Below are 115,343 nucleotides of genomic sequence, written 5' to 3' on the forward strand. Positions count from 1 at the left end.
AGCCGAGGCCGGCCGAGCGGATGTCGCGCTCAATCGCAAACAGCGCCAAGGCTCCTGCCGTTTGCGCCTGGCTGACGGCAGCAGTCGTGCGGCGCCGCCCCTCGGAGGTGGAAAACAGCTTGTAGATGGCCAACAAAGTCAGCAAGCCGATGGCCAGCCCGATCATGATTTCGATGATCGTAAAACCCTGCATGCGCCCATGCGGCGGCGGCCTTCGTGGTGCGTAAACTTTCATGGCAATGGCCCTCCCTGGGTGGTTTTTTTCTAGTGCACGAATGCTTGTATTTCGTAGATGCGTTTGGCCGCGTCGCTGGGCCCTTGCCAGCACAACCGCACCGTCACCCGGTTGAGGTGGTTGTCGGTTTCCACCATCACTTGCTGGCCGCTGGCGGTGGCGCCTGGCAGGCCCACCAAGGGGTTGGCCGATTCACCGCGCGCCGCTTTGAGCACCTTGCCCAGCTCTGAGCTATCACTCAGTTCGCTGCCGCTGTAGCTACAGCGCTCGGTACCATCCGCTTGGTGCGCAAAGGCTTCGAGCGATTGCGCCAATGCCGTGGGCGAGCTGCGGTCCACATTCAGCGACACCAATTGGATGATCTGCTCTGCGTACATGCCCGCCTCGGTGCGGTACTGCGCCTGGCCGCTGAGTGCCGTGGATTTGGCCGTGAGCCCCGCAATGCCCAAAATCCCCAGCATCAGCAGCAGGATGGAGACCATGGCCTCGATCAGCATCATCCCGCGCTGCGGGCGGGCGCCTGGCCCCTGTACTGGCAAGCGCGTTTGCCGCTTTATATAGGAAGTACTCAGCATTTGCGGTTGTCTCCTGCGGTGGTGATGCTGGGATCGCAAAGCCGCACCTGGCCGCCCTGCGATACCTGCACCTGCAGACAGCGCTGCGGGCCGCTGGCCAGACACTGGCTGCTGTCTCCCGGCATGAACTTGACGGTGTTCGCCGCCGAGGCATTGCCCAAGCCGTTGAAGCTCACGTCCGTGGTCGAGGCGGTGACCGTCAGTTTGGCGGCGGACTCCGGCGCCTTGAGCGCGATTTCGATCCCACCGGCAGCGATAGACCAGCCCTGGTTGGAGTTGGTCAGACTGAGGGTCACATCGGTATTGCGGCGCAGCGCCTCCGAGCGCGCCTGCTGTGCGCCGTCGTAATAGGCCTGGGCCGCCGCGCGGATCTTGGTGTCCAGCAAATAAACCTGGATGCCGGGCATCGCCATCAGCAGCAAGAAGGCGATGATGCCAATGCCCACCAGCAATTCCAGCAAGGTAAAGCCATGCGCTCGCCGAGGCGTGATCGCCACACCATGCAGCATCAGCAGCTCCCATCCTTGCGGGCCGACCAGCAGTTGCTGCCGGCTGTCCAGCCTGATCCCGTGCCGGTGGTGGCGCGCTGGCCTTGCTGGTTGAGTGTGAAAACAAACCCATCCATGCTGCCGCGACCTTCCGCAGTCACGGTATAGGTCTTCACATCTAATGAACAAATGTATTTAAAACGGACGGTATCCGTAGGCGCTGGTGCTACCGTATTCGACACACAGGCACCAACATAAGTACGGTTATCCTGAAAATACTGCTCCAGCTTCCCACCCATATCCGCCAACGGCACCAGCCCATCCACGATTTGACCGCGCTTGATATATTCCTGGTAACTGGGAATAGCAATGGCTGCAAGGATCGCAATAATCGCCACCACGATCATCACCTCGATCAAGGTAAAGCCCCTGTGGAGAACTTGCCGCAGCGAACCACCAGACCGATGGAGGGGTGGGCAAGAAGAACACCGTGCACCCACCAAGAAGGGGAATACCAGCTGAAGACGAGAAAGCGTTTTTTTGCGCATGATGGACTGAGTTTTAATATTTAGATAAATAATCAATAAAACGATATATTTGAAAAGTTATTGGCACCATTCATTGACACAGCAGCCACCAGCACTAAAACCCTTTACCTCTTGAATGAAAACCTTTTCTGCCTGATCTTGGCGATAAAACATGCCATCAATGCACAGGCCTGGCATGCGCCACCCACCAGACAAACGCCTTAAAAAACCGATGACCTGCCCCGCACGGATGGCGGCAGCTGATTCTTTTCAGCCTCCGTGGGCAGGCCAAAAATGAATACCCTCTCGTCGCACGCCATCAGGCTCCAACAGCGGCAAATTTGAGAATAATTTTTTTCTATCACTTCTTATTTTTCATCGATGGAATCTGCAGTCGGAGTGTAACTTTGTGCCCCGCTGGCCAATCAGTCCAATTGTTAACATAGTTTTTATCACTGACAGATTGACTTATTTACAACAATTTCTATAAACAAGCCACCGCTTTGATCCCTGTCAAAATGCGGGGCGAAGACCTATGGAACGAGAGGGTGGGTGCGCGTGCCGCGACCGGCATTGCGATCGGGCAGCAGCCTTGCAGCTGCCGCATGGAGGGGACTGCAAAGCACAGAAGGTCGGTCTTTGTTGGCCCACATGGCGCATGGCGCGCTCCCGGACCCGAACGGCGCAGCGGATGCCGACGCGGCTCGCTGGCTACATCCGTAACGCCAGGACAGGAGACCGCCAAGCCCGGGGAGACTTAATGACACCACTTAGGGATCCGCTGCAGAACCCTCGCCAAGCGGGATGGACGCGGATCGGGATGAGGCGCAAGGCCTCTTTTGCGGTCGAGCCGTCGCTATTGACAAGAAAGACAACGCAGCGGATCGCCCGAGACCGTGTTCAGACCACGGCAGGGAGTTTTGCAGAGGGCCCTCACCCCGACACCTGTCAACATACCAGCGGCTCTAAAGTGTCCGGCCCCCACGCAAACTGGTGCGGCCCAACAAAGAGCCCAGCACGGGGAATCAGTACTTAAAAGTCTTTGCCGGAGTAGCCGCCTCAGCACGAAGCGGCCCCCAGCTATCAGCGCCCATGCAAAACGAACGGATCGGATCGCGCTCAAGATTGCATCGGCCCTCACCGCTGGAGTTTTCCGTTTCCACCTCGCACTGCCCTTGGCTGGCAGCGCGCTTTGCATGGATGGTCATTCGCATTTTCATCAGCGCCGCGGGTATTGCAAATGCCTGCCTGCCAGCATCGCAAGCACCAGCCCCAGCAAAACCAACAGATGCGGCGGCAACATGGGTATGGCCACAGGCGATGAACCCGTAGCTCGGATGCTGACGCTGGTGCTATTGTTTTCAGGGTGGCTATCGACCGCACCCGTTGCCACGCTCGCTGTGCTGGTGCTGGTCAAATCCCCCGTGGCGCTGGCGGCGATGACGGCATCCTGTGCCCACGTAAGCGTGCCGCCCACGGGTAGGTCGAACACCACGCCATTCAGGGAGCTGGCCCGGCCAAGAGGGGACAGCAGCGCTGGGCAGACGGCTCCGCCAGAGGCGGTACAGACAACACCAGTTTCGGCAATGCCCGTGGGCAGAACGTCAGTCAGGGTGTTGCCATTGGCCGCATCCGGACCGGTATTGCCAACAACCACGGTGTAGCGTACGGCAACGCTCTGGCCTGGCGTGTACTGGGTCAAACTCGCCGTTTTCTGCGTGCTGACATCTATATGCGAGGTCCCTTCGGGAGGAGCCATGCCCGTTATGTCGACGGTGCTCAGGTTATTGCTGTAATTGACGTCATTCGTTCCTGCTGGCTCGGTGATCTTGGCCATGTAGGTGAGCGTGCCAACCGCTGCGGCATCGACCACGGCACGGACGGTAAAGCTCAGGCTGGATCCGGCATCCAGGTTGACGGGAATGTCCAGGAGATCACCGGTAGCGCTGTCTGGCGTCGGGCACAAGGCCACCCCGCTCAACGCTTGGCATTGCCACTCCGTCACCGTCATGTTGGGGGGGAGCACGTCGGTAAGCGTGGCATGGATGGCAGCACCGGGCCCCGCATTGCTCACGGTAATGGTGTAGTCCACAGCCGTGCTTTGGCCCGTGAAGTAGCTGGGGACGCTGGAGACGACAGAGACGCCCAGATCCACCGGAATGGCGTTTTGGGTGACCACCGTGCTCTCGCTGTTGTTGTTACCCAGAGGGTCGGTGGTTCCCGACGGAGGCGCAATGCTTAAGGTCTGCTTGATGTCGCCCAGCACATTTGCCGCAATGTGGGCACTGAGAACAATGCGCAATGTTGATCCTGCGGGTAGATCAACCGACAGATTCTGCAAGGGGCCACTGCCGCTGGCAGGACAGTTGGCGCCAGCAGCTGCTGTGCAGGTCCAGCGGTCCACGGTCAGGCCCGCATCTGCCAGGCTTGAGATCAACGCTTGCGTGACACTGGAGGGTCCATTGTTGCCGGCCTCGATGGTGTAGGTGACAGGGGTCTCACCATAGGGGGTGTAGCTGTCAGGAGATACCGTCTGGCTGATATGCAAATCCGCTTGCGGGACACCTTGCGGGCTGATGGTGCTGCTGCTTTGGTTGTCGCCGAGGTCGCTGTCGGTCACACCTGAGGGTGGCGTTATGCTGGCTGAATTGGTCAGATTCCCGGTCACGCTGCTAGCCACCATAGCCGTGAAGGTGTAGGTTGCCGTGCCGTTGGGAGCCAGGGAAACAAGGTCGTGCAAGTTGCCATCCGCATCGGGCAGGCCGGAGGCCGAGCAACTGCCCAAGCTGGCAGCACAAGTCCATTGGCTAAAGCTCAGCCCTGCGGGCAGCGTGTCCTGCACGACAGCATTGTTCACTGCTGTATTGCCGATGTTCTGGACATACAGCGTATAGGTGACGGGTGTCGTCGTACCAACGTTGTAGACGCTGGGGGTGACATTTTTTGTCAACGACAGATTGACCACGCCGGGAGCCAGGCCCGGGCGCACTGTGGCCTCGGCGCTGTTGTTGGCAGGATCGGGGTCGGGCGTAACGCCCACCACGCTGGCCTGGTTGACCACGGCAGCTGTGGCGGCCGCATCAATGCTCGCTTCGATATGGAAGGTCACATGAGACTGCGCTGCCAGATCAAACGATGCACCATCGGGGCTGCCCGTGCCGCTCGCGGCAGCACAGCGCGCGCTCGCGCTTGCGCTGCAGGTCCAGCTCAGCAGGCTCAGATGTGCCACGGGCAGCTCGCTCAAGGCGGCAGAGGTGGAATCCGGCCCATGGTTGCTGACGGTGACCGTATAGCGCAAAGGGGTTGCGGCCCCAGGGGTAAAGAAAGCCTCACTTGCCGACTTACTGATCGAGAGGTCGGCCGCAGGAGGAACCAGCAGCTCGCTAGTGATGGATGCATTGTTATTGCCCGGCTCCACATCGACCAGACCTGCTGGTGGGGCGACCTGGGCGGTATTGGTGATGGGCAAGGAGCTGGCTGCATCCACCGTACCTTGGACGGTGATCACCATTTTCCCACTGGTAGAGCCCCCTTGGGGAAAGCTGCCGGTCACCTCAATCACATTGCCGCTTCCCGCAGCTGCGTCGCAGCTGGCGCCATTGACCCCCAGGCAGGACCAGGTAACGTTCGTCAATGCACTGGGCACGGTGTCGGTCACGATGGCCCCGCTGACAGCATCGCCGTAGTTGGTGGCGATGAGGGTATAGCTGATGGGACGACTGGGCGTGTAGAGAGCAGGTCCGTGCTTTTCGAGCCCCAGGTCCACCCCTCGGGTCAGAAAGCTGATGGTGCTGGTGGCTGAATCTGGCAGCGGGCTGCCAAAAGAGCCACCATTGACAGGTACGGAGGCTGTATTGACCCAGCTGCCAGGCTGGGTGACCAGACCCGGAATCACCAGGCGCAAAGACGAATTGGCAGGCAAAGATCCGATCGTACTGCTGATGGTGCGTGTGGCGGGGTCATAGTCCACAAGCCCGCAGACCGCAGCGCCAGAGACAACGGCGCAGGATGCGCCACCGCTATAAGTGAAACCCGCCGGCAGCGCGTCGCTGATGACACGTCCCGCAGCATCGGCACCGGGACTGGCATTGGCTACGTTGATGGTGTAGGTCAATGGATCGCCGAGTCGCGGATTGTTGCTGGAGGTTTGCTTGTTTACCGAAAGCACCGCACAGGCAATGGATGTCAACGGGGTGCTCGCGCGGTCGTTGGCGCTATTAGGATCAGTTACGCCGGTAGGCGCTCTCACAGTGCCGCCAAAATTGGCCGTCACATTGGACGCTGGGCAAGCGCTTCCACTGAGTAGGGGCACACCACCGCTGTAGGAGAAGGTGACCGAGCCCCCAGCGGGCAACTGCGGAATGGCAGGCAGGGTGACACGGATGCCTGGCGCAGCCGATGGCGCAGGCATCACGGGGCATACGGCACCGCCTGTGGCCTGGCAAGTCACTGTGGTTTGAGAAAACAAGACTACGAAGCTCGAACTGCTGAGCGTGTCGTCGATCGATGCGCCGTTGGCCGCGTCCGGTCCGAGATTGGTCACCGTCAGCGCATAAGGCTGCATGGGCTCCCCGAGGGAGATAGTGGCAGGGCCGGTACGGGTTAATTGCAGATCTGCAGTCGGGCATTGGGGTATGCCAATCGAGGCATTGAATGCCGATGTGCTACCCAGCAGGGATCTGTTGCCTCCTGCAAAAGTACTAGCTGTACCATACACCGCGTTCGTCACTCTCACCGACGAGTCGTTGGGGCCGCAAGGCAGCGGCGAAACCAAGCTGGGCTTGACGAGGATGGTGAGCGTCACAACGCCGGCCTCGGGCCATCGCGGTATGGCAACGTTATTGAACAGACTGTAGTTGCCGTTACCCAGTTGCGGATTTTGCAGCACCACCGCAGGGCACGCGTCTCCCCAGCTCGTGGTACAGGTATAGGACTGCGGATTCAGGCGCAGGTTGAAGGCGGTGTAGTTGCCCCCGGTTGACACGGTGTCATCAATCCTCCAGCCATCTGCCGGACCCGGCCCCTGGTTGGTCAGCACGATCGTGTAACTCTGCAAGGCACCGCTGAAATCCAGCGCACTCGGGCCACTCTTGCTGCCCACAACCACCGGGCACGGGGCACTGGAGACGCGCCCCGTGCTGTGGGTCGTTGTTTGATTGTTGCCGTTGTTGGTATCCGTAACACCAAAGGGCACGCTAATACTTGGCTGGATGGTGATACTGGTACTGGCCTCAGGATTGGACGAGCAGCGATTGGGGTTACTGGTCGGCGTAAAGGTAACGCTGGTGGTGAAGCTGCTGCCTGGCGGCATAGTTGGCAGCGCCCCCCCTGCTGGATTGGCAGGGCAATTGGTGCCAATGGCATCCACACAAGTAAAAGTGAGGTTAGCGAGACTCACCAGGGGGGCTGTCAGCCTAAAGCTGAAGCCGCCGCCGCCAGGTAAGGTGTCTCCACTCCTATTGCTGAACGTCGCTGTGTACGTCATCGGCACCCCTTCCGTGAAAGAGGTCGACCCGCCGGAGAGCGTGACTGCCAAGTCCATGGAAAGACGACGCACTGAAGTGCCGATGGTTGACGAGTTAGTGCTTGGATTGGTTTCGGTCACACCAGAGGGCACAGTCACGGTAGCTGTATTAGAGTAGCTGCTGCTGCTTGAAAACGGAATGGATGCGTCGACGCCGAAGGTCACCTGTCCACCAGGCGGCAAGGTCGGAATACGGGTAGTGAGTATGTTGCCCGCGATGCTGATATTGCCGGGAGTCGGACAGACAGCCCCATTGATAGCGTTAGAGCAGGTCGCGCTCAGTGCCGTGAGCCCTGAAGGCAAGGCATCGCGCACTGCTGCACCGTTTGCTGCATCCGGCCCGTTGTTACCGACAACCAGCTGATAAGTGATGACATCTCCAGCCAATGCATTGGCTGGCCCGCTTTTGGACATCGTCAGATTAGCGCTGTCCGCGTGCGCCGCTTGCAATCCTCCGAGGCCAAGCCAGCCAAAGAGCACAAGAGAAAATTTTATGAGCGCGTGCATGCGGCATGTCTTTGTAGAAATCATGGTGAGATCCAAAAATAGCCTTAAGGACCCTCTGCAAATCTCCCGGACTTGGTCAGAACGCGGGCTATCCGCTGCGTTGCCTGCCTTGTCAATAGCTATGGCTTGACTGCAAAAGACGCCTTGCGGCTCATCCCGATCCGCGTCCATCCCACTGGGCGAGGGGTTTGCAGAGGATCCCTAAAGATTATGGGCAGCATTGCAGATGTATGGCGACCGCCTGATCGGCCCAATCTTGGTTCATCTGCGCTAAGTCGAGGTGAGTCTAGCTGCATTCAATCCATACACTTTATTACTAGGGATCCTCTGCAGTCCTCGCGCCCAATAGGATGGAGTGAATCGCCCGAGACCGCGTTCAGGATAAAACAAGGCGTTTTGCAGATCGCCCCTCTTTATCAACGGCTTGCACAAGGCCGAATGAATCCATCGCCGGGCACCATGGTAAATCCAGGAATCTGTTGCGCTGGCCAGGCGTGCATCTGCGTTCTGGTTTAAGCAACATTCGATGGCAAAAGCTCAGACAAACTACTTTTGCAACGCTCCTGCCAGACCATCAGGAGGTAGCCTGACTTATACCAACCGGCCGCTAGATAAACCAGCGCGTTTCACTCAGGGTAAGAACCTGTCCATCCGCTTAATTAAATGAGCGCTGCTGTGCTCAGATCAATGGGGCTGCTCCAGACCCACACATCAGCCAACCGGGTGCAATTCCAATCGGCTTCTCATGCTTGGAATCACCTGCATCCGACCAGAGCAAGAGCGATGAAAATGGCACTCAATACAGCCTGTGCATTTGAGGCAGCAACAGTCTCACTGCGATGAAGCATCCCGCAAGGCCAGACCGCGCCCAGAGCGGGTTTGCGACGTTGCTGTCACATCAAATGTGACAGCGAAGCCGCATAAACGCTGAGGGCTTGTGTGAGACTTTATCTGCGTGTTTACGACTTTGATTACCCAGGACAGCGCGGCTTGCCCCGGGAGCGGCTTTACTCCACCGTCACCGACTTGGCCAGGTTGCGCGGCTTGTCCACATCGGTGCCGCGCGCCACGGCCGTGTGGTACGACAGCAGCTGCAGCGGCACCACATGCAGGATGGGGCTGAGCACGCCGTAGTGCTCGGGCATGCGGATCACATGCATGCCTTCGGCGTTTTCGATATTGGTGTTGGCATCGGCCAGCACATAGAGCACACCGCCGCGCGCGCGCACTTCCTGCATATTGCTTTTGAGCTTTTCCAGCAGCTCGTCGTTGGGGGCGACGGTGACCACCGGCATCTCGCTGTCCACCAGCGCCAGCGGGCCGTGTTTGAGCTCGCCGGCGGGGTAGGCTTCGGCGTGGATGTAGCTGATCTCCTTGAGCTTGAGGGCCCCTTCGAGTGCGATGGGGTAGTGGATGCCACGGCCCAGGAACAGCGCGTTTGGCTTGCGTGCAAAGTCCTCGGCCCAGCTCACCACCTGGGGCTCCAGCGCCAGCACGGCCTGCAAGGCGACGGGCAGGTGGCGCATTTTCTCCAGGTAGGCATCGGATTGCGCCTCGGTGATATGGCCCTTGCTCTGGCCCAAGGCCAAGGTCAGCAGGAACAGGCCCGCCAGCTGCGTGGTGAAGGCCTTGGTGGAGGCCACACCGATCTCCATGCCCGCGCGGGTGATATAGCTCAGCTTGCACTCGCGCACCATGGCGCTGGTGGCCACATTGCAGATGGTCAGGGTGTGGGTCATGCCCAGGCTTTGCGCGTGGCGCAGCGCAGCCAGGGTGTCGGCCGTCTCGCCCGACTGGCTGATGGTGACCACCAGGGCCTTGGGATTGGGCACGCTCTTGCGGTAGCGGTACTCGCTGGCCACCTCCACATTGCAGCGGATGCCCGCCAGGCCTTCGATCCAGTATTTGGCAGCGCAGCCGCTGTAGTAGCTGGTGCCGCAGGCCAGGATCAGCACCTCGTCGATCTCTTTGAACACCCGCCAGGCAGCGGCGCCGTCCACCCCGTCAAACAGCTCGGGCACCACGCTTTGCACCCCTTCCAGCGTCTCTGCAATGGCGCGCGGCTGCTCGAAAATCTCTTTTTGCATGTAGTGGCGGTAGGGGCCCAGCTCCACCGCGCCGCTGTGGGCATGCACGGTCTTGACCGGGCGGTCAGCGGCATCCAGGGTCTTGCCCGCCTGGTCCACCACCCAGTAGCGGCCAATCTGCAGGTCGACCATATCGCCTTCGGCCAGATAGACGATCTGGTCGGTCACGCCAGCCAGGGCCATGGCATCGCTGGCCAGAAAGTTCTCGTTGTTGCCCACGCCCAGAATCAGCGGCGAGCCCGCACGCGCACCCACCACGCGGTGTGGCTCGTCCTTGTGCATGACCGCAATCGCGTAGGCACCGCGCAAGGACTTGATGGCTTGCTGCAAGGCGCTGAAGAGGTCACCGTCGTAGTGGCTGTCCACCAGGTGGGCGATCACTTCGGTGTCGGTCTGGCTGGAAAACTGGTAGCCCTTGGCTTGCAGCGCGGCGCGCAAGGCTTCGTGGTTTTCGATGATGCCGTTGTGAACCAGGGCAACCCGGCCTACGGCCTGCGTATCGGCAACGCCTGGGCCGACGCTGAAATGCGGGTGTGCATTGTGCACAGCAGGCGCGCCATGCGTGGCCCAGCGTGTGTGGGCAATGCCGGTCGCGCCTTGCAGCTGCTCGCTGGCCACTTGCTCCATCAGCTCGGACACCCGGGCCGTGCTGCGGGCTCGGCGCAGGCCGCCGGGCTGGCGGCCATCCAGGCTCGCCTCATGCACGGCCACGCCGCAGGAGTCATAACCCCGGTACTCCAGGCGCTGCAGGCCTTGGACCAGCACCGGGACGATATTGCGCGTTGAGACTGCACCAACAATGCCGCACATAGCTTTCACTCCTTGATCAACAATGGCTGCAGTGTAGACAGGTACGCATTTTATTTTCTTTCCATTTTTATGATTTTTTGAAATAATATTTCTCAATTAATATTCATTGAAATAAAATTTCATAGTGACTGATAATTTGAACGAATTCACACTGGATATCATCGACCTGCAGCTGCTCGATGCCCTGCAAAAGGATGCCTCGGTCAGCAACCAGGCGCTGGCCGACCAGGTCCATGTCTCCCCGCCCACCTGCCTGCGCCGCATCAAGCGGCTGCGAGAGATCGGCATGGTTGCCGCCGAGGTCGCCATTCTGTCGCCCGATGTGCTGGCCCGGGTACAGGGCTTTGGTTTGCATGCGCTGGTGGAAGTGAGCCTGGACCGGCAAGGTGCCGAAGAGCTTGACGCTTTTGAGGCCGCCGTGCTGCAGCATGACCATGTGCAGCAATGTTGGCGGGTCAGCCCCGGGCCCGATTTTGTGCTGGTGGTCTATGCCCATGACATGCCCGGCTACCTGGCGCTGACCCACAAGCTGTTTACCTCGCAGGGCAATGTGCGCAATGTCAAAACCTACTTTGCGACCAAGTGCAGCAAGTTCGTCACCCGCATTCCCCTGCCCAAAGGCCCGCACCTGCCCCACCAGGCTTAAAGGGCGTTGCGGCAGCGGCCCGGCACGCAGGGCCAGCGCCCACCCCAGCAGCCACCGCCACCGCCACCGCCACAGCGCCTGCCGCCTGCCCTCTGCCCCTGCCATTACCCGCTTGGTAAACACGGGCATTGCGGTGGCCTGCCGCCCCTTGGCCCTGGGTAGCCGCCTTTGCTGGCAGCGATGTGGATGGCCACTCTCATCCCGCCACTGTTGACAAAAACCTTCAGGAAATGTAACAACACCCCGGCCGCTTGTTTTGCCCATAGTCCGGCCTCATACTGACGACATGAGTATCAATAGGTAACATTGAGAAGCCTTGGCTCCAAGATCGGAACGGATTACTCATCGGGGAAGAGAGGCTATACATGGCGTATATCAGATTGGACAGCACCCAGCAGCGCAGCGACTGGGGCCGCATTGTTTTCTTGTCGGCCTGCGCGCTGGCCGCCGCCGGGGCGCTGTGGCAGCGCAATGCCTCCTGGCCCATCTGGCTGGCCGTTGCCCTGCCCCTGTTGGTCTGGCCACTGTTGTCCCGCTGGCTGACTCGCCGCAACGGCAACTCCGACGTCAACGACGTCATCCTGGCTTTTGTCGATGGCCTGGTGGTGGGCGTATGGGTTGCCCTGGTCCACTTCCATCTGCTGACCAGTGCCATCATGCTGATGGTGCTGATCCACTGCACCTACGCCATGCAAAGTGCCCGCCATGCCGTGCTGGCTATCGCCGGGGCCATCGCAGGCCTGGCCGTTACCGGACTACTGACCTCGTTTGACATCCAGCACAGCACCAGCACCTTCACCATCATTGGCAGCCTGCTGGCCGTGGCGCTGTACCTGGCCATGCAAGGCATGGCCACGGGGCATCTGCTCCAGACCCTGGCCCACAAGGAGCAGATGCTGACCGTGATGCGGCGCGTGGATGCGATGACCGGCTTTTTCGGGCGCATGTACTGGCAAGATCTGGCGACGCGCCTTTTCGCCTATGCCAAGCAAAAGGACATTCCCGCTTTTCTGCTGGTAGTGGATGTGGATGGTTTCCGCGAACTCAACAGCCGCCACGGCGAAACCGCCGGGGACGAGGTGATCATTGCGGTGGCCAATACCCTGCGCACCTGCGTGCGCCCCGGCGACGCCACCTGCCGCTTTGGTGGCGACTCCTTTGCCGTGCTGCTGTCCGGCGTGAACCTGGACATTGCCAACCAGATTGCCGACCGCATCCATAGCCAGGCGCTCAACCGCCGCCTGCGCGACTGGCCCGATGTGCAGATCAGCGTGAGCGTGGGCATTGCCAGCCTGGCCAAGTACCACCAGACGGTGGACGAGTGGATCCAGCAAGCCGAAGCCGCACTGGAGCAGGCCAAGGGCGCCCCCCGCATATACGGCAACTATGCCGAGCTGGAGCCCATCTCGGCCGCCCATTTAGCCGAGCTGGCCAGCATGCCCGGCCCGGCAGCGGCCAGCTGAGCCTGCCCGACTCGTCCCGTTAGCAGGCCGTACCCGCGCCTGCACCCCGCTGGGCGGGCATGGCCGCACAAAGGCTAAGGGCCAGAAACTAGAATGATTGTCATTCTCGTCTTCAACCCCTTGCCACTGCCATGCCATCCTCTCTTGCCCCCTGGAGCGCCCAGCGCTGGCATGCCCTTTTCTGCACCCACCAGCCGCAGCTGCTGGCCTACCTGACCGGCAAGACCGGCAGCCGCGACGAAGCCCATGACCTGGTGCAGGAGACCTGGTTGCGCCTGGCCGCTGCGCCCGCACAGCTGCCCGATGGCAGCTCCGCCAGCCAAGAGGCCGCCCGGGCCTACCTGTTTGCCACCGCCAAGCACTTGGCGCTGGACCACCTGCGCCAACGCGGTGTGCAGCAGCGCAGCCTGCAGGATTGGCAACAGCTGCAGCCCCCCAGCGCCAGCGATGTGGCCGACCAGGCCATGTACCGCCAGGCGCTGGATCTGGTGGCCCAGGTGATTTCCGCGCTGCCCGCACGCATGCAAACCGCCTTGCTGGCCCACCGCCTGCAGGGCCAGACCCATGCCGACATTGCCCGCAGCCTGCAGGTATCGCTGAACACGGTGGAGCGCGACCTGATGCAGGCCGACGCCTGCCTGGAGGCCGCACTGCTGCGCTGGCGAGGCGATGCACAGGGCACGCGGCAGGCAGCGGCCCGGCGCCGGCGCAGAGGCGCGCTGGGTGCGCTGCTGGGCGCAGCAGGCCTGGCCTGCGTGGGCTGGCCTGGCTGGCAGCTGTGGCAGCAGCGCCTGCTGTGGCAAGGCCGCCTGGCCAGTGGCACCGGCATGCAGCGCAGCCTGGATCTGCCCGATGGCAGCCAGCTGCGCATCGATGCCGCTAGCCATGTGGAACTGCGCTACCGCGCTGGCATCCGCGAGGCCCAGCTTCTGGCAGGCGCCGCCTTCTTCAGTGTGGCGCGCGATACCAGCCGGCCCTTTGTCGTGCAGGCCGGGCCCGTGCGCATCCGCGTGCTGGGCACGCGCTTTGGCGTAGAGCTGGAGGCCGATGCGGTGCTGGTGCAGGTGGAATCGGGCCAGGTGCGGGTCGAGCGGTTGGGCAGCGACCAGCAAATCGTGCTGGAAGCACAGCAATCGCTGCAGGTGCCACTGGCGGATAGCGAGGCCGCCTGGCAGGCACAGCCCCAGGCCAGGCCTGCCGCTTGGCGCGATGGGGAGCTGGTGTTTGACCAGCAGCCGCTGGGACAGGTGGTTGCGCGCCTGGGCCGCTACAGCAGCCGCCCGCTGCAGATTGATGCGGGCGCCGCGCAGCTGGCCATCAGCGGCCATGTGCGCATCGTGCTGGCCGAGCGCTGGCTGCGCAGCCTGCCGCAGCTGGCGCCGGTGCAGGTCAAGACCCAGGCCGATGGCGCCCTGCTGATCAGCCTGCGGGCAAAGCGCTGATTTTATTTTTCAGGGTTTTGTGGCCTGCTTCGTATTTGCTGTCAGAAGACCAGTCTGGGCATCGGTGCAGCGCATCTGCCCCAGCCACCAGGCGACGGTCTTAGGCCATCCGTTTGATCCTTCTGAAAGCATTTATGCCCCTTGCCCCAGCGCCTTCTTCCGCCGCTTCTTTTGGTTTGCGCCGCCGCTCGGCCATCGCCCGGGCCTGTGCGGCCCTGACCTTGGGCCTGCAACTGCAGATCGCCGCCGCACAAAGCCTGAGCCTGGAGGTTCCCGCACAGCCGCTGGCCACAGCACTGAGCCAGTTTGCACGCCAGGCCGGCCTGCAGCTGACCTATGCCTCCGACCTGGTGCAAGGCCGGCAGTCGCAGGCGCTCAGTGGCCGCTATGCGCTGCAACAGGGCCTGGCCCAGTTGCTGCAGGGCAGCGGCCTGCAGGGCCGCATTGCAGGCGGCACCTTGACCTTGGAGCCGATGCCCGCAGCGGCGCCCAGCCCTGCACCAGTGCAGGACCACACCTTGCCCGTGGTCACCGTGTCTGCCGGCGACCAGTACGTCAACCTGCTGCCCGCGCCCTATGCCGGTGGCCAAGTGGCCAAGGGCGTGCGCCTGGGGGTGCTGGGCAATACCAGCAATATGGATGCCCCCTTCAGCACCACCAGCTACACCGCCCAAGCGGTGCGCGACCAGCAGGCCAGCACCATTGCCGAGGCCGTGAACCGTGACCCCTCGGTGCGCTACACCGTGCTGCCCGGCGGCAATGTGGACAACCTCTACATCCGGGGCTTTCCGATCTGGGAAGGCAACTCCGGCGAAATCGCCTTTGACGGCATCTACGGCATTGCGCCCAACTACCGGGTCCGCACCGAGTATGTGGACCGCATCGAGGTCATCAAGGGCCCGGGCGCGCTGCTGTTTGGCATGTCGCCCAATGGCTCGGTCGGCGGTGTCATCAACATCGCCCCCAAGCGCGCCAATGAGGAGGTCGCCAGGCTGACCGTCGGCCGCACGTCCGACAGCCTCTGGCACAGCCATGCCGATGTGGGCCGGCGCTTTGGCGACGAGGGCCAGTACGGCATCCGTATCAACGCCAGCAAGTACCAGGGCGATACGGTGGTGGAGCAGCAGCGCAGCAACGGCCATGTGCTGGCCCTGGCGCTGGATTACGAGGTGGCACAGTTCCGCGCCACCCTCGATATCCTCTCGCAGGACGAGCGCATTAACGGCGTGGGCCGCCCCATCATGCCCAGCGGGCTGGCGGCGCTGCCGGCCGCCCCCAGCGGCAAGCGCAATGCCTCGCAGGCCTGGGAATGGTCCGACAACCGCGAGCGCGCCGTGCTGCTGCGCACCGAGTTCGATGTCACCGAGCAGCTCACCGTGTTTGCCAATATGGGCCAGTCGCGCGCCGATGTAGACCGGCTCTACGACTCTGCACCGCGCCTGACCTCGGCCGCCGGCGCCACCAGCAGCACCCCCACCTATGCGGTGTTCGATGTGGACCGCAGCACCATCGATGCCGGCCTGCGCTCGCGCTTTGCATTGGCAGGGGTCAAGCACTCTGTCACCCTGCAGCTGGCCAGCTACCGGGAGGAGTTTCACCGCGCGCTGCAGGCGGGCAGCACCATCGGCTCGAATATCTACGCGCCGGTGGCCAACACCCCGCAAAACATTGCGCGGCCCAGCGCCATTCCCCGCATCCATGACAACCGCAACACCAGCCTGGCCCTGGTCGACACGGTAGCGCTGCTGCAGGACCGCTTGCAGCTGTCGATGGGGCTGCGCCACCAGATGATCAAGTCCACCAATTTCAACGCGCTCAGCGGGGCCACCGCCAATGTCTATGACGAGCGGGTCACCACGCCGGCACTGGGCGTGGTCTGGCGCCAGGCGCCGAACTGGTCGCTGTATGCCAACTACATCGAGGGGCTGAGCAAGGGCGATATCGCGCCGCCCTCAGCCAGCAACTACGGCGAGGTGCTGCGCCCCTACAAAAGCCGCCAGTACGAGATCGGCAGCAAATACGACCTGGGCAGCTTCATGGCCACCGCCGCGCTGTTCAGCATCGAAAAGCCCAGCGGTGGGCTGAACCAGGGCGTCTACCAAAGCAATGGCGAGCAGCGCAACCTGGGCATGGAGCTGTATGCCTATGGCGAGGCGGCCAAGGGCCTGCGCCTGCTCGGCGGCCTGACCGTGCTGAAGCCGGAAATCACCCGCGCCGCCACGGCTGCGCTGGTGGGCAACCGGCCCATCGGCACCTCACGCCTGCTGGCCAATGTGGGCGTGGAATGGGATGTGCCCGCGCTGCAGGGCCTGAGCCTGATTGGCGACCTGGCCTACACCGGCGCGCAGTTTGCCGACCAGGCCAACCAGCTGCGCATTCCTGCCTGGACCCGCGCCGATCTAGGCCTGCGCTACAGCACCCGCATCGCTGATCGCAAGACCACCCTGCGCGCCACGGTGCAGAACGTGGCCAACCGCAATGCCTGGGCGGGCGTCACCTCTTGGGGGGCGGTATCGCCGATGGTGCCCCGCACCTTTGTGGTGTCGGCATCGGTGGATTTTTAAGGGCGACCCGCACTGGGCAGCAACGCTGGGCGCCAAAGCTGGCACCCGCGCTGGCCTGTGCGCCCCTCAGCGCTTCTTCTGCGGGCGCGCCCAGTCGGCAATGGTTACCTGCTTGCCGCGCGCCACGCTCAAGGCGCCGGGCGGGGTGCTCTTGGTGATGGTCGAGCCACCGCCCACGGTGCTCCCCGCGCCAAGGGTCAGCGGTGCCACCAGCACGCAGTTGCTGCCCACATGCACATCGGCCTCGATCACGGTGCGGTGCTTGTTGGCCCCGTCGTAGTTGGCGGTGATGCTGCCTGCGCCGTAGTTCACCCGCTCGCCCACATCGGCATCGCCCAGGTAGGCCAGGTGGTTGGCCTTGGCGCCATCGGCCAGGCGCGAGTTCTTGACCTCGACAAAATTGCCGATGTGCACCTGCTTGCCCAGCTGGGCACCCGGGCGCAAGCGGGCAAACGGCCCGACCAGCGCGCCCTCGCCCACCACCGCGCCAGCGGCCTCGCCATCGATATGGGTGAAAGGGTGGATCACGGCATCGGCCGCAATCTCGGCATTGCTGATGTGGCAGTAGGCACCAATGCGCGCGCCATCACCAATGCGCACTTGGCCGCCAAAGATGCAGCCAACATCGATCTCGACATCCTGGCCGCAGATGAGCTGCGCCTTGCCGCCGCGGGCATCGTCGCGCAGGTCAAAACGGGCCGGGTCGGCCATGCGCACGCCCTGGGCCATCAGCGCCTGGGCCTGGCGCATCTGGTGGGCACGCTCCAGCTCAGCCAGCTGCTGGGGGCTGTTGATGCCCGCCACCTGCAGCACATCGTCAATGCAGTGGCCCTCTACGGCCACGCCATCGGCAACGGCCATCGCCACGATGTCGGTCAGGTAGTACTCGCTCTGGGCGTTGTGGTTGTTCAGCTTCGCCAACCAGGGTTTGAGTCGGTGCACCGGCACGGCCATGATGCCGCTGTAAACCTCCGTAATGGCGCGCTCGTTCGCATTCGCATCCTTTTGCTCGACGATGCGCTGCACGGTGCCTTCGGCATTGCGGACGATGCGGCCATAGCCAGTCGGGTCGGGCATGTTGACGGTGAGCAAGGCCATGCGGTCGCTGCCTGCCGCATCCAGCAAGCCCTGCAAGGTGCTGGCCTGGGTCAGCGGCACATCGCCGGACAGCACAATCGCCATGCCGTCGTCGGCCAGCAAAGGCACGGCCTGCTGCACCGCGTGGCCCGTGCCCAGCTGCGGCTCCTGGCGCGCAAAGGCCAGTTGGCTGATGCCGGCGCTGGTCTGGCCAATGGCCGCCTCGACCTGTTCTGCACCATGGCCGGTGATCACCACCGCCGCGCGCGCCTGCAATTGGGCAGCGGTATCGAGCACATGCTGCAGCAGCGCACGCCCGGCCAGCTTTTGCAACACCTTGGGGTGGCGGCTTTTCATGCGCGTGCCCTTGCCGGCGGCCATGATGATGATGTCGAGTGGAGCGGTCATGGTGAATCAGCGAGGCGGTGCCCGGCACCGCCTCTAATAGACAAAACCCTGTGATTATCGCGCGCCCGCTGCGCCACGCCGGGCCCGGGCATGGGATTGCCTGGCCGCTGATCAGGCAAAAAAAACAGCCTGCACGGGGCAGGCTGGCGGTCGATCAGGTCGCGGAACTCAGATGTTGTAGAACATGCTGCCGTCGGTCTTGCCCCATTGAAAGCGCGTGAACCAGCGGGCGGGCTGCTCATCCAGGTTGGGTTGGCCGCCCTGGTTCTTGGGGAAGTGGTAGACCAGCGCATCCTGGCGCTTGCTCTCGATCACCACCGATTGACCGGCCTTGAGCACCACGCTGTGGCCGGCATGCAATACCAGGTCACCGGCTTGCAGGCTGGCTTCGTTGCTCAGACCCAGGCCCAGGGTGACCCAGGCGGTGCCTTCGGAGATGCGCAGCACGACATCGCGCTGGGGCACAAAGCTGACAGCCTTGCCGGACGGCAGAATGCGCATCTCGGCAGCGGCCGACGCGGCGCGGCCGCTGGCGCGCAAGGGGCGCGCAGCGATGGAGCCAGCGGACAGAACATGAGATGCAGACATTGCCATGGTGATTTCCTTTGCAGGGCCCTGGATTCGGTGCGATTCCTAGGGTTAACCCGATATGCGTATCTTGCGCCTCGGCCGTGCCTGCGTCCAATGAATAAAACAGGGGCGATCGATGCAGCCAAGGCATTAATGGTTAACCCTAGTTTTCAGGGTTTCTGCAGGCCCAAGCCCTGGCAGAGCCAGTGACAGCTATCGAAGCAGGAGCATGATGGAGCGCCGCGCCGGGCGTACATGCGGGCGCAGTGTGTGCTTCTTGCTACATTGCCAGGCATGCCCTGCCCGGCACCGCCCATTGGTGCCACTGCCCCTTGCATAAGCGCAGAGAATGGGCGCTGGCCACGGCAGCGCAGTGCCTCTGCCCTCCCGCCCAGCGCCCTGCCCTTTGTTGTGTGTCTGTATTTGCCGCCTTCACCATGCCAGACCTGCCCTTGCCGCCCTCCCTGCTTCGCACCCGGCCCATCGCCGTGGGCCATCTGCGCGCCTTTTTGGCGGTGGCACGCTATCTGAACTTTCGCGCTGCTGCCGAGGAGCTGGCGCTGACGCAATCCGCCGTCAGCCGCCAGATCCAGGCGCTGGAGGACGAGGTGGGCATTGCGCTGTTCCTGCGCCATACCCGCGCGGTGGAGCTGACCAGCGCCGGCGCCCAGCTGCAGCGCGCGGTGTCGCCCGCCATTGAGCGCATCGACTCTGCCGTGCGCCTGATCCGCCAGACCAGCGGCCGCAAGAGCGTGGCCATCACCACCTGGGCCAGCTTTGCGTCGATGTGGCTGATCCCGCGCATGGAGGCCTTCCAGCGCGACAACCCCGAGATCGACATCCGCATCGATGCCACCGACAACGTGCTCGACCTGGACACCTCCGATGTCGACCTGGCACTGCGTTACAGCCTGCCCCAGCACGCCACGGCCGGCGCCCAGCGCTTGTTTGGCGAGCAGCTCGCCGTCGTCGCCAGCCCCTGGCTGCTGCAAAGCCACCCGCGCATCAGCCTGCCCGCCGATGTGGCCCGCCACACCTTGATTGAAGCGGGCGATGCCCACCGCCTGCAGCACCTGGACTGGCTGACCTGGGAGCGCTGGCTGGAGCTGCATGGCTGCGGCAATCTGCAGCCCAAGCGCTGGCTGTTTCTCAACTACGCGCACCAGATTGCGCAGGCCGCCTTGGCCGGCCAGGGCCTGGCACTGGCGCGCATGCCCCTGGTGGCCGACGCACTGGCCAGCGGCGACCTGGTCGAAGTACTGCCCGAATACCGCATGGACTCCCCGCTGGCCTACTGGCTCATCATTGGCCCACGTAGCCAGCAGCGCCCCGAGGTCACGGCCTTTTGCGCCTGGCTGCAACTGCAGGCTGCCGCTACGCGCACGGCGATTGGCGACACCTCGGGCGGCTGATGTGGGCTGTGCAGCGCCAGCGCTGATACGCCCATCCTCTCAGCCCCGGCCAATTCACTATTAGACAAGGCAGACCACCCTCCCTACAGTCAAAGCGGCTGCCTGCGCGTTCAACACCTGCAGGCAGCCACCTATAACGACACAAGGAGACTGCCATGTTCAACCCTCGTTTTGGCCGCCGACGGGCGCTGGCGCTGTGTACCGCCCTGCTCGCCTGCGCGGCCAGCCCGGCGCTGCAGGCCCAGGACTTTCCCAGCAAACCACTCAAATTCATCGTGCCCTTTGGGCCGGGCAGCGGCACCGATACGTCGGCACGCTACTACGCCAAAAAGCTGCAGATGCTGATTGGTCAGCCCGTGGTGGTGGAGAACCGGCCGGGCGGCAACGGCTTTATCGCGGTCAAGCAGGCCATGGCGGCGCCGGCCGATGGCTACACCGTCTTTATCGGCAGCAACTCGACGCTGGCGGTGAACACGGCACTGTTCAAAGCGCTGCCCTATGACCCGCAAAAGGACTTTGCCCCGCTGACGATGATGATGCGCGCGCCCGCCGTGGTGGTGGCACCGGGCGACAGCGACACCAAGCAGCTCAAGGATTTGGTGGCCAAGGCCAAGGCGAGCCCCGGCAAGATCAACTTTGGCGCAGGCTCGGCCGGCTACCAGCTGATGGGCGAGCTGTTCAACGATGTGGCCAAGGTGCAGACCGTGCATGTGCCCTTCAAGGGCGCAGGCGAGGTGGCCACCGCTGTCGCCGGCCATACGGTGGATTACGCCTTTGCCGAGGCCACCTCGGTGCAGGAGCTGATCAAGGCCGGGCGCCTGACCGGCCTGGCCGTCGCCTCCGACAGCCGCGTGGCGGCCCTGCCCCATGTGCCCACCGCGCGCGAAGCGGGCCTGCCCGGTATCGAGGCCTACACCTGGGTCGGCGCCATGGTCAGCAGCAAGACACCGGAGGACATCAGCGCCAAGCTGGCAGGCTGGTTTATGCAGATTGCGGTGGAGCCCGAGACCCAGCAGTTCTACGCCAACCTGGGCGCCACGGCGATGAGTGGCGGCCCCGCGCAGATGCGCCAGTTCCAGGCCGATGAGATTGCGCTGTGGAAGCGCATTGCGACCCAGGCCAAGATCGAGCTGCAATAAGGCTGCAGGCCCGCCTGGCCGGCCAGGCATCAAAGGCGGGCCCCGGGCACCCGTACACCCGGCTGCTCAGCGGCTGGTGCTGGTAGTCAGGCTTCCAGGGTCCAGTTCTTCCTTGCGGGCTGGCGCGTGCCAGCAGCAGTCAAAAAGAGGCGGTCCGAAAAAAGAGCCGCTCCCCAACGAAGGGGAGCGGCTCTTTGATCGAACAGCCAGCCTGGCCAGACCAGCCCGGCCCAGTACACCCAGCTTTACGCGGGTACAGCGGTAGCTTTAGGCCAAAGTCACCCGGGCAAACTTGCGCTTGCCCACTTGCACCACAAAACTGCCGGCTGGCAGCTTCAGGCCCTTGTCTTCGATCACCACGCCGTCGACGCGCACACCGCCGCCGTCGATCAGGCGGTTGGCCTCGCTGGTCGAAGGCGCCAAATTGGCCTGCTTGAGCAGGGCGCCAATGCCCAGTGGGGCGCCGCTCAGGGCGACTTCGGGGATATCGTCGGGGATACCGCCCTTGCTGCGGTTCATGAAATCTTGCTCAGCCGCCTCGGCCGCTGCAGCGCTGTGGAAGCGTGCGGTGATTTCCTTGGCCAGCAGCACCTTGGCATCCTTGGGGTTGCGACCGCCTTCGATCTCCAGCTTGAGCGCGGCGATTTCCGGCAGGCCCATGAAGGACAGCAAGGTGAACCAGTCCCACATCAGGTCGTCCGAGATCGACAGCACCTTGGCAAACATGGTGTTGGCGTCTTCGGTGATGCCGATGTAGTTGTTCTTGGACTTGGACATCTTGTGCACGCCATCCAAGCCCACCAAGAGGGGCATGGTGAGCACACACTGCGACTCCTGGCCGTACTCGGCCTGCAGATGGCGGCCCATCATCAGGTTGAACTTCTGGTCGGTACCGCCCAGCTCCAGATCGCTCTTGAGCGCCACCGAGTCATAGCCCTGCAGCAGCGGGTACAGGAACTCATGCAGGCTGATGGAGCTGCCTTCGTGGAAACGGGTGTGGAAGTCGTTGCGCTCCATCATGCGCGCGACGGTGTACTTGGCCGACAGCTCGATCATGCCGCGTGCGCCCAGCTTGTCGCACCACTCGCTGTTGTAGCGCAGCTCGGTCTTGCTCGGGTCCAGCACCTTGTAGGCCTGCTCGCGGTAGGTCTCGGCATTCAGCTGGATCTGCGCGGCCGTCAGCGGCGGGCGGGTGCTGTTGCGGCCCGAGGGGTCGCCAATCAAGGTGGTGAAATCACCGATCAGGAAGATCACGGTGTGGCCCAGATCCTGCAGCTGGCGCATCTTGTTGAGCACCACGGTATGGCCAATGTGGATATCGGGCGCGGTGGGATCCAGGCCCAGCTTGATGCGCAGCGGCACACCGGTGGCCTCGGATCTGGCCAATTTTTTGACCCATTCCTCCTGCGGCAGCAGCTCATCCACCCCACGCAGACTTACCTGCAAAGCCTCTTGCACACGGTCGGTAACAGGGTAAGTTGTAACAGTCGATTGATTCATATGGGGTTTCTCAGGTTGCCAACAAAGCCAAGGGCGTTATACTCCAGCCCTTGCGTTGCAGCGTTTTATTCTAGCCGCGTCTGTCAGACGATGTCCCAAGGGGACTTCATCCAGACCCGCGAACGCTGTACCTAAGTTTTTTTGTGCCGTCTTGTTAAAAAACCGCTACCGCGCCTGCAGACGCGGTTTGTTTTGGGCTCCGACTACGCAGCCGACAAGAGGCAATCCATAACCGGGATGGAACATTGAATAACGGATTCATCACCGCTGGCGGCCTCGTCATTCGCCAGCTGGTCAATACCGCCCAAGCTCACCCCAAGCGTCTCGCTGCAGCCCTCGCCGTCATGTTGATGACCGGCGGTGGCGCAGCTTTTGCCGTTGCTGAGCTGGGCCCCAACCCCTCCGACATGCCTGTGCAGACCGTGCAATACCCAGTCGAGTCGCTGGCGTCGGACATTGCGATCGCAGACCTGGTCGATGGACCAGGTTTTTCTTTGTACCGCACCGATGAGGTGCGCAGCAACGACACCCCGGAGTCGCTGTTGCGTCGCCTGGGCGTGGCAGACCCGGCCGCGGCGGCCTTCATCCGCAGCAATGCCAAGGCCCGCAGCGCCATCATCGGCAAGGCCGGCCGCCAGGTCACTGCCGAGACGACCCAAAGCCACGAGCTGACCACCCTCACGGTGCGCTGGGCGGGTGACAGCAGCGATGTGTTCCAGCGCTTTAGCATCCGCAAAGCCGATGGCAAGTTCGACACCCTGACCGAGTTTCTGCCGCTGACCCATGGCACGCGCCTGTCGGGCGGCATCATCCGCAGCTCGCTGTATGCCGCCACCGATGCGGCCAGCCTGCCGGACAACGTCTCCAACCAGATGGTCGAGGTGTTTGCCGACAAGATCGATTTTCGCCGTGCGCTGCGCGCCGGTGACCGCTTCTCGCTGGTCTACGAAACCCTGGAAGCCGATGGCGAAGTGCTGGGTACCGGCCGCCTGCTGAGCGCCGAGTTCCGCAACAACGGCAAGACCCATGAGGCGCTGTGGTTCCAGGACTCGCCCAAGGACAAGGGCGCCTATTACAACTTTGCCGGCGAAAGCGGCGAGCGCAGCTATATTGGCTCTCCGGTCAAGTACACCCGTATCTCCAGCGCCTTTGCGATGCGCGTCCACCCCATCCACAAGACCTGGTCGGCCCACAAGGGTACCGACCTGGCTGCCCCGCAAGGCACGCCCGTGCGTACCGTGGGCGATGGCCTGGTCACCTTTGCCGGCGTGCAAAACGGCTACGGCAATGTGATCTACATCGACCACGGCAACAAGCACGAAACCGTCTACGCGCATTTGAGCCGCATCGCCGTCAAGCAAGGCGCGCGCGTGGACAAGGGCGACGAGATTGGCGCCGTCGGCCAGACCGGCTGGGCCACCGGCCCGCATTTGCATTTTGAGTTCCGCGTCGCCGGTGAGCAGCGTGACCCGCTGGCCATGGTGGCCGAAAGCGAAACCAGCAAGCCCATCGGCCGCCAGGCCCGCGCCAAGTTTGACAACCTGGCCAACAGCATGCGCTTGGCCCTGAACGACCAGATGCTGATGCTCGAGACCAGCGCCAACCAGTAAGCCGGTAATCAGCGCGTAACAGCCGCTGCCACCGCCCCCAGGCCCCCACAATCTTGCTATTGTTGGGGCCTTTGCTTTTGCAGCCTGAACAACGATGACTGAACGCTTTATTGGCCTGATGTCCGGCACCTCGCTGGATGGCGTGGATGGTGTGATTGCCCAGTGGCAAGCAGGCCGCATGGAGGTGCTGCAATACGCCAGCACCGGTTTTGACCCCGCCTTGCGCGCCGAGCTGCTGGCGCTCAACAGCGCGGGCGAGCAGGAGCTGCACCGCGCCGCACTGGCCGGCAACGCACTGGCCCGCAGCTATGCCCAGGTGGTGGACCGGCTGCTGGCGCGCAGCCAACTGCAGCCCTCCGACATCACCGCCATTGGCGCCCATGGCCAGACGGTACGCCACCAGCCCGGTCTGTGGGATGGCACGGGCTACACCTTGCAGCTCAACCACCCTGCGCTGCTGGCCGAGCTGAGCGGCATCGCCGTGGTGGCCGATTTCCGCAGCCGCGATGTGGCGGCGGGCGGCCAGGGCGCACCGCTGGTGCCCGCCTTCCACCACAGCGTGTTTGGCGGCGCGGGCGCGATGGGCAGCCTGCGCTGGGTGCTCAACATCGGCGGTATCTCCAACATCAGCCGCCTCCAAGGCGATGACATCCGAGGCTGGGACTGCGGGCCCGGCAATGCACTGATGGACCACTGGTGCCAGCTGAACACCGGCAATCCCTATGACGACGGCGGCCACTGGGCGGCCAGCGGCCAGGTGATTCCGGCCCTGCTCGCGGCCTTTATGGAGGAGGCTTTTCTCCACCTGCCTCCCCCCAAGAGCACCGGGCGTGACCTGTTCAACCCCAGCTGGCTGGCCCCCTTGCTGGAGCGCCATGCGCCCGGCGCGGCGCCTGCCGATGTGCAGGCCAGCCTGACCGCCTTCACGGCGCTGGCGATTGCGCAAGATATGCAGCGCCATGGCGCAGCCGAGGGACAGACCTTGGTCGTCTGCGGCGGGGGCGCGCTCAACCAGCACCTGATGCAGCGCCTGGCCGATCTGCTGCCTGGCGTGGCGGTGGACAGCTCAGCCGCCCACGGCCTGCCCCCTTTGCAGGTGGAGGCCAGCGCCTTTGCCTGGCTGGCACGCCAGTGCTGGCAAAGCCTGCCCGGCAACGTGCCAGCGGTGACCGGCGCGCGTGGTCCCCGGGTGCTGGGTGCTATTTATCCGCGCTAAGAACCTGTCAGCCGCTAGGCTTTTAAGCATCCCCGCCATCCGGCGCGGGCTTGACCGGCTCATCCTTGTCGAGCTGGCTGAAGACCAGGGTAGCGGCCAGGGTCATCAAGGCCACCGTCAAAAAGGTGGCGTGGATGGCGCGCAGTGATTTGTCCGGGTCGGCCATCCAGCGGTCGGCATAGCCCGACAGCAGAGCGCCGGCCAGGGCCACGCCAATGCCCATGGCCAGCATCTGCACCATCGACAACAAGCTGTTGCCGCTGCTGGCAAACTCGCCATCGAGGTCCTTCAGGGTGACCGAGTTCATCGCTGAGAACTGCATGGAGTTGAAGCCGCCAAACACAAACAGCTGCAGCAGCAGCAACCACGGCGGCTGACTGGCACTGGTCCAGGCAAAGCTGGCCAGCATGATCGCCACCATCACCGAGTTGACCTGCAGCACGCGGCGGTAGCCGAAGTGCTGCACCGTCTGTACCGCAAAGCGCTTGACCAGCATACTGCCCAGCACGGTGGCCAGCATCATCATGCCGGCATTCATCGGCGGCATGCCCAGGCCCACTTGCAGCAGCAAGGGGATCAAAAACGGCGCAGCACCCGTGCCGAAGCGGGCAAACAAGTTGCCCAGCAGGCCTACACGCAGCGAGCGCACCCGGAACAACAGCGGCGGAAACAAAGGCTCGGCCACGCGCAGCGCATGCATCCAATAACTGGCCAGGCTGGCTAGGCCAAACACCATCAGCACGACCACCAAGGCCATGCCCAGGCCCATGCCGGACATGCCATCGAGCGCCACCGAAATGGCCACCATGCCAAACGACAGCAGCGCATAGCCGACGCCATCAAACTTGCGCGGCACTGTCCAGGTGGTCTCCGGCATCCAGCGGCGCGCGGCCCAGACGCCGAACAGGCCGACGGGCACATTGATCCAGAAGATCCAGTTCCAGGTCGCCACTTCCACCAGCCAGCCGCCCAGGGTCGGGCCCAGCAAGGGGCCGACCTGGCCGGGAATGGCGATAAAGCTCATCGCGCGGATGAAATCCCCCTTGGGGTGGCTGCGCAGCACCGCCAGCCGCCCCACCGGCAGCATCATCGCCCCACCCACCCCTTGCACCACCCGCGCCGCAATCAAAAAGCCCAGGCTGGGCGAGAGCGCGCACAGCACCGAGCCCAGCACGAACAAGGCAATCGCCCACATGAACACCCGCCGCGTGCCAAAGCGGTCGGCAATCCAGCCCGAGGCCGGAATCAGCATGGCTGTGGTGAGCGAATAGGCAACGATCACCGACTGCATCTTCAGCGGGCTTTCCCCCAGCGAATGCGCCATCGTCGGCAAGGCGATATTCAAGATGGTGGAATCCAGCGACTGCAGAAAAAAAGCAATCGCCACCAGCCACAGCAAACGCTCCTTATGGGGCGCGATGGGCGCGGGCGGCAGACCGGTGGGCAGATGTGGGGTCAGGGGAGCGGACATGGGCAAAACAAAAGCCGCTGTTAAACAGCGGCTTGTGGCAAGGGATGGGGCCAGAGGGCAAGCAATGCAGCCATGCCTCCGATCATAGACTGCGCGGGCTTATACCGAGAAGCTCGATCCGCAACCGCAGGTGGTGGAGGCGTTCGGGTTCTTGATCACGAACTGCGCACCCTGCAGGTCTTCCTTGTAGTCGATCTCGGCGCCCAACAGGTATTGGTAGCTCATCGCATCGATCAGCAACGACACGCCATTCTTGCTCATGGTCGTGTCGTCTTCGTTGGCGATCTCGTCAAAGGTAAAGCCGTACTGGAAGCCGGAGCAACCGCCGCCTTGCACGAACACGCGCAGCTTCAGATCCGGATTGCCTTCCTCGGCGATCAGATCGGCCACCTTGGCCGCAGCGCTGTCGGTAAAGACAATCGGGGTGGGCATTTCCGTCATGGTGTTTTCAGCAACTTCGCTCATGGGAGACGACTCCTGTCTTATTTGATGTACTGCAAAGAATGGTACTCCAATCGCATGTTTTTCACAGCCGATGCGCTGGGTGACGCCAATTGCAGTGTGGGAATACCCTGAAAGGCTTTTGCAGAGTCTGCGCCCACCCTTGGTGACGCGGCTGGTGCAGAGGCTGCAGCCAGCCATAAAAAAACCGCCCCGTGGGGCGGTTCTTGGCAAGTAGCCCAGCGATTAACGCTTGGAGAACTGCTTTGCGCGGCGTGCAGAGTGCAGACCGACCTTCTTACGCTCGACTTCACGGGCATCACGGGTCACAAAGCCGGCTTGGCTCAGTTGTGGCTTCAGTGCTGCGTCGTAATCGATCAGGGCGCGGGTGATGCCGTGGCGGGCTGCACCGGCTTGGCCGGATTCACCGCCGCCGTGGACATTGATCTGGATGTCGAAAGTTTCGACATTGCCGGTCAACACCAGGGGCTGCTTTGCAATCATGATCGAGGTTTCACGGCCGAAATATTGCTGAATGTCTTTGCCATTCACAACAATCTTGCCGGAGCCCTTCTTCAGAAACACACGGGCGACGCTGGATTTGCGACGGCCGGTGCCATTGTTCCAATCACCAATCATCTCGGGACTCCTTAGATTTCCAGCACTTTAGGCTGTTGGGCGGTGTGAGGATGCTCATCACCACCGTAGACCTTCAGCTTCTTGATCATGGCGTAGCCCAGAGGACCCTTGGGCAGCATGCCCTTGACAGCCTTTTCGAGAGCGCGGCCAGGGAACTTCACTTGCATGTCGCGGAAGTTGGTGGCAGTGATGCCGCCTGGGAAGCCCGAATGACGGTAGTACACCTTGTCCGTGTTCTTGGTACCAGTGACCTTGATCTTGGAGGCGTTGATGATGACGATGTAGTCACCGGTGTCAACGTGAGGTGTGTAAATGGCTTTGTGTTTGCCGCGCAGACGGAGTGCCACTTCGCTGGCGACACGTCCGAGCACCTTATCGGTGGCGTCAATCACAAACCACTCGTGTTGCACCTCAGCGGGTTTTGCGCTGAATGTAGACATGAGTTTTCTCTTTCAATAGAGGGTTTGGCGAATCCTTTTCCGCGGTCGGTGCTTCTTCTAGACGCAACTCTCGTCGCGCAGGAAGCCTCTTAGGCGGTACTCCCTTGCGTGCGGCGCCTGGGCACAGCACGCAAAGTCCTCGCCGCGGGATTCATAAAAATCGCTGCGAAGCTCTCCATTATAAAAGTTTTTCGCCAAGACGTAAAGTGCCTCCTTACATCCCTGTAAAGGGCCCGATTCGGACATTTTTTTGGTGTTTTTGCGGCCTGTAGCAGCTGCTGCATGCCCCTTTAGAGCCGTAGCGTGGCGCATATCGCTACCATTGGCGCCCTATGTTCAGTTACCGCCACGCCTTCCATGCCGGCAATCACGCCGATGTGCTCAAGCACACCATCCTGATTGCCTCCCTGCAATACATGACGCAAAAAGAGGCGGCGCTGGTTGCACTGGATACCCATGCCGGGGCGGGCCTGTACCGCCTGGACGGCGACTACGCCACCACCAGCGCCGAAGCCGATGAGGGCATTCGCCGTCTCGAAGGCGCCAAGGACCTGTGCCCCCTGCTGCAGGACTATGTGGACATGGTCAAAGCTTTTAACACCAGCAGCACCTACAAGGTCTACCCGGGTTCGCCTTTTATCGCGCAGCGTCTGCTGGGCGACCGCGACAAGCTCAAGCTGTTTGAGCTGCACCCCACCGACTGCCGCTCGCTGAGCGGCAACATCGCGCAGTTGAAGGCGGGCCGCCAGATCCAGGTGTTGCTGGAAGACGGCTTTGAAGGCATCAAGAAATTCCTGCCTCCGCCATCGCGCCGCGCCTTTTTGCTCTGCGACCCCAGCTACGAGATGAAGACCGACTACGGCCGCGTCATCGACATGGTGGCCGACAGCCTGCTGCGCTTCCCCACCGGCACCTATGCGGTCTGGTACCCGATCATTCCGCGCCCAGAAGCGCATGACCTGCCGCGCCGCCTCAAGACCCTGGCCAACAAAGCCGGCAAGAGCTGGCTCAATGCCGAGCTGACGGTCAAGAACAGCAAGATCACCACCGCCATGCGCCAGGGCGAAGAAAAGCGCCCCGGCCTGCCCGCCAGCGGCATGTTCCTGATCAACCCGCCCTTCACCTTGAAGGACCAGCTCAAAGTGGCCCTGCCCCAGATGGCCGAGCTGATGCAGCAAGACAGCAATGCCGGCTATGTGCTGGAGAGCGGCGGCAAGTAAGCGCTTGAGGCGGCGGAGGTAGCTGGGGGCAAGGCCCACAGCCACCAACGAAAAACGCAGGCCATCCACCAGGATGCGCCTGCGTTTTGTATTCCGGGTTCTGCAGTGTTACTTTTTGCGCCGTGCCGCAGGTGCTGCCTTGGCAGGCTTGGCCCGGGACTTGGTAGCGGGCACTACCGCACGCACGCGGCCATGGTGCTGTGCTGCCTTGCTGGCATGCTGACCCCGGGGGGCCGCATCACCGGCCAGCGCACCGCTGCCGCGCCGCCCGGCCAGCACAAACGAGGGGCAGCTATCGTCATCGTCTTCCAAAGTCCACAGCTCCACCGGCTTGATACCCAAGCCCAGCATGCCCAGCTCCTGGGCAGCGCCCTGGCTCAGGTCAATGATGCGGTCGCCCGCATAAGGCCCCCGGTCATTGATACGCACGACCACCGCTTTGCCGGTGACCATGCTGCGCACACAGACCTGGGTGCCAAACGGCAGGGTTTTGTGGGCAGCCGTCAGACCGCCTTTGTCAAAGCGCTCGCCATTGGCCGTCTTGCGGCCATGGAACTGGCCGCCATACCAAGAGGCCATGCCTTGTTGGTCGGAGCTGCGGTAGGGATCTTGCTTGAGTTCAGAGGGAATATCGGGCACATCCCAGGGGCGGGAGCGGCCATCGATGCTGCTGAGCGGCGCCGAAGGCGGCAGCACCAGGCCCAAGCCTCGGCGCTCGCCCGCCAGTGCGGCCAGCTCTTCAGGGGCCGTTGTCGTAATTGCGGCCTCTGCCGCTGAGCGCTCGGGTGGGGGCGAAGCGGCTGCAGGCTTCGCCAGTGGTTGGCTCTCACCGCTGGTCGGCGCAGGCGCTGTCCCCGCGTCATCGCTGGGCACGTGCACGCAGCCGCCCGCCAGCATGGCCACGCTGACAGCAGCCAGCCAGCACCGGCAGAACGATAGGTTGGATGACGGCAACAACAACTCCCTGGTCTTTCAGCGTTCGGGCGCAATCAAGGCCACCACGCTGCAAGATTCCGGGGGCTGTTGGTTACAGCCCCAGCCGGTCGCAGATCGCCAGGGTGGCTGCGCTTTGGTTCATGGTGTAGAAGTGCAGGCCCACGGCACCACGGCGGCGCAGGTCCTCGCACATCTGGCTCACGACATCCAGCCCAAAGGCGCGGATGCTGGCCACATCATCTCCATAGCCTTGCAGTCGCAGACGAATCCAGCGCGGGATCTCGGCACCGCAGGCATCCGAAAAGCGCAGCAGCTGCGTCGATCCGGTGATCGGCATAATACCCGGGATGACCGGCAGGTCTACCCCGCGTTTTTGTAAATCTTCTTGAAATCTGCAAAAGGCATCCGCGTTGAAGAAGTACTGCGTGATGGCCGAATCCGCACCCGCTTTGACCTTGGCCAGAAAGGCCTGCAGGTCCGCTTCGGGGTTTCTGGCCTGCGGATGCATCTCCGGATACGCGGCCACTTCGATGTAGAAATCGCTGCCGAATTCGTCGCGAATAAACGTCACCAAATCACTGGCGTAGTGGAACTCGCCGCCCAGGCCATAGCCGCTGGGCAGATCACCGCGCAAGGCCACCAGGCGCTTGACGCCCATGTCCTTGAGCTGCTGCAGCTGCGCGCGCACCGTCTGCTTGGTCGCACCCACGCACGAGAAGTGCGATGCCGCGTCAAACCCCTCTTCCAGGATCGCCTTGACCACGCCAAAGGTGCCCTCTTGCGTGGAGCCGCCGGCCCCATAGGTCACCGAGCAGAACTGGGGCTTGCGCGCATACAGCGCCTGGCGCACCACACGCAGCTTGTCTGCGCCTTCAGGCGTCTTGGGCGGGAAAAATTCAAAACTGATGGGAAAGGTCATGGCCGTCTTCCAAGTCGTCAATACTCAGCGCTCGTTGCGTTTTTTCTGCTTGCCGCGTGCCGGGCCGGGCTGCCCAAAACTGGCCGCCTCCGGGTCCACATACAGCTCTTGCAGATCGCGTTTGGCACGCATATCGGCACGCGATGGGCGCTTGGCAGCCACCTTCTTGGCAGGCGCTGCAGGCGCATCCGCGTCCGCAGCGGCAGGCACCACCGCCTTGACGACCGCACCTTGCTGGGCATGCACAAAGAACTCATGGTTGCCGTCACCGCCATCAATGGCCGAATCCAGCCAGTGCTTGACCTCCAGGCCCAGCTCGGCCAAGCAAGTGCGGATGCGCTGCTCCACTTCAACGTACAAGGCCTTGTCGCGCACAATGCCGCCCTTGCCAATCTGGCCGGGCTGCAGCTCGAACTGGGGCTTGACCAGCATCAGCAGCTGACCGCCGGGCTTGAGCACACTCACCACCGCTGGCAACACCAGGGTCAGCGAGATAAAGGACAGATCGCCGGTCACGAAGTCAAACTCCGGGCGGATATCGACGTTCTCGGTGCCCGGGCGGCGGCGGCGCTCCACAGGGGCCGTGCCTTCGGCCTTGGCGCGCTGCTTGGCACTGCGCTCGGCCTTGAAGTCCTCGATCTCCTGCTCTTTCGCGTCCTGGCTGTCGTCGTATTCTTCGCTCACCTGGCCGCCATTGCGCATCCAGGCATAGGGGGCGACGGGCTGGGTGTCGTTGTCTTCTTCGTCCACGACGATCTCGCACAGCGCCAGCTCACAGGCCGCTTGCAAAGCATCGGCCGTCAGCGCGCGGGCATTGAAGCCTTCCACGCAGACCACGCGCTCATCCCCGCGCAGGCGTTCGTGCAACTGGGCGGTGCCCACATCCACACCAATCACCTGCTGGGCACCCGCTTGCAGCAGGCAGTCGGTAAAGCCGCCGGTGCTTTGGCCTACATCCAGGCAACGCAGGTCCTTGACCACCAGGCCGGTCGCCGCCAACGCGCCTTCCAGCTTCAGGCCACCGCGCGAGATGTACTTGGCTTCCGAATCATCGAGCAGCTCCACCTGGGCGCCTGCCGGGATCTCGTCGCCGTTCTTGGCGACCTTGATCCACGGGGCCAGCGGGGTCGTGCGCCACTGCACACCGGCAGCAATCAGGCGCTGGGCCTGCGAGCGGGTCGACGCCAGGCCCGTTTCCACCAAAAACACATCTGCGCGCATGCGCGTTCCTTCAATCAAAGCGACTGGCCCGCAAAGCCGACAAGGCAGCGCTGGGCGTCATCAAAATAAATGCCCCCTGAAAGGGCTGCAGCGCCTGCTGGCACCTCAAGAGGATGCCAACAGGCGCTGGGATTACCGCTTCAATTAGTAGCGGTAGGTTTCAGGCTTGTAAGGGCCTTGCTTGGTCACACCAATGTAGTCGGCTTGCGACTGGGTCAGCTCGGTCAGCTGCGCGCCCACCTTCTTCAGGTGCAGACGGGCAACCTTTTCGTCCAGGATCTTGGGCAGCACATAGACCTTGCCCACTTCGTAGGCATCAGGGCGGGTGAACAGCTCGATCTGCGCCAGGGTTTGGTTGGCGAACGAGTTGGACATCACAAAGCTGGGGTGGCCGGTGGCGCAACCCAGGTTCACCAGGCGGCCCTTGGCCAGCAGGATGATCTTCTTGCCATCGGGGAAGGTGATGTGGTCGACTTGCGGCTTGATCTCTTCCCACTCGTACTTCTCGATCGATGCGACATCGATTTCGTTGTCAAAGTGACCGATGTTGCAGACGATGGCCTCGTCCTTCATCGCGATCATGTGCTCGTGGCGAATGATGTCCTTGTTGCCGGTGGTGGTCACGAAGATGTCGCACTTGTCGGCGGCGTACTCCATGGTCACAACCTTGTAGCCTTCCATAGCGGCCTGCAGCGCGTTGATCGGGTCGATCTCGGTCACCCAGACCTGGGCGCGCAGCGCAGACAGTGCCTGGGCGCAGCCCTTGCCCACATCGCCGTAGCCAGCGACCACAGCGACCTTGCCAGCGATCATCACATCGGTGGCGCGCTTGATGCCGTCCACCAGCGATTCGCGGCAGCCGTAGAGGTTGTCGAACTTGGACTTGGTCACCGAGTCATTGACGTTGATCGCGCGGAACAGCAGCGAGCCATTGGCCGACATTTCGTTCAAGCGGTGCACGCCGGTGGTGGTCTCTTCGGTCACGCCCATGATCTGGGCCGACTTGCGGCTGTACCAGCTGCCATCCACGGCCAGCTTGGCCTTGATGGCGGCAAACACGATCTTCTCTTCTTCGCTGCCGGGGTTGGCCAGCACGGAGAGGTCCTTCTCGGCCTTCTTGCCCAGGTGCATCAGCATGGTGGCATCGCCGCCATCGTCCAGGATCATGTTCGGGCCTTCGCCTTCGGTGCCCTTGGCGCCGAATTCGAAGATCGCGTGGGTGTAATCCCAGTAGTCCTTGAGCGACTCGCCCTTGATCGCATACACCGGCACGCCGGTCTCGGCGATGGCTGCAGCGGCGTGGTCCTGGGTCGAGAAGATGTTGCACGATGCCCAGCGCACTTGGGCGCCCAGGGCCGTCAAGGTCTCGATCAGCACGGCCGTCTGGATGGTCATGTGCAGCGAGCCGGTGATGCGCGCGCCCTTCAGGGGCTGGGCAGCAGCAAACTCTTCACGCACGGCCATCAGGCCAGGCATTTCGGTTTCGGCGATCTTGATTTCCTTGCGGCCCCAGCCGGCCAGGGAAATATCGGTAATCGCAGAGTCAGCGGGATTGAAACGAACAGCAGCGTTCATGGTTTTCTCCAAAAATTGAATGAAAAACCACGTTCCGCGGAAGAAGGGGAAAGACCATCTCACCGCACAGAAAGCGTGGGTGAGCGTCGTTGCGAGATGAAATCCGAGCCTCACGCCCCATGGTGGTCTGGCGCCTGGCCAGACTGGGAAACGTTGCAACGCTCCTCGGATGGAACGAGATTATAAGGGCATCAGCCCTGTAACCCCACCAGGCGGTAGCCCACTTGCAGCTCGGTGAGCAGATGCCGGGGCTGGGCCGGCTCGGCCTCGATCTTCTGGCGCAAGTTGGCCATGTGCACACGCAGGTAGTGGGGCCGGTCCAGGTACTCCGGGCCCCAGACCTGCAGCAGCAGCTGGCGGTGGGTCAGCACCCGGCCCTGGCCGGCGATCAAGGCCGCGAGCAAACGAAACTCAATCGGTGTCAGATGCACCGCCACGCCCGCCTGCTGCACCTCGTGCGTGGCCAGATCCACCTCCACCTCGCCAAAGCGCACCGTGCTGCCAGGCCGCTCGCCCGCGCTGCGCTGGCCTCGGCGCAGCATCACACGCAGGCGCGCCAGCAGCTCGGGCACGCCAAAGGGCTTGCTCAGGTAGTCATCCGCGCCGGCATCCAGTGCGGCCACTTTTTCGTCTTCCTGCTCGCGGGCCGAGAGCACCAGCACGGGCAGGCTGCTCCAGCCGCGCAGCTCGGTGATCACCGTCTTGCCATCGGCATCGGGCAGGCCCAGGTCCAGCACCAGCGCATCGGGCTGCCGGCTGGCCGCCTCAATCAGGCCGCGCCGGGCGCTGTCGGCCTCAAAGACCTGCCAGCCTTCGTCCTCCATGGCCAAGCGCACAAAACGGCGGATATTGGGGTCATCATCCACCAAGAGGATGCGGGGGGCTGCAAGCGTCATGCGCCCGATTGTGACAAAAAACCGGGGTGGTTTGCGCCTGCGACCTGGGAGGAAGCAGGCACTTCGCTACACTTCAGCACCCCGGCCCTGCTCCTGCCCCGCCGCCAGCTCCATGTTTGCCTCCCCCTCCACCCCCCCTCCACAAACCCAAGGCTGGTGCCCGGGCGCCTGGCAGCCCATGGCCTCTGGCGATGGCCTGGTGGTACGGGTGCGCCCGCCGCTGGGCCGGCTCAGTGCCGCGCAGGCGCTGCAGTTGGCAAACCTGGCCGGCCAGCATGGCGCAGGCGTGCTGGAGCTCACCAGCCGCGCCAACATCCAGCTGCGCGGCATGGCCACCGCGCAGCATGGCGCCGTGCTCGATGCGCTGGCCACCCAGGGCCTGCTCGACCGCGATGCCCGCCAGGAGCAGCTGCGCAACCTGGTCATCGACCCCCTGTGCCAGCCCGGCGATGGCGTGCTGGCGCTGGCCGAGGCGCTACAACAGGCCATGGCATCCGATACCGCATTGGACGGCCTGCCTGCCAAATTTGGCATGTCCATCGCCAGCGGCCGCCATGCCGGCCTGGCTGAGGTGGCCGCCGATCTGCAACTGACCCGCCATGGCCCCCATCGCTGGCTGCTGCAGGTGCCCGGCCAGACCGGGGCCTGGCAGGCCGCCCACCCATCGCAAGCGGTGCAAGCCGCCTTGGCCCTGGCCCGCTGGTGCGCGGCCCAGGCTCGCGCGCGGCGTGCTGCGGGCGATCACCCGGGCCGCCTGCCCTCGCTGCTGCGCCAGGCCCAGGCCAGCCCGGGCAGCCTGTCCCCGCTGGCCATGCCCTCTGGCCTGAGCGCGGTACCGGTGTCCCTGCCTGCAGGCGGCACCCCAAAACCTGGCTGGCAGTACGGTCTTGGCCTGCTGGTGGCCGCGCCGCTGGGCCGAGTCGCTGCCGATGCGCTGGCGCGCCTGGCGCGCAGCGGCATCGCCGGCCTGCGGCTGACCCCCTGGCGCATGCTGCTGGTCGAAGGCCTTGAACCCCAAGGCATAGAAGCGGCGGGCCTGAACAACCCAGAACACTGGATCACCGATCCGCAAGATGCCCGGCTGCGCGTCTCGTCCTGCAGTGGTGCGCCCGCTTGCCACCAGGCTTTGGCGCCCACACAAGATCTGGCGCTGGCCTTGGCGCCCCATGTGCCCGATGGCGCGCACCTGCATGTCTCGGGCTGCAGCAAAGGCTGCGCGCGCCAGTTGCCCGCCACGGTCACCTTGGTGGCCCAGGCAGGCAGCACCGAACCCACGTTTGGACGGATCCGCCAGGCATCCGCGCAAGCCGTCCCCGATTCCCGCTGGAGCGCACGCAGTCTGCGCGACAATCCCCGGCTGTTGTTTGAAGAAATTTGATGGTTCATACCTACGAAACCAATGGCGCCGAGATTTATCGGCAGTCCTTCGCCACCATCCGCCGCGAGGCTGATCTGCAGCGCTTCACCCCCGGTGAGGAGCGCGTGACGGTGCGCATGATCCATGCCGCCGGCATGGTGGAGCTGGCCGCGCATGTGCAGTTTTCTGCCGGCGTGGTGGCTGCCGGCCAGCGCGCGCTGGAGGCCGGTGCCCCCGTGCTCTGCGATGTGCGCATGGTCAGCGAAGGCATTACCCGCTCGCGCCTGCCCGCAGGCAACCCTGTGATCTGCACCCTGCACGAGCCCGGCGTGGCCGAGCTGGCGCAGAAGATGAACAACACCCGCAGCGCTGCGGCGCTGGAGCTGTGGCGCCCGCACCTGGCCGGTGCCGTGGTGGCCATTGGCAACGCGCCTACCGCACTTTTTCACCTGCTTAACATGCTGCAGGACCCGAGCTGCCCCCGGCCTGCGGCCATCATCGGCTTCCCGGTGGGCTTTATTGGCGCGGCCGAATCCAAGCAGGCGCTGATGCAGGACCTGCCGGTGCCCGCAATGATTGTGCGCGGGCGCCTGGGCGGCTCGGCCATGACCGTGGCTGCTGTCAACGCCATGGCCAGCCATGTTGAATAAAGCCAGCCTCGCCGCCCCAGGCATCATCTGTGTGGGCCTGGGCCCGGGCGACCCCGAGCTGATGAGCATCAAGGCCGACCGCTTGGTGCGCGGCGCCCGCCATGTGGCCTTTTTCCGCAAAAAAGGCCGGCCCGGCAAGGCGCGCCAATTGGTCGACGGCATGCTCAGCGGCCAGGCCGCCGAGTACCCGATGGAGTACCCGGTGACCACCGAAATCCCGGTGGACAGCCCCGCCTATGTGCAGCAGCTGGCGCAGTTCTACGACGACTGGTGCCTGCGCCTGGCCGCACTGGCCAAACATGAACAAGTCATCGTGCTGTGCGAAGGCGATCCCTTTCTCTACGGCTCCTTCATGCACCTCTACACCCGGCTGCGCGCAAGGGGCGATGTGGACCTGCAGGTGGTCCCCGGCATCCCCGGTATGGTGGGCTGCTGGCATGCCACCGGCGAGCCCATCACCTGGGGCGACGATGTGCTCAGCGTGATGACCGGCACCTTGTCCGAGGACGAACTGGTGCGCCGCATGGATACGGCCGATGCGCTGGTCGTCATGAAGGTCGGCCGCAACCTGCCACGCATCCGCCGCGCACTGGCCCGTGCCGGCCGCGCCGATGCCGCCTGGCTGGTGCAAAACGGCACCACCGACCAGCAGCAGGTCGCCCGCCTCAGCGACGTGGGCGACGAAGTTTGCCCCTATTTCGCCATCGTGCTGGTGCACGGCCAGGGCCGCCGCCCGGAGGCCGCATGGTAAGTACCGGCCAGCTGACCATTGCCGGCCTGGGCCCCGGTGACCTGGACCAGATCACGCCCGCCGTGCTGCAGGCCTTGCTGGCGGCCGACGATGTCGTGGGCTACTTCCCCTATGTAGCGCGTGCCCAGGCCTTGATCACGCAGAGCGCGCCCGCTGGCAGCCGCCAGCCGCAATGGCTCGCCTCAGACAACCGGGTCGAGCTGGACCGCGCCCAACAGGCGCTGGCGCTGGCCGCCCAGGGCCGGCAGGTCGTGGTGGTCTCGTCTGGTGACCCGGGCGTGTTTGCCATGGCATCGGCGGTGTTTGAAGCCATCGAAAGCGCCGAGGGGCCGCAGGCGCAGGACTGGCTGACGCTGGACGTGCAGGTCTTGCCCGGCGTCACCGCGATGCTGGCCGCCGCCGCCCGCGCAGGCGCCCCGCTGGGCCATGATTTTTGCTGCATCAACCTGTCGGACAACCTCAAGCCCTGGCCGGTGATTGCCCGCCGGGTGGCGCTGGCGGCCGAGGCCGATTTTGCGATGGCCTTTTACAACCCGCGCTCGCAAAGCCGGCCGCAGGGGTTTGTGCGCCTGCTGGAGCTGCTGCGCGCGCATTGCGAGCCCGAGCGCCTGCTGGTGTTTGCCCGCGCCGTCTCCACGCCCGAGGAATCGCTGCAGGTCTGCCACCTGGCCGATGCCCAGCCCGAGATGGCCGACATGCGCACGGTGGTGCTGGTCGGCAATAGCCTCACCCGTCGCGTGGGCCGCTACACCTATACGCCGCGCTACTACGGCAATGTGGATGGCAAGGCGCCATGACGGAGCCAATGCAGCACGGCCGCCACCTTTTCGGTGCGCGGCCGCAAGGGCAGCACGGGCCGCTGCACCATCACGACCGGCAGGCCCAGCGCACGGGCGGCATCGATCTTGCCGCGCGTGGCAGAACCGCCGGCATTCTTGGCCACCAGCCAGGCAATGCCCTGCTGCTGCAGCAAGGCCAGGTCGTCTTGCAGGCTGAAAGGGCCCCGGCCCAGCACGACGGTGTGCCGGGGCAGCGGCAGGCTGCCGGGCAAGGGTGCATCGACCAGGCGCAGCAGGTAATGGTGCTGCGGGTAAGCGGCAAAGGCATCGAGCTGTTTGCGCCCCACGGCCAAAAACACCCGGCTGGGCGCCTCGGACAGCGCGCTGGCGGCATCGGCCATGCTGGCCACTTCCGTCCAGCGGTCGCCGGGCTGCGCCTGCCAGGGCGCACGCTCCAGCGCCAGCAAGGCGGTGCCGGTGGCGGCGCAGGCCTCGCAGGCATGGCGGCTCATCTGCGCGGCAAAGGGATGGGTGGCATCCACCACATGGCTGATGCCTTGGGCGCGGATAAAGGCCGCCAGGCCTTGGGCCCCGCCAAAGCCGCCACTGCGTGTGGGCAGGGGCTGGGCCAGCGGTTGCTGGGTCACGCCGGCGTAAGAGAAGCAAGCCCGCACCCCCGCTTGGTGCAGGGCCTGGGCCAACTCGCTGGCGCCGCTGGTGCCGCCCAGCAGGAGAACATGCGTCATGGCTGATCCGTGGTTGACATTGATAGGGTTGAACGAGGATGGATTGTCAGGCCTCAGCCCGGCAGCCAAGTTGGCATTGGACCAGGCCGAACTGGTATTTGGCGGCCCCCGCCATCTGCAGCTGGCCAACATCGATGCCCGTGGCCGCCCCTGGCCCCAGCCTTTTGATGTGGCCCCGCTGCTGGCCGAACGGGGCAAACGGGTAGCAGTGCTGGCATCTGGCGACCCCTTCTGGTATGGCGTGGGCGGCAGCCTGGCGGCGCATTTGTCGCCGCAGGAATGGCGCTGCCATGCCCAAACCTCAACATTTTCGCTGGTTGCCGCCCGCCTGGGCTGGCGACTGGAGGCCTGCGACTGCCTGGGGCTGCATGCCAGCCCGATTGCACAGTTGCTGCCCCGCCTGGCCCCTGGCCGCCAGCTGATCACCCTGCTGCGCGATGGCGCTGCCGTGCTGCAGCTGGCCGATTGGCTCAGCCACGAAGGCTGGGGCCAGAGCCCCTTGTGGGTCATGGAAGCCGTAGGCGGCCCGCGCGAGCGCTGCCGCATGCTGCGCGCCGACGAGGCCGCTGCTGCACTGCAGGCCGACCCGGCGCAAGCGCCGGTGACGGTGGCCTTGATCGCCCAAGGTGGCGCTGCGCTGCCAGCGGTGCCCGGCAGGCCCGACGACTGGTATGCCCACGATGGCCAGATCACCAAAGCACCTGCACGTGCGCTGACCCTGGCCACCCTGGCCCCCCGGCGGGGCGAGCGGCTGTGGGACATTGGCGGCGGCTCGGGCTCGGTCGCCGTGGAGTGGTGCCTGGCCGGCGGCCTGGCCACCAGCATCGAGCAGCATGCTGCGCGCGTGGCCAATATCCGCAGCAATGCCGAGCGCTTTGGTCTGCAGGCCAGCATGCAAGTAGTGCACGGCCTGGCGCCGGAGGCTTTACTAAATCTACCTGCGCCGCAAGCCGTGTTTGTTGGCGGCGGTTTTGATGCGGCGCTGTTTGCGGCATTGCGCGCCCATATGCCCGCAGGCTGCCGCTTGGTGGTGAATGCGGTGACCTTGGAAACCCAGGCGCTCTTGGTGCAGCTGCATGGCGAGCGGGGCGGCCAGCTGCTGCAGCTGGAGCTGTCGAGCGCCGCAGCGCTGGGCCGCATGCGCAGCTGGAAGGCCGCGCGCCCGCTGGTGCAGTGGAGCTGGCAGGCATGACCGGGCCAGCGCCCCACCGCTGCGTGGTGCTGGGGCTGGGTTTGCGCGCGCAGGCCCAGGCGGCCGACCTGCAGGCGCTGTGGCTGCAAGCCCGGCAGCAGCAGCCCGCATTGGAAAATTTTTGCGCAGTCGCCGTGCTGCAAGGCAAGGAGCAGCGGCCGGCGCTGCAGCAGTGGGCCGCGCAGCTGCCGTTTGCGGTGGCGATGCTGGCGGTGGCGCAAGAGGCCCTGCCCGCGCAGCCGGTGGTCACGCAGTCGCCCCGCCTGCTGGCGCGCTACGGCACCGGCAGCGTGGCCGAGGCGGTGGCGCTGTCGGCTGCCGCGCCCGCGCCCCGCTTGCTGCTGGCCCGCCTGGTGGCTGGCGATGGCAGTGCCACCCTGGCTGCCGCGCTGCGCGAGCGCGGCACCACCCCCTATTGTTGTCTGGCAGCGGGCCTGCGCCCGGCTGATCCACAAACCCAAGGAGTTACGGCATGACCGTGCATTTCATCGGCGCCGGCCCCGGCGCTGCCGACCTGATCACCGTGCGCGGCCGCGATCGGATGGCCCGCTGCCCCGTCTGCCTGTATGCGGGCTCGCTGATCCCGCGCGAGCTGCTGGCCCATTGCCCGCCAGGTGCGCGCATCGTCAACACCGCATCGATGAGCCTGGACGAGATCATGGAAGAAATCCGCACTGCCGATGCGCAGGGCCAGGATGTGGCGCGCCTGCATTCGGGCGATCTGTCGGTCTGGTCGGCCATGGGCGAGCAACTGCGCCGCCTGCGCGCGCTGGGCATTGCCTACAGCGTGACGCCGGGCGTCCCCTCGTTTGCCGCAGCGGCCGCCACCTTGGGGGCCGAGCTGACCTTGCCTGGCCTGTGCCAATCCGTGGTGCTGACCCGCACCTCGGGCCGCGCCACCGCCATGCCCGAGGGCGAGCAACTGGCCGCCTTTGCCGCCACGGGTGCGGTGCTGGCGATTCATTTGTCCATCCATGTGGCCGAGAAAGTGCAAAGCGAGCTGCTGCCGCACTACGGCGCCGACTGCCCGGCCGCCATCGTCTGGCGCGCCAGCTGGCCCGATGAAACCGTCGTGCGCACCAGCGTAGGCCAACTGGCCCAGGCCGTCGCTGCCAGCATGGAGCGCACCGCCATCATCTTGGTGGGCCGCAGCATCAGCGCCGAGGATTTTGGCGAGAGCCGCCTCTACGCCACCGACTACGACCGCCGCTACCGGCCCCAGGGGACAGAGCCGCGCTTTCCGGCGCCACAGGCCGCTGTGGATACCGCCACCGACCGGCCGCTCGCATCAAGCCAATCGGATACCGAAGGCCAGGCATGAGCAGCGCGCTGCCGCCTGTGGCGCTGAGCCTCATCGGCATCGGCACCGGCAACCCCGACCACCTGACCCGCCAGGCCATTGCGGCGATGAATGCGGCCGACCTGCTGCTGCTGCCCCACAAGGGCGAGGACAAGGCCGAGCTGGCGGCCCTGCGCCTATCCCTTTGCGATGCGGTGCTGCAGCAGCCCGGGCCGCAAATCGCCGGCTTTGATATGCCCGAGCGCCGCAGCCAGGGCGATGACTACCTGAACCAGGTCGATGAATGGCATGCCGCCATCACCCTGCGCTGGCAGGCGGCCATTGCCCAAGCCTTAGCCAGTGGTTTGGCAGCACGTGCCAGCAATGGCGTGCTGCAAGTCGCGCTGCTGGTCTGGGGCGATCCATCGCTCTACGACAGCACCTTGCGCATTGCGGCGCGCATGCAGCCTGCGCCGCTGCAGGTCACGGTTATCGCAGGCATCACCTCGATGCAGGCACTCACCGCCGCGCATGCGATTGCCGTCAATGACATTGGCCAGCCCTTTACCGTCACCACCGGCCGCCAGCTGCGCGAGCAAGGCTGGCCGGCAGGGGTGGACACGCTAGTGGTGATGCTGGACGGCCAGTGCAGCTTTAACTGCTTGTCCGCCGAACAAACAAAGGATGTCTACATCTGGTGGGGTGCCTACCTGGGCATGGCCCAGCAGTGCCTGGAGCAGGGCCCGCTGGCCGAAGCGGCCGAGCGCATTGTGGCTACGCGCGCAGCGGCACGCGCGGCGCATGGCTGGATCATGGATATCTATTTGCTGCGCCGCTTACCCGGCGATCAACCGCCCACTCAATCCAGCGCAGGCTGAGGCAGCACCGGCAGCGCCACGCTGAACACCGCGCCTGGCCCCGGCTCCGCCGCAGCGGCGCTCAAACCGCCGCCATGGGCCTGCACAATGCGCTGGGCCAGCGCCAGGCCCAGGCCAATGCCGGAGATGCTGGACTCCGTATGGCCCCGGCTGAAGGGCTCGAACAGCTGCTCGGGCGCCAGGTGTGCTGGCAGGCCTGGCCCCCGGTCTTGCACCCGCAGCAGCAGCTGATCGCCCTCGACCTGCGCGGTGACCTGCACGGCAGTGCCCACCGGCGTGTACTTGCTGGCGTTGTCCAGCAGGTTGACCAGCACCCGCTCCAGCATCGCCGCGTCAATCCACAACAGCGGCAAATCGGGCGGCAAGTGGACCTGCACCGGGTGCTCGGCCAGGCGCCCGCCCAGCTGGCGCAAGGCACTGCCGACCAGCTCATCGACGGGGATCCAGGCGCGCTGCAGGTGTACGCCGTCCTGCTGCAACCGGGCCATGGCCAGCAGGTTGTCCACCAATTGCTGCAAGGCCTGGGCCTGGTTGCGGATCTGCACCAGCATGTCATGCGCCGGGCCGGGCGGCGCATGGGGCAAGCCGGCCTGGGCGGCACCCAGGATGCTGGTCAGCGGCGTGCGCAAGTCATGCGATACCGACGACAGCAAGGTGTTGCGCATGCGCTCGCCCTCCATCGCCACCTGGGTCTGCTGGGCCACCTCGACAAAATGCACGCGCTCCAGCGCCAGCGCGATCTGGCTGGCACAGGCATCCAGCAGGCGCCGCTCTTCGGGCACGCGCAGGCGCTCGGGTGTGCGCAGCTGCAGCACCAGCACGCCGCGTGCCCGCACCGGCGCCATCAGCGGCACATACAGCGCGTCCGACGCGGCCAAGGTATCTGTGCCCCGGCCGGCCATCTGGCTGTGCTCCATGCTCCAGCGGCCCACGCTGGGGTCCATCGCCGCTTCACTGCCCGGCGCCACTTGCAGCTGCTCTTGCGCATCGGGCAAGAGCAGGCCGGTGCGGGCATCGAGCACGCCGGCCATGGTGGTCAGCGCCGTCTGCACCACCTGCGCCTGGGTGAGCGCCCCCGACAGATCACGGGCCAGGCGCGCCAGTGCGCCTGCACGGCGCTCCCGCTCGGCCGCCACCCGGGCCTCATGCCGCAAGCGGGCCATGAGCTGGCCACAGACCAGGGCCACGCCCAGCATCAGGCAAAAGGTGAAGATGTACTGGGTGTCGTTAACGCCAAAGGAGTTGCGCGGCGGCACAAAGTAAAAATCAAACAGCAGCACCGACAAGAGCGCCGCCCAAGCGCCCGGGCCCCTGCCCCAGCGCAAGGCCGACAGCACCACCACCAGCAAAAACAGCATCACTACATTGGCCGGATCAAACACCTGCAGCAGCACCTGGGCCAGCAGGGCTGCGGCGCAGCAGGCCAGGCTGGTGCCCAGGTAGCCCCTCCATGCCCAAGGCGCCTCAGGCGTGGCGACGGGCTCGGGCCGGTTGCGCGGGCGGGGCACCGACAGCAGCAGCACATCGAGGCCCGGATCCAGCCGGGCAATCTGCTCGGGCAGGCGTGTAGACGCCCAGGGCCACCAGCGTGTGGCCGTGGGCGGCACCCGGGCGAGCACCAGATGGCTGGCATTGCGCTCACGGGCAAAATCGACCAAGGCCACCGCAACCTGCGCGCCCGGGATGGTGGCGGTATCGGCGCCCAGGCGGGCGGCCAGGGCCAGGGTTTTGAGCACCGCCTCCTGCGAATGGGGCGAGCGGTGCTGGCGTGCGGGCGCGTCCACATAAACCACCATCCAGTCGGCCTCCAGCCGCCGGGCCAGGCGCGCTACCTGGCGCACCAGGGCATCATCGCCGGCCTGGCCACCCACGGCGACCAGCAAGCGCTCGCGCGTCGGCCAGACATCGCCAATGGCGCGCTCACGCCGGTAGTCGCGCATGTCTTCATCGACCCGGTCGGCCGTGCGGCGCAGCGCCAGCTCACGCAGGGCCAGCAAATTGCCCAGGCGGAAAAAATGGTGCGATGCCCGCTCGGCCTGCTCCAGCGGGTAGATCTTGCCGGCCTTGAGGCGCTTGAGCAGCTCCTCGGGTGGCAGGTCGACCACGATGACTTCGCTGGCGTCGTCAAAAATATGGTCGGGCACGGTCTCGTGCACCTGGATGCCCACAATGCCGCTGACCACATCGTTGAGGCTTTCCAGATGCTGGACATTGACGGTCGTCCAGACGTCGATGCCCGCTTCCAGCAGCTCCTGCACATCCTGCCAGCGCTTGGGGTGGCGTGAGCCCGGCGCGTTGCTGTGGGCCAGCTCGTCGAGCAGCAGCACCTGCGGGTGGCGCGCCAGCGCTGCGTCCAGGTCAAAGGCCTCACGCTGCCGGCCCTGGTGGGCCAGCAGGCGGCGGGGCAGCAGCTCCAGGCCATGGAGCTGCTGCACGGTCTCGGCCCGGCCATGGGTTTCGACCAGGCCCACCAGCACCTGCCGCCCCGCCTGGCGCTCGCGCTGCGCGGCCGCCAGCATCGCATAGGTCTTGCCCACCCCAGCATTGGAGCCAAAGTAGATGCGCAGCTTGCCCCTGGCCGCCTGTTGCTGGTCGGCCTTGAGCTGGGCGACCAGCGCGTCCGGATCGGGCCGTGCTGCAGGTGCGTTGGGGGTGCTGGGGTTGCTTGCCATGGTCGCTATTGTGGGGGTTGCTACTGCTGCTCTCCAAACCTTCAGACCAGGCCGGTGGCGCTTAGCAGCATGTCGATCAGCTTGATACCCGCAAACGGCACCAACAAGCCGCCCAGACCGTAGATCAGCAGATTGCGGCGCAACAAGGCAGCAGCCCCCACCGCCCGGTAGCGCACCCCGCGCAGAGCCAGCGGCACCAAAGCGATGATGATCAAGGCGTTGAAGATAACAGCGCTGAGGATGGCCGAATCGGCACTGTGCAAGCCCATGATATTGAGCGAGGCGAGCTGCGGGTAGGTAGCGACAAAGGCGGCCGGGATGATGGCAAAGTACTTGGCCACATCGTTGGCAATGCTGAAGGTGGTGAGCGCGCCGCGCGTCATCAGCATCTGCTTGCCGGTCTCCACCACCTCGATGAGCTTGGTGGGGTTGCTGTCCAGGTCGACCATGTTGGCGGCTTCCTTGGCCGCTTGCGTGCCGCTGTTCATGGCGACCGCCACATCAGCCTGGGCCAGTGCGGGCGCATCGTTGGTGCCGTCGCCCGTCATGGCCACCAGGCGGCCGGCGGCCTGGTGGCTGCGGATCAGCTGCAACTTGTCCTCGGGCCGGGCCTCGGCCAGGTAGTCGTCTACACCGGCCTCGGCGGCAATGGCGGCGGCGGTCAAGGGGTTGTCGCCGGTGACCATCACCGTCTGGATGCCCATACGCCGCAGTTGGGCAAAGCGCTCGCGCATGCCGGGCTTGACCACGTCTTTGAGCTCAATCACCCCCAGCACCTGGGCACCATCCGCCACCACCAGCGGCGTGCTGCCCTTGCGCGAGACGCTCTCCACCGCCAGCAGCACCGCCTGCGGGAACTGCCCGCCCAGCGCCTCGACATGCCGGCGCAGTGCATCGGCCGCGCCCTTGCGCAGGCTGCGCTGGCCTTGGGGCGTGCTGATGTCCAGGCCGCTCATGCGGGTTTGCGCGGTAAACGGCACCGCCTGGGCCTGGCCAGGGTCGATGGCGGCGGCGCTCAGCCCATGGCGTTCATGGGCCAGTGCCACCACGCTGCGCCCTTCAGGCGTTTCATCGGCGATGGAGGACAGCTGGGCGGCTTGCGCCAGTTGTGCAGCGCTCACGCCCGGGGCGGGCAAGAATTCGCTGGCCTGGCGGTTGCCCAGGGTGATGGTGCCGGTCTTGTCCAGCAGCAGCACATCCACATCGCCAGCGGCCTCTACCGCGCGGCCCGAGGTGGCGATCACATTGGCCTGCATCATGCGCCCCATGCCCGCCACGCCAATGGCCGACAGCAGCCCACCAATCGTGGTCGGGATCAGGCACACCAGCAAGGCCACCAAGACGGCAACGCTGACGGTCGTGCCCCCACCCGACTGCGCCACCGCAAACGCCGAGAAAGGCCAGAGCGTGACGATGACCAGCAAAAACACCAAGGTCAGCCCCACGAGCAAGATGCCCAGTGCCAGTTCATTGGGGGTTTTCTGGCGCTTGGCCGATTCGACCATGGAGATCATGCGGTCCAGAAACGACTCGCCCGGGTTCACCGTGACCTCGACCACCAGCCAGTCGGACAGCACGCGTGTGCCACCCGTTACCGACGAGAAATCGCCGCCGGCCTCACGGATCACGGGGGCGGATTCGCCAGTGATGGCGCTCTCATCGACCGAGGCCACGCCTTCGACCACGGTGCCGTCGAGCGCGATCACATCGCCGGCCTCGACCAGCAGGAACGTGCCCTTGGTCAGGCTGCTGGCGGGTTGGGCGGTCCAGGTGGCGCCATGCTGCGCTTGCTGCAGCACCTTGGCGACGGTGTCGCGCTTCATGCCGCGCAGGCTGGCGGCCTGGGCACGGCTGCGGCCCTCGGCCAGTGCCTCGGCGAAATTGGCAAACAGCACGGTGAACCACAGCCAACCGGCAATCGCCAACGTAAAGCCGCTATTGGCCTGCGCCGTCAGCAGATTCTGCAGCCACAGCAGGCTGGTGAGCCAGGCGCCCAGGTAGACCACAAACATGACCGGGTTGGTCCACTGCAGGCGGGGCGAGAGTTTGCGTAGCGCATCCCAGGCGGCGGCCTGCAGCAGTGCCAGATCGCCCAGGCCGGCGGAGGTTGTCAGTTTTTTCGTGTTCATGGTTGGCTCCGGCTAGGCAGTGCATCCAGCGCCATATTGAGCGCCAGCACGTTCACGCGGGGCTCACCGAGCAAGTAGCCGGTGCGCTGCTGCGTGGCCTGGTCCAGCAACTGCTGCACCTGGGCGGGGGGCCATTGCCGCTCGCGCGCCACACGGGGCAGTTGCAGACTGGCATTGGCGATGGAGATATGCGGATCCAGGCCCGAGGCCGATGCGGTGACCGCATCGACCGGCACGGATGCATCGGCGGCCAGGCCATTGGCGCTGCGGTACTGCGCCACCCGCTCGGCCACAGTGTCGGCCAGCCCCTGGCTGCTGACGCCTTGGTTGCTGGCACCGGACAGGCCGGCGTTATAGGGCGCGGGGATGCTGGCCCCTTCCTGCTTGGGATCGGGCGCCGTGGTGGCGCTGGGCCGGCCATGGAAGTAGCGGGTACTGTCAAACTGCTGGCCGATCAGGGCCGAGCCCACGATCTGCCCATCACGCAGCACCAGCGAACCATTGGCCGCATGGGGCAGCAGCGCCTGGGCGACGCCGGTAGTAGCAAGTGGGTAGGCGACGCCACACAGCAGCAGCACCAGCACGGCGGCACGGGCACTGCTGCCCAGCGTGCGGCCCCAGCCTGCGGCGGCGGGGGCGGTGGCAGCTTGCTGCGCATTCAGCGCTGGCAGGCGTTTATCGGAATCAAGGCTTGTCATGTTTTTCTCCTGCGGGCACGGCCTGGCCGTGCCCCGGTACGTTCAAATAAATGTCCATCTCGGGTCCAAACGGCGGTCAGGGGTACAGCTGCCCACCCAGCATCTGCAACTGCTCCACCACCGGCCCCAGCGCCAGGGCCGGCAAAAAGGTGAGCCCTCCCACGACCAGCACCACAAACACCAGCAGGCCCATGAACAGCGGTGTAGCGGTGGGGAAGGTGCCGGCACCGGCTGGCACGCTGGGTTTGCTCGCCATGCTGCCGGCCACAGCCAGCAGCGGCAGCAGGGTCAGGTAGCGCCCCATCAGCATGGCCAGACCCAAGGTGGTGTTGAAGAAAGGCGTGTTCGCATTCAGGCCTGCAAAAGCCGAGCCGTTGTTGGCCGTGGCCGAGGCATAGGCGTAGAGAATTTCCGAAAAACCGTGCGGCCCCCGGTTGTTCAGGCTGTCTGCCGCGCCAGGCCACAGCGCGGCCAGTGCCGTCCAGCCCAAGATGCAAGCCGGGTGCGCCAGCACCGCCAGCATCACCAGCTTGATCTCACGCACTTCGATCTTCTTGCCCAGGAACTCAGGCGTGCGCCCAATCATCATGCCGGCCAGGAACACGGTCAGGATGGCGTACTGCAGCAGGTTGATGAGGCCCACGCCATCGCCGCCAAACACGCAGTTGAGCATCATCAGCGCCAGCGGCGTGATGCTGCCAAGGGGCGTGAGCGAGTCATGCATGGCATTGACCGAACCGGTGGTGGCCGCCGTGGTGGTGGTGACAAACAAGGCGGTATCGACAATGCCAAACCGCAGCTCCTTGCCTTCCATGTTGCCGCCCGGCTGCGTGGCGCTCCACTGCTGGTCGGCACCAGCGCGCGCCAGCAGGCCGCTGCCGTTTTGCTCGGCCGTCCAGACCAGCGCCAAAAAGCCCACAAAGATGACAAGGCTGGCACCAAAGAACACCCAGCCCTGGCGACGCTTGAGCAGCATGGAGCCCAGCGCATAGGTCATGCCCGCAGGGATCAGCAGCATGGCCAGGATGTGCAGCATGTTGCTGAGCGGCGTGGGGTTCTCGAAAGGATGGGCTGCATTCATGCTGAAGAACCCGCCCCCGTTGGTGCCCAGGTGCTTGATGCTCTCCAGGCTGGCGACCGGGCCCATCAGCAGTTGCTGCGTGCGGCCGCCGTCCAGCGTATGGGCCAGCACCTCGGTGTTCAAGGTCTGGGGCACCCCTTGCCAGACATATACCAGGGCCAGCACCAGGGACAGCGGCAGCAGCACGCGCCACAAAATACGGACAAAGTCCACCCAGTAGTTGCCGATATCCTGGCTGCCAGAGCGGGCCAGCCCGCGCACAAAACCTGCCGCTGCCGCTAGCCCGGCCGCGGCGCCCGCAAACATCAAACCGGTGATCACCACCATCTGCGTGGCATTGCTCAGGCTGCTCTCGCCCGCATAGGCCTGCCAGTTGGTGTTGGTGATGAAGGACGCGGCGGTATTGAACGCCAGGTCTGGCGTTTGCGCGGCATTCTGCAGCGGGTTGAGCGGCAGGCTGCCCTGCAGCCGCAGCAGCAGATAGCCCAGCAGCATCAGCAAGCCATTGCTCATCACCAGCACCGCGCCATAGCGTTGCCAGCCCATGCGCTCTTGGGGGTCTACGCCGATAGCGGCGTAGGTCCAGCGCTCCAGCCGGCTGTGGTGCGCGCTGGTAAAGCAGCGTGCCAGCCACCAGCCCATGGGCATGGTCAGCAGCACCAGCACCGCCACAAAGGCGGCATATTCGATCCAGGCTAAACCCATAGCAGCTCCCGGTCAGATGCGCACCAAGGCGCGGACAAAGCCCAGCAGGCCGACAAAGCAGGCCAGCGTGAGACCGACAAATACCAGGTCTTGCAGCATGTGCATGGCCCTCTCCTCATTCAGAATTTTTCGGGCCGCAACAGCGCGTAACCCAGATAGACAAACAACGCTGCACTGACCAGCACGGCCAGCACATCCACCCAATTGAGCGACATCAACGTCTCCTGCTGCACCGCCTACCCACCCAATGCGGGCAAGCGGCGCGGTTGTGTTGCGCAGGCAAAACGCCTGCGTGGGAGCCAATGTAGGTTTGCGCGCATCAAGCAGGCGCTGAGAATGGCGGGGGCGGTATCAAGATGGCATCAAGAGGCGGCCGCCCAGCGGCGATGGGCACCCGCCCAGGCCATGTATAGTGGTGCCGCGCTCACGTCCACCCCATGCCCATTCAGCCCTCCATGCCCCATCGCAGCAACTCTTTTGACATCCTCAGAATCTGTGCGGCGCTGGCGGTGATCGTTTGCCACCACTACTACATCAGTGGCCGCGACGGCCCCAGTTGGATGAATGTGGGCATGATTGGCGGGGTGGCGGTGATGACGTTTTTCACCATCAGCGGCTACTTGGTCACCACCAGCTGGTTGCGTGAGCCGCATGTGCTCAAGTTTTGCGCCAAGCGCTTGCTGCGCCTGTGGCCGGGCATGATCGCTGCCGTGGTTCTGAATATTTTCGTGTTCGGCCTGGCTTTTACCGACCTACCGGCGCGTAGCTTTCTCAGCCACGGCCAGACCTTGGAGTACGTCAAGAACCTGCTGCTCTACCGCGCCTATGTCAACCTGCCCGAGGTGTTTACAGGCAACCCGCTCGCCACCTTGATGAATGGGCCGCTGTGGACCATTCCGATGGAGACCATGTGCTACGCCGCCTTGGCCGTCGCCGGGCTGGTGGGGGTGTTTCGCTACCGCTGGCTTGCCAGCTTAGTGCTGGTGGCCTTTGTGCTGCTCTTTGTGGCGCGCTACAACGCCGACTTCACCGGCACGATGATGCATTGGTGGGAGTACCCGGCTTACTTTGCCTGTGGCTCCCTCATCGCGCTGCACCGGGAGCGCTTTCTGGCCCATGCGGCCACCATCACATTTGGCCTCATTCCGGTGGCCATGTTTTTCTGGCTGACCGGCTTGCAGCACACGTCCGGCCTTGTGGTCTTGCCCGCCTTGCTCATCTTTCTGGGCACGCGCACATCGGTGGTATCGGGTTGGATCAGCCGGCCAGGTGATCCCTCCTACGGCGTCTACCTGTCGGGCTGCCCCATCGCCCAGGCGGTGTACGCCGTCTGGCCGGGCATGAACTTCTACGCCAGCATGGGGCTGTCGATGCTGTTGTCGATGTTGCTGGGCTATGTGCTGTGGCATTCCATCGAATCGCCCGCATTGCGCCTCAAGCGCTACCTGCGTTAGGAATCCGCTGCAAAACTCCCTGCCTTGGTCTGAACGCGGTCTCGGGCGATCCGCGCCCATCCCACTTGGCGAGGGTTCTGCAGAGGGCCCCAAGCCCCGCCCCAGGCAAAACGCTTTCCGTTAAAATGCCGCCAGTCCCAGCCAGCGCCTGCTGGCTTTGTTTTTTGGCAGCCCCGCCCTGGGCCTGCGCTCTTTGCCCATCCGTACTGTGTCCTACGCTCCCGAAACCCAACGCCGCCGCACCTTTGCGATCATTTCCCACCCGGATGCGGGTAAGACCACCTTGACCGAAAAGCTGCTGCTGTTCTCGGGTGCGATCCAGATTGCCGGGGCCGTCAAGGGCCGCAAGGCCTCGCGCCATGCCACCTCGGACTGGATGGAGATTGAAAAGCAGCGGGGTATTTCGGTGGCCTCGTCGGTGATGCAGATGAGCTACCGCGACCATGTCATCAACCTGCTCGACACCCCCGGCCACAAGGACTTTTCGGAAGACACCTACCGGGTGCTGACCGCCGTGGACTCGGCGCTGATGGTGATTGATGCGGCCAACGGGGTGGAATCACAGACCCGCCGCCTGATTGAGGTCTGCCGCCAGCGCGATACGCCCATCATCACCTTCGTCAACAAGATGGACCGCGAAGTGCGCGATCCGCTGGACATCATGGATGAGGTGGAGCGCGAGCTGGGCATGCCTTGCTGCCCCATCACCTGGCCCGTGGGCCAGGGCAAGAGCTTTGGCGGCATCATCAACCTGCTGACCCAGAGCATGACCGTGTTCACGCCGGGCAGCGACCGGGGTCCCAAGGATTTTGAAGTTATCCCGCTGAGCGAGGCTGACAAGCTGCGCAGCCGCTTTGGCCAGGCGTTTGACGACGCACTCGACTCCATGGAGCTGGCCCAGGGCGCGTCTGCCGAATGGAACCATGCGGATTTCCTGGCCGGCAAGCTGACCCCCGTGTTCTTTGGCTCCGGGGTGAACAACTTCGGGGTGATGGAAGTCCTGGACGCCGTGGTCGACATGTCCCCCCCACCCGGCCCGCGCATCGCCTATACCGAGGTCAACCGCAACCGCGAGGAAAAGACCATCCATCCCGAGGACAGCAGCTTCTCGGGCGTGGTCTTCAAGGTGCAGGCCAATATGGACAGCAACCACCGCGACCGCATCGCCTTTGTGCGCGTGGCCTCGGGCAAGTACACGCCAGGCATGAAGATGCGCGTGCAGCGCACCGGCAAAGAGCTGCGCCCCACCAGCGTGGTGACCTTCATGAGCCAGCGCCGCGAAGCGGTGGATGAAGCCTATGCGGGCGACATCATCGGCTTTACCACGCACGGCGGCGTGCAGCTGGGCGACACCATCACCGATGGCCCCAACCTGCAGTTCACCGGCCTGCCTTTCTTTGCGCCAGAAATGTTCATGACCGTGGTGCTGAAGAACCCGCTGCGCACCAAGCAACTGCAGCAAGGCCTGATGCAGCTGGGCGAAGAAGGCGCCATCCAGGTCTTCAAGCCCGATGCCGGCGGCAACATGCTGCTGGGCGCTGTGGGCCAGCTGCAGTTTGAAGTGGTGCAGCACCGCCTCAAGACCGAATACGACTGCGAAGTGCGCCTGGACGGCTGCCAGTACACAGGCGCCCGCTGGATCACCGCCGACACCCCCGCCGAGCTGCGCGAGTTTGAACACGCCTACCCGCTGCGCCTGGCGCATGACGCCGCGAATACTCTGGCATATCTGTGCACCAGCCCGTATGACGTGCGCTTGGCGCAGGAGCGTTTTCCGAAGATCCACTTCCATCCTCTGCGGGAGCATGCGGGGTTGGAGTTGCAGACCTCTTAAAGCACGCAAACACCAGACAGCCATGGCCTGCTGCCCCTCCTGCCTATGCCTCTGTTTGCAGTGCACTGCTGCACCGCATGGGGGCCGACGAGCAGGGGTTGATGGCATGCATGGCCTCACAGGCTCGCGATGGCGCTGACGGGCTTTGTCCTCAGCCAGTACGCGCAGCTGCTGGCTTTCCTGACTGCCTGCTGGGGCCTGGGCGCGCTGCTCTGGCCCGCATCCGACCTGGCCACGCGGCAGCCGCTGCGCATTGCGCTGGGCATGGGCCTGGTGGCCTGCGCCTTGCAGGGCTTGGCGATTGCCGGGCTGCTCAATACCGCCAGCGTGCTGGCCGTCATCGGCAGCGGCCTGTTGGCAGCGGCGTTGCAAGTGCGGCGTATGGCCTGGCCCCGGCTTGCGCTGGGATGGCCGCTGCTGCTTTTGCTGCTGGCCACCCTGCCCACTTTGTTGGCACCACTGCGCCCGCCCCTGGCTTGGGACGCGCTGATGTACCACCTGCCCCATGCGCGGGAGTGGGCGTTGACAGGCCATCTGGGCGTGCACGAATGGCTTCGCTACCCCTGGTTCCCCTACAACTTCGACCTGCTGTTTGCAGCATCTCTGGTGCTGGGCAACGATGTGCTGCCCCAGCTGATACACGCCAGCGCCGGCTGGGTGACGGCCTGGCTGGTCTACCGCCTAGCAGCGCAGTACCTGCCCGCACCGGCCAGCGCCCCGGCCGCGCTGGCCACCGTGTTCTGGCTGGTCACCAGCCGCAGCCATTACAGCGCCGCTTATGTGGATATGGGCGTTGCGCTGTTTCTCACCGCTGCCTTTGCGCTCATGCTTGCCAGCATTCGGCCACCAGGTCGCACGGCGGTTTGGCTGGCGGCATTTTTGCTGGGCGTTGCCGCGGGCAGCAAATACCAGGTGTTGGGGCTGCTCCCCCTGTTTGGCGCCGCATTGCTGCTGCGCCACCGCTTGCAAGGCCCGGGCTGGCGCATCCACAGCGAATGGCCCACCTGGTTAGGTGCGGCCCTCTGCTTTGCACTGCCCTGCCTCTACTGGTATGTCCGTAACGCTTTGCTGACCGGTGACCCCTTCAACCCGCTGGGCGGGCGGCTGCTGGGATTCAGCGACTGGAACCTGGACGACTACCTCTGGCAATTTCAGGATCTGCGCAACCACGCGGGCTGGCCCCACTGGGCACTGTGGCCGGCACTGGCTGCACCGCTGCTGCGCCCGCTGCGGCGGATACCGGCTCTGCGCGCCGCCTGGCTGGTGGCGGCCTATATGGCGCTGGTCTGGCTGCTGAGCTCACGCTACCCGCGTTACCTGTTGCCCGCTTATCCCTTGCTCAGTTTGCTGTCGGCTGCGGTATGTGTGCAGCTGCTGCGCCAGTTGCCGACCAAGCTGCGCCTGACCGTGGGGACCGCATTGGTCGGAGTGCTTGTGCTGGCCCTGGGCTTCATCGGCGCGCGCAGCATCGCCAAATCCTGGCCCTTGATTGCGCCCAACGCAGCCGCACGCGATGCCGTACTGCAGCAGCATGTGGCGGGCTACCGCATCTGGCAATACCTGCAAACACACCCCCAGGCCAAGCTGTACCAGCTGAACCTGGAAGATAGCCTCTACTACGCCCCACGCGCCACCTGGGGCGATGTGTTTGGCCCCTGGCGCTACCGCGACTACCAAAACCTGGCTGCGCAGCCGCTGCACCATAAACTCAAGGCCGAGGGCTTTACCGCTCTGGTAATACACACTGGCCGCGCATCCACTGTGGCGCAACAGCCTGCATTTCTGCAATATTTTGAATTATTGCTGGTCGATGGTGAGGTTAGCCTGTATGGTTTGAGGCCATGATTTTGAGGGATTGGTGATTCGCCTGATATGGACCACATCAGGCCTGCACAGCCCTTGGGCTTTGCGGATGGTCTTGCAGTATTGACCCATTGATTTTCTAAGCGGGGGTCGCCAATGGCAGCCGCTTCCGCTGGGCGCTCTTGGCGAACCAGATTAAAGCCATCATCATCTACCGCAAGGGCATCCCTCCGAGAAACAAAGCCAGTCGCTAGTCAGCGAGCAGATACAGGTCATGTTGAATGACCGGCGAGCACTGAAAATATCCACACATACCGTTTGAAGAGTTCAATCTCCTTTATGAAGAACCGGATCAATCCAACATCTCTTTTTTGGTCATGCATGGCAGTCATCGGCTTGCTATCTCTGTGGATCCGAATGGCATTTCCGATCCATGCTGTCAGTTGGGCTTCCTACGATGACCTTCTGTTTGTCAGGCAAGCTGCAGACATAGGGCTAGGAAACTGGCTGGGCGATTACAGCAACCTCACCCTCTCCAAAGGGATTGGCTACTCCTTGTTCATGCTCGCCAACCATGCGACGGGCCTCCCCCTCAAGTTCAGCGAGCACGCCCTCTATCTAGCGACCGCGGCTTACTTTTCTCTCACCATCGCTCAGCTGTATCGCTCACGCGCTGCCGCCTTGGCATGCTTTTTCCTGTTGGCCTTCATACCCACCGCCTGGGTTGCGGGAGCGGGGGGGCGCGTCGTGCGCGAAGGGCTGTATATCTCGCAGACCCTGCTGCTGCTGACCTTGGGGATTCGTTGCTGGGTTTTACCCCATGCTGTATCTGCCGCTAGCCAACTGCGCACGCAATGGCAAACACTGGTCGTGTTGGGCTTGGTGGCAGGCTGGTTCTGGATCACCCGTGAAGAGGGGGTATGGCTGGTCCCCTCCATGCTGCTGCTAATGGGGTATTGGCTGCTGCGCCAAGTGGACTGGCGCACACAGTGGCGCGCCATTCTGGCATTTTTGGCGCTGCCCCTGTTTGCGGCATCTCTGGTTGTCATGGCCGTCAATACCGTGAACTACGCGGTCTATGGCACTTTCCGCAACAACGATTTCCGCTCCAGCGACTACCAGGCCGGTTATGGCGCACTGACCCGCATTCGCCATGACAACTGGCAGCGTTATGTACTGTTCCCCAAAGACGCACGTGAGCGTGCCTATGAAATGAGTTCCGCTGCGCGTGAGCTCAAGCCCTTTTTTGAAGGCAGTGGTGCGCAGCGTTGGCTTGCTGCTGGTTGCAGCCAAACCCAAACCTCGCCCTGCCCAGAGATTCTCTCCGGATGGTTCATGTGGGCATTTCGTGACTCTGTTGCCGAGGCTGGGCATTACAACAGTGCCCGAGATTCAAGGGCTTTTTACCGCCGTCTGTCTGCCGAGATTGAGGAAGGCTGCCGACAGCGACCAGGTGACTGCTTGCCGATGCGCAAAACCCTGCTTCCGCCTTGGCATGAGGGCTATGTAACCGATACGCTTAACGCCTCTTGGGCTGTTTTTCAGACACTCGCTACGCTGGGGAAAATACCGGCCTACATACAGCCTAGTGAAGGTGACACCAAATATTTGGCCTTGTTTGATGCCGTCACAAACGGGCCGTTGACCCCCACTGCAGACGCCAAAGGCGCTTGGGGCGAACACACACTCAAATCACCGCGTGATGAACTACGCCTGCAATGGGCACAAGCGCTAACCACGGGAATAACCGCGCTCTCTACCTATGCCCTACCCTTGGCTTTTGTGGTCTGGCTTATTTGGTCTGTTTTCGCAGTGCTGCAAATGCTGTGCAAGCGCAAGCTGCCGGCGCCAGCATGGTGGGTCGTCTCCGCAGTTGCGGGCGGCATCATCACACGGGTCGTATTGCTAGGGTTTTTGGAAGCCACATCGATCCCCAGCAACAATATGCTCTACCTCTTCCCCTTGGTTCCTTTTTCCCTTGTCATGCTTCCCGTCGTCTTCTGGGGCATGCTGCGCTGGTTATCTCCGTTTCTCAGCCGCAGTGAATCAGCTGCCTCAATGGCTAAATAATAATTTCAAGGTATTTGCAATGCAAAAAATAGGCTGGCGCTTTGTATTCTTTGGGGCATGGATGATTGCCGCCCTGGTATACATCAGCAATACTTGGTCGCCCTCATCCTACGCATACCCGTTGAAAAACAATTATGCCTACCTAGACATCGAACCTACTTTAGGCCAGGCACGCTCCATCCGCGCAGATGAATGGGCCGTAGTTACCCCACTGACGCAAGCGACAGTACGCAACCATTTTGAACGCTACAACAAGACATCGCTATACCAAGAGGATCTGCGCATTAACTATGGACTGCCCATTGCGGATTGGGGCTTGGCCTTCAAACCCACAATGTGGCTGTATGGTTTTGTCAACCCAGCCTATGCCTACTCCTTTCACTGGTTTGCGATTTTTGCGCTATTCATTGCGGGTTATGCATTCTTATTCAAACGATTTGGCGCCAGCAACACCAATGCCCTGCTGCTGTCGTTCGGTTTGTACTTCACGGGATTCAGCCAGTTCTGGTGGAATGAAAAAGGGCCGATACTGGCGATCTTCCCTTGGGTCATCATGCCCTTTTTGCTGAATTTACGCTTGCGCTGGCAACTCATCTGGTTCTATTACGCCGCCGTTTTCTGGCTGCTGACCAATTTTTACCCGCCCGTTCAGATCTCACTGGCCTTCGTCGGGCTGGTGATATTGGCCGCGCAACAGCCCCGCCTCTTCCAACCCCGCACCCTCATCTGGGTGGTGCTTGCCGCCGCGTTGGCCGCAGGTACTGTGGGGCTTTATCTGTACGACTATTTGTCTGCAACCAGTGCCACGATCTATCCGGGAAGCCGGCACTCTATGGGTGGGGGTGTCAGTGACAGATTTATGCTCTCGTGGATCTTCCCATCGATCAATTTCAGTTGGGTCTATAACAGCCTGATTGGCCTCAACATCAGCGAGATCGGAACCGTCGGAATGTACTACTACATCGCGGTGCTGTTCTTTCTTGATTACAAGAACTTTGCTTCACTGTGGCGTGACACCACGAAGCGCAGAATGCTGCTGGTGCTGCTTATAGGTTTCATGATTCAGTTGGTTTGGATGGTGCTGCCGATCCCTTCGGTATTTGGCAAGCTGCTGCTGTGGGACCATGTAGAGCCTGCACGTATGCAGTATGCAAGCGGTGTGCTGTTAACCATCATCATGCTGTACCTGGCCAACATGGTGGGTTTGACGTTATCGCTCAGCCGACTGCTGCTGCTCTGCGCCTTCGTCGGACTCGGCTGGTGGCTCTTCAAGTATCCGCTGGGGACCCGACGAGGCGAAGATCTGTTTTTCCTGTTGCCGCTGGTCTTGATGTATCTGCTCACACGCCAGCGCAAAGGCCAGGCCCATGAAGCGCTTGCCCTAGCCTCGTTGGTTTTCGGGGCGGTGCTGTTCGGACGCTTCAACCCCTTGCAGTCAGCCTGGCCTATTTTTAACCTGCAACCCAATGAGGTGGTCACATATCTGCAGGAGCAAGAAAAGAAAAATGATGGCGTTCTGGTGTTTCCACACTTGCATGCGGCGACGGCAAACGGATTGGGATTTCGCTCACTCAGCCATACAAATGCCGTACCTCCGATGGCATTTTGGGAAAAGCACTTTCCCGAGGTCCCCGTAGATGAGCGCAACGCGATCTTCAACCGTTACGCCCACGTCGCTCCCGATCTGATGCCTCGCCCACGTCTGCAGCAGACGGACGCAGTGCAGATACCCATGGACCATTTTGTCAACGTCGCGCATGGCACGGTGGTCGCAAGTTATCCCAGCAATCTCCCGCAGGAGGGAGATTTCGAGGTGAACACCAAATACCCCGATGCCTTGGTTCTTCATGGCTGGGCGGGCTGGACAAATGGCCCCGATGCGCATGGGCTGGAAGTCATCACCGAGCCCGCCACCATCGGCCCTGTACAGCTGACACCGATGGTCCGAGCAGACCTGCCTTTGAATACCCAGCGCAGAATATCGGCGTTGAACGGCTTCAAGCTCATGATTCCGCATGCTGAAAATGCACCTCCTCGGTGCATCAGCTTGGTATCGCTTGACAAGCAAAGCGGCGAACGGCGGCTGCTTAACAATCCCGCAAGCATACCTGCGTGTCCTTCCATTTCCTAAGGACTCGCTGCAAAACTTCCTGCCATGGTCTACACGCGGTCTCAGCCCATCCGGCGCGCTGTTTCCGCAGTAGCTTTAAAAGAGGCTTTGCGGCTCATGCCAATCCGCATCTTCGCATTGAAAGATGGGCCACAGGGAATTTTCTTTTAGTAATTGAATATATCCACATAGACCTAGCCAATACATTTAGGCGTTATTTAACAAGATACCTTTTGCTACTAGTGGCGCCTTTTGACGCCAGTGCGCTATTATGCAAAGGGCATTCTGTATTGATAATGACTGCGCTATTTCCCAAAGAACCACCGAGGGCCTGCGCATGTCAACATGGGCGCTCGCATTGGATGCGGCCACTCGACACCGACCTGCTCAGATGTTGGGTCATGGATCAAAAAGACAAAATTTAGAATACTCAGTCGGCATTGGGAGCCGAAAGTATCCAGCGGCGCGGGACTTTATCCACTCTTTGATCCATCAGTCCTATAGCTAATCCCAGCCAAGGCATCGTTCGTCCGAAAAATTGCCCCGACAGGCCCGTAATAGCAAGAAAAATGACAGAAAAGAATTTGACATTACCGCGGAGCTATTTGTACTTCATGCTCGCGCTCGCGGCAGCGTCTCTGTGGCTACGCATGGCTTTTCCCATTTTTGCACTGGGCTGGGCCTCTCACGATGATTTGCACTTTGTTCACCTGGCCGCTGAGATGGGCAGCGGTAACTGGCTAGGCGACTACAACAACCTGACGCATGCCAAAGGTATCGGCTACCCGCTGTTCCTGCTGGTCAACCATGCGACGGCGCTGCCCCTGAAATTTTCCGAACATGCGCTGTACTTAGCATCTTCAGCCTTTTTTGCTTACACAGCCAGTCAATTGCTGCGATCACGCCATCTGGTACTGGCACTGTTTGCAGTACTGGCCTTTCAACCAGCCGCCTGGATGGAGCAATCTGGCGCAAGAGTCATGCGAGAAGGAATCTATATCTCACAAACCCTCTTCTTGTTGGGGCTAGGCATACGCTGCTGGTTACTCGCCGATGCAAGTTTGACACCAGCAGCTCAGCTGCGCCGTCGCTGGCGTTCGCTGCTGGCGATGGGCCTCATAGGTGGATGGTTCTGGCTGACCCGTGAGGAAGGCGTTTGGCTGCTGCCAGCGCTGGGATTGATGCTCGGCTATCACCTGTGGACGCAGCGAGGCGCTGTTCGCGCATGGAAATTTCTTCTGGCATACACGGCCTTACCTCTATTGGTTGCGAGCTTGGTGGTAGGTGCCATCAATACCGTCAACTACGCTGTGTATGGCGTCTATCGCAACAACGACTTCCGCTCCCAGGATTTTCTATCGGGTTATGGCGCACTGACTCGCATACGCCAGGACCAATGGCAACGCTATGTGTTGTTCCCCAAAGATGCACGCGAGCGGGCCTATGCGATGAGTGCTGCAGCCCGCGAGCTAGCCCCGTATTTTGAGGGTGAGCGTGGCGAAGGCTGGCGCAAGACCGGTTGTGACCAGACCCATATTTCGCCCTGCCCCGAAATTCTGTCTGGCTGGTTCATGTGGGCCGTTCGCGGTGCTGTGGCCGACGCCGGTTACTACCGCAACGCCCGAGACGCCCGCAAATTCTATCGACGCTTGGCCCAGGAGATTGAGGCGGGCTGCCAACTGCGTCCGGACGATTGCCTCCCTGCGCGTAACAGCATGCTTCCACCTTGGCGCGCGAACTATGCCTGGGACTCCGCCCAGGCTTCATGGGAGGTGTTCCGCACACTTGCCAACCTAGACCATGGCCTGCTTAACACTTACCGGAGCCACGGCCTCCCGTTACACCTCAAGCTGCTAGAGGTGGTGACCAACGGCCCGCTGGCGCCTACCGCCGACAGCCCGGTTTTCGATATAGACATGACTACCCCCAGGGACAAGCTGCGATGGAATCTGGCGCAATCTCTGGCTACCGCCATGAGCAAGATCTCGCATGTCGGGCTGCCTTTGACTTTTGTAGTTTGGCTGATCTGGTCTGCAAATGTGCTTCTGCATTGGATCAAGCGCAGAGCCCTTCCCGACGCCGCCTGGCTGTTAACTACCGTGCTCGCGGCTGCTATCGTCACCCGCGTTACTTTGCTAGGTATCCTGGATGCCACCTCCATCCCTAGCAATTACATTCTGTACATTTTCCCAGTGGTGCCCTTGTCGCTGGCGATGCAAGTGGTGGTCGCCTGGCAACTGACAGGCATGCTGCCCTCCAAACGCAATTACGGGCACAATGCGGCAGCCGTTTGAATGATCAAAAATAATTTCTGACATGACCGAAATCTCATCTCGCCTCTACCGCAACCAGCGCATTGCCGTCATCTTGCCTTGCCACAACGAAGAGCTGACGGTGCGGCCCGTGGTTGAGGGTTTCCGGCAGGCCTTGCCGGAAGCGGAAATCTACATCTTCAACAACCTCTCGACCGACCGCACCGCAGAAATTTCCCTTGAAGTCGGCGCGCATCTGCGCAACGTCAATCTCAAGGGCAAGGGCAATGTCGTGCGCCGCATGTTTGCTGATGTGGATGCCGATATCTATGTGATGGCGGATGGCGACGCCACCTACCATGCGCCTTCAGCCCGCAAGCTGATTGACCTGCTGATTGATCAGCAGCTGGACATGGTGGTGGGCGCGCGCGTGGAAGCTGAACCCGAGGCGGGCGACACAGGCATCACCTACCGTCCCGGTCATCGCTGGGGCAATAAGCTGCTGACTGGCACGGTGCAGCAGATCTTTGGCGGAAGTTTCCGCGACATGCTCTCGGGCTACCGGGTGTTTTCGCGGCGCTATGTCAAATCCTTCCCAGCCCATTCCCAAGGCTTCGAGATCGAGACCGAGCTGAACGTCCATGCGCTGGAGCTGCGCATGCCTTGCACCGAGGTCGATACGCCCTACGGCGCCCGACCCGAGGGCTCCGCCAGCAAGCTGTCCACCTACCGCGACGGCTGGCGCATCCTCAAGACCATTGGCCGCCTGGTGGTCAGCGAGAAGCCCTTGCAGTTCTTTGGTTGGCTGGGTGCTGCGCTGGCGCTGATTGCTGTTGCACTGGTAGCGCCCATCGTATGGGAGTACCACCAAACGGGCATGGTGCGGCGCTTTCCCACCCTGGGTCTGGTATCTGCCCTGATGGTCTGCGGTGGCGTGTCCTTTGTCACTGGCCTGATCCTGCAAGCCATCACCCTGACGCGGCGCGAGATCAAGCAGTTTGCTTACCTGGCCTCTGTGGCCAACACGCCGAGCCAGTGATGGGCATCAAGCTCCAGCGCTCGCTTTTGTGGTTTCTGATTGCCGGTGCTGTTGCGTTTGTCGTTGATGTGGCGGTGTTGACCTTGCTGCGCGATGCGCTGGGCGTGTATGCAGCGCGGGCTGTGTCGTTTTGGCTTGCTGCCACTACCACCTGGCTGATCAACCGCAACATCTCCTTTGCCGGCCGCAGTGCCAAGGGCGGTTTACTGGTTGAGTACCTGCGATATCTGGGGCTGATGCTGGGAGGCGGCGCCGTCAACTTCGCGGTCTATTCGCTGCTGGCATGGGCCTTTCCACAAGGCCCACTGTGGCTGATGCTGTATGTGGCGGCCGGCACCTTGGTTGCCATGTCTGTGAACTACCTGGGCATGAGCCGGCTGCTGTACCGCCAGCGCCCGGACCGCTGAGAACTCTGGACGGTCAGTGGGCCGATGCAGGCTACATGCCCTCTGTGGCAGAACAAGCAAATTCTAGAGAATATGGACCGTACAGAACCGCAGCGCCTGCACCAGGCCAACAACTTTGACGCACTGCGCCTGGCTGCGGCTCTGGCCGTGCTGTTCAGCCACCAGTTCCCAGTAACAGGCACCCTACCACCCAGCTGGATGAATGTGGCCATGGTGGGCGGCGTTGCCGTCATGGCGTTCTTTGTCATCAGCGGCTACCTGGTGACGATCAGCTGGTTTTCGCAGCCTCGCCTGTGGGTGTTTTGTGCCAAGCGTGCGCTGCGCATCTGGCCCGCATTGGCCACCGTGGTTCTGCTGGCTGTGCTGGTACTGGGCGCCGGCTTCACAACGCTGCCCTTGCACGATTACTTCCGTCACCCCATGACCTGGGACTACCTGCACAACATCCTGCTGCAAGTACGCTTTAACCTGCCTGGCGTTTTTGCAGACAACACCTACCCGAATACGGTCAATGGCTCTTTGTGGACCATCCCTATTGAGGTGAGTTGTTATGCGGTGCTGGCGGCAGCTGGTGCTCTTGGACTCATGCGCTGGCGTTGGGTCTGGGCCTGCATCTGCGTTGCCTACTTGCTGTGGTTCCTCTCGCACATGACCGTGGATCTGACCGGAACCATGACGCACTGGTGGGAGTTCCCGGCCTACTTTGCGTTTGGGTCGTTGATCGCCACGTTCAATCGGCATTTTTTGCAGCACCGCGTGCGCTTTGCCGTAATCGCATGCATTGCTGCACTGGTGGCCTATGCGCTTGGATTCTCCTATTCGGCACTCTTGTTGTGCCTGCCAGCCGTATTGCTGGCGGTGGGTACGGCCTCGTGGCCCGTGATATCTCAAGCCGGCCGGTTTGGCGATGTCTCTTACGGCGTTTATCTGTATGCGTTTCCTATTCAGCAAAGCGTCCGCTTTTTGGCACCAGAACTGGGCTTTTCCAGCAGCCTGGCCATTGTGGCGGTGTTGACTGTGTTGGCAGGCTGGCTGTCCTGGCGTTTGGTGGAGCAGCCAGCTTTGCGGCTCAAGGGCTATCTGCGATGAATCTGCATGCAGTACAGAAAAGACATTGATGGCTTGCGCGCCATCGCAGTAGGCTCGGTCATCCTCTTCCATGCGGGCTTCTCCCCGCAGATCCCGGGAGGATTTTTCGGTGTCGACATCTTTTTTGTTATCAGCGGCTTTCTGATTGGGCGCATTCTTTTCACCGATATCGCAGAGGGGCGCTACAGCCTGCTGCGCTTCTACGAGCGAAGGGCCCGGCGCATCCTTCCCGCGCTGTTCTTTGTACTGCTGGTCAGCTATGTCTTTGCGCGCTTGCTGCTGAAGCCGCTGGCGTTCTCCGACTTTCGCAGCAGTCTGTTTGCCACACTGGGTTTTGCATCCAACATCTATTTCTGGCTGCACAGCAGCTATTTCGAACGCGCCAGTGAGCTGAAACCCCTGCTCCACACCTGGAGCTTGGGCGTTGAAGAGCAGTACTACATTCTCTTTCCCCTGCTGGCATTCGCCCTGCGGCAATCGCGGTGGCGTTGGGCCGCCATTGCGCTGTGTGCCGCAGCCAGCTTTGTGTGGGCTATCGCCACCGTTGCCGCCCACCCCAATGCCGCGTTCTATCTGCTGCCCGCCCGCGCCTGGGAGCTGTTGCTAGGCGCGCTGGGGGCCCTTTGGGTTGCGCAAAACACGCTACCTGCCAAGGCTCGTGTCAGTCTGTCAATCCTGGGGGTGGCCTTGATCCTGGTTGCGCTGCTGGGTCTGAATGCGCATCTGGCCCACCCCGGCGCCTATACCTTGATCCCGACGCTTGGCACAGTCTTGGTGCTGGTCGCTCAGAGCCCGGGCGGTATCGCGACCCGGTTGCTGCAGCTGCCGCCCATGGTCTGGCTCGGACAGATCAGTTACAGCGCCTACTTGTGGCACCAACCTCTTTTTGCCTTTTGGATATACCGCTTTGGCAAGCCATCCTTTGAGCACTACGCTATCGCCTTGATTGCTCTGACCTTGCTGTTAGCCTACGCATCTTGGCGGTTTATCGAGAACCCGACGAGAAACGCTGCACGCATCTCCCACAAGCAATTGGCCTGGTACAGCGCTGCGGCCATCATGCTGCTGGCCACGGCCCTGGTTCCGCAGACCTGGTTGATCAACAACCGTGCCAACGAGGCATTGCAGCAGCTCGTTCATATCGAGAATCTCTACGACCACTTTGAATTCCAGAAGAACATCCGCAACCAGGTCTGCCATTCGGTGTCCATGGCCGAGCGAGAACGCAACGGCTGCCTCCATACCCGCAGCAAGAATATGGTGTTGTTTGGTGATTCCTACGCTGCATCGCTGTACCAAGGGCTGCGACACGAACGCGATAGCCGGCATCCCGACTACGGCATCATCCAACTGACGGATGGCAATGCACCACCTTTTTTTCAGGACGGGCAGATCGATGGTGGAGCATCTCTTCGGGACATCAATGAAGCCAAGCTGCAGGCCATTGCCGCCTTGCAGCCCCAGAAGATCGTCATCAACTGGATGATCTACGGAAAAAACAGCAGCAATGATCCCCAAAAGGAGCTGGAGGCTCTGCAGACAACCATTGCCCGTTTGCGCACCGTCAGCCCAGTCAGCAGCATTGTCGTCATCGGCCCAGCCCCCAACTGGTCAGTGTCCCTTCAGAAGAACCTGATCGAATTCATCAGCGACCAGGCCGAATTTCCGCGCTACATGCAGCATGGCCTGTCCGCCAACGAAACCCAATGGGATGCCTATTTCAGCAGCCATTTGCAAAAAACCGGCATCACTTACCTGTCCGCGCTGGACGAGTTCTGCACGCCCGCCGGGTGCCTGACCTCGGTTGATGGCACCATTCAGGGCATGACAGCGGTCGATTGGGGGCACCTGACCAAGGCCGGATCTCTGTACCTGGCCGAAAAAATAGCCCCCCACATCTTTGAATAGCCTCTCTCGCCTCCGAAATGCAAGCTCTTGATACCTGGAATCCGTCCTCCCGCCCCATCGTCGGCCTGCTGACCGATATCGACGATACCCTGACCACCGAGGGCGTTGTCCCTGACGAGGTGGTGCAGGCCATCGCTGCCCTCAAGGCCAAAGGCCTGGCCGTAATCCCGATTACCGGCCGCCCCGTCGGCTGGAGCCTGCCCTTTGCCCAGGCCTGGCCGGTCGATGCCATCGTGGCCGAGAACGGCGCTGTGGCGCTGCGGCGCAATGCCAGCGGCGGGCTGGACAAGCTCTACCAGCAGGACGAGGCCACGCGCACTGCCAACTTTGCCAAGATGCAGGCGGTGCTGGCGCAGATTGAGCAAACGGTGCCGGGCGCGCAGCGCGCCACCGATTCCGCCGGGCGGGAGTGCGATATTGCGGTGGACCACAGCGAGTTCACGCAGATGCCCCAGGCGCAGATTGACCAGTGCGTGGCGCTGATGCAGGCGGCCGGCATGAACGCCACCGTCAGCTCCATCCATATCAATGGCTGGTTTGGCGGGCACAACAAGCTCGAAGGTGCGCGCTGGATCGTCCAGACCCTGTTTGGTCGCGATTTGGATGCAGAGATCGGCCAGTGGTGCTATATCGGCGATTCCACAAACGACCAGCTGATGTTCCAGCACTTTGAGAACAGCTTTGGCGTAGCCAATATTGAACGCTTTGTGCCCCAGCTGCAGCACCTGCCGCGCTATGTCACGCGGGGCGAGCGTGGTGCTGGATTTATCGAGCTGGCCCAGCGCCTGAACGCGCTGCCTTGAGCGACCCATCGATCTGTACAGCAAAAACGCCCGCTGCACCTGGTGTGCAACGGGCGTTTCGTTTTGGCAGATCGCTCAAATACCAGCCATCAGCCTAACAGCGATTAGCGATTAACCATCAGCGATCTCAGGGCTTGAAGTCGAACTGCTGCTGCAGGATGACCTTCATCGGCTGGTTGTTCTTCATCGCCGGGCGGTACTTCCACTGGCGCACAGCGCGCTCCACTTCGGTGGCCATGTCCTTGGAGGTGGTGGTCAGGGTCTTCACATCGCTGACAGCGCCATCGGTGTTGACCACAAACTGCACGCGCACGCTGGCCGGTTGCGGCTGGGCGCCGGCGGGGTAGGGGAAGCGGGGCGATGCGCCCGTCAGCAGCTGGGGGGCTGCATCACAGGCATTGCCTGCGCAGCCGGCCGCAGCGGGGGCGGCATTGGCGGCAGGGGCCGTGGTGGCGGCGGCAGCATCAGGTGTTGGCGCCGGCTCATTGGTGGCGCAGCCTGCCAGCAGTGCGGCAAGAACGGTGACAACAGCAGAACTGGTACGGATCAATGACATGGTCTGAAGCTTCCAAAAGTCTCATGGTGGCGCGGCCCAGGCCACACCTGGCAGGCGCAGGGCGCGGTGCAACGACGGTGCCCGCGCAGCAAACCCCATGTTTTACCACGGGCCTGCAACGCTAATGTGGAGAAATCCGGTACATGCCCGCCCCAGCATGTCGAAATTGCCATGCGCGACTACGCATACGGGCACTAACGGTTAGCATTTACAGTTGTTCATGGGCAATCCATCCCCCCTATTTGCCCGCGACAGCCCGATCACTGGATACCTCCAAGACACTCAAGGAAAAATGGCAATGACCACTGCATATCCGGATACCCGACTGCTGATCAACAACGAATGGAGCGATGCCTCCGATGGCAAGACCATCGACGTGCTGAACCCTGCCACGGGCAAGCCCATCGGCAAGGTCGCCCATGCCACCAAGAAAGACATGGACCGTGCATTGGAGGCGGCCCAGGCGGGTTTCCTGGTCTGGCGTGCCACGCCGGCCATCGAGCGCGCCAACACCATGCGCCGTGCCGCTGCCCTGCTGCGCGAGCGTGCCGAGCAGATCGGCCGCCTGCTGACCCAAGAGCAAGGCAAGCCTTTGGCCGAGGCCAAGGGCGAAGTGCTGGCCGGCGCCGGCATCATCGAATGGTTTGCCGATGAAGGCCTGCGCGTCTATGGCCGCATCGTCCCCGCCCGCGTGCCCAATGTGCAGCAGCTGGTGATCAAGGAGCCTGTCGGCCCTATCGCTGCTTTCACGCCCTGGAACTTCCCCGTCAACCAGGTGGTGCGCAAATTGGGCGCGGCGCTGGGCACCGGCTGCTCCTTCCTCTTGAAGGCCCCAGAAGAAACCCCCGCCTCGCCTGCCGCGCTGCTGCAGTGCTTTGTCGACGCCGGTCTGCCCAAGGGCGTGCTGGGCCTGCTGTTTGGCTCGCCTGCCGAAATCTCCGAGTACCTGATCCCCCACCCGATCATCCGCAAGGTGACCTTCACCGGCTCCACCGCCGTGGGCAAGCAGCTGGCCGCGCTGGCCGGCGCGCACATGAAGCGTGTGACCATGGAGCTGGGCGGCCACGCACCGGTCATCGTCGCCGAAGACGCCGATGTGGAACTGGCCGTCAAGGCCACGGCTGCGGCCAAGTTCCGCAATGCGGGCCAGGTCTGCATCTCGCCTACGCGTTTCCTGGTGCACGCCGATGTGAAGGACGCCTTTGTCAGCGCCTTCGTCAAGCACGCCGAAAGCCTGAAGCTGGGCGATGGCCTGAGCGATGGCACCACCTTGGGCCCCCTGGCCAATGCCCGCCGCCTGACCGCCATGGCCCAGGTCGTGGAAGACGCAGCCGCCAAGGGCGCCAAAGTGGCCACCGGCGGTGCGCGCGTGGGCAGCGAAGGCAACTTCTTCGCGCCCACCATCCTGGCCGATGTGCCGATGAACGCCTCGGTGTTCAACGATGAGCCCTTTGGCCCCATCGCCGCGATCCGCAGCTTTACCAAGCTGGAAGACGCGATCACCGAAGCCAACCGCCTGCCGTTCGGCTTGGCCGCTTACGCCTATACCCGCTCGTACAAGAACGTGCAGCTGCTGTCGCACCAGATTGAAGCCGGCATGGTCTGGATCAACCAGGCTGCCACCCCCTCGGCCGAGTTCCCCTTCGGCGGCATCAAAGACTCCGGCTACGGCAGCGAAGGCGGCCCGGAAGCCATGGAGGCCTATTTGAACTCCAAGGCCGTGTCGATCACGGCGGTGTAAAGACGGCCCAAGCGCCTCTGCGCAGGCCTTGGACACAAAAAAAGCAAGTCTACGGACTTGCTTTTTTCTTGGGCTCAGCCATTAAGCGGCAACCGCTTCAGGATGGCGCATCCGCCTCGCGCTCACGCCGGCTGGGCAGACCAAAGGCGATGGCGCCCAATGCCCCCTGCACCAGCGCATACACGCCATAAATCAGCCCCACGCCCACCGCCAAGGCCGCCGGCACGCCAAAGGGCGCCAGCGCCGCCGCACTGGCCGCCTCACGCGTGCCCCAGCCGCCCACGCTGACGGGCAAGGCTGCCATCAGAAAAATGGGCGCCATCGCAAAGGCCCAGGCGGCCAGGTCAAGCTGAATGCCCAGCGCCAGCCCGCCCAGCGCCAACGCGGCGGCAGACAGCAGCTGCACCAGGGCGGACGAGGCCGCTTGCACCAACATCTGGCGGTTGAAGTCCGGGCGCGCAGCCGCCTGCAGCAGGGGCTGCAGCCAGGCCGGCAGGCTGGCTGCCTGGCGCTGGCCCAGCCACCACAGCAGCAGCCAGGGCAGCGCAATCCAGACGATGACGCCGAGCACCATCAAGACCTGCAGCGCGAAGGGGGACACGCGCAGTACCGGCGCCAATGCGCTGGCCGACAGCGCCGCGCCAATGGCGCCAATGGCGCAGAGCATCCACAGGCCGCTAAAGCGGTCCAGCAAAACAGACAGCGAGGCAGCGGCCTTGCCCTGGCCACTGCGCTGCAGCACCACGGCGCGGTAGACATCGCCGCCCACGACCGCACCGGGCAGCAACGCATTGAGGCCAATCGCCTGAAAATACCAGCGCAGCGCATCCGGCCAGCGCATGGGTGCGCCCAGCCACTGCGCCAGCGCCCGCCAGCGCCAGGCCGATACCACGTTGGACGCGATGGCCGCCGCCAGTCCGGCCAGCAGCCAGCGCCCATCGGCCGCACGCAGGCGGGCCCAAAGGGCGGCAGGGTCGGCAAAATAGGCCACGGCGCCCAGCAAAACGGCGCCACACAAGGCCTTGATGCAGGCTTTTTGTGTACGGTTCACACCAGGGGACGCTTAAAGATGGGGGGCGGCAGCAGGCTGCACAGCTTGCACGCGCGCGGCAACGGCATCCTGGCGCACCATGCGGGGGGTCTCCCCCGAGTCGTCGAGCACGTAGTCGTCCGCATAGTACTGGCGGCCACCACCCGATTCGTAGTAAATGCGGGTCAGCAGCTCGCCGATCAGGCCGGCGGCGACAAAGGTCATGCCCATCAGCACCAGCATCACGCCAATGATCAGCAAGGGGCGACCGCCAATGCTCTCACCCATCAGCTTGACGATGAACAAATAGGCCAGGATCAGGAAGCCGGGGGTGGCCAGCCACAGACCCAGGCCGCCAAAGGCGTGCAGCGGGCGCTGGCGGTAGCGCATCAGGAAGACCATCAGGATCAAATCCAGGATCACGCGGAAGGTGCGGTCGATACCGTACTTGGACACACCCGCCGTGCGGGCATGGTGGCGCACCGGCACCTCGGTGATGCGGGCACCGGCATCGCGCGCCAGCGAGGGGATAAAGCGGTGCAGCTCGCCGTAGAGGTGTACGCGGTCGATGATGTGGCGGCGGTAGGCCTTGAGCGCGCAGCCATAGTCGTGCAGTTGCACGCCGGTGGCGTTGGAGATCAGGCGGTTGGCAATCTTGGACGGCAGCTTGCGCGAGATCGCTGCATCCTGGCGGTCCTTGCGCCAGCCGGACACCATGTCCACGCTCGGGTCGGTCTCCAGGCGGTTGAGCAGCAAGGGGATGTCGTCGGGTTCGTTTTGCAGGTCGGCATCCAGGGTCACCACATAGCGGCCCTGCACCCGGTCAAAACCGGCCTGCAGCGCGCTCGATTGGCCGTAGTTGCGCGCCAGGATCACCGGGCGCAGCCAGGGGCGCGTGGCGGCCAGCTCCAGCAGGCGCTTGGCGCTGTCGTCCTTGGAGCCATCGTCGACGGCAATCAGCTCATAGCTCAGCGGCTGCGAGCGCATGGCCGCGTCAATCCGGTCGACCAAGGCGATCAGATTGTCGAACTCGTTATAGATAGGGACGACGATGGAAACAGCAGGAGACATAGAGGGCACATTGCAAAAAGCCGCTCAAACGGGCGGCTGGACCGAGACCGGAACCGGTATGCGGCGCAGCCCAACCGGGGTTGGCGACTCTTGTGGCATTGGTAAAACAGTGGTCGCCTATACTACCTGATCCGCTCTTTCCTCTGCTGCTGATGCGACAGGCTGGTGCCGCGCCTTGGGGCTGCGGGCCCTGTGTGCACCCGCATTTCGTGTTTCTGCCATGACGTCTGCGTCCCCCTCCCCCGCCAAAGATTGGCAGTCCCAGCTCTACCGCCACCCGCTGGCCTGGGTGCTGGTGCTGGCCTGTGCGCATGTCCTCTCGCGCGTGGCCATCTCGGATGGCATGAAATGGGACGAGTCCGAACAAATTCTCTGGTCCCAGCAGTTTTTGCTGGGCTATGGCGCCCAGCCCCCCGCGTACAGCTGGCTGCAATGGCTGGTGGGCCAGTTGCTCGGGCCCTCGGTGTTGGCGCTGTCGCTGGTCAAACACAGCCTGATTGTGCTGACCTATGTGCTGGCCTGGCAAACCGGCCGCGCCTTGCTGCCCGCCAAGGGCGCCTTCTGGGTCGCAGGCGGCCTGCTGCTGATGCTGCCCTTTGGCTGGGACAGCGTGCGCGACCAGACCCACACCATCCTGGTCACCGCGATGACCTTTGGCGCCTGGTGGATGGCCTTGCGCCAGGTACGCACACCTGCTTTGATTAATTTTGTCGGCCTGGGCATTTTTTGCGGCGTGGGCATGCTCGCCAAATACAGCTTTGCCATGCTGATTGGCGTGTTTGCCGTAGCCGCCTTCAGCGTGCCCCAGGTGCGCCGGGCGCTGCTGGGCCGGGGCTGGTGGCTGGCGCCCCTCATCGGCCTGCTGATTTTTGCGCCGCATGGCTTGTGGCTGCTGCAGCACTGGCGTGAGGCCACCTCCGAGACCATCAACAAGATGGACATCTCCACCCAGGTCTCCCACCTCAAGGGCCTGGGCGCCTTGGCCAAGGCCGTGTTCTCTACCTTGGGGCTATGGCTGCTGGTTACGTTGGCCAGCTACCGGGGCCGCTTGTGGAAGGCCGAGCCTGCCCAGTCGCCGGCTCCGCAGCCAGCCGCACCGGAGTGGCGCATCTGGGCCTGGCCGCTGCTGTGGCGCTACCTGGCCCTGGTGTTTGCTATTTTGGTGGGCATGGTGCTGGTGGGCGATGTCAGCAACTTCAAGCAGCGCTGGGTGCTGCCGCTGACGGCGGTGGCGCCGCTGGCCCTGTATGTCTGGCGCCCGCGCCTGCTGGCTGAGGGCGTGGGCCGGGGCTACACCACGACGGTGCTGGTGTTTGCGCTGGTCTTCCTGACCCTGGCCACAGTGCGCCCCTGGCAGTCCAACCTGCGCAAAGAGTCCGATGAGCTCAACCACCCCGTCGCGCAACTGAGCGCCTCACTGGCCGCTGCCGGCTATGACGGCCAAGGTCTGATCGTCGGCTCGGACAACATGGTCGCCGCCATGCTGCGCTCACGCAACCCCAAAGCCTATGCCACGGCGTGCACCGCAGAGTTTGGCCGCATGGCCGAGTGCCTCACGCAGGCCCGCGCCCGGGCCGTGCAAACCGGCACCGGCCTGCTGTACATTGCCCGCATGGACAAGGCCACGCCCGCCTGGTGGGAGCCCGTGCTGGCTGCGGTGCCCGGCGCGTCCGTACAAGATCTGACCCTTCCGTTTTCTCATATGCGTGCCAGCACGCCGCCCATGCATTACCAGTATCTGTGGCTGCCCGCACCCATCACACCATGAAACCTGTTCTCGTCACCGGCGCTGCCGGTTTTATCGGCATGCACTGCGCCTTGCGCCTGTTGGAACGAGGCCTGCCCGTGGTCGGCATCGACAACCTCAACAGCTACTACGATGTTGCGCTCAAAGAAGCGCGGCTCGCGCAGCTGCAAAGCCACCCCAACTTCCGCTTTATCAAGCTGGATCTGGCCGACCGCGCCGGCATGGCCGCACTGTTTGACGAGGTGCAGCCCCAGCGCGTGCTGCACCTGGCCGCCCAGGCAGGGGTGCGCTACTCCATCGACCAGCCCGATGACTACACCGACGCCAACCTGCTGGGCTTTGGCCATGTGCTGCAGGGCTGCCGCAAGCACCAGGTGGCGCACCTGGTCTATGCCAGCAGCTCCAGCGTCTACGGCGGCAATGCCAAGATGCCCTATGCCGAGAGCGACGCCGTGGACCACCCGATCAGCTACTACGCGGCCACCAAGAAGGCCAATGAGCTGATGGCCCACACCTACTCGCACCTCTACCAGATGCCCACCACCGGGCTGCGCTTTTTCACGGTCTACGGGCCCTGGGGCCGGCCGGACATGGCCTTGTTCAAGTTCACCAAGGCCATCCTGGCGGGCGAGACGATTGATGTTTACGGCAACGGCCAGCTGGTGCGCGATTTCACCTTTATCGACGACATCGTCGAAGGGATTCTGCGCGTGCTGGACAAACCGGCCGCGCCAGATAGCGACTATGACGCGCTGCACCCCAACCCGGGCACCAGCACCGCGCCCTACCGCATCTTCAATATCGGCAACAGCCAGCCCACCGTGCTGATGGACTACATCGGCGCGCTGGAGTCCGCGCTGGGCATGCAGGCCCACAAGCGCATGCTGCCCATCCAGCCGGGCGACATGCACAGCACCTCGGCCGATACCCGTGCACTGCAGGCCTGGGTGCAGTTCTCCCCTTCTTTCACTGTCACAGACGGAATCCAGCGCTTTGTCGACTGGTACCGCTCGTTCTACCGCGTATGAAAGTCACTGTTTTTGGAACCGGCTATGTCGGTCTTGTTCAAGGCGCCGTGCTGGCCGATGTCGGCCACCAGGTGCTGTGTGTCGATGTCGATGCCGCCAAGGTCGCCGCGCTGCAGGCCGGCCAGATCCCCATCCACGAGCCGGGGCTGGACAAGCTCGTCACCAGCAACCATGCCAATGGCCGGCTGCGCTTTACCACCGATGCGGCCCTGGGCGTGGCCCACAGCGAGGTCATCTTTTTAGCGGTGGGCACGCCGCCTGATGAAGACGGCAGTGCCGATCTGCAGTACGTGCTGGCCGTGGCCCGCACCATTGCCCAGTACATGGATGGCCCGCGCATCGTCATCAACAAATCCACCGTGCCGGTGGGCACCGCTGACAAGGTGCGCGCGGTGATTGCCGAGGGCCTGGCCGCCAGGGGCGCCAGCCACGGCTTCGATGTGGTGTCGAACCCCGAGTTTCTGAAGGAAGGTGCCGCCGTTGCCGACTGCCAGCGGCCCGACCGCATCATCATCGGCACCAGCAACCCCACGTCTGAGGCGCGGCTGCGCGAGCTGTATGCGCCCTTCAACCGCAACCACGACAAGATCGTGGTGATGGATGTGCGCAGTGCCGAGCTGACCAAGTACGCCGCCAATGCGATGCTGGCCACCAAGATCAGCTTCATGAACGAGATCGCCAACCTGGCCGAACGCCTGGGCGCCAATGTGGAGGCGGTGCGCCGTGGCATTGGCAGCGACCCGCGCATTGGCTACCACTTCATCTACCCGGGGGTGGGCTACGGCGGCAGCTGCTTCCCCAAGGATGTGAAGGCCTTGGTGCGCACCGCCGAGGAAATTGGCTTTGATCCCCTGCTGCTCAATGCCGTCGAGGCCCGCAATGAAGCCCAGCGCAACGTGCTGTTCGAGCGCATCAGCGCCTTTTATGGCGGCCAGCTGCAGGGCAAAACGATTGCGCTGTGGGGCCTGGCCTTCAAGCCCAATACCGATGACATGCGCGAGGCGCCCAGCCGCAACCTGCTCGAAGCGCTGTGGGCCGCAGGCGCCCGCGTGCAGGCCTACGACCCGGTCGCGATGCAGGAAGCGCAGCGCATCTATGGCGAGCGCAGCGACCTGGTGCTGGCCGCCGACCCCGAGGCCAGCTTGCAAGGCGCCGACTGCCTGGCCATCGTCACCGAGTGGCAGATCTTCCGCGCCCCCGATTTTGGCCAGCTGGCCCAGAGCCTGCGCGACCGCATGATCTTTGACGGCCGCAACCTCTATGACCCGGCCCTGGTGGCCGGCTATGGCCTGGGCTATGTGTCGATTGGCCGCCAGCCGGTGCAGCGGGCCGACTAAAGCACCTGGCGATCTGCCACCAAAAAAGCGAGTCCTCAGACTCGCTTTTTGCTATCTATGGGCCGACAGAGCAGACCGCCGATTTACTTCGTGCTCTCCACCTGGCCATCAAAGCGCATATCGGCATAGGCCACGGTGCGGCTGCCCCGTACCCAGCGGTAGGCCCACCAGATCAGCAGGAACACCGGCAGGCCGATGTAGGTGGCCACCACGCCGCCCCAGTCAATCCGGTCTTTCAAGAAGGCCTCGTAGTTCTGGCCCAGGGTAATGACCAGGCACAGCACAAACGCAAAGATGGGGCCAAAGGGGAACCAGGGCGAGACATAGGGCAGCTCCGACACAGCATGGCCCTGAGCCACAAAGCCCTTGCGGAAGCGGTAGTGGCTGATGGCAATACCCAGCCAGGCGATAAAGCCAGTCATGCCCGACAGGTTGAGCAGCCACAGGTACACGGTCTGCGGGCTGAACAAAAAGCTGAAAAAACACAGCCCGGCCATCACCGTCGTCGCCAGCAAGGCCATCACCGGCACCCCATGGCGTGAGAGGCGGCCGAAAATGCGCGGCGCCATGCCCTGGCAGGCGAGGGTGTAGAGCATGCGGGTGGAGGCATACATGCCCGAGTTGCCCGCCGACAGCACCGAGGTCAGCACCACGGCGTTCATGATCACCGCCGCCGACAGCAGGCCTGCTTTCTCAAACACCAGGGTAAAGGGGCTGACGCTGATATCGCCAACGCCATTGCGCAGCAAGTGCGGGTCGGTATAGCTGACCAGGGAGCCAATCACCGCAATGGCCAGCACATAGAACAGCAAAATGCGCCAGAACACCTGGCGCACGGCGCGCGGGATGTTCTTGGCGGGATTCTCGGACTCTGCCGCCGCAATACCGATCAGCTCGGTGCCCTGGAAGGAGAAGCCCACGATCATCGCCACCCCGATCAAGGCCGCAAAGCCGCCGGCAAACGGCGCGTCAGCCACCTGCCAGTTGGCCATTGCGCCCCAGACGCCGTCGGTCGGGCCGCCGCGCAGAATGCCAAAAATCATCGCCACGCCCAGCGCGATAAAGACCAGCACCGTCGTCACCTTGATCGCCGCAAACCAGTATTCGGCCTCACCAAAGCCGCGCACCGAGATGGCATTGAGGGCCACCATCAGCAACAAAAACAGCGCGCTCCACCAGTAGCCCGGCACATCGGGGAACCAGTAAGCCATCACCAGCTGCGAGGCCACCAGGTCCACCGCAATGGTGATCGCCCAGTTGTACCAGTAGTTCCAGCCCAGCGCGAAGCCAAAGCCCTCGTCCACATAGCGCGCGCCGTAGGTGGCGAACGAGCCCGACACCGGCATGAACGCCGCCAGCTCGCCCAGGCTGGTCATCAAAAAATAGACCATCAGGCCGATAACGCCATAGGCCAGCAAGGCACCACCCGGCCCGGCTTGGGCAATGGTGGCACCCGATGCCACAAACAGCCCCGTACCGATGGAGCCGCCAATGGCGATCATCGACAGATGGCGTGCCTTGAGATCACGGCGCAGCTCGTTGGCTGGCGCGGCGGTAGATTGATCAGTACGAGACCCAGAACCCGGCATAAACAAAAAAGCATGGCAACCAGCGCCATGCCAACAATGACAAGGCCGCCATTATCGGGTTTTCCCCTGGCCTGCGGTAGTGGCCGCCCACAATTCCGCAACAGGGCGCGTGTTTCCTTCAGGGAAGGTCTGCGTTAGCCCAAGCTCAAGGTCTGGCTGATCGACCACTGCTGGCCCGGCGCCAGCAGCACCGGCGTGTCGATGCTGGCCGCTTCCACACAGAGCATCTGGCGCCAGCCGCCATCAGGCATATCGGCCAGGCTGTGGCTCAGCTGCAGGCCCGGGTTCCAGACCACCATCTCGCTGGCCGTGCTGCTGTGGGCAATCTCCAGCCGGCGCCCGGTTGGCAGATCGGGCTGCTGCAACTGCAGCACCGTGCCCGCCGCGCTCGGTGTGGAAAACACCCGGTCAAAGCCCTGCTCCGTGGTTGCCGCAAAGCCCACATCACCCGGCGCCTGCACAAAGCGGGTATCCGCCAGTGCATCCCAGCAAGCCAGGCCCTGCAGGCCGGACAAGAGGGTCTGGGTGACATCGTCCACCTGCAGATAGCTGTGCAGCGCGCAGGTCATGGCCCAGGCGGCCTGGTCGGTGTTTTGCACATCCAAACGAATCGAGAGGCTGCTGGCCTGTACGGCAATGCGCAGGCGGGCATCAAAGGCATGGGGCCAGTAGGCCCGGCTGGCCTCGCTGTCCGTCAGTTGCATCACGATGCCGCCCTCATCGGCTTCCAGCATCTGCCAGGGCAGGTTGCGTGCAAAGCCATGCTTGGGCAAAGGCCCGCGCGTGTTGAACTGCGGAAAGCACACCGGCACGCCCCCTCGGATGGCCGCATGCCCATCGCGCAGGCTGGCGGGGCTCAGGTACAGGTGCTCGCGGCCATCGGCGGTCTTCCAGGACAACAGCTGCGCCCCTTGCTCTGCGACCACCGCCGAGAAGCCATCGGGCCACTGGGCACCCCAGGCTGCAAAGCCTTCGTAGCTGATTCGGGTCCACGCATGCGCCATATCTTTTGCTCCTGTGAATGCCGCGATTGTGACATTGGCGGCTGCTCCAGCAACCTAGCCTGAGCAATACAGCGGACGCAAAAAAGGACAGCGTTTGCTGTCCTTGGTACACGCCATGGTATGCGCGGTATCGCGGCAGGTGCCCAGCCGCAGCCAGGCAGCAAGCCGATCAATACTCCCAGAAAATGCGCTGGATTTCCTTGGGATCGTTGGTCTTGGTCAGCGCCAGCGCTGCCAGCAGGCGGGCCTTTTCTGGACGCAGGTCATGGGCGACCACCCAGTCGTACTTGTCATCCGGCTGCTCTGCATTGCGCAGCACAAAGCCGTAAGGCACGCGCGACGAGCGGATCACCTGCACACCCTTGCTGCGCGCCTCTTGCAGTGCGGGGACGATGCGGTCTGCCACCGAGCCATTGCCCGTGCCGGCATGCACGATGGCCTTGGCGCCGGTACCTACAAAGGCATCAATGGCGGTGCGCGGCACACTGCCGTAGCTGTAGACCACTTCCACCGCAGGCAGGCTGGAGATGGTGTCGATATTGAACTCGGACTGCATGGTGTGGCGCTTGACCGGTGCGCGGAACCAGTAGTTCTTGCCTTCCACCACCATGCCCAAGGGGCCCCACTGGCTCTGGAACGCATTGGTCTTGATGTTCACATCCTTGTTCACATCCCGTGCGGTCTGGATCTCGTCGTTCATCGTCACAACCACGCCCTTGCCTTCGGCATCCTTGGCCGCTGCCACGCTCACGGCGTTGAGCAGGTTCAGTGCGCCATCGGCCGACAGCGCAGTGCCTGGGCGCATGGAGCCCACCACCACGATGGGCTTGTTGGTGTGCACCGTCAGGCTCAGGAAGTAGGCGGTTTCAGCCAGGGTGTCGGTGCCGTGGGTGACGACCACGCCATCCACATCGGCCTGCTTGACCAGCGCCGATACGCGCTTGGCCAGCACCAGCAGGTTGTCATTGGTAAAGCTCTCGGATGCAATCTGGAAGACTTGCTCACCGCGCACCTGGGCTACCTTGGACAGCTCAGGCAGGCCTGCCAGCAGCTTGTCCACCGGCACCTTGGCGGCGCTGTAGGTGGCGCTGTTCATTGCCGATGCACCGGCGCCAGCGATGGTACCGCCGGTAGCCAGCACCACTACATTGCGCATGCCTTGCTGTGCAGGCTGGCTGGCAGCCATGGGAGCGGCTGCCGGTGCGGCGGCAACGGCGGGGGTCGCCGCAGCGGCTTGGGTGTTTTGTGGGCCGCTGGCGCAGGCGCCCAGGCTCAGGCTGACTGCCAGGGTCACAGCCGTCAGGGCTGGAAGCCTCCAGCGGGCCGCCTGGGACAAATGCAGCATTGTTGTCGATTTGTATGCCATCAGTAACACCTCATTTCAGAAGCCAGTATCTTAGAAACAGCAAGCGCGCTGTCACATAGGTGAACACACCTATGGTTTTTTATATAGTCATAGTCATGAGACTTATCGATAGACAAACAACACAACACTATCCTGAAGACAGATCAAAAAACAGCGGGCCAGTGCCGCTCGCCACCGGAATGAAAAAAGCCAATAGGCCTATGCTGCAAGGTGGTTTTGAAGGCGGCCGACGCCAGCGGTGATGAGGACGACTGGGCAGTACGCTCAGACCCTCTCAGGGAGTTTGCAGAGAATCACTAAGGGTTATATCGGCGGCCCACCAAGGACCCTGCCCACCCCGCTAGACTTGCCAGATCGGGGTTGCTACCACTGTTAATACCAACAGGTTCTACGCTGCTTACCGTGCAGCATCAGGGCCGGCGCAGACCCAGCGCCCCAGCCCCATTGCAGGAGAGATTTGCATGTTTTCGTTTTTCGAGCGGCGGGTGCCGCCCTATCCCAGCGCCGAGCCCCAGGTTCCGCCCAAGGGATTTTTTGCCTTTATGTGGGCTTGCACGCAGGGCATGCGTGGCTGGATCGGCTTGCTCACCGCCACCTCGGCCCTGCTGGCCATGTACGAGGCCATGCTGTTCGCCGTCATGGGCCATGTGGTCGACTGGCTGGCGACCATGTCGCCCAACAACTTCTGGGCCGAGCAAGGCCGCACGGCACTGGGCATTGCCGGCATCTTGCTGGGCAGCGTGCTGCTGCTGGCCCTGCACACCCAGGTGATGCACCAGGTGCTGGCCATCAATTTCCCGATGCGCCTGCGCTGGGTGTTCCACCGCCTGATGCTGGGCCAAAGCATGTCCTTCTATGCGGACGAGTTTGCCGGCCGCATTACCACCAAGATCATGCAGACGGCCTTGTCCGTGCGCGAAGTGGTGTTCATGATCGTCGACGTGCTGGTGGGCGTGAGCGTCTACATGATCGGCATCCTGATCCTGGCGGCCAGCTTTGAGTGGCGGCTGATGATCCCCTTCCTGCTGTGGCTGATCGCCTATATCGGTGCCTGCATGTTCTTTGTGCCGCGCCTGGGCAAGATCGGCAAGGCCCAGGCCGATGCCCGCTCGATGATGACCGGCCGCGTGACGGACGCCTATACCAATATCGCCACCGTCAAGCTGTTCGCCCACACCAAGCGCGAGGCCGAATACGCCCGCAGCGCGATGGAGGCCTTCAAACAAACCGGCCAGGCCCAGATGCGCCTGGTCAGCCTGTTCGAGATCGCCAACCACCTGATGATCACCCTGCTGCTGCTGGGCGCATCGGGCACCGCCCTCTACCTGTGGATGAACGGCCAGGCCAGCGCCGGCGTGGTGGCAGCCGTGATCGCCATGGCGCTGCGCCTGATGGGCTATTCGCACTGGGTGATGTGGCAGATGACGGGCCTTTTTGAGAACGTAGGCACCATCCAGGACGGTATCAACACCTTGACCAAGCCGCGCAGCATTGTGGATGCCAGCCAGGCCAAACCCTTGGTCGTGCAGCAAGGCCGCATCGATTTCGACAACGTCAGCTTTGGCTATAAGGATGCCGGCCGCCCGGTCATCGACCAACTCAACCTCACCATCAACCCCGGCGAGCGCATTGGCCTCATTGGCCGCTCCGGTGCGGGCAAGTCCACCCTGGTCAACCTGCTGCTGCGCTTTCACGACCTGGCCGGCGGCCAGATCCGCATTGACGGCCAGGACATCGCCAAGGTCACGCAGGACAGCCTGCGCGGCAACATCGGCATGGTCACGCAAGACACCTCGCTGCTGCACCGCTCGATGCGCGACAACATCCTCTACGGCCGCCCGGACGCGAGCGAGGAAGACATGCGCCGCGCCACCGAACGCGCCGAGGCCTCCGACTTCATCACCACCTTGAGCGACCGCTTTGGCCGCACCGGCTACGACGCCCAGGTGGGCGAGCGCGGCGTCAAGCTCTCTGGCGGCCAGCGCCAGCGCGTGGCCATTGCCCGCGTGATGTTGAAAGACGCTCCCATCCTGCTGCTCGACGAGGCCACCAGCGCGCTGGACAGCGAGGTCGAAGCCGCCATCCAGGAAAGCCTGGACAGCCTCATGCATGGCAAGACGGTTATCGCCATCGCCCACCGCCTGTCCACCATCGCCGCGATGGACCGCTTGATCGTCATGGACAAGGGCCAGATCATCGAGCAAGGCACGCACCAGCAGCTGCTGGCCCAAGGCGGCATCTACGCCAAGCTCTGGGCCCACCAAAGCGGCGGCTTCCTGGCCGAGCCGGTGGATGGACCTCTATAAGAACCCGTTCTCAGCAGCACCATGGCCATTGAACTGAGCAAGGACGTGCACGACCGTGCCGTCCAATCCATCGAACGCTACTTTGAGCACACCCAGGGCGAGCGCATCGGCAACATCACCGCTGCCGCCTTGCTGGGTTTCTTCCTGCAGGAAATCGGCCCCAGCCTCTACAACCAGGGCGTGGCCGATGCCCAGGCACGCCTGCACGAGCGCCTGCAGGAGCTGGACTATGAGGTGCATGAAGACGAGTTTGGGTATTGGAAAAGCGCCGCCACCGGTAAGCGAGGAACGCGGGGCTAGCAGGCGCCGCCGGACATGGGCGGGGGGCGTGGCAGCACCCCTCCAGCCCTTACGATGCCCTAAGGCTTGAGCAGCACCTTGCCCTTGCGGCCCGGTTGCAGGCTGGCCGCTGCGGCTTGGGCGGCGTCGGCCAGATCGTAGATGGCCTCGATTGGCAATTGCAGATCACCACTCAGGATGCGCTGTATCAGCTCGCCCAGCAGGCGCCGCTTGTCTTGGGGCGACATCGCTTCGCTCACCTTGCTGCCCCAAAAGCCTTTGACGGTGGCCTGTTTGAAAATCATGGCGCCCGAATCAATCTGCATGGGCTCACCAGCCATGGTGCCAAACGACACCAACGTGCCGCCTTCGCCAAGCAAGGCCAGCAGCGCGGCACTGGCAGCGCCCCCGATCGAATCGACAGCGGCGTAGGCCCCGCTGGGGCCCAGCAGGGCGCTGGCGCGTTGCGTCCAATCCGTCTGCGCGGTGGACAAAACGTGGGCGATGCCCAAGTCACTCAGCGCCTGCACAGCCTCATCGCGGCGCACCAGGTTGAGCACCTGCACGCCGCGCGCGCTCGCCAACATGGCCAGCGTTTTACCGACGGCGCCGTTGGCGGTGTTCTGCGCAATCCATTGCCCAGGCTTGACGTTGAGGAACTCCAGCAGCATCAAGGCACTGAGCGGCATGGCAATGAGCTGGGCCGCGACTTCATCGGGGATAGCTTCAGGCATCGGCACCAGCAAGCGCGCGGGCGCCAGAAAGTACTCGGCCCAGGTGCCGTGGACGCCCGCCACCGCCACGCGCTGCCCGACTGCCACGCCCTCAACGTGTGGGCCCAGGGCATCCACCACGCCCACGGCCTCGCTGCCACCAATGGCCGGCAGCTCGGGCTTGTAGCCATAGCGGCCGCGAATGGTCCACAGGTCATGGTTGTGGATAGGGGCCAGCAAGGTCTTGATGCGAACCTCGCCGGCAGCAGGATGGGGCATGGGCTGATCGCCCAAGCTCAGCACATCAACGGGCTCGCCGAAGCTGGTGTGAATGGCACTGCGCATGGTGTCGGTCCTTTTCAAGCCAGCATGGAGAGCAAGGCCTCAGCCACCGCTTCGCTGCTGGCAGGGTTCTGGCCGGTGACCAGGCGGCCATCGACTTCCACATGCACTTGCCAATCAGGGCCCTTGTGGTAATCGCCGCCCAAGCGGGTAAACACATCTTCGATGAGGAAGGGCACGACCGCCGTCAGGCCCACGGCCTCTTCTTCGCTGTTGGTAAAGCCTGTCACGCGCCGTCCGGCAACCAGGGGCTGGCCATTGGCGGCCTTGACCTGGATGAGGGCTCCCGGTGCATGGCAGACCAGACCCAGCGGTTTGCCCGCGCGCTCAAAGGCCTCCAGCAAGGCAATCGAGGTGGCGTCATTGGCGAGGTCCCACAGCGGGCCATGACCACCGGGGTAGAACACGGCATCGAAGTCATCGGCCTTGACCTGTGCCAGCAGGGTGGTGGCTGCCAAGGCCGCTTGTGCCTTTGGATCCTTGCGGAAGCGCTCGGTGGCTGCCGTTTGCGCATCCGGCTCGTCGCTCTTGGGATCCAGTGGCGGCTGGCCGCCCAGGGGCGATGCCAGGGTGATCTCGGCGCCCGCGTCCTGGAAGACGTAGTAAGGCGCTGCAAATTCTTCCAGCCAGAAACCGGTCTTGCGGCCCGTGTCGCCCAGGCGGTCGTGCGAGGTCAGAACAAATAGAACTTTCATGGGGAGACTCCTTGGGAGGTTAACGCAGGGGTGGGGGAGAAACGGTTGGCGCGGCTTCACAGGTCAGCAGATGCAAGGTGGCAGCCCGCGCTTGCACCAAAGAAGACTTGTCCTGGCTCAGCTTGGCCAGCAGCGCCGCGCCCAGCCACATTTGGTAGATCACGCGCGCCAACACCAGCGATGGCGGGCCAGCGGGCAGCGATCCATCGCTGCGGGCCGCATCGATCAAGGCGCCGAGCTTGGCGAGCAAGCCCTGCACGCCGGTATGGAGCACCTGGCGCATCTCTTCAGACAGGTCCGCCACTTCAGCCGCGAGCTTGACCACCAGGCATTCTTCGGCCCAACCACAGCTGGCATCGCCGGGCGCAGAAATCCAGGCGTCCCAGTAGCGCATCAGGCGTTCGTAGCCCGTGCCATCGGGCGCCAGCAAGCGATCGACCTTGTGGCCATAGCCGTCCACATACTGCTGCAGCAGCGCGCAGCCAAAGGCTTGCTTTGACGGGAAGTAATGGTAGAACGAGCCCTTGGGCACATTGCAGGACTTCAAGATTTCCAGCAAACCCAGCGCGGCAAAGCCTTTGCGCAGCACGAGCTGGTGCCCGGTATCGAGGATGTGCTGGCGGGTCGCTTCCGCTTTCTTGGTCAAGGTCATGGCTGCATTGTAGTTAAAAATAGACCAGTCGTCTATTAAACCTGATGTGCTGTGTAAAGCGCCTTGTTTGCCGCCTACCCAACAAGCCCAGTGTCTAACTGCAAAAAAAGATCTCGGTGTCTTAAGCTTGCGGGGTCCGCACCTCAGAACACCCTGCGAAAGTGATCCCCCCATGTCCGACGTCTCTGCGCTTTCCGATCCATCTGCGCCTGCGCTCGCCAGGCTGATCCAGTTCTACGAAACGCTGACGCCGCAAAGCCTCCACCAGCTGGAGAGCTGCTATGCAGGCGATGCGTATTTCAAGGATCCGTTCAACGAGGTGCGCGGCTTGCCCGCGATCACCGCCATCTTTGAGCACATGTTTGCGGTGCTGCATGAACCACGCTTCGTCATCACGCAGACCTTGGTGCAGGATCGCCGCGCGGCACTGGAATGGGAATTCCGCTTCCGCTTTCGGCGCTGGCGCCCGCAAGTGCAGCAGTGCATCTGCGGCGCATCGTTGTTGACCTTGGATGCGCAAGGGCGCGTATCCCAGCACCGCGACTACTGGGACGCGGCAGAAGAGCTGTATGAGAAATTGCCGGGCATTGGCATGCTGATGCGCTGGCTGCGCCAAAACGCCGCGGTCAAGACCACAGCGCCTGGCCCGCACAGCGCCGGGCAGTCGCCGTCCTGAGCACGGCACCCAAAGGCCGCGCAAGGCCGCTCTAGGCGACAAAGAAGCCAGGTTTATCGCGCAGCGGGCGCCGCGCTGGGGCCCGCCAAGCCGTAAAAGGTGGTGCTGGTGACCCATTCGATGATCTGGTCATCGCTGTACTGGCCCGACTCCTTGAGCAGGCCCAGGACGGGATCGCAGGCACGGGCAAACAAGGTGTACAGCACCAGCTCGGCAGGCAGGTGCCGTGGCAGTTGGCCGCTGGTCTGGGCCTCGGTGATCCAGATGCTCAGCCGGTTGCTCAGCGCAATGAGCCGGTCCATATAGGCATCGTTGGATTGCAACGAGGCGCTGAGGTTGGAGTTTTGCGCGGGCAACGAAGGCATTTCCCCTTCCAACTGGGTGCGCATGGCCCAGCGCACCACCGCCTTCAACTGCTCCAGCGCCGCGATCGGTTGGCCTGATTCGGCCGCCGCATCGGCCGCGCTGCGCAAGCCATCGACAAAGGCCAAGGCGCGGTCCAGCACCCCGACCATCGCAGCGCCGGCCAATTCTTCCTTCGACGTGAACAGCTTGTAGAGGCTGGCCTTGGCCATACCCGCTTCAGCGGCCACCTCATCAACAGTCATGGCGTCGTAGCCCTTGGTCGCGAGCAGCCGATTCACGGCGGTCACGATGGCCTCTTCACGCACGCGCTGTATTTGTTCCTTGATTGATGACCGAGCATTCATGCAGCCCATTTTATGACGTGCGAGGTCATCACGGAGACTAAATAGTGCAAATTTGATATTTGTGGTTTATAGTGTGAACTCATCAGTTCAACAAATGATCCGCAAGGTATTCCTGCATGGCTGTCGAATCTACAAAGGCCCTTTCATGCAACGCATAGCTGTCATTGGTTCGGGCATTTCTGGCCTAGCTGCGGCGGTCCGTCTGGCCAGTTCCCAGACTTCGCACCGGGTCTGCCTGTTCGAAGCCGGCAGCCATTTCGGGGGACACGCCCATACCGTGGACCTGTGCCTGGATGGCATCCGTCACGGCGTGGACACCGGGTTTCTGGTGTTCAACCACCGCACCTACCCCTTGCTGACGCAGCTTTTCAAAGACCTGGGTGTGGAGACGGTTCCGTCTGAAATGTCGTTCTCCGTTCAGGTGCCCCGTGCCGACGCAGGCACAGCACTGGAATGGAGTGGCAAATCCCTGGGCAGTGTTTTTGCACAAAAGCGCAACCTCTTGCGCCCACGGTTTTGGGGCATGCTGCGGGACATCGCCCGCTTCAACCGCCTGACCAGTGACATGGCCGAGCGCCAGGCAGAGGCGCAGATGACGGACTCCATCGCCGCATTCCTGGACCAGCACGGCTTTTCAAAAGCGTTTCGCAGCGACTACCTGCTGCCCATGCTGGGCTGCATCTGGTCTTGCCCCACCGACCAGATGCTGCGCTTTCCGGTGGCCACCATGATTCGCTTTTGCCACAACCATGGGCTGATCCAGGTGACAAACCGCCCTCAGTGGTACAGCGTGCGCGGGGGCTCGCAGCAGTATGTACGCCGCATGCTGGCCCGGCTGCAGCGGGACGGCCGCCATGAGACCCACCTGAACACGCCGGTGCTGGGCTTGCAGCGCCACCCCCAGGGCGTGCTGGTGCAGACAGCGCAGCGCTCGGAGTGGTTTGATGCGGTGGTACTGGCCTGCCACAGCGACCAGGCTTTGCAACTGCTGGGCGAGGGTGCAACAGCCGCCGAGCGGGCTGTGCTGGGCAGCATCCGCTACCAGCCCAATGAGGCAGTGCTGCATACCGATACCGCCGTTCTGCCCCAGCGCCCGGCGGCATGGGCCGCCTGGAACTACGAGCGGGCAGCCGCCGCCAGTGCCGAGCAAGCGGGCGTCTGCCTGCACTATCTGATCAACCGGCTCCAGCCCCTGCCCTGGCAGCAGCCGGTGCTGGTGTCGCTCAACCCCGCCCGCCCGATTGCAGCGGACAAAGTGCATTCACGCATCCAGTACAGCCACCCGGTTTTTGACCAGGCGGCGATCCTGGCCCAGCGCCAGATTCCCCAGCTGCAGGGCCAGTTGCGCACCTGGTTTTGCGGCGCATGGTGCGGCTATGGTTTCCACGAGGACGGCCTGCGCTCCGGGCTGATGGCTGCGGATGGCGTGTGCCAGTCGTTGGCCAGCGCGCCCTCGGTGGCCAACGCGCCTGCGCTGGAGGAGGTCGCGTGAACAGCCAACCGCTGATCGGCTTTGGCCACATCTGGCACCAGCGCTTGCGCCCCGTGGTGCATGCTTTCCGCTACCCGGGCTACTTTCTGCTGCTACCCCTGCGCAGCTTGCGCACCCAGCCCGATGCGGTGCTGCGCCGCAACCGGCGCGGCGCCATCAGCTTTTATGACCGCGACCATGGCGACGGCAGCCCGGACTGCCTGGCCTGGTTTGACCAGCTGCTGCAGCAAGAAGGCATCCACGACGCGGGCGGGGAGGTCTGGCTGCACACCTTCCCTCGCGTGCTGGGTTATGCCTTCAAACCGGTCAGCTTTTGGTACGCGCACCGCGCGGATGGCTCGCTGGCGGCCGTGCTGGCCGAGGTCAACAACACCTTTGGCGAACGCCATGCCTACCTGCTGGCCGGGCCCGATCTGGCCTGGGGCACGGAGCAGGTGGCGGTCAAATGCTTTCATGTGTCACCGTTTTGCGAGGTACAGGGCGAATACCGCTTTCGCTTTGTGCGCAGCGACACCCGCAACCAGGCGCAGGTCGACCTGCACGACGAGGCGGGCCCACTGCTGCGCACCGGCGTAACCGGGGTGCTGCATCCCTTGAATGCCGCCACGCTCAGGCGGGCATTCTGGGGCATGCCGCTGATGACCTGGGGCGTCCTGTTTCGCATCCACTGGCAGGCGCTGCGCCTCTGGTCCAAACGCCTGCCTTTCCACCGCAAACCCTCAGAGCCCAAGCGCTTCGTCACACGATGAACACCTCCACTGCCTCTTTGTCGAGCCGCTCCGAAAAGGCCGCGCGCTCCATCCCCCGCAGCGCGCGCCAGGTGCTGCAACTGCTGGCGCATCTGCCCTGCGGCCAGCTGGACCTGCAGCTGCCCGATGGGCAACTGCGGCACTTCGCCCAACAGGCCGCATCGCAGGCCGATGCGCGCTGCACCCTCCACGATTGGAGCGCGCTGGAACGCATCCAGCGCTCGGGGGATATCGGCTTGGCAGAGGGCTATATCGAAGGCCAGTGGGACAGCCCCGACCTGACCGCGCTGCTGCGTTTGTGCATCCGCAACCGCGACCACATGGAGCAGCTGGTATATGGCAACTGGTGGGGACGGCTGGGCTTTCGGTTGCGCCATTTGCTCAACCGCAACACCCGGGCGGGCAGCGCCCGCAACATCCATGCCCACTACGACCTGGGCAATGATTTTTACCGCCTTTTTCTGGACCCGGGCATGAGCTACAGCGCCGCCTGGTTCGAGGGGCGCAGCGGCGATGCGCTGGCCCAGGCCGATCTGGAGCAGGCCCAGGACGCAAAAATGCGCCGCGCGCTGCAAGAGACCGGGCTGCAACCCGGCCAGCGCCTGCTGGAGATTGGTTGCGGATGGGGCGCACTGGCGCAGACGGCCGCCACCGAGTTTGGCGCCCAGGTGACGGGGGTGACCTTGTCGCACGAACAACGCCAATGGGGGTTGGAGCGCATTGCGCAAGCGGGCCTGGAGGCCCAGGTTGATCTGCGCTACCAGGACTACCGCGACCTGGCCGGCCAGCACCAGGCTCAGCCCTTTGATGCCATCGTGTCCATCGAGATGTTTGAAGCGGTGGGGCACGAGTACTGGCACAGCTATTTCCAGTCGCTGCGCCAGTGCCTTAAGCCGGGCGGCTATGCCTGTGTGCAGTCCATCACCTTGCGCGATGACCTGTTTGCGCGCTACCTGCGCTCCACCGATTTCATCCAGCAATACATCTTCCCGGGCGGCCTGCTGCCCAGCGTCAAGGCCTTTGAGCGCGAAGCGCGCCAGGCCGGTTTGACTGTGGAAAAGAAGCTGCACTTTGGCAGCGACTATGCCGAGACGCTCAGGCGCTGGCGCCAGGCCTTTGAGCAGCAGCTCGACGCCATCCACGCGCAAGGCTTTGATGAACGCTTTGTACGCATCTGGCGCTTCTACCTCGCCTACTGCGAGGCCTCGTTCGACATGGGCAATACCGACGTCGTCCAATTCACTTTGCGCAGGCCGGCACATGACTGAGCTTCGCCGACGCCAAACCCTGGGCTGGGGCGCCAGCTTTCTCGCTCTCACCATGACTGCCATGACCCACGACCTCCTCGCTGCAACCCCTGCCACCCCTGCCGAGCTGCGCACTGCCCTGCCGGGCGCTCGCCTGGTGGGCACCGGTGTGCTGCGGTTTTTTGGCCTGCGGGTTTACGAGGCGCGGCTGTGGGCGGCACCGGGCTTCAACCCGGCAGACTATGCCCGCCAGCCCTTTGCGCTAGAACTCATCTATGACCGCAAGCTGGAGGGCGAGGCCATCGCCGAGCGCTCCATTGCCGAGATGCGCCGCGTCGAGCCCTTCTCCGAAGACCAGGGCCGCCAGTGGCTGCGCATGATGAAACAGGCCTTCCCCGATGTGGTGGCCCAGGATCGCCTGCTGGGCATAAGCGACGGTGCGGGCAAGGTCGTTTTCTTGCACAACGGCCGCGAAACCGCAGCCATCGACGATGCGGTCTATGCACGCCTGTTTTTTGGTATCTGGCTGTCGGAGCAGACCTCGGCACCGGCGCTGCGCGCTGCGCTGCTGGGCCAGGGCTAAGGGCCATCCGCCATGCGCTCCCCCCATGTGCAGCAAGCGCTCTCCTGGCGCACGGGGCTCGCCTATGGCGCGCTGGCGGCGCCGCTGGCTTTTGTATCGCTGCCCTTGTACGTCACCCTGCCCCACTACTATGCGGCGGTGGCGGGTGCACCCTTGGCCGGCTTGGGCGCCGTGCTGCTCGCCACCCGCGCCTTTGATGCGCTGCTGGACCCGGCGCTGGGCCGCCTGGCCGATGGCTTGCTGCAGCGCGGACGGCGTGCCGCCTGGCTGGCTGCGGCGCTGGGCAGTCTGGTCATGGCCTTGGGGTTTGTTGCACTCTGGCATCCGCCCACTGGCAATAGCACCCACATGCTGGGCTGGCTGGCGGGTTGCCTGCTGCTCACCACCCTGGCCTACAGCGCCGTCAGCATCTTGCACCAAACCTGGGGCACCCGCTGGGGCGGTGAGGCCACTTGGCGCACGCAGGTGACGGCCTGGCGCGAGGGCGCCACCCTGGTCGGCGTGCTCAGCGCCAGTGTGCTGCCCAGCCTGCTGGGCATGGATGCAACCAGCGCCGTGCTGGCAGCCGCGCTCGGCCTGGGCTTGCTGGGTTTGTACCGGCTGCGCGATCCTCGCGGCGGAACTGGCCATGCTGGCGCGCTTGCCGCACAGCGCCATGCCCTGCCCCAGCAGTCGCCGTGGCGCGATGCGGCCTTTCGCCGCCTGCTGTCGGTGTTCATGCTCAACGGTGTGGCTGCGGCCATCCCCGCCACGCTCTTGCCATTTTTTGTGGTGGACCGGCTCCAGGCCCCCGGCTTGCTGTCGCTGTTCCTGCTGTGCTATTTCGCCGCTGCCGCGCTGGGCCTGCCGCTGTGGGTCAAAGCGGTGGCCCGCTGGGGCCTGGCGCCCAGCTGGCGCGCGGGCATGCTGGCCAGTGTTATCGCTTTTTTCTGCGCGTCCTTGCTGGGCGCGGGCGATGCCTGGGCCTTTGCCGCCATCTGCCTGGCCAGTGGTCTGGCACTGGGCGCGGACCTGGCAGTGCCTGGCGCACTGCTGACCGGCGTGATCCACGAGTCCGGCCATGGGGGCTCCGGCGATGGCCGCTATTTGGGCTGGTGGACCTGTGCCACCAAGCTCAACCTGGCCCTGGCGGCCGGCCTGTGCCTGCCGCTGCTCGCAGCCGTGGGCTACCACAGCGGCAGCACCGATCCTGCTGGCCTGCAGGCGCTGGCCTGGGCCTATGGCGGCCTGCCCTGCCTGCTCAAGTTGATGGCCCTTGCTTGTCTTTGGCGCGCTGAGCGCCTGCAACCCTCCTGGAGGTAACGATGAAATCAACGCCATGCACCCCCCGCTTGATCACCCTGCGGCGCGCCGGTATCGGTTTGGCCTTGGTAGGCACGCTGGCCGTACTCAGCGGCTGCGCCGGCCCCTCGGTCGAGGAATATGCCCAGCAGCGCCCGCAGCTGGATCTGCGCCAGTACTTCAACGGCCCGCTCACGGCCCACGGCATGTTCACCGACCGCAAGGGCAAAGTGGTCAAGCGCTTTACCGTGCACATGACTGGCAAGTGGACAGGCAATGACGGCGTGCTGGAAGAGCACTTTGTCTACAGCGATGGCAGCACCCAAGAACGCACCTGGCACATCCAGTATCTGGGTGATGGCCGCTATACCGGCCAGGCGCAGGATGTCGTTGGGCTGGCCACGGGCCAGGCTGCCGGCAACGCCCTGCGCTGGAACTACGTGCTGGCCTTGCCGGTCGATGGCAGGGTCTGGAACGTGCGGATGGACGACTGGATGTACCTGATGGACGGGCGCACCATGCTCAACCGCACGGCGATGCGCAAGTTTGGCATCCACCTGGGCGATGTGACCCTGTCATTCACCAAGGAGCCCGGCTAATGTCGCTGCTGCAAGCCAGGCTCAATCCGCCGATGGCGGACTGGCAAGGCCAATCTGTCTGGATTGTTGGCGCCTCCTCCGGCATAGGCCGGGCCACGGCCGAGGCACTGCAGGCACGGGGAGCGCGGGTTATCGTATCGGCCCGGGGCAGCGCTGCGCTGGAAGACTTTGCCACCGGCCGCCCTGGCTGCCTGGCGATACCGCTGGATGTGAGCCAGCCGGAGACGGTGGCGGCTGCCGCGCAAGCGGTCCATAGCGCGCTGGGTGGCGCGCCCGACCTGGTGCTGTACTGCGCCGGCCACTACCGGCCGCTGCGCGCCACCGCATTCAACCTGCAAGAGATGCAAAAGCACTTGGCCGTCAACTACGTCGGCGTGCTCCATGTGCTGGACGCCATCCTCCCGATGCTGCTGCAAGCCGGGCGGGGCCATATTGCGCTGGTCGGCAGCGTCGCCGGCTACCGAGGGCTTCCGATGTCGCTGGCCTATGGCCCCACCAAGGCCGCGCTCAACAACCTGGCAGAAAACCTTTATCTCGATCTGCACCCCCGTGGTTTGGGCGTCTCCATCATCAACCCGGGCTTTGTCGATACCCCCCTGACCGCCCAGAACCGCTTCAGCATGCCAGCACTGATCAGCCCCGAAGAAGCGGCGCAGCATATGCTGCAAGGCTGGGCGCGGGGCCATTTCGAGATGAACTTTCCCCGCCGCTTTACCCGCTGGATGCGGCTCTTGCGCTGCCTGCCCGACCGCTGGTACTTCGCCAGCGTGCGCCGCATCACCAAGGCCTGATGCCAGACCGGGACGACAGCAGCACTGGAGGTGCACCTATCCCGGCCGGCCCAAAAATGTTCAACCCTTAACCCAAGCCTGTTGATTCATCTCTCTAGCTTGGGCACTGCCGGCCCAAGACGAAAAGGAAACCTACGATGCCTTTCTCCACAAGCGCTCTCTTCCGCGCCACCGCCCTTGCCGTAGTGATCACCGGCGCCGCAGTCGCCTTGCCCGGCTGCGCTGTCTCTGTCCCCCAAGGCGTGCAACCCGTCAGCGGCTTTGACGCCAGCAAGTACATGGGCACCTGGTACGAGCTGGCACGCATCGACCACCGCTTTGAGAAAGGCCTGACCCAGGTCTCCGCCACCTACAGCCTGAATGCGGATGGCAGTGTCACCGTGCTGAACCGTGGCTATGACCCTGCCAAGCAGGCATGGCGCGAGGCGCAAGGCAAGGCGCGCTTCCTGCGCCAGGCCGATGAAGCCGCGCTGAAGGTCTCGTTCTTCGGCCCGTTCTACGGTGGCTACAACGTGGTGAGCCTCGATGCCCAGTACCAGACCGCCTTGGTCATCGGCAGCAGCCTGGATTACATGTGGATCCTCTCCCGCAGCAAGACCATCCCCGAAGCCCAACGGCAAGCGCTGCTGCAAAAGGCGCAGGCTTTAGGCGTGGACCTGGGCCAGGTCATGCGGGTGGATCAGTAGCCGAGTGTGGGATGGATCCAGAGAAGCGGCACGCAGCGGCGAAGGCCATGCCCTGCGACGACAGGGGCTGGAACCGAGTTCAGACTCCGTTCGCTGGATAGCAAAGAGGGGGTCATGGTTTACAAGTGACGCCGCCCCCCTTAAAAGACAGCCTTCAATCCTGCAGCCTGGCTGAATGACCGCAGCAACACGCTTTCCTGGCGTTCTTTGAGCATGTACACATAGGTACTGGTGGTGGCGGGATCGTTCTCAATCCTCACAGGCTTATAGCGGGCATCGGCAATAAATTCCGCTTCCGATACGGCACCGACGCCTAGCCCCCTTGCCACGGCTTCACGGATGGCCTCGCGGCTGCCGATCTCAAGGACTGTCTTGGGTGTCACATGGGCTGCTTGAAGCGCTTGCTCCAAGGCCATTCGGGTGGTGGAGCCCAGCTCCCTTTGGATCAGCTCCACCCCTTGCAGCGCAGCAAGGGGGACGGTGGTGAAGGCCGCCAACGGGTGCCTGATGGGTACAAACAAAATGACGGGATGGCTGGCATAAAGAATGGCCGTCAAGCCCGCGCGCTCGTACTTCCCTGCAAGCACCGCTATGTCTGTGCGGTATTGCTCCAGATCGTGCAGCACCTGCCGGGAGTTACCCATGCGAATGGAGACCTGCATACCAGGGTAATGCTGGCGGTAGGCTGCCACCATCTCAATCACGTGGAAGGGCCCTACCGCCCCGAGCTTGAGCATTCCTTGGTTGAGTTCGCCGCTGTCGCGCAGCAGAAAATCGGCCTCCGACTCGATCGCCAACAGCTTTTGCACCACCGCCAAAAGCTTTTGGCCGGAATCGGTCACGCTCATGCGGTAGCCCCGGCGATGGAAGAGCTCGACCTTGCTTTGTCGCTCCAGCCCGTTGATCTGGCTGGAGACGCTGGGTTGACTGACGCCCAAACTGCGGGCGGCAGCGCTCAGGCTGCCATGGTGTGCGACGGCCACAAAGGCGCGGTAACGGGAAGTGCTCATGTCATCAATCTCTAACTCTTACCTATAGAAGCTAGGCGAATTGATTGTGAAACTTTCATATGGCAGAAATATGTCTTTCCTAGCATAGAGGTACGGACACGCAAACGCGTGCTGTTACCTCAATCTAGGAGCTGGCTTCCATGAAGATGTCTCGCAAAATTTGGCTGCGCACTGTGGCGGCCACGGCTTTTTCCCTGACGGCTTTGGGCTCAACCTGGGCCCAATCCAATGAGTTGCGCGTAGGGCTCATTCCCTCGGAGGACGCACAGGCCATGATTCGCGCCAGCACGGAGGTGATGGAGCAGCTTGCCGCCAAAACCGGTATGCGGGTCAAGCCCTTTGTGGCCAACGACTACAACGGTGTGATTGAAGCCCTGCGCTCGGGCAAGCTGGACATTGCGTATCTGGGCCCCTTCTCGTATGTGCTGGCGCATCAGATTGCCGGCGTGGACGCCTTTGCGGTCGCCGTGACCAAAAAAACGGGGCGCAGCGCCTACCAAAGCCAAGTGATTGCCCGCAAAGACAAGGGGCTGACCGACCTGGCGCATCTCAAAGGCCGTACCTTTGCCTTTGTGGATCCCAGCTCCGCATCAGGACACCTGTTTCCCAAAGCAGGCTTGATGGCAGCGGGATTTGACACCGACAAAAACTTCAGCCGCGTGATCTTCTCCGGCTCGCATGACGCCAGCATCATGGCCGTGGCCAACAACAAGGTGGATGCGGCTGCGGTGGCGGACCGCATCTTTGATTCGGCCGTCAAGAAGGGGCTGGTGAAACGCGAAGACTTCACGGTGATCTGGCAATCCAAGCCCATTCCAGAGTCCCCCATGGTCTGGCGCCAGAGCCTCGATGAGAACACCAAGCAAAAAGTAGCGGCCGCGCTGGCGGAGATCAAGGATTTGCCCTGGGGTGACCAAGGCCTGCTCGATGGGTTTGCGCCCACCAACGACCAGGCCTACGACGTCGTCCGCCAAACAGCCAAAGCCTTGAATCTCGACCTGGGAAAGATGAAATGATCCGCATCCGAAACCTGGGCAAAAGCTATGGCCGCAATCATGTGCTGCATGGCATTGACCTGGATATACAGCCCGGGGAGTTTGTCGTGATGCTGGGGCTGTCAGGGGCGGGCAAATCCACCTTGTTGCGCTGCATGAACGGCCTGGTCAAACCCGATAGCGGCACGCTGGAGGTGGGCGGCATTGACTTGCGCGAGCGCCATTCGCGCCGCGACTTGGCTCGCCAGGTCGCCATGGTGTTCCAGCACCACAATTTGGTGCAGCGCCTGTCGGTGCGAAAAAATGTACTGACCGGCCGCTTGGGCCAATTGGGCACGCTGCCGTCGCTGCTGCAATGGTTTCGTGACAGCGACCTGCGCATTGCCGATGCATGCCTGGAGCGTGTGGGCTTGGCCCACAAGGCCCTGGAGCGCACGCAGGCCCTCTCCGGCGGACAGATGCAGCGGGTGGGCATTGCCCGGGCGCTGGCGCAGCAGCCGCAGGTGATCCTGGCAGATGAGCCTGTCGCCAGCCTGGATCCCAAAACCGCGCGCGCCGTGCTGCAGTACTTGCGCGATGCCACCCGCGAAATGGGCATTGGGGTGGTCTGCAACCTGCACCAGGTGGACTATGCCAAGGAGTTTGGCGACCGCGTTGTGGGCCTGGCCCAAGGACGGGTGGTATTCGACGGTGCACCCGCCGCCTTGGACGATGACGCGCTACAAGCCATCTACCACGCAGCCCCTGCACAGGGGCCAAGCACAGCGTTGGCGATGGCAAACCCATGGACGCAGGCCCTCCCTGCAGGAGTTGTGTAATGCCCAAAGCAACAAGCATGCGCCCCACGGACGCAGATCCCTGGCGCTGGACGGTGCAACGCCCCACAGGAAAGAGCGGTTGGCTCGGCATGGCAGCCATGGCGCTGGCCATCGTCTGGGTGCTTCATTGGAGCGCGGGCGGTGCGCAAATGAGTTGGGGCGAGCTTGCCAATGGCATGCCGCAGATCGCAGACTTCTTGAAGCGCTCTGTTCCGCCAGACTGGAGCATCCTGCCGCGTCTGTGGGCCCCGGCTATCGAGACCGTGCAAATAGCGATATGGGGCAGCTTGCTGTCGGTGGTGCTCGCTTTGCCACTGTCCTTTATAGCTGCCAGCAATTTGCACAGCTGGCACTGGCTGCGCCGCGTGACACGCCAGTTTCTCAATGTGGTTCGCAGCATCAATGAGCTGATTTTGGCCCTGGTCTTTGTGTCTGCCGTGGGGCTGGGCCCGTTCCCTGGCGTATTGGCTTTGGCACTGCATGGCATGGGCATGCTGGGCAAGTTCTTTGCCGAGAGCATCGAAGAAATCGACCAAGGCCCGCTGGAGGCCTTGCGCAGCGCGGGCGCATCCCAGCTGCAAGTGATTGCCTTTGGTGTGGTGCCGCAAGCCATCACCGCATGGATTGCGGTGGTGCTCTACCGCTTTGAAGTGAACCTCCGCTCAGCCACCGTACTGGGCATGGTCGGTGCAGGGGGTCTGGGCTTTGAGCTGGTCGCCAGCCTCAAACTCTTCCAGTACCAAGAAACGGCAGCCTGCATTGTGGTCATCACCGCCATGGTGGTGGTCGCCGATCTGTTGAGCAACTGGCTGCGCAGCCGCATTCAGCAAGGCGCTGGGCATTGACGCCCGCGCCTCAGCCTTGCCCCCAATTTTTAGCAAAGAGATTGTTCTGTGTGGACTTATCACAACCCCGTCAGCGTACATAGCGGCATCGACAGCCTGAACCAGTTGCCCACGTTATTGCGCGGCCGCCGTTGCATCCTGGTGACCTTTCCCGAAGCGCAGTCGCTGGGGTTGGTGCAACGGGTACGCAGCTCCATCGGTGCGCAGTTGCATGCGGTGGTGGACACTGTCCTGCCCAACCCGGATGTCAGCTGGCTGGCACCTTTGTATGACCAGATTCACCGTGAACATGCCGACGTCGAATGCGTGCTTGCCTTGGGGGGAGGCAGCGCCATTGACTGTGCCAAGGCCTTGTTGTGCGCCACGCCCAGCCGCAGCTTTGCGGAGCTGGTGCACATCCTCAAGCAAGGCGGCAGCCTGGCTGCAGGGGCGCATAAGGCGCTGATTGCGATTCCCACCACGGCGGGTACGGGCAGCGAAGTCACGCCTTGGGCAACGATATGGGACCAGGCGAACGGATGCAAATACTCGCTGCACCAAGCCTGTACCTGGCCAGAAGCAGCGGTGATTGATCCCGCGCTCATGACCAGTCTTCCAGCCGCGCCTACCTTGGCTTCCGGCTTGGATGCGTTCTCGCACGCACTGGAGTCGATCTGGAATGTGAACCGCAATCCCGTCTCCATGCAGTTTGCGGTGCAGGCAGCACGCCAAGTCATGCACACGCTGCCCACCTTGATGCAAGACCTGGGCAATGTGCGCTTGCGGGCCGACATGGCGCATGCCGCCTTGATGGCCGGGCTGGCCTTCTCCAACACCAAAACAGCCTTGGCCCATTCGCTGTCCTATGACATCACCCTCCAGCACGGCGTGCCCCATGGCATCGCCTGTTCTTTCAGCTTGCCCTGGGTGATGGAGATGGCCTTCGGGGCAGATGACGCCGTGGATGCGGCGCTGTGCCGAATTCTGGACGTGGAATCGCCCCAAGCTGCCATAGCGCGCATGCACGCGTTTTTACACGCGCTGGATGTGCGGACTGACCCGGCGCACTACGGTGTCGCGCCCTCGGCTTGGCAAGCCATGGTGCGCAAAGCCGCCAGTGGACCGCGTGGGCGCAATTTCATCCGCAGCATCACCTAGTCCGTGCTGTTCAGCTGCCTTCTTCCTTGGCGCGCATTCAGGCCCCAAGACACCCCAACTAACGCGCTTGCGTGGACTAGCGCTGAGCAGCGCTGCCCGCAACCGACCCTGTCTCCGACACTTTTCACGAGAACCTCCATGAACTTGACATCTCAGGCCCGCCCCTTGCCCGCGCAAGACGTATTCCATGCCGATTCAACCCAACGGGGGGATGATTTAACCCCGCTGCAAGCCGTTATTTTTGACTGGGCAGGCACCCTCGTGGACTTCGGCTCGCTGGCTCCCACGCAGATTTTTGTCGAAGCCTTTTCCAGTTTTGGTATTCACCTGACACTCGAACAGGCGCGCGGTCCGATGGGGCTGTCCAAGTGGGACCACATCCACGAATTGCTGCAAGACACCAGCATCCGCAGCCAATGGCTCAGCACCTTCGGCAAGCACCCCGATCGCCAAGACGTGGACAACATCTATGCGCGTTTCATGCCCATGCAAATCGCCAAAGTGGGGGAGTTCTCTGCGCCCATTGCCGGCGCCGTGCAAACCCTGCAATGGCTGCGTTCACAAGGCCTCAAAGTGGGGTCTTGTTCTGGCTATCCGCGCGAGGTTCTCAACCAGCTGCTCCCTCAGGCATCGCAAGCGGGCATCGATCCTGACCATGTGGTGGCCGGCGATGAGCTGCCAGCGGGCGGCCGCCCGGGGCCGTGGATGGCCCTGGCCAATGTCTTGGCGCTGGGCATCACCGATGTGCGTGCCTGTGTGAAGGTCGATGACACGGTGCCTGGCATTGCGGAAGGCCTGAACGCAGGCATGTGGACGGTGGGCCTGAGCCTTTCGGGCAACGAAGTTGGCTTGAGCGTGCAAGAGCTGGAACAGACCCGCCCAGAAGAAGTGCAGGCGCGTGTCGAGCGCGCGGAGAAAAAGCTGCGAGAGGCGGGAGCGCATTATGTGGTTCGCAGTGTGGCCGAACTGCCGCAGGTCTTGGCGCTGATCGCGCAACACATGCGTGCGCCCAACCGCCCGGTGTAAATCCCGGCGCTGCAAAACCCCTACCCAATGGGATGAACGCGGACCGGGATGGGCCGCCAGGCGAGAACGCTTGCAGCGCCATGCCGTTGTAGGCGCTGGCCGCCCAAAAAACAAAAAACGCAGCCACCAAAGCTGCGTTTCTGCTTTCAAAAGCGCCACGCACCACCGCCAGCGCAGCGGCGCGTGCGCCTCGCTATCAGCAATCGCCCACGCGCTTGCTGCTGACCTTGGTGGTCATGCCCTGGCCGGCCATGTCCATGGTGCTGGTCACGGTGTTCTCGGTGGGCGAGGTGTAGACGGCTTCGAGGACCATGCTCATCTTGCCTTCGCCGCAGGTGAAGCGCATGGATTCCTTGTTGCCATCGGTCTTGATGTCGGCGGGGCTGCAACCTGGCATGTTCTTGAGCTGCGAATCGGCCAGGGATTGCAGGTTCTTGCCGGCCATCTCGGGGGTGATGCACATCTCTTGCACCAGCTTGCCACCTTCGACCTTGGCGTTGTCCAGGTTGGCGGCCTTCTTTTGTTCGGGCGTCATGGTTTTGAAGGCCTGCTCCATACCGGCCAGCGCCTGCTGGCCCATGGGGCCGCTCATCTCGGTAGTGGCCTGCCACTTGCCGGGCTGAACTTTTTGTGCGGCTGCAGCGGGCGCTGGCGCGGGTGCAGCGGCGGCGGGTGCAGGCGCTGGCGCGGCGGCCGCAGGTGGGCTGCTGGGCGCCTCTTCCTTCTTGCTGCAACCCATCAAACCGGCACATGCGACCACGGCGGCTACGGCGAATCCTGTTAGTTTTTCCATTTTTCTCTCCTCGTTGCGGCACGGCACAGGGCTTGCGGCGTGCAACGCGTTGCCCTCCCCATGAGCACAAGCGCGTGGCCGCAGTGTATCGATCTGCGATACGGAAATGGTTACCAATTGCGTTTTCGCCGGGGCCAAATGGCCCCCGTGGAGCCGGTCAAGGGGCGCGGTTTTCCTCGCCCTCCAGGCTGAGCGACTGCGGCAGTACAGATTGCAAACAAGATTAAAATGCCGCGAATAATTCTTATTCATAACATTCCATGCGCTTCAAATTTGGCTGGGCACTGGCACTTTTTGCCGGACTGCTCAGTGGCCCTGCCCTGGCCCAAACGCCCGCTGCGGTGCCCTCCACCACCGCGTCCGCCCCCCAGGCCACCGATGCCCGCCAGCTCTGGCAGTTGTTGGACTATGTGGCGGTGGACTATGGCGGCGCCGTTGAAAACGGCCAGGTCGTCAGCGAAGGCGAATATGCCGAGATGCTGGACTTCAGCGCCAACGCGCTGCAGCAGGCCCAGGCCCTGCCCGCCCATGCGGACAAGGCCCGGGTCGCGGCCCTGGCGGGCCAGCTGCGCAGCGCCGTGCAGGCCAAGGCAGCGCCTGATGAAGTCGCCCAGCTGGCCCACCAGGCGGCCCAGCTGCTGGTCACGGCCTACCCCATGCCAGTGGCGCCTGCCAAGGCCCCCGATATAACAAAAGGCTCTCAACTCTTTCAACAAATCTGTGCGAGTTGCCACGGCGCCACCGGCGGCGGCGATGGCCCTGCCGCGCAAGGCCTGGATCCGCAGCCCATTGCCTTCAGCGATGCCCAGCGCGCCAATGCCCGCAGCCTGATGGCCCTCTACCAGGTGACCTCGCAAGGCGTGGAAGGCACCTCGATGGTGGCCTTTGGCGCGCTGCCCGAGGACGACCGCTGGGCCCTGGCCTATTTTGTCGGCGGTCTGTCGTACAACGACGAGTTGCGCGCCACGGGCAAGGCGCTGTGGCAAAGCGATGCCGGCCTGCGCGCACGCTTTACCGATCTGGCCGCGCTCAGCACCACCACCGCGCAAAGCCTGAGCCCTGCGATGCCGATCGAGCAGGCCCGCGCCGTGCTGGCCTATCTGCGCGCCAACCCCGAGGTCATCAGCGAAGGCAAGGCCACGGGCGTGGCCCTGTCGCGCCAGCGCCTGGCCCAAAGCCTGGTGGCGCTCAAAGCGGGTGACCGCAGCCAGGCGATGAAGCTGGCCTTGTCTGCCTACCTCGATGGCTTTGAGCCGCTGGAGCCGACCATTGCCGCGCGCAACAAGGCCTTGATGACCCAGGTCGAATCGGCCATGGTGCAGTACCGCGCCACGGTAGCCAGCGGCACGGTGCAAGAGGCCGAGGCCGCTGCCCAGCAGTTGCAGAACATGTTTGGCCAGGTCGAGGCCGAGCTGAACGCGGGCGCATCGGACGCCACCGCCACCTTTGTCGGGGCGCTCACCATCTTGCTGCGCGAAGGGCTGGAGGCCTTGCTGATCGTCATCGGCATGGTCGCACTGCTGCGCAAGGCCGGCCGCCAAGATGCGCTGCGCTATGTGCATGCCGGCTGGAGCTCGGCCCTGGTAGCAGGCGGCCTGACCTGGGCCGCCGCCACCTACCTGGTGGAGATCAGCGGCGCCAGCCGCGAGGTGACCGAGGGCCTGGGCTCCGTGCTGGCCGCGCTGGTGCTGCTGAGTGTGGGCCTGTGGATGCACAGCAAGAGCAGCGCCGGGCGCTGGCAAAGCTATTTGAGCGAAAAGCTCTCGGCCAGCATGGGCCAGGGCTCCATGTGGGGCCTGTTTGCGCTGGCCTTTGTCTCCGTCTACCGCGAGGTGTTCGAGACCGTGCTGTTCTTCTCGGCCCTGGCCTCGGACGGCCACCATGGCGCGCTGCTGGGCGGCGGCCTGGCTGCCGTGGCGATTTTGGCGGTGATCGCCTGGGTGCTGCTGCGCACCAGTGCACGCATGCCGATTGGCCGCTTTTTCTCCGCCACCTCCATCCTCGTGGCCGTGCTGGCCGTAGTGCTGGTGGGCAAGGGCGTGTCGTCGCTGCAGGAAGCCGGCTGGGTCAGCGCCACGCCGCTGGCCGCCCCCCGCATCGAGCTGCTGGGCATGTTCCCCACGGTGGAGACCTGGCTGGCCCAGGCCATCGTGCTGGCCTTGGTCGTCATCGGCTTTGCCTACAACCGCGCTGCGGCGCGCAAGGCGGTGGGCACCAAGCCGTAACCACGGCCTCCGCGTCTACCAGACCTCGCCAGGGTGCAAAGCCTTGGCGAGGTCTTTTTCTTTGACCGGCGCCGCGCGCAGCGACTACCATCGACAGGGTCTCCGCGATCTCTCCATCCCCTCCCCCGACCATGCGCATCATTCACACCTCGGACTGGCACCTGGGCCAGCACTTCATGGGCCAAAGCCGCCAGGCAGAGCACAGCGCACTGATCGACTGGCTGCTGGAACAGGTACAGGCCCAGGCAGCGGATGCGGTGCTGATCGCCGGCGATATTTTTGACACCGGCGCGCCCCCCAGCTACGCCCGTGAACTCTACAACCGCCTGATCGCCCGCCTGCACCAGGCCGGCGTGGCCCTGCTGGTGCTGGGTGGCAACCATGATTCGGTAGCGGTGCTGGAAGAAAGCCAGGCCCTGCTGCAGCACCTGGGCACCCAGGTGATTGCCGCGACAGGGGTGCCCGAGCAGCATGTACGCATCCTGCCGCTGCGCGATGGCACGCCCGGCTGCATCGTCTGCGCGCTGCCCTTTATCCGCGCCCGCGATGTGCTGCAAAGCCAGGCCGAGCAAAGCGCCCAGGACAAACAGCTGGCCTTGCAGCAGGCCATCCAGGCGACTTACCAGCGCGTGTATGAGGCGGCTTTGCAGCAGCAGGCCGCCCAGCAGCCCAGCCTGGGGCGGCGGCTGCCCATCATCGCCACCGGCCACCTCACCACCGTGGGCGCCAGCAGCAGCGAATCGGTGCGCGAGATCTATGTGGGCGCGCTGGAGGCTTTCCCGACCCAGGCCTTTCCCCCTGTGGACTACATCGCACTGGGCCATATCCACCAGCCGCAAAAGGTGGGCGGGCTCGAGCACATCCGCTACAGCGGCTCACCCATCGCACTGGGTTTTGACGAAGCGCGCCAGACCAAACAGATGCTGCTGATCGAGCTGGGAGAAGAAGGCCTGCAGGCCGTGACTGCGCTGCCCGTGCCGGTGTTCCAGCCCATGGTGGCGCTGCGCAGCAGCCTGGCCGCATTGCCAGCCGCGCTGCAGCAGGCCAGCGCCCAGGCCCAGCCGGGCCAACCGGTGTGGCTGGATATCACCATCGAAGAAGACGACTACCTGGCCGACCTGCCCCTGCGCGTGCAGGCCCTGGCCGAAGGCTTGCCGCTGCAGCTGCTGCGGGTCAAACGGCTGCGCGGGCGAGCAGCTGCGCAGTGGAGCAGCCCCGCCGCCGAGGCGCTGGATGCGCTGACCCCGGCGCAGGTATTTGAGCGCCGCCTGGCGCTGGAGACCATGGATGCCGAGCTGCAGCAGGCACTGACCGCGCGCTACCAAAGCGTGCTGCAGTCCCTGGCCAACCCCAGCGGGGAGCAGGTATGAAGATACGCAGCCTGCGGCTCAAAAACCTGAACTCGCTCAAAGGCGAGTGGCGCATCGACTTCAGCGCCGCGCCCTTTGCCGACAACAGCCTGTTCGCCATCACCGGCCCAACGGGCGCGGGCAAGTCCACCTTGCTCGATGCCATTTGCCTGGCGCTCTACCACCAGACCCCCCGTTTGGCCACCATCAGCGCCGGCAGCAACGACCTGATGACGCGCCACACGGCAGACTGCCTGGCGGAGGTGGAGTTCGAGGTCAAAGGCACGGTCTACCGCGCCTTCTGGAGCCAGCGCCGCGCCCGCGACAAGGCCAGCGGCGCGCTGCAGGCCCCCAGGGTAGAGCTGGCGCGCGTGGCCGATGGCGAGATTCTGAGCACCCACAGCAGCGACAAACTGCGCCAGATGGCCGAGATCACCGGGCTGGATTTTCAGCGCTTTACCAAATCCATGCTGCTGGCCCAGGGCGGGTTTGCCGCTTTTTTGCAGGCCAGCGCCAATGAACGCGCCGAACTGCTCGAAGAGCTGACTGGCACCGACATTTACAGCCAAATATCGCAAACCGTGTTTGAGCGCGCACGCGATGCCCGCCAGGCACTGGAGCGCGACAAGGCCCAGGCCGGCGGCATGCAGCTGCTGCCCGAGGCCGAGCGCGAGCAGCTGCAAACCGAAGCCGCGCAACTGCAAGCGGCACTGGGCACGCTGCAAACACGCCATACCGCCCTGCAAACCCTGCAGCGCTGGCAAGGCGAGACCGCACAAGCCGCGCAGGCGCAAGACCAAGCCAGCCAGCGCCTGCAACAGGCCCAGCAAGCGCTGCAGGCGGGCGCACCCGATCTGCAGCGCCTGCAAGCCCATGGGCCAGCGCAAGCCATTGCCCCCTTGCATGCGCGCTGGCAGCAAGCACAAACAGCCAGCGCGGCAGGCCAGGCCGAATGGGCCCAGCTACAAGCCAGGCTGGCCCAGGCCCACAGCGCCCAGTGGCAGCTGCAGCAGCATGCCAGCGCGCTGGCAGTGCAGGCACAGCAGCAAGCCGCGCAACAACTGCAGCGTTTGCAAACCCAGCAGACGGACCTGCAGCACTGGCTGCAACAGCACCCGGCCCATGCCGCGCTGGGCGACCAGCTGAGCGGCTGGCGCGAGCAGCTGGCGCAACGCCAGCACCAACAGCGGCAGCTGGCGCAAGAGCAGGCCGCGCTGCAGCAAGCCCGGGCACACGGCCAGTCGTTGCAGCGGCAGATGGCGGCACAGGCTACCGAACTGCAGCAAGCCCAGGCAGCGCAGCAGCAAGCCGATGCGGCAGCGCGTGACGCGCAGGCAGCGCAGCAAGCGCTGCTGGCCCCCCATGGCGGCAGCCTGGGCCAGTTGCGCGCCGACTGGCACACCGCGCAGCAGCACCAGCAAGCCTGGCAGCAGCTGCTGCAGCATGCCCAGCAGCGCCAGCCGCTGGCGCACGATGCCCAGCAACTGGGCGATGCCTTGCAGGCCTGCGCGGCACCCTTGCAGCAACAGCAACAAGCATTGGCGGCCTTGCGCAGCCAGTACAAGGCCCACAAAGAGCGGGTGGCTGACAAGCAAAAACTGCTGGCCCAGGAGCAGCGCATCCAAAGCCTGGAAGCCCACCGCCAGGCGCTGCAACCGGGGGAAGCCTGCCCGCTGTGTGGCGCCCTTGAGCACCCCGCCATCGCTGCGTATGCGGCGCTTGATGTGACCGCCACCGCCGCAGCGCTGCAAGCGGCCCAGGCCGAGCTGGACCTGCTGCAGCAGCAAGGCGAGCAGCTGAGCGCCGCGCATGCCGCCGCACTCAGCCAGCAAGCCAGCTTGCAAAGCCAATGGGCGGCTGCCGAGCAGCGCCTGGCCGCTTGGCTGCAGCAATGGCAGCAACGCAGCACGCGCATGGCGCAGCCGCTGGCGGATGACGCTTGGCAGCAGCTCCAGGCGCTGGCAGATGCGCAGCAAGCCAGCGCCGCCCAAGCAGCCGGGCTAGAGCAGGCCTTGGCGGCGGCGGAGGCCGGCGAACACAGCGGCCAACGCGCCAAAGATGCCGCCCATGCAGCGGCACAAACACGGCAACACGCCCAGCACCAGCAAGCACAACTGCAGCAAAGCCAGCAAGACAACCGCACGCAGCAGCAGCGCCTGGCCCAGGTGGCCCAAGACCTGCAGGCCCTCGTCGATACGGCTGAGGCCGCACTGCAAACCAGCCTCGCTCCGCTGGGCCTGCAACTGCCCGCAGCGGCCGATGCCGACGCCTGGCTGCAGACCCGCCAGCAGGAATGGCAGCAGTGGCAGCAGCGCAGCACGCAGCTGCAGACCAGCACGCAGCAATTGGCCCTGCAGCAGATCCAGACCAACCACTGCGCGCAAGAGGCCCAGCAATGGCAGCAGCGCAGCGCCCAACTGCCAGCGCCAGCACAAACCGATGCAGCCGCCGTTGTGCTGCCCACGACCCTGGCCGACTGCGCAGCGCTGCTGGAGCAGACCAGCCAGCATGTGGCAAGCCTGCAAGGCCAGGCCCAGCAAGCGGGCCAGCAACTGGCCCAGCTGCAGTTGGCACAAGTGCAGGCCCAGACCGTTTGGGCTGAGGGTTTGCAGGCCAGCCCTTTTGCCGATGCGCAGGCCTTTGCACAAGCGCTATTGCCGACTGGCGAGCTGGAGCGGCTCACGCAGTGGCGCGATAGCTTGCACCTGGCGCTGCAGCGCGCCAGCACCTTGGCCAACGAGGCCGCACAGCACCACCAGCACCTGCAGGCCCAGGCCTTGACCGATGAAACGCCGCAGGCCTTGGCCGAGCAGTTGCAGGCGCTGGAGGACGAGCGCAACCAAACTGCCGAGCGCATGGGCGCCCAGCGCGCCCGCCTGGCCGATGACGCGCAGCGCCAAGCCGGCCAGCAGGCCTTGCTGGCGCAGATTGCGGCGCAGGAGCGCGACAGCGATCTGTGGCAGCGGCTCGATGGCCTCATCGGCTCGGCCAAAGGCGACAAGTACCGCAAGTTTGCCCAGGGCCTGACCCTGGACCACCTGCTGGCCCTTGCCAACCGCCATCTGACGCGGCTGCATGGCCGCTACCTGCTGCAGCGCAAAACGACGGGCGAGCTGGAGCTGGATATCGTTGACAGCTGGCAAGGCGATGTGGCCCGCGACACCCGCACCCTCTCGGGGGGCGAGGCCTTTTTGGTCAGCCTGGCATTGGCGCTGGCCTTGTCGGACCTGGTCAGCAGCAAGACCTCGATCGATTCCCTCTTCCTGGACGAAGGCTTTGGCACCTTGGACGGCGACACCTTGGAGATCGCGTTGACGGCGCTGGACACGCTGAACGCCAGCGGCAAGATGATCGGCATCATCAGCCATGTGGAGGCACTCAAGGAGCGCATTCCTGCGCAGATCCGGGTCGAGAAGGGGGCGGGCATGGGGTACTCCCGCCTGGTGCTGCAAAGCTGAAGCCGCCAACACAAGCCTTGATACTTCGTTGCTTCGCCTTGTCGCACGCTTGTACTGCCTACGGCTTCGCGCCTCGTCTCAAGGGCCGTGTTGACGGCTCCAAAGACTTGCCAGGGCGTTTACCTTATTGCGCCATGTGGATGCCCCCCGCCCGACCGCCCGACAGCGGCCATTTCGGCTACCATCCAGGCCCTTGCTTGATAGGTACAAGCCATGATCCGGATCGCAGAACTCAAACTCCCCCTGTCGGCGGTGCCTTACCACCCCGAAAACCACACCGAATACGCCCCCGAGGACGCACTCAAAGCGTTGGCCGCCCAGCGCCTGGGCCTGCCGCCCTCGGCCCTTGCCCAGCTGCAGGTGCACAAGCGCAGCTTTGATGCGCGCAAGTCCGAGCTGCTGGCCGTCTACATCGTCGATGTGACCTTGGCAGAGCCCGCGCAAGAGGCAGCCCTGCTGGCGCATTTTGCCAATGACGCCCATGTCAACCCGACGCCCGACATGGCCTGGTACCCGGTGGGCCAGGCGCCGGCCGATATGCAGGATCGCCCGGTCGTCGTGGGCTTTGGGCCCTGCGGCATTTTTGCGGCGCTGGTGCTGGCGCAAATGGGCTTCAAGCCCATCGTGCTGGAACGCGGCACGACGGTGCGCCAGCGCACCAAGGACACCTGGGGCCTGTGGCGCAAGCGCCGGCTGACGCCCGAATCCAACGTGCAGTTTGGCGAAGGCGGCGCAGGCACCTTCTCCGACGGCAAGCTCTACAGCCAGATCAAGGACCCGCGCCACCTGGGCCGCAAGGTGATGCAGGAGTTCGTCACCCACGGCGCGCCGCCCGAGATCCTGTTTGTCGCCCACCCGCATATCGGCACCTTCAAGCTGGTCAAAGTGGTTGAAGGCATCCGCGAGGAAATCGTGCGGCTGGGCGGCGAGATCCGTTTTGCGCAAAAGGTGACCGATGTGCTGGTGGAAGGCGATGACCGCCAGCTGGTGGGCCTGCAGGTGCTGAACCAGGCCAGCGGCGAGAGCTACACCCTGCCCACCCAGCACGCGGTGATGGCCTTGGGCCACAGCGCACGCGACACCTTTGCGATGTTCTATGAGCGCGGCGTAGCCATGGAGGCCAAGCCCTTCTCGGTGGGTTTCCGCATCGAACACCCGCAAAGCGTGATTGACCGCGCGCGCTGGGGCAAGGACGCCGGCCACCCGCTGCTGGGAGCGGCCGACTACAAGCTGGTACACCATGCCAGCAATGGCCGCGCCGTCTACAGCTTTTGCATGTGCCCGGGCGGCACCGTGGTGGCTGCCACCAGCGAGCCCGAGCGCGTGGTCACCAACGGCATGAGCCAGTACTCCCGCGCCGAGCGCAATGCCAATGCCGGCATGGTCTGCGCCATCAGCCCCGAAGACTACCCGCGCGATGCCGAGAGCTTTGCCTGGGCCTTTGGTGGCAAAACCTATGGTGTCGAGAACCTGGCCCCGGGGGCCTTCCACCCGCTGTCGGGCATTGTGCTGCAGCGCCAGCTGGAATCCAAAGCCTATGTGCTGGGCGGCCAAAGCTATAGCGCGCCTGGCCAGCTGGTGGGCGATTTTGTCGACGGCACGCCATCGATTGCTTTTGGTACGGTACAGCCTTCGTACAAGCCCGGCATCACGCTGGGCGACCTGCACCAGGCCCTGCCCGCCTATGCCATCGAGGCCATGCGCGAAGCCCTGCCCGCCTTTGGCAAGAAGCTGCGCGGCTATGACATGTGGGACGCGATTTTGACGGGCGTGGAGACCCGCACCTCGTCACCGGTCAAGATTGGCCGGGGCTCAGATTTTCAAAGCGACAACACGCGCGGCCTGTACCCGGCAGGCGAAGGCGCCAGCTATGCGGGCGGCATTCTGTCAGCCGGTGTCGATGGCATCAAGGTGGGCGAGGCTGTGGCCTGCGCCATATTGGGGGTGGCAGTGCCCTCGTCGGGCTCGCGCGGATCGGGCGGCGCCTTGTAGCGCGCGCCCCGGCCCGGCCCTGTTTGGGCGTGAGCCAGGGGCTGCGGGGCGAAGCGAGAACGGCCAGCAAGGCCAAGGACGGGCTGTGCCTGGTGCTGCGTTTGGCATTTGGCGCCTGGCACCGGGCACCGGGCACCGGGCTCCGGGCTCCGGGTACTCCGTAGGACGAGGCGCTGCCAACTCGCTGCCAAAAGTCTTAAAAACAATTTAAAACAGCGCTTTTTGCTGGATTTAGGCCCATGCACCACAGCTGCCGGCCATCCTTCGCAAGCCCATCCTAGAATTTTGGATTGTTCTGATGAGCTTGCTGGAGGTGCCTCATGTCCGCTTCGATCCGCAACACACTGACTGCCGGCCTGGGCGCGGCCCTGCTGTACGCCTTGTCTGGCGCGGCTGCCGCGAGCAGCACGGACCAGCCGGAGAGCAGCCGTTCTGCGCTGTCGGGCTGGTCCTTTGGCTTTGCGCCCTATACCCACCACTACTCCAACGCCAAGAAAGAGCGCGACTACGAGCCCGATGACGAGAGACACCGCCATGTGTGGCTGCTCAATATCGAGAAAAAGCTCGATGAGCGGCAGCTGGTCGGCTTCGCCTACTTCAGCAATTCATTTGGCCAGCCCAGCCAGTACGCCTATTACGGCTGGCAGTTCCAGCCGCTGCCCAGCACGCCACAGCTGTTTTTCAAGCTCACCGGCGGCGTCATCCACGGCTACAAGTACCCCTACCACCGCAAGATTCCGTTCAACAACAAGAACGGCTGGGGCCTGACCGCCATCCCGGCGGTGGGCTGGAACTTCAACCAGAACTGGGGCGGCCAGCTCAACGTGCTGGGCAAGTCAGCGCTGATGTTTCAGCTGAACTACACCATCCGCTGATCACCGCCCACTGGCCGGGGCAGCCCCCGGCGAACGGACGTTGTGGCTGGGCCTTGGAGCGCGCCCATCGGCCAAAAAAAAGCACTGCCGAGGCAGTGCTGTGGGACGGGATGGACCCGAGGTGGCTTACATCACCCGGCTGTTTTGCAAAGCCGCCACACGCACTTCGATCGGTGGGTGCGAGCTGAACAGCTTGCCCAGGCTTCCGGTGATGCCCATGGCCTGCATGCTTTGCGGCAGGGTGCCAGGGTGCATGCCGCCCAGGCGGTGCAGCGCATTGATCATCGGCTGCTTGCGGCCCATCAGGCGGGCGGCACCCGCATCGGCGCGGAACTCACGCTGGCGCGAGAACCAGGCCACGATGATCGCGGCCAGAAAGCCGAACACGATATCCAGCACGATGGTGGTGATCATGTAGCCAATGCCGGGGCCGGAGTTCTGCTCGTCGTTGCGGCGCAGGAAGGAATCGACCGCATAGCCGATGACGCGCGAGAGGAAGACCACAAAGGTGTTCATCACGCCCTGGATCAAGGCCATGGTGACCATGTCGCCATTGGCCACGTGGGCAATCTCGTGGCCGATGACGGCCTCCACCTCTTCGCGGGTCATGCCTTGCAGCAGCCCGGTCGAGACGGCCACCAGGGCCGAGTTCTTGAAGGCGCCGGTCGCAAAAGCGTTGGCTTCGCCCTCGTAGATACCGACATCGGGCATCTTGATGCCGGCCTGGTCAGAGAAGCGGCGCACGGTCTCGACAATCCAGGCTTCATCCGCGCTTTGGGGCTGGTTGATGATCTTGACGCCCATGCTCATCTTGGCGATGGGCTTGCTCATCAGCAAGGAGATGATGGCGCCGCCAAAACCCATGATGAAGGCAAAGCCAAGCAGGGCCCCGAGGTTCAGACCATTGGCAGTCAAAAAGCGGTTGACACCGAGCAGGCTGGCAACAATGCCGAGCACCACAACAACGGCGATGTTGGTCGCCAGAAAAAGGAACATTCGTTTCATGGGGTTGATTCTCCAAGGAGGGGAACACAGTGCTCGGTAACTGGGGGCAATGTCTTGGTAATTCAAGACCTTACCCACACTTTGTGGCGACGGCTGGATGCTTATGATATTTGTGGCCGTCGGGCCGAGCGAAATACGCCTGGGTCATCGTAGTAGGAAAAATGCTGGTTTTCCTGGCTCCATCCCGGGATGCCCAACACCGGCAGTGGCGTAAAAGGCTTGCCAGCCAGGTGTGCAGCATCCAAAGAGGCGGCGATGACCGCGTCGATATTGTCCACCATCGGCCAGGGCTGCGGCGGGCAAAAAACATGCGCGGTGATTGGTTTTCTGGGGGTGATGAGCTTTTCCAGCAGCGCATGGCCGATGACGATGAGTTGCGCCTGCTGCCACAGCGGCCGCAGCTCGACAAACAAGCGCTGCCACTGGCGCAGCCGCAGCGCCTGCCACAGGGCTTCGGGCGCCAGCAGCACGGCGCCGTTTTCGTCGAGCAGGGTCAGCGCATCGCGCAGCGGGCCACGGCGGGCACCCACACCGCCGGCGTCGTCTATCGCCTGGGCCTGCAGGGCATTGAGCCGCGCCTTGGTGCGCGCAAAGCGCTGCCAGACCAGGCCATTGAGCCCGTCGTGCATATGTTCGCGGGTGGGCACGCAGCCGGTGCGTGCGATAAAGCGCTCATAGGCTTCGCCCGGCGGCAGGGCCGACTGCGGCACAAAGCGCCGGCCGCAATCGCCCAGGCGGTTGAGCAGATCGGGCATGGCCAGCCTCTGGCGATCCAGCGCGCTGATCTGCAGGCCCAGCGCCCGGTAGGGCAGCAGCCAGGGCGCCTGCCAGTCCAGCGATGACCAGCCCGGCTCGGGCAAGTGCTGTGCAGTGGCCTCGCGCTTATCCACGCATCAAATGATAAAAGCGCTCAGTCTGCCAGCTTCCAGGGCAGCGCTTCACCCGAGCGCAGCGGCTTCAGATCGGCCTGGCCAAAGGGGTAGGACTCGGGCGGCGTCCAGGATTCGCGCACCAGGGTGATGCGGTCGGTGTTGCGCGGCAGGCTGTAGAAGTCCGCGCCATGCAGGCTGGCAAAGCCTTCGAGCTTGTCGAGGGCGCCGACCTTGTCGAAGGCCTCGGCATACATCTCGATAGCCGCATGGGCGCTGTAGCAGCCGGCGCAACCGGTGGCATGCTCCTTGAGCAGGGCAGCATGGGGGGCACTGTCGGTACCCAGGAAGAACTTGGGATTGCCGCTGGTGGCGGCCTGAACCAACGCCAGGCGGTGCTCCTCTCGCTTGAGCACGGGCAGGCAGTAGTAATGCGGGCGAATACCGCCGGTAAAGATGGCGTTGCGGTTGAACAGCAGATGCTGGGGCGTGATGGTGGCGCCGACAAAGCGGTCGCTCTCGGTCACGTACTGGGCCGCTTCGCGCGTGGTGATGTGCTCAAACACGATCTTGAGCTCGGGGAAATCGCGGCGTAGCGGCACCATGTGCTGGTCGATGAAGGCCGCTTCACGGTCAAACAGGTCCACATCGCTGCCGGTCACCTCGCCGTGCACCAGCAGCAGCATGCCTTCGCGCTGCATCGCCTCCAAGCTGGGGTAGATCTTGCGGATATCGGTCACGCCATGGTCGCTGTTAGTGGTAGCGCCTGCGGGGTAGAGCTTGCAGGCCACCACACCAGCGGCCTTGGCCCGCACGATCTCCTCGGGCGCCAGCTTGTCCGTCAGGTACAGGGTCATCAGCGGCTCAAACTGCAGACCCGGGGGGATGGCGGCCACAATGCGCGCCTTGTAGGCCTGCGCCAGCGCGGCCGTGGTGACGGGCGGCTTGAGGTTGGGCATGACGATGGCCCGGGCAAACTGCCGGGCTGCGTGGGCCACCGTGGTGGCCAGGGCGGCGTCATCGCGCAGATGAATGTGCCAATCGTCGGGTCGGATGATGCTGATGATGGAGGGTGCGGTGCTCATCCCGCCATTGTCGCATCGGTCATGCCGAGGTCATTGCAGTCCCCGAGCATTGGACAAAAGTAACCCAATGTTAAGGGTAGGTTCTCATAGAACACACAGTCTCTATGCGTATCATCTGAAGCCGTAGGAATTCTTAATCAAGGACTGTGCAATATGTGGCTAAACCATATTTTCCGCGGCGCTTTGCTGCTGGGCATCGCCAGCAGCAGCCTGGCCCAGGCTCCCTTGCCAGACAGCTGGGACAAAATCAAGGAGTCGCAGCGCATCACCGTGGGCTACCGCCCGGACGGCCTGCCGTTTGCCTACGAGATGGGCGAGACGAAAAAACCGGTGGGCTACGCCATCGACATCTGCCAGGCACTGATCGGCAAGCTCCAGCAAAGCATGGGCCTGGCCAAGCTGGAGGTGCAATACCGCGCCATCAACGGCCAGACGCGCTTTACCGATCTGGCCAGCGGCGCCATTGATGTGGATTGCAGCAACACCACCAATACCAAGGACCGGCGCGAGAGCAAGCAGGTCTCCTTCAGCCTGCCCTATTACATCGCCGGTGTGCGCATGCTGGTCAAGTCCGACAGCGGCATCAACGATGTGGATGACCTCTCGGGCAAGCGCGTGATCACCACCAAGGGCACCACCTCGCTGCAGGTGCTACAGCGCCGCGTGGCCGTCAACGGCCTCAAGATCCAGCACAGCGAATGCCTCACCCATAACGACTGCTTCAAGGCCGTGCAGACCGGTACTGCCGACGTCTGGTTGATGGACGACATCCTGCTCGCGGCCCACCGTGCGCAGGCTGACAAGCCCGAGCAGTTCAAGCTGATCGGCAAGCTGATGTCGATCGAGCCCCTGTCGCTGATGATGCGCGACAGCGATGTGCGCATGAAAAAGGTGTTCGATGCGGAGATGCGCAACCTGTCGCAGAACTACGAGATCACGCGTCTGTACAAGAAGTGGTTTGAGTCGCCGCTGCCCGGCAAGGGCTTTGCGCTGAACGTGCCCATGTCCTACCTGCTCACCGACATGCTGCGCTTTCCCAGCGACAAGTTCGATAACTGACCCGCACCCCAAGAAGGCCGCGCTCTGCGGCCCGCCATTCACTGCGCTCTACGCCCAGGCCGCCTTCTTGGAAAGGCGGTCTGGCCGGCACCCGCAGCTCGGCAGCACAGACACAGCACCCGCCCACAAAAATGGCCGCATAAAGCGGCCATGGCGGGGTGCGAGATGCGCTGCAATCAGTGCTGCAGGATCTTGCTCAGGAAGTCCTTGGTACGCGGCTGGCGGGCATCGGGGTTGCCGAAGAAGTCGTCCTTGGAGCAGTCCTCCAGGATCTTTCCGCCCACGTCCATGAAGATCACGCGGCTGGCAACCTTCTTGGCAAAGCCCATTTCGTGCGTCACGCACATCATGGTCATGCCTTCATGGGCCAGGCCGATCATCACATCCAGCACTTCGCCGACCATTTCAGGGTCCAGGGCCGAGGTGGGCTCGTCAAACAGCATCACGCTCGGGTCCATCGACAGCGCACGGGCAATGGCCACGCGCTGCTGCTGACCACCGGAGAGCTGACCGGGGAACTTGTCCTTGTGCGCCATCAGGCCCACGCGGTCGAGCATCTTCAGGCCACGGGCCTTGGCATCGTCAACGCTGCGGCCCAGCACCTTGATCTGGGCGATCGTCAGGTTCTCGGTCACCGACAGATGGGGGAACAGCTCGAAATGCTGGAACACCATGCCCACGGTGCTGCGCAGCTTGGGCAGGTCGGTCTTGGGATCGTGGATGGCCGTGCCATTGACCCAGATTTCACCCTTCTGGATGGGCTCGAGCGCATTGATCGTCTTGATCAGGGTCGACTTGCCCGAGCCCGAAGGACCGCACACCACCACCACTTCGCCCTTGGCAATGCTGGTGGAGCAGTCGTTGAGCACCTGGAAGCTGCCGTACCACTTCGAGACATTCTTCATTTCAATCATTTGGATATCCTTTGTATTGCCGCATCAGCGAATGATGGCGATCTTCTTGTGCAAACGCTTAACGAACCACGACAGCGTAAAGCAGATGATGAAGTAAAGCACGGCAGCAGCCAGATAGGCCTCGACCGGGCGGCCGAAATTCTTGCCTGCCACTTCAAAGCCCTTGAGCATGTCGTAGGCACCGATGGCATAGACCAGCGACGTATCCTGGAACAAGATGATCGTCTGCGTCAGCAAAACCGGCAGCATGTTGCGGAAAGCCTGGGGCAGCACCACCAGACGCATGTTCTGCCCATAGGTCATGCCCACGGCTTGGCCGGCATACACCTGGCCACGCGGAATCGACTGGATACCGGCCCGCATGATCTCGGAGA

Annotated in this window: 95 protein-coding genes and 1 riboswitch (2 of these 96 only partly in view); of the genes, 54 read left to right on the forward strand and 41 right to left on the reverse strand. The window is 63.5% G+C overall.

Translation table 11 applies throughout. The features are described 5' to 3' along the window. The 6 genes from M2375_RS10045 to glmS all read right to left on the reverse strand — a co-directional run. Window positions 1-235 carry the beginning of a PilW family protein gene (locus M2375_RS10045; RefSeq protein WP_259165631.1) on the reverse strand. 911 nt of this gene lie to the left of the window's left edge, so the window shows 235 of its 1,146 coding nt (coding positions 1-235); the start codon lies at window positions 233-235; the stop codon falls past the left edge of the window. Window positions 236-264: 29 nt separating this feature from the next. Further along, window positions 265-735 carry a hypothetical protein gene (locus M2375_RS10050; protein WP_259165632.1) on the reverse strand — a complete coding sequence of 157 codons (471 nt, stop codon included), beginning with the start codon at window positions 733-735 and terminating at the stop codon, window positions 265-267. A gap of 68 nt (window positions 736-803) precedes the next feature. Next, window positions 804-1,319, reverse strand: a complete 516-nt coding sequence (locus tag M2375_RS10055; protein WP_259165634.1) for a GspH/FimT family pseudopilin — start codon at window positions 1,317-1,319, stop codon at window positions 804-806. Next, window positions 1,319-1,798: a prepilin-type N-terminal cleavage/methylation domain-containing protein gene (locus M2375_RS10060; RefSeq protein WP_310473172.1), complete on the reverse strand. Its 480-nt coding sequence runs from the start codon at window positions 1,796-1,798 to the stop codon at window positions 1,319-1,321. Before M2375_RS10060 ends, M2375_RS10055 begins: the two co-directional genes overlap by 1 nt. 1,246 nt (window positions 1,799-3,044) lie before the next feature. After that, the gene (locus M2375_RS10070; protein ID WP_259165637.1) at window positions 3,045-7,892 is read right to left on the reverse strand and encodes a DUF11 domain-containing protein; all 4,848 of its coding nucleotides are present in this window, start codon (window positions 7,890-7,892) and stop codon (window positions 3,045-3,047) included. Between the two features lie 971 nt (window positions 7,893-8,863). Beyond that, window positions 8,864-10,753, reverse strand: coding sequence for a glutamine--fructose-6-phosphate transaminase (isomerizing) (gene glmS / locus M2375_RS10075; RefSeq protein WP_259165638.1), 1,890 nt, complete (start codon window positions 10,751-10,753; stop codon window positions 8,864-8,866). 136 nt (window positions 10,754-10,889) lie between these two features. On the opposite strand from glmS, the gene M2375_RS10080 reads away from it, so the two are divergent. From M2375_RS10080 to M2375_RS10095, 4 genes are all read left to right on the forward strand, one after another. Beyond that, on the forward strand, window positions 10,890-11,399 hold the full coding sequence (locus M2375_RS10080; RefSeq protein ID WP_259165639.1) for an Lrp/AsnC family transcriptional regulator: 510 nt from the start codon (window positions 10,890-10,892) through the stop codon (window positions 11,397-11,399). Window positions 11,400-11,764: 365 nt separating this feature from the next. Continuing rightward, the gene (locus tag M2375_RS10085) at window positions 11,765-12,862 is read left to right on the forward strand and encodes a GGDEF domain-containing protein (protein WP_259165640.1); all 1,098 of its coding nucleotides are present in this window, start codon (window positions 11,765-11,767) and stop codon (window positions 12,860-12,862) included. A 131-nt stretch (window positions 12,863-12,993) separates the two neighbouring features. After that, window positions 12,994-14,304: a sigma-70 family RNA polymerase sigma factor gene (locus M2375_RS10090; protein WP_259165641.1), complete on the forward strand. Its 1,311-nt coding sequence runs from the start codon at window positions 12,994-12,996 to the stop codon at window positions 14,302-14,304. 134 nt (window positions 14,305-14,438) lie between these two features. Next, window positions 14,439-16,868 (forward strand): TonB-dependent siderophore receptor, encoded by a 2,430-nt coding sequence (locus tag M2375_RS10095; RefSeq protein ID WP_259165643.1) that lies wholly within the window; start codon window positions 14,439-14,441, stop codon window positions 16,866-16,868. Between the two features lie 66 nt (window positions 16,869-16,934). Here M2375_RS10095 and glmU read toward each other — a convergent pair whose 3' ends face one another. Further along, the gene (gene glmU, locus M2375_RS10100) at window positions 16,935-18,353 is read right to left on the reverse strand and encodes a bifunctional UDP-N-acetylglucosamine diphosphorylase/glucosamine-1-phosphate N-acetyltransferase GlmU (RefSeq protein ID WP_259165645.1); all 1,419 of its coding nucleotides are present in this window, start codon (window positions 18,351-18,353) and stop codon (window positions 16,935-16,937) included. A gap of 168 nt (window positions 18,354-18,521) precedes the next feature. After that, window positions 18,522-18,947, reverse strand: a complete 426-nt coding sequence (locus M2375_RS10105; RefSeq protein ID WP_259165647.1) for a DUF2917 domain-containing protein — start codon at window positions 18,945-18,947, stop codon at window positions 18,522-18,524. Window positions 18,948-19,360: 413 nt separating this feature from the next. Between M2375_RS10105 and M2375_RS10110 the strand changes: the two genes are divergently transcribed. Beyond that, on the forward strand, window positions 19,361-20,335 hold the full coding sequence (locus M2375_RS10110; RefSeq protein WP_259166071.1) for a LysR substrate-binding domain-containing protein: 975 nt from the start codon (window positions 19,361-19,363) through the stop codon (window positions 20,333-20,335). Window positions 20,336-20,490: 155 nt separating this feature from the next. Beyond that, the gene (locus M2375_RS10115; protein ID WP_259165648.1) at window positions 20,491-21,474 is read left to right on the forward strand and encodes a tripartite tricarboxylate transporter substrate binding protein; all 984 of its coding nucleotides are present in this window, start codon (window positions 20,491-20,493) and stop codon (window positions 21,472-21,474) included. 267 nt (window positions 21,475-21,741) lie between these two features. Here the strand turns inward: M2375_RS10115 and tyrS are convergent, their stop codons facing one another. Then, window positions 21,742-22,974, reverse strand: a complete 1,233-nt coding sequence (tyrS, locus tag M2375_RS10120) for a tyrosine--tRNA ligase (protein WP_259165649.1) — start codon at window positions 22,972-22,974, stop codon at window positions 21,742-21,744. A 245-nt stretch (window positions 22,975-23,219) separates the two neighbouring features. On the opposite strand from tyrS, the gene M2375_RS10125 reads away from it, so the two are divergent. Both M2375_RS10125 and M2375_RS10130 read left to right on the forward strand, forming a co-directional pair. Beyond that, a complete protein-coding gene (locus tag M2375_RS10125; RefSeq protein WP_259165650.1) occupies window positions 23,220-24,584 on the forward strand; it encodes a M23 family metallopeptidase in 1,365 nt (454 codons plus the stop codon). A 94-nt stretch (window positions 24,585-24,678) separates the two neighbouring features. Next, window positions 24,679-25,800, forward strand: coding sequence for an anhydro-N-acetylmuramic acid kinase (locus M2375_RS10130; RefSeq protein ID WP_259165651.1), 1,122 nt, complete (start codon window positions 24,679-24,681; stop codon window positions 25,798-25,800). Between the two features lie 22 nt (window positions 25,801-25,822). Here M2375_RS10130 and mdtD read toward each other — a convergent pair whose 3' ends face one another. The 4 genes from mdtD to rplM all read right to left on the reverse strand — a co-directional run bounded on the left by mdtD (window position 25,823) and on the right by rplM (window position 28,791). Continuing rightward, window positions 25,823-27,271 (reverse strand): multidrug transporter subunit MdtD, encoded by a 1,449-nt coding sequence (gene mdtD / locus M2375_RS10135; RefSeq protein WP_259165652.1) that lies wholly within the window; start codon window positions 27,269-27,271, stop codon window positions 25,823-25,825. Window positions 27,272-27,370: 99 nt separating this feature from the next. After that, the gene (gene erpA / locus M2375_RS10140; RefSeq protein WP_259165654.1) at window positions 27,371-27,736 is read right to left on the reverse strand and encodes an iron-sulfur cluster insertion protein ErpA; all 366 of its coding nucleotides are present in this window, start codon (window positions 27,734-27,736) and stop codon (window positions 27,371-27,373) included. 222 nt (window positions 27,737-27,958) lie between these two features. Next, the gene (rpsI, locus tag M2375_RS10145) at window positions 27,959-28,351 is read right to left on the reverse strand and encodes a 30S ribosomal protein S9 (RefSeq protein WP_259165655.1); all 393 of its coding nucleotides are present in this window, start codon (window positions 28,349-28,351) and stop codon (window positions 27,959-27,961) included. Window positions 28,352-28,362: 11 nt separating this feature from the next. Continuing rightward, entirely contained in the window at window positions 28,363-28,791 is a 429-nt protein-coding gene (rplM, locus tag M2375_RS10150; RefSeq protein ID WP_021026901.1) for a 50S ribosomal protein L13, read from the reverse strand. A 332-nt stretch (window positions 28,792-29,123) separates the two neighbouring features. Here rplM and M2375_RS10155 point away from each other — a divergent pair, with 332 nt between their 5' ends. Further along, the gene (locus M2375_RS10155; RefSeq protein ID WP_259165656.1) at window positions 29,124-30,011 is read left to right on the forward strand and encodes a 23S rRNA (adenine(2030)-N(6))-methyltransferase RlmJ; all 888 of its coding nucleotides are present in this window, start codon (window positions 29,124-29,126) and stop codon (window positions 30,009-30,011) included. 108 nt (window positions 30,012-30,119) lie between these two features. Here the strand turns inward: M2375_RS10155 and M2375_RS10160 are convergent, their stop codons facing one another. The 5 genes from M2375_RS10160 to M2375_RS10180 form a co-directional block, all read right to left on the reverse strand. Further along, window positions 30,120-30,965 carry a septal ring lytic transglycosylase RlpA family protein gene (locus M2375_RS10160; protein ID WP_259165657.1) on the reverse strand — a complete coding sequence of 282 codons (846 nt, stop codon included), beginning with the start codon at window positions 30,963-30,965 and terminating at the stop codon, window positions 30,120-30,122. A 73-nt stretch (window positions 30,966-31,038) separates the two neighbouring features. Continuing rightward, window positions 31,039-31,866: a methylenetetrahydrofolate reductase [NAD(P)H] gene (metF, locus tag M2375_RS10165; protein WP_259165658.1), complete on the reverse strand. Its 828-nt coding sequence runs from the start codon at window positions 31,864-31,866 to the stop codon at window positions 31,039-31,041. Between the two features lie 24 nt (window positions 31,867-31,890). Then, window positions 31,891-33,087 (reverse strand): TlyA family RNA methyltransferase, encoded by a 1,197-nt coding sequence (locus M2375_RS10170; RefSeq protein WP_259165660.1) that lies wholly within the window; start codon window positions 33,085-33,087, stop codon window positions 31,891-31,893. A gap of 144 nt (window positions 33,088-33,231) precedes the next feature. Next, window positions 33,232-34,662, reverse strand: coding sequence for an adenosylhomocysteinase (gene ahcY, locus M2375_RS10175; RefSeq protein ID WP_259165664.1), 1,431 nt, complete (start codon window positions 34,660-34,662; stop codon window positions 33,232-33,234). 74 nt (window positions 34,663-34,736) lie between these two features. Continuing rightward, a riboswitch (S-adenosyl-L-homocysteine riboswitch) is annotated at window positions 34,737-34,835 on the reverse strand. 18 nt (window positions 34,836-34,853) lie between these two features. Continuing rightward, window positions 34,854-35,558: a response regulator gene (locus M2375_RS10180; protein WP_259165667.1), complete on the reverse strand. Its 705-nt coding sequence runs from the start codon at window positions 35,556-35,558 to the stop codon at window positions 34,854-34,856. Window positions 35,559-35,670: 112 nt separating this feature from the next. Between M2375_RS10180 and cobG the strand changes: the two genes are divergently transcribed. The 4 genes from cobG to cobJ are packed head-to-tail and all read left to right on the forward strand — an operon-like array spanning window position 35,671 to window position 39,113. Beyond that, window positions 35,671-36,936 (forward strand): precorrin-3B synthase, encoded by a 1,266-nt coding sequence (gene cobG, locus M2375_RS10185; RefSeq protein WP_259165669.1) that lies wholly within the window; start codon window positions 35,671-35,673, stop codon window positions 36,934-36,936. Next, window positions 36,936-37,565, forward strand: coding sequence for a precorrin-8X methylmutase (locus M2375_RS10190; protein ID WP_259165671.1), 630 nt, complete (start codon window positions 36,936-36,938; stop codon window positions 37,563-37,565). Before cobG ends, M2375_RS10190 begins: the two co-directional genes overlap by 1 nt. After that, the gene (cobI, locus tag M2375_RS10195; protein WP_259165673.1) at window positions 37,555-38,316 is read left to right on the forward strand and encodes a precorrin-2 C(20)-methyltransferase; all 762 of its coding nucleotides are present in this window, start codon (window positions 37,555-37,557) and stop codon (window positions 38,314-38,316) included. The genes M2375_RS10190 and cobI overlap by 11 nt, the downstream gene beginning before the upstream one ends. Then, window positions 38,310-39,113 (forward strand): precorrin-3B C(17)-methyltransferase, encoded by an 804-nt coding sequence (cobJ, locus tag M2375_RS10200; RefSeq protein WP_259165674.1) that lies wholly within the window; start codon window positions 38,310-38,312, stop codon window positions 39,111-39,113. The genes cobI and cobJ overlap by 7 nt, the downstream gene beginning before the upstream one ends. On the opposite strand, the gene M2375_RS10205 is transcribed toward cobJ, so the two are convergent. Continuing rightward, window positions 39,083-39,841, reverse strand: a complete 759-nt coding sequence (locus M2375_RS10205; RefSeq protein ID WP_259165677.1) for a cobalt-precorrin-6A reductase — start codon at window positions 39,839-39,841, stop codon at window positions 39,083-39,085. The genes cobJ and M2375_RS10205 overlap by 31 nt on opposite strands. Here M2375_RS10205 and cbiE point away from each other — a divergent pair. From cbiE to cobF, 4 genes are read left to right on the forward strand one after another with little or no spacing between them, the layout of a single operon-like run. Next, window positions 39,840-41,033, forward strand: a complete 1,194-nt coding sequence (cbiE, locus tag M2375_RS10210) for a precorrin-6y C5,15-methyltransferase (decarboxylating) subunit CbiE (RefSeq protein ID WP_259165679.1) — start codon at window positions 39,840-39,842, stop codon at window positions 41,031-41,033. The two genes, M2375_RS10205 and cbiE, sit on opposite strands and share 2 nt — an antisense overlap. Further along, on the forward strand, window positions 41,030-41,509 hold the full coding sequence (locus M2375_RS10215; protein WP_259165681.1) for a cobalamin biosynthesis protein: 480 nt from the start codon (window positions 41,030-41,032) through the stop codon (window positions 41,507-41,509). Before cbiE ends, M2375_RS10215 begins: the two co-directional genes overlap by 4 nt. Further along, window positions 41,506-42,354 carry a precorrin-4 C(11)-methyltransferase gene (gene cobM, locus M2375_RS10220; RefSeq protein WP_259165683.1) on the forward strand — a complete coding sequence of 283 codons (849 nt, stop codon included), beginning with the start codon at window positions 41,506-41,508 and terminating at the stop codon, window positions 42,352-42,354. The genes M2375_RS10215 and cobM overlap by 4 nt, the downstream gene beginning before the upstream one ends. Beyond that, window positions 42,351-43,190: a precorrin-6A synthase (deacetylating) gene (gene cobF / locus M2375_RS10225; protein WP_259165685.1), complete on the forward strand. Its 840-nt coding sequence runs from the start codon at window positions 42,351-42,353 to the stop codon at window positions 43,188-43,190. Before cobM ends, cobF begins: the two co-directional genes overlap by 4 nt. On the opposite strand, the gene M2375_RS10230 is transcribed toward cobF, so the two are convergent. From M2375_RS10230 to kdpF, 5 genes are all read right to left on the reverse strand, one after another. Continuing rightward, window positions 43,172-45,862 carry a sensor histidine kinase KdpD gene (locus tag M2375_RS10230; RefSeq protein ID WP_259165686.1) on the reverse strand — a complete coding sequence of 897 codons (2,691 nt, stop codon included), beginning with the start codon at window positions 45,860-45,862 and terminating at the stop codon, window positions 43,172-43,174. The two genes, cobF and M2375_RS10230, sit on opposite strands and share 19 nt — an antisense overlap. Before the next feature lie 41 nt (window positions 45,863-45,903). Next, window positions 45,904-47,991, reverse strand: a complete 2,088-nt coding sequence (kdpB, locus tag M2375_RS10235; RefSeq protein WP_259165688.1) for a potassium-transporting ATPase subunit KdpB — start codon at window positions 47,989-47,991, stop codon at window positions 45,904-45,906. Next, window positions 47,988-48,689, reverse strand: coding sequence for a potassium-transporting ATPase subunit KdpC (kdpC, locus tag M2375_RS10240; RefSeq protein ID WP_259165691.1), 702 nt, complete (start codon window positions 48,687-48,689; stop codon window positions 47,988-47,990). Before kdpC ends, kdpB begins: the two co-directional genes overlap by 4 nt. A 76-nt stretch (window positions 48,690-48,765) precedes the next feature. Beyond that, a complete protein-coding gene (gene kdpA / locus M2375_RS10245; RefSeq protein ID WP_259165693.1) occupies window positions 48,766-50,475 on the reverse strand; it encodes a potassium-transporting ATPase subunit KdpA in 1,710 nt (569 codons plus the stop codon). Between the two features lie 119 nt (window positions 50,476-50,594). Then, window positions 50,595-50,690, reverse strand: a complete 96-nt coding sequence (gene kdpF, locus M2375_RS10250) for a K(+)-transporting ATPase subunit F (RefSeq protein WP_259165696.1) — start codon at window positions 50,688-50,690, stop codon at window positions 50,595-50,597. 222 nt (window positions 50,691-50,912) lie between these two features. On the opposite strand from kdpF, the gene M2375_RS10255 reads away from it, so the two are divergent. The 11 genes from M2375_RS10255 (at window position 50,913) to M2375_RS10305 (ending at window position 67,244) form a co-directional block, all read left to right on the forward strand. Beyond that, a complete protein-coding gene (locus tag M2375_RS10255) occupies window positions 50,913-51,929 on the forward strand; it encodes an acyltransferase (protein WP_259165700.1) in 1,017 nt (338 codons plus the stop codon). A 208-nt stretch (window positions 51,930-52,137) separates the two neighbouring features. After that, entirely contained in the window at window positions 52,138-53,763 is a 1,626-nt protein-coding gene (locus M2375_RS10260; RefSeq protein WP_259165702.1) for a peptide chain release factor 3, read from the forward strand. Between the two features lie 129 nt (window positions 53,764-53,892). Beyond that, entirely contained in the window at window positions 53,893-55,608 is a 1,716-nt protein-coding gene (locus tag M2375_RS10265; RefSeq protein WP_259165707.1) for a hypothetical protein, read from the forward strand. Window positions 55,609-55,905: 297 nt separating this feature from the next. Beyond that, window positions 55,906-57,636 carry a hypothetical protein gene (locus M2375_RS10270; RefSeq protein WP_259165710.1) on the forward strand — a complete coding sequence of 577 codons (1,731 nt, stop codon included), beginning with the start codon at window positions 55,906-55,908 and terminating at the stop codon, window positions 57,634-57,636. Between the two features lie 19 nt (window positions 57,637-57,655). Then, a complete protein-coding gene (locus M2375_RS10275) occupies window positions 57,656-59,767 on the forward strand; it encodes a hypothetical protein (RefSeq protein WP_259165712.1) in 2,112 nt (703 codons plus the stop codon). Window positions 59,768-60,315: 548 nt separating this feature from the next. Next, the gene (locus M2375_RS10280) at window positions 60,316-62,040 is read left to right on the forward strand and encodes a hypothetical protein (protein ID WP_259165715.1); all 1,725 of its coding nucleotides are present in this window, start codon (window positions 60,316-60,318) and stop codon (window positions 62,038-62,040) included. A 22-nt stretch (window positions 62,041-62,062) separates the two neighbouring features. After that, complete coding sequence (locus M2375_RS10285; protein ID WP_259165717.1) at window positions 62,063-63,037, forward strand: glycosyltransferase family 2 protein; 975 nt, start codon at window positions 62,063-62,065, stop codon at window positions 63,035-63,037. Further along, window positions 63,037-63,444, forward strand: a complete 408-nt coding sequence (locus tag M2375_RS10290) for a GtrA family protein (protein WP_259165720.1) — start codon at window positions 63,037-63,039, stop codon at window positions 63,442-63,444. Before M2375_RS10285 ends, M2375_RS10290 begins: the two co-directional genes overlap by 1 nt. A 72-nt stretch (window positions 63,445-63,516) precedes the next feature. Next, window positions 63,517-64,533, forward strand: coding sequence for an acyltransferase (locus tag M2375_RS10295; protein ID WP_259165721.1), 1,017 nt, complete (start codon window positions 63,517-63,519; stop codon window positions 64,531-64,533). A gap of 6 nt (window positions 64,534-64,539) precedes the next feature. Next, complete coding sequence (locus M2375_RS10300) at window positions 64,540-66,441, forward strand: acyltransferase family protein (RefSeq protein ID WP_259165723.1); 1,902 nt, start codon at window positions 64,540-64,542, stop codon at window positions 66,439-66,441. 17 nt (window positions 66,442-66,458) lie between these two features. Then, window positions 66,459-67,244, forward strand: coding sequence for an HAD-IIB family hydrolase (locus M2375_RS10305; protein ID WP_259165724.1), 786 nt, complete (start codon window positions 66,459-66,461; stop codon window positions 67,242-67,244). Between the two features lie 127 nt (window positions 67,245-67,371). On the opposite strand, the gene M2375_RS10310 is transcribed toward M2375_RS10305, so the two are convergent. Then, window positions 67,372-67,800, reverse strand: coding sequence for an energy transducer TonB (locus M2375_RS10310; protein ID WP_259165727.1), 429 nt, complete (start codon window positions 67,798-67,800; stop codon window positions 67,372-67,374). A gap of 298 nt (window positions 67,801-68,098) precedes the next feature. Here M2375_RS10310 and M2375_RS10315 point away from each other — a divergent pair, with 298 nt between their 5' ends. Beyond that, window positions 68,099-69,541, forward strand: coding sequence for an NAD-dependent succinate-semialdehyde dehydrogenase (locus M2375_RS10315; RefSeq protein ID WP_404979303.1), 1,443 nt, complete (start codon window positions 68,099-68,101; stop codon window positions 69,539-69,541). A 97-nt stretch (window positions 69,542-69,638) separates the two neighbouring features. On the opposite strand, the gene M2375_RS10320 is transcribed toward M2375_RS10315, so the two are convergent. Further along, the gene (locus tag M2375_RS10320) at window positions 69,639-70,592 is read right to left on the reverse strand and encodes a lysylphosphatidylglycerol synthase transmembrane domain-containing protein (protein ID WP_259165732.1); all 954 of its coding nucleotides are present in this window, start codon (window positions 70,590-70,592) and stop codon (window positions 69,639-69,641) included. Window positions 70,593-70,604: 12 nt separating this feature from the next. After that, a complete protein-coding gene (locus tag M2375_RS10325; protein ID WP_259165734.1) occupies window positions 70,605-71,642 on the reverse strand; it encodes a glycosyltransferase family 2 protein in 1,038 nt (345 codons plus the stop codon). Between the two features lie 220 nt (window positions 71,643-71,862). Here M2375_RS10325 and M2375_RS10330 point away from each other — a divergent pair, with 220 nt between their 5' ends. From M2375_RS10330 to M2375_RS10340, 3 genes are read left to right on the forward strand one after another with little or no spacing between them, the layout of a single operon-like run. After that, window positions 71,863-73,410, forward strand: a complete 1,548-nt coding sequence (locus tag M2375_RS10330) for a glycosyltransferase family 39 protein (RefSeq protein WP_259165737.1) — start codon at window positions 71,863-71,865, stop codon at window positions 73,408-73,410. Next, a complete protein-coding gene (locus M2375_RS10335; protein ID WP_259165741.1) occupies window positions 73,407-74,417 on the forward strand; it encodes an NAD-dependent epimerase in 1,011 nt (336 codons plus the stop codon). The genes M2375_RS10330 and M2375_RS10335 overlap by 4 nt, the downstream gene beginning before the upstream one ends. Further along, window positions 74,414-75,754: a UDP-glucose/GDP-mannose dehydrogenase family protein gene (locus tag M2375_RS10340; protein ID WP_259165742.1), complete on the forward strand. Its 1,341-nt coding sequence runs from the start codon at window positions 74,414-74,416 to the stop codon at window positions 75,752-75,754. Before M2375_RS10335 ends, M2375_RS10340 begins: the two co-directional genes overlap by 4 nt. An 83-nt stretch (window positions 75,755-75,837) precedes the next feature. On the opposite strand, the gene M2375_RS10345 is transcribed toward M2375_RS10340, so the two are convergent. The 3 genes from M2375_RS10345 to M2375_RS10355 all read right to left on the reverse strand — a co-directional run bounded on the left by M2375_RS10345 (window position 75,838) and on the right by M2375_RS10355 (window position 79,533). Then, window positions 75,838-77,343, reverse strand: a complete 1,506-nt coding sequence (locus M2375_RS10345) for an amino acid permease (protein WP_259165745.1) — start codon at window positions 77,341-77,343, stop codon at window positions 75,838-75,840. 134 nt (window positions 77,344-77,477) lie between these two features. Beyond that, on the reverse strand, window positions 77,478-78,347 hold the full coding sequence (locus M2375_RS10350; protein ID WP_259165746.1) for a D-hexose-6-phosphate mutarotase: 870 nt from the start codon (window positions 78,345-78,347) through the stop codon (window positions 77,478-77,480). Between the two features lie 169 nt (window positions 78,348-78,516). After that, window positions 78,517-79,533 carry a type II asparaginase gene (locus M2375_RS10355; RefSeq protein WP_259166073.1) on the reverse strand — a complete coding sequence of 339 codons (1,017 nt, stop codon included), beginning with the start codon at window positions 79,531-79,533 and terminating at the stop codon, window positions 78,517-78,519. 641 nt (window positions 79,534-80,174) lie between these two features. Between M2375_RS10355 and M2375_RS10360 the strand changes: the two genes are divergently transcribed. Further along, window positions 80,175-82,019: an ABC transporter ATP-binding protein gene (locus M2375_RS10360; RefSeq protein ID WP_259165749.1), complete on the forward strand. Its 1,845-nt coding sequence runs from the start codon at window positions 80,175-80,177 to the stop codon at window positions 82,017-82,019. Between the two features lie 21 nt (window positions 82,020-82,040). Then, window positions 82,041-82,319, forward strand: coding sequence for a DUF2164 domain-containing protein (locus M2375_RS10365; protein WP_259165751.1), 279 nt, complete (start codon window positions 82,041-82,043; stop codon window positions 82,317-82,319). Between the two features lie 59 nt (window positions 82,320-82,378). On the opposite strand, the gene M2375_RS10370 is transcribed toward M2375_RS10365, so the two are convergent. The 3 genes from M2375_RS10370 to M2375_RS10380 are packed head-to-tail and all read right to left on the reverse strand — an operon-like array spanning window position 82,379 to window position 84,700. Next, window positions 82,379-83,356, reverse strand: a complete 978-nt coding sequence (locus M2375_RS10370; RefSeq protein WP_259165755.1) for a zinc-binding dehydrogenase — start codon at window positions 83,354-83,356, stop codon at window positions 82,379-82,381. 14 nt (window positions 83,357-83,370) lie between these two features. Continuing rightward, window positions 83,371-84,048, reverse strand: a complete 678-nt coding sequence (locus tag M2375_RS10375; protein ID WP_259165760.1) for a type 1 glutamine amidotransferase domain-containing protein — start codon at window positions 84,046-84,048, stop codon at window positions 83,371-83,373. A 19-nt stretch (window positions 84,049-84,067) separates the two neighbouring features. Continuing rightward, on the reverse strand, window positions 84,068-84,700 hold the full coding sequence (locus M2375_RS10380; protein WP_259165762.1) for a TetR/AcrR family transcriptional regulator: 633 nt from the start codon (window positions 84,698-84,700) through the stop codon (window positions 84,068-84,070). Window positions 84,701-84,872: 172 nt separating this feature from the next. Between M2375_RS10380 and M2375_RS10385 the strand changes: the two genes are divergently transcribed. After that, window positions 84,873-85,376: a nuclear transport factor 2 family protein gene (locus tag M2375_RS10385; protein WP_259165765.1), complete on the forward strand. Its 504-nt coding sequence runs from the start codon at window positions 84,873-84,875 to the stop codon at window positions 85,374-85,376. A gap of 53 nt (window positions 85,377-85,429) precedes the next feature. On the opposite strand, the gene M2375_RS10390 is transcribed toward M2375_RS10385, so the two are convergent. Then, on the reverse strand, window positions 85,430-86,086 hold the full coding sequence (locus M2375_RS10390) for a TetR/AcrR family transcriptional regulator (protein ID WP_259165766.1): 657 nt from the start codon (window positions 86,084-86,086) through the stop codon (window positions 85,430-85,432). 145 nt (window positions 86,087-86,231) lie between these two features. Here M2375_RS10390 and M2375_RS10395 point away from each other — a divergent pair, with 145 nt between their 5' ends. The 8 genes from M2375_RS10395 to M2375_RS10430 all read left to right on the forward strand — a co-directional run bounded on the left by M2375_RS10395 (window position 86,232) and on the right by M2375_RS10430 (window position 93,514). Then, on the forward strand, window positions 86,232-87,578 hold the full coding sequence (locus M2375_RS10395) for an NAD(P)/FAD-dependent oxidoreductase (RefSeq protein ID WP_259165769.1): 1,347 nt from the start codon (window positions 86,232-86,234) through the stop codon (window positions 87,576-87,578). Then, window positions 87,575-88,327, forward strand: coding sequence for a DUF1365 domain-containing protein (locus tag M2375_RS10400; protein ID WP_259165771.1), 753 nt, complete (start codon window positions 87,575-87,577; stop codon window positions 88,325-88,327). The genes M2375_RS10395 and M2375_RS10400 overlap by 4 nt, the downstream gene beginning before the upstream one ends. Continuing rightward, on the forward strand, window positions 88,324-89,595 hold the full coding sequence (locus M2375_RS10405; protein ID WP_259165772.1) for a cyclopropane-fatty-acyl-phospholipid synthase family protein: 1,272 nt from the start codon (window positions 88,324-88,326) through the stop codon (window positions 89,593-89,595). Before M2375_RS10400 ends, M2375_RS10405 begins: the two co-directional genes overlap by 4 nt. Further along, window positions 89,588-90,157, forward strand: coding sequence for a chalcone isomerase family protein (locus M2375_RS10410; protein WP_259165776.1), 570 nt, complete (start codon window positions 89,588-89,590; stop codon window positions 90,155-90,157). Before M2375_RS10405 ends, M2375_RS10410 begins: the two co-directional genes overlap by 8 nt. Window positions 90,158-90,169: 12 nt before the next feature. Then, complete coding sequence (locus M2375_RS10415; RefSeq protein WP_259165779.1) at window positions 90,170-91,459, forward strand: MFS transporter; 1,290 nt, start codon at window positions 90,170-90,172, stop codon at window positions 91,457-91,459. 2 nt (window positions 91,460-91,461) lie between these two features. Next, window positions 91,462-92,037: a DUF3833 domain-containing protein gene (locus M2375_RS10420; RefSeq protein ID WP_259165782.1), complete on the forward strand. Its 576-nt coding sequence runs from the start codon at window positions 91,462-91,464 to the stop codon at window positions 92,035-92,037. Further along, window positions 92,037-92,828, forward strand: a complete 792-nt coding sequence (locus tag M2375_RS10425) for an SDR family oxidoreductase (protein WP_259165783.1) — start codon at window positions 92,037-92,039, stop codon at window positions 92,826-92,828. Before M2375_RS10420 ends, M2375_RS10425 begins: the two co-directional genes overlap by 1 nt. Window positions 92,829-92,965: 137 nt before the next feature. Further along, on the forward strand, window positions 92,966-93,514 hold the full coding sequence (locus M2375_RS10430) for a lipocalin family protein (RefSeq protein ID WP_404979304.1): 549 nt from the start codon (window positions 92,966-92,968) through the stop codon (window positions 93,512-93,514). Window positions 93,515-93,654: 140 nt separating this feature from the next. On the opposite strand, the gene M2375_RS10435 is transcribed toward M2375_RS10430, so the two are convergent. Then, a complete protein-coding gene (locus tag M2375_RS10435) occupies window positions 93,655-94,524 on the reverse strand; it encodes a LysR substrate-binding domain-containing protein (RefSeq protein ID WP_259165784.1) in 870 nt (289 codons plus the stop codon). A 140-nt stretch (window positions 94,525-94,664) separates the two neighbouring features. On the opposite strand from M2375_RS10435, the gene phnD reads away from it, so the two are divergent. The 5 genes from phnD (at window position 94,665) to phnX (ending at window position 99,345) form a co-directional block, all read left to right on the forward strand. Beyond that, window positions 94,665-95,540 carry a phosphonate ABC transporter substrate-binding protein gene (gene phnD / locus M2375_RS10440; protein ID WP_259165786.1) on the forward strand — a complete coding sequence of 292 codons (876 nt, stop codon included), beginning with the start codon at window positions 94,665-94,667 and terminating at the stop codon, window positions 95,538-95,540. Continuing rightward, window positions 95,537-96,337, forward strand: coding sequence for a phosphonate ABC transporter ATP-binding protein (gene phnC, locus M2375_RS10445; RefSeq protein ID WP_259165788.1), 801 nt, complete (start codon window positions 95,537-95,539; stop codon window positions 96,335-96,337). The genes phnD and phnC overlap by 4 nt, the downstream gene beginning before the upstream one ends. Beyond that, complete coding sequence (phnE, locus tag M2375_RS10450; protein ID WP_259165790.1) at window positions 96,337-97,182, forward strand: phosphonate ABC transporter, permease protein PhnE; 846 nt, start codon at window positions 96,337-96,339, stop codon at window positions 97,180-97,182. Before phnC ends, phnE begins: the two co-directional genes overlap by 1 nt. A gap of 48 nt (window positions 97,183-97,230) precedes the next feature. Then, window positions 97,231-98,319 (forward strand): iron-containing alcohol dehydrogenase PsrA, encoded by a 1,089-nt coding sequence (psrA, locus tag M2375_RS10455; RefSeq protein ID WP_259165791.1) that lies wholly within the window; start codon window positions 97,231-97,233, stop codon window positions 98,317-98,319. Window positions 98,320-98,457: 138 nt separating this feature from the next. Then, entirely contained in the window at window positions 98,458-99,345 is an 888-nt protein-coding gene (phnX, locus tag M2375_RS10460) for a phosphonoacetaldehyde hydrolase (RefSeq protein ID WP_259165793.1), read from the forward strand. Between the two features lie 196 nt (window positions 99,346-99,541). On the opposite strand, the gene M2375_RS10465 is transcribed toward phnX, so the two are convergent. Further along, entirely contained in the window at window positions 99,542-100,138 is a 597-nt protein-coding gene (locus M2375_RS10465) for a DUF3617 domain-containing protein (protein WP_259165795.1), read from the reverse strand. A 260-nt stretch (window positions 100,139-100,398) separates the two neighbouring features. Between M2375_RS10465 and M2375_RS10470 the strand changes: the two genes are divergently transcribed. The 5 genes from M2375_RS10470 to M2375_RS10490 all read left to right on the forward strand — a co-directional run bounded on the left by M2375_RS10470 (window position 100,399) and on the right by M2375_RS10490 (window position 110,037). Further along, window positions 100,399-102,363, forward strand: a complete 1,965-nt coding sequence (locus M2375_RS10470) for an FTR1 family protein (RefSeq protein ID WP_259165797.1) — start codon at window positions 100,399-100,401, stop codon at window positions 102,361-102,363. Window positions 102,364-102,494: 131 nt separating this feature from the next. Then, on the forward strand, window positions 102,495-103,733 hold the full coding sequence (sbcD, locus tag M2375_RS10475) for an exonuclease subunit SbcD (protein ID WP_259165799.1): 1,239 nt from the start codon (window positions 102,495-102,497) through the stop codon (window positions 103,731-103,733). After that, window positions 103,730-107,170 (forward strand): AAA family ATPase, encoded by a 3,441-nt coding sequence (locus M2375_RS10480; RefSeq protein ID WP_259165801.1) that lies wholly within the window; start codon window positions 103,730-103,732, stop codon window positions 107,168-107,170. Before sbcD ends, M2375_RS10480 begins: the two co-directional genes overlap by 4 nt. A gap of 213 nt (window positions 107,171-107,383) precedes the next feature. Beyond that, complete coding sequence (locus M2375_RS10485; RefSeq protein ID WP_259165803.1) at window positions 107,384-109,162, forward strand: NAD(P)/FAD-dependent oxidoreductase; 1,779 nt, start codon at window positions 107,384-107,386, stop codon at window positions 109,160-109,162. Between the two features lie 320 nt (window positions 109,163-109,482). After that, window positions 109,483-110,037, forward strand: a complete 555-nt coding sequence (locus M2375_RS10490; protein WP_259165805.1) for a hypothetical protein — start codon at window positions 109,483-109,485, stop codon at window positions 110,035-110,037. Between the two features lie 126 nt (window positions 110,038-110,163). Here the strand turns inward: M2375_RS10490 and htpX are convergent, their stop codons facing one another. The 3 genes from htpX to pyrC all read right to left on the reverse strand — a co-directional run bounded on the left by htpX (window position 110,164) and on the right by pyrC (window position 112,996). Next, window positions 110,164-111,042, reverse strand: coding sequence for a protease HtpX (gene htpX / locus M2375_RS10495; protein ID WP_259165809.1), 879 nt, complete (start codon window positions 111,040-111,042; stop codon window positions 110,164-110,166). Window positions 111,043-111,143: 101 nt separating this feature from the next. Beyond that, window positions 111,144-111,932, reverse strand: a complete 789-nt coding sequence (locus M2375_RS10500; RefSeq protein ID WP_259165811.1) for a DUF3025 domain-containing protein — start codon at window positions 111,930-111,932, stop codon at window positions 111,144-111,146. 20 nt (window positions 111,933-111,952) lie between these two features. Further along, window positions 111,953-112,996 carry a dihydroorotase gene (gene pyrC, locus M2375_RS10505; protein WP_259165814.1) on the reverse strand — a complete coding sequence of 348 codons (1,044 nt, stop codon included), beginning with the start codon at window positions 112,994-112,996 and terminating at the stop codon, window positions 111,953-111,955. A gap of 153 nt (window positions 112,997-113,149) precedes the next feature. On the opposite strand from pyrC, the gene M2375_RS10510 reads away from it, so the two are divergent. Beyond that, window positions 113,150-114,055, forward strand: a complete 906-nt coding sequence (locus M2375_RS10510) for an amino acid ABC transporter substrate-binding protein (protein ID WP_259165816.1) — start codon at window positions 113,150-113,152, stop codon at window positions 114,053-114,055. Between the two features lie 176 nt (window positions 114,056-114,231). Here M2375_RS10510 and M2375_RS10515 read toward each other — a convergent pair whose 3' ends face one another. Together M2375_RS10515 and M2375_RS10520 are read right to left on the reverse strand one after the other, a co-directional pair. Then, window positions 114,232-114,969 carry an amino acid ABC transporter ATP-binding protein gene (locus M2375_RS10515; protein ID WP_259165818.1) on the reverse strand — a complete coding sequence of 246 codons (738 nt, stop codon included), beginning with the start codon at window positions 114,967-114,969 and terminating at the stop codon, window positions 114,232-114,234. Between the two features lie 24 nt (window positions 114,970-114,993). Continuing rightward, window positions 114,994-115,343, reverse strand: partial view of an amino acid ABC transporter permease gene (locus tag M2375_RS10520; RefSeq protein WP_259165820.1) — the 3' portion only. It continues 322 nt past the right edge of the window; the window shows 350 of its 672 coding nt (coding positions 323-672); the start codon falls outside the window, past its right edge; its stop codon occupies window positions 114,994-114,996.

This window comes from Comamonas sp. BIGb0152 (genome assembly GCF_024809975.1).
Classification (GTDB): domain Bacteria; phylum Pseudomonadota; class Gammaproteobacteria; order Burkholderiales; family Burkholderiaceae_C; genus Comamonas.

Bases quoted from the DNA above. Each gene is read 5' to 3' on its own strand.
- M2375_RS10050 (WP_259165632.1), bottom strand. From the start codon at position 735: ATGATGCTGATCGAGGCCATGGTCTCCATCCTGCTGCTGATGCTGGGG.
- M2375_RS10055 (WP_259165634.1), bottom strand. From the start codon at position 1,319: ATGCTGCATGGTGTGGCGATCACGCCTCGGCGAGCGCATGGCTTTACC.
- glmS (WP_259165638.1), bottom strand. From the start codon at position 10,753: ATGTGCGGCATTGTTGGTGCAGTCTCAACGCGCAATATCGTCCCGGTG.
- M2375_RS10085 (WP_259165640.1), top strand. From the start codon at position 11,765: ATGGCGTATATCAGATTGGACAGCACCCAGCAGCGCAGCGACTGGGGC.
- M2375_RS10090 (WP_259165641.1), top strand. From the start codon at position 12,994: ATGCCATCCTCTCTTGCCCCCTGGAGCGCCCAGCGCTGGCATGCCCTT.
- M2375_RS10095 (WP_259165643.1), top strand. From the start codon at position 14,439: ATGCCCCTTGCCCCAGCGCCTTCTTCCGCCGCTTCTTTTGGTTTGCGC.
- glmU (WP_259165645.1), bottom strand. From the start codon at position 18,353: ATGACCGCTCCACTCGACATCATCATCATGGCCGCCGGCAAGGGCACG.
- M2375_RS10105 (WP_259165647.1), bottom strand. From the start codon at position 18,947: ATGGCAATGTCTGCATCTCATGTTCTGTCCGCTGGCTCCATCGCTGCG.
- M2375_RS10110 (WP_259166071.1), top strand. From the start codon at position 19,361: ATGCCAGACCTGCCCTTGCCGCCCTCCCTGCTTCGCACCCGGCCCATC.
- M2375_RS10115 (WP_259165648.1), top strand. From the start codon at position 20,491: ATGTTCAACCCTCGTTTTGGCCGCCGACGGGCGCTGGCGCTGTGTACC.
- tyrS (WP_259165649.1), bottom strand. From the start codon at position 22,974: ATGAATCAATCGACTGTTACAACTTACCCTGTTACCGACCGTGTGCAA.
- M2375_RS10130 (WP_259165651.1), top strand. From the start codon at position 24,679: ATGACTGAACGCTTTATTGGCCTGATGTCCGGCACCTCGCTGGATGGC.
- mdtD (WP_259165652.1), bottom strand. From the start codon at position 27,271: ATGTCCGCTCCCCTGACCCCACATCTGCCCACCGGTCTGCCGCCCGCG.
- erpA (WP_259165654.1), bottom strand. From the start codon at position 27,736: ATGAGCGAAGTTGCTGAAAACACCATGACGGAAATGCCCACCCCGATT.
- rpsI (WP_259165655.1), bottom strand. From the start codon at position 28,351: ATGATTGGTGATTGGAACAATGGCACCGGCCGTCGCAAATCCAGCGTC.
- rplM (WP_021026901.1), bottom strand. From the start codon at position 28,791: ATGTCTACATTCAGCGCAAAACCCGCTGAGGTGCAACACGAGTGGTTT.
- M2375_RS10155 (WP_259165656.1), top strand. From the start codon at position 29,124: ATGTTCAGTTACCGCCACGCCTTCCATGCCGGCAATCACGCCGATGTG.
- metF (WP_259165658.1), bottom strand. From the start codon at position 31,866: ATGACCTTTCCCATCAGTTTTGAATTTTTCCCGCCCAAGACGCCTGAA.
- M2375_RS10170 (WP_259165660.1), bottom strand. From the start codon at position 33,087: ATGCGCGCAGATGTGTTTTTGGTGGAAACGGGCCTGGCGTCGACCCGC.
- ahcY (WP_259165664.1), bottom strand. From the start codon at position 34,662: ATGAACGCTGCTGTTCGTTTCAATCCCGCTGACTCTGCGATTACCGAT.
- M2375_RS10180 (WP_259165667.1), bottom strand. From the start codon at position 35,558: ATGACGCTTGCAGCCCCCCGCATCCTCTTGGTGGATGATGACCCCAAT.
- cobG (WP_259165669.1), top strand. From the start codon at position 35,671: ATGTTTGCCTCCCCCTCCACCCCCCCTCCACAAACCCAAGGCTGGTGC.
- M2375_RS10190 (WP_259165671.1), top strand. From the start codon at position 36,936: ATGGTTCATACCTACGAAACCAATGGCGCCGAGATTTATCGGCAGTCC.
- cobI (WP_259165673.1), top strand. From the start codon at position 37,555: ATGTTGAATAAAGCCAGCCTCGCCGCCCCAGGCATCATCTGTGTGGGC.
- cobJ (WP_259165674.1), top strand. From the start codon at position 38,310: ATGGTAAGTACCGGCCAGCTGACCATTGCCGGCCTGGGCCCCGGTGAC.
- cbiE (WP_259165679.1), top strand. From the start codon at position 39,840: ATGGCTGATCCGTGGTTGACATTGATAGGGTTGAACGAGGATGGATTG.
- M2375_RS10205 (WP_259165677.1), bottom strand. From the start codon at position 39,841: ATGACGCATGTTCTCCTGCTGGGCGGCACCAGCGGCGCCAGCGAGTTG.
- M2375_RS10215 (WP_259165681.1), top strand. From the start codon at position 41,030: ATGACCGGGCCAGCGCCCCACCGCTGCGTGGTGCTGGGGCTGGGTTTG.
- cobM (WP_259165683.1), top strand. From the start codon at position 41,506: ATGACCGTGCATTTCATCGGCGCCGGCCCCGGCGCTGCCGACCTGATC.
- cobF (WP_259165685.1), top strand. From the start codon at position 42,351: ATGAGCAGCGCGCTGCCGCCTGTGGCGCTGAGCCTCATCGGCATCGGC.
- M2375_RS10230 (WP_259165686.1), bottom strand. From the start codon at position 45,862: ATGGCAAGCAACCCCAGCACCCCCAACGCACCTGCAGCACGGCCCGAT.
- kdpB (WP_259165688.1), bottom strand. From the start codon at position 47,991: ATGAACACGAAAAAACTGACAACCTCCGCCGGCCTGGGCGATCTGGCA.
- kdpC (WP_259165691.1), bottom strand. From the start codon at position 48,689: ATGACAAGCCTTGATTCCGATAAACGCCTGCCAGCGCTGAATGCGCAG.
- kdpA (WP_259165693.1), bottom strand. From the start codon at position 50,475: ATGGGTTTAGCCTGGATCGAATATGCCGCCTTTGTGGCGGTGCTGGTG.
- kdpF (WP_259165696.1), bottom strand. From the start codon at position 50,690: ATGTCGCTCAATTGGGTGGATGTGCTGGCCGTGCTGGTCAGTGCAGCG.
- M2375_RS10255 (WP_259165700.1), top strand. From the start codon at position 50,913: ATGCCCATTCAGCCCTCCATGCCCCATCGCAGCAACTCTTTTGACATC.
- M2375_RS10265 (WP_259165707.1), top strand. From the start codon at position 53,893: ATGGCGCTGACGGGCTTTGTCCTCAGCCAGTACGCGCAGCTGCTGGCT.
- M2375_RS10270 (WP_259165710.1), top strand. From the start codon at position 55,906: ATGAAGAACCGGATCAATCCAACATCTCTTTTTTGGTCATGCATGGCA.
- M2375_RS10275 (WP_259165712.1), top strand. From the start codon at position 57,656: ATGCAAAAAATAGGCTGGCGCTTTGTATTCTTTGGGGCATGGATGATT.
- M2375_RS10280 (WP_259165715.1), top strand. From the start codon at position 60,316: ATGACAGAAAAGAATTTGACATTACCGCGGAGCTATTTGTACTTCATG.
- M2375_RS10285 (WP_259165717.1), top strand. From the start codon at position 62,063: ATGACCGAAATCTCATCTCGCCTCTACCGCAACCAGCGCATTGCCGTC.
- M2375_RS10290 (WP_259165720.1), top strand. From the start codon at position 63,037: ATGGGCATCAAGCTCCAGCGCTCGCTTTTGTGGTTTCTGATTGCCGGT.
- M2375_RS10295 (WP_259165721.1), top strand. From the start codon at position 63,517: ATGGACCGTACAGAACCGCAGCGCCTGCACCAGGCCAACAACTTTGAC.
- M2375_RS10300 (WP_259165723.1), top strand. From the start codon at position 64,540: ATGCAGTACAGAAAAGACATTGATGGCTTGCGCGCCATCGCAGTAGGC.
- M2375_RS10305 (WP_259165724.1), top strand. From the start codon at position 66,459: ATGCAAGCTCTTGATACCTGGAATCCGTCCTCCCGCCCCATCGTCGGC.
- M2375_RS10310 (WP_259165727.1), bottom strand. From the start codon at position 67,800: ATGTCATTGATCCGTACCAGTTCTGCTGTTGTCACCGTTCTTGCCGCA.
- M2375_RS10315 (WP_404979303.1), top strand. From the start codon at position 68,099: ATGACCACTGCATATCCGGATACCCGACTGCTGATCAACAACGAATGG.
- M2375_RS10325 (WP_259165734.1), bottom strand. From the start codon at position 71,642: ATGTCTCCTGCTGTTTCCATCGTCGTCCCTATCTATAACGAGTTCGAC.
- M2375_RS10330 (WP_259165737.1), top strand. From the start codon at position 71,863: ATGACGTCTGCGTCCCCCTCCCCCGCCAAAGATTGGCAGTCCCAGCTC.
- M2375_RS10335 (WP_259165741.1), top strand. From the start codon at position 73,407: ATGAAACCTGTTCTCGTCACCGGCGCTGCCGGTTTTATCGGCATGCAC.
- M2375_RS10340 (WP_259165742.1), top strand. From the start codon at position 74,414: ATGAAAGTCACTGTTTTTGGAACCGGCTATGTCGGTCTTGTTCAAGGC.
- M2375_RS10345 (WP_259165745.1), bottom strand. From the start codon at position 77,343: ATGCCGGGTTCTGGGTCTCGTACTGATCAATCTACCGCCGCGCCAGCC.
- M2375_RS10350 (WP_259165746.1), bottom strand. From the start codon at position 78,347: ATGGCGCATGCGTGGACCCGAATCAGCTACGAAGGCTTTGCAGCCTGG.
- M2375_RS10355 (WP_259166073.1), bottom strand. From the start codon at position 79,533: ATGGCTGCCAGCCAGCCTGCACAGCAAGGCATGCGCAATGTAGTGGTG.
- M2375_RS10360 (WP_259165749.1), top strand. From the start codon at position 80,175: ATGTTTTCGTTTTTCGAGCGGCGGGTGCCGCCCTATCCCAGCGCCGAG.
- M2375_RS10365 (WP_259165751.1), top strand. From the start codon at position 82,041: ATGGCCATTGAACTGAGCAAGGACGTGCACGACCGTGCCGTCCAATCC.
- M2375_RS10370 (WP_259165755.1), bottom strand. From the start codon at position 83,356: ATGCGCAGTGCCATTCACACCAGCTTCGGCGAGCCCGTTGATGTGCTG.
- M2375_RS10375 (WP_259165760.1), bottom strand. From the start codon at position 84,048: ATGAAAGTTCTATTTGTTCTGACCTCGCACGACCGCCTGGGCGACACG.
- M2375_RS10380 (WP_259165762.1), bottom strand. From the start codon at position 84,700: ATGACCTTGACCAAGAAAGCGGAAGCGACCCGCCAGCACATCCTCGAT.
- M2375_RS10385 (WP_259165765.1), top strand. From the start codon at position 84,873: ATGTCCGACGTCTCTGCGCTTTCCGATCCATCTGCGCCTGCGCTCGCC.
- M2375_RS10390 (WP_259165766.1), bottom strand. From the start codon at position 86,086: ATGAATGCTCGGTCATCAATCAAGGAACAAATACAGCGCGTGCGTGAA.
- M2375_RS10395 (WP_259165769.1), top strand. From the start codon at position 86,232: ATGCAACGCATAGCTGTCATTGGTTCGGGCATTTCTGGCCTAGCTGCG.
- M2375_RS10405 (WP_259165772.1), top strand. From the start codon at position 88,324: ATGAACACCTCCACTGCCTCTTTGTCGAGCCGCTCCGAAAAGGCCGCG.
- M2375_RS10410 (WP_259165776.1), top strand. From the start codon at position 89,588: ATGACTGAGCTTCGCCGACGCCAAACCCTGGGCTGGGGCGCCAGCTTT.
- M2375_RS10415 (WP_259165779.1), top strand. From the start codon at position 90,170: ATGCGCTCCCCCCATGTGCAGCAAGCGCTCTCCTGGCGCACGGGGCTC.
- M2375_RS10420 (WP_259165782.1), top strand. From the start codon at position 91,462: ATGAAATCAACGCCATGCACCCCCCGCTTGATCACCCTGCGGCGCGCC.
- M2375_RS10425 (WP_259165783.1), top strand. From the start codon at position 92,037: ATGTCGCTGCTGCAAGCCAGGCTCAATCCGCCGATGGCGGACTGGCAA.
- M2375_RS10430 (WP_404979304.1), top strand. From the start codon at position 92,966: ATGCCTTTCTCCACAAGCGCTCTCTTCCGCGCCACCGCCCTTGCCGTA.
- M2375_RS10435 (WP_259165784.1), bottom strand. From the start codon at position 94,524: ATGAGCACTTCCCGTTACCGCGCCTTTGTGGCCGTCGCACACCATGGC.
- phnD (WP_259165786.1), top strand. From the start codon at position 94,665: ATGAAGATGTCTCGCAAAATTTGGCTGCGCACTGTGGCGGCCACGGCT.
- phnC (WP_259165788.1), top strand. From the start codon at position 95,537: ATGATCCGCATCCGAAACCTGGGCAAAAGCTATGGCCGCAATCATGTG.
- phnE (WP_259165790.1), top strand. From the start codon at position 96,337: ATGCCCAAAGCAACAAGCATGCGCCCCACGGACGCAGATCCCTGGCGC.
- phnX (WP_259165793.1), top strand. From the start codon at position 98,458: ATGAACTTGACATCTCAGGCCCGCCCCTTGCCCGCGCAAGACGTATTC.
- M2375_RS10465 (WP_259165795.1), bottom strand. From the start codon at position 100,138: ATGGAAAAACTAACAGGATTCGCCGTAGCCGCCGTGGTCGCATGTGCC.
- M2375_RS10470 (WP_259165797.1), top strand. From the start codon at position 100,399: ATGCGCTTCAAATTTGGCTGGGCACTGGCACTTTTTGCCGGACTGCTC.
- sbcD (WP_259165799.1), top strand. From the start codon at position 102,495: ATGCGCATCATTCACACCTCGGACTGGCACCTGGGCCAGCACTTCATG.
- M2375_RS10480 (WP_259165801.1), top strand. From the start codon at position 103,730: ATGAAGATACGCAGCCTGCGGCTCAAAAACCTGAACTCGCTCAAAGGC.
- M2375_RS10485 (WP_259165803.1), top strand. From the start codon at position 107,384: ATGATCCGGATCGCAGAACTCAAACTCCCCCTGTCGGCGGTGCCTTAC.
- M2375_RS10490 (WP_259165805.1), top strand. From the start codon at position 109,483: ATGTCCGCTTCGATCCGCAACACACTGACTGCCGGCCTGGGCGCGGCC.
- htpX (WP_259165809.1), bottom strand. From the start codon at position 111,042: ATGAAACGAATGTTCCTTTTTCTGGCGACCAACATCGCCGTTGTTGTG.
- pyrC (WP_259165814.1), bottom strand. From the start codon at position 112,996: ATGAGCACCGCACCCTCCATCATCAGCATCATCCGACCCGACGATTGG.
- M2375_RS10510 (WP_259165816.1), top strand. From the start codon at position 113,150: ATGTGGCTAAACCATATTTTCCGCGGCGCTTTGCTGCTGGGCATCGCC.
- M2375_RS10515 (WP_259165818.1), bottom strand. From the start codon at position 114,969: ATGATTGAAATGAAGAATGTCTCGAAGTGGTACGGCAGCTTCCAGGTG.